This window comes from Geopseudomonas sagittaria (genome assembly GCF_900115715.1).
Taxonomy (GTDB): Bacteria; Pseudomonadota; Gammaproteobacteria; order Pseudomonadales; family Pseudomonadaceae; genus Geopseudomonas; species Geopseudomonas sagittaria.
In genome coordinates this window covers 1-110,701 of sequence record NZ_FOXM01000015.1, presented here as the reverse complement: position 1 = coordinate 110,701, position 110,701 = coordinate 1, and the positions used below count along the sequence as shown (strand labels likewise).

Sequence of the window (110,701 nt, the reverse complement as noted above, 5' to 3'; positions counted from 1 at the left end):
TCTTCGGCGAGCATGACCAGCGCCCGCCGGCCGGTGCGGATGACGGCCTCGCTCGGCACCCACAACACGCCCTGTTCGCTCGCCCGATTCAGGCGTACCTGCGCTGTCAACCCCGGTCGCAGGCGCCCGTCGGGGTTGGCCAGTTCGACGCGGACGCGCAGGGTACGGCTATCGGCGTTCGCCTCGGGCAGGATGGCGGCCACCCGGCCCGTCAGCACCTCGCCGGCGAAGGCCGGCAGGCGCGCCTCGACCGTCTGGCCGGCGGCCAGCACCCCGGCCTCGGCTTCCGGCACCGCCAGCTCCAGCCAGACGCTGTCCAGGCCGTTGATCCGCGCCAGGGTTGCGCCGGCCGCCACGCTCATGCCCGTGCGCACCGCCAGTTCCTGCAACACGCCGCTGATGGGGCTGGCGATGGTCAGGGTTGGCTGGGCCTTGCCGCTGCGCTCCACCCGGGCGATCAACGTCGCCGGCATCCCGGCCAGGCGCAGGCGCTGGCGGGCTGCCGCCAGCAGTTCGGCATCGCCACTGCGCGCAAGGGCGAGAAACTCTTCCTGGGCGGCGGCCCATTCCGGTACCAGCAGGTCAGCCAGCGGCGCGCCGGCTGCCAGCACATCGCCCGGTGCATGGGAATAGACCAGCTCGACGAAGCCGCTGGTGCGCGCCTGGACCACCGCGACATCCCGTTCGTTGAAAGCTAGGACGCCGCTCACCTCCAGACTGGAGGCAAAGGGCCCACGGCTGACGGTCGCCAGACGCAGGCCGAGACTCTGGGTCAGTCGCGGATCGATGCTGAAGGCGGCGCTGTCCGCGTCGACATCGGCATAGCGGGGCACCAGCTGCATGTCCATGAAGGGCGACTTGCCCGGTTTGTCGAATCGCTGCTGCGGGTACATCGGGTCGTACCAGTACAGCACCGGACGTTCGTCCTGCGCGGTGGCAGCAGGTTTGGATTTGTCGGCCACCTCGTACGAGCGCTGCTGGGCGAACCAGTAACCCCCGCCTGCGCCGAAAGCGAGTGCCAGGCCGCACAATGCGATTGTCGGCCCGATTCGCGTGGTCATGGCCGCTCCTCCCCGTAGGAAAAATACAGCCGCGCGCCGGTCCGAGCGCGCTGCGCCTCCAGCTCGACCTGGCGCAGGCGAGCCTCGATCAGCTCCTGACGGGCGGCGATGACGCCGAGCAGATCGCCCTTGCCGGCGCGATAGCTGGCCAGACTGAGCTCCCCCTTCTCCCGGGCCAGCGGCACGAAGCTGTCGCTGTTGCGCTGCAGCGCCCGCTTCAGCCGCTGATAGTCGGCCAGATCTTCTTCCAGTTGCTGGGCATGCTCGCGCAGCAGGGCTTCGCGCTCGGCCTCCAACTGGTTGAGTTCGGCATGCCGGGCGGCGATTTTCGGATCCTGCCGGGAGCCGGGGAACAGCGGCAGGTCGAAACTGACCTGCACACCGACCATGTCGCCGAACTCGCGGCCGCGGCGCTGGTAGTCGAGCTCCCAACTCCAGTCGGACTTCTTCTCCGCCTGCGCCTCCCGCACCTTGGCTTGTGCTTCGCGCGTCATCGGCTCGAAGACGGCCAGCGCCGGGTGGCGGGGTAACTGGTGGCTGTAACGGGTATGCTCGACAGACCATTGCGGCCAGTCGCCAGCCAGCGGCCGGTCGGCGGCCATGCCTATCCAGCGGCGCAGGGCAGCACGCGCCCGAACGTGCAGCTGGGCCAGCTCGTCCTGCTGCTCGGCCAGGCGGGCCGCTTCCTGTTTCGGCCTCACCGCGTCGGCGGTCTGACCCCGGCCACCGGCGATCTGTGCCTGCACGGCGGCGGCCAGCAGGCGATTCTCGCGGATGAACTCGGCGAACAGCACCATCTGGCGTTCAACCGCGAGGCGATCGATCCACGCCAGCGCGGTGGCCAGGCGAACGTTCAGACGTTCGACAGTGCCGTCGGCGGCGGCGCGCTCCACCGCTGCCTCGGCCACCTCGACCCGCGCCTGGCGCTTGGCCCGGTTGGGCACCTCCTGCATGACGCCGACCATCTGCATGGTCATAAAGTCGCGGTCGATGCTCCAGCGGTCGGGTCCGCCGACGGGATAGTTTTGTATGCCCAGCCGCAGCTGGGGATCGGGCAGTTCGCCAGCGGGAATGGCTGCACTGCTGGCGGCTTGCAGTTTGGCCTGCTCGGCGGCCAGCGAAGGGGCGTTGTACTCGGCCAGGCGCAAGGCCTCGACGAGTGTCAGCGGGGCCGCCTGGCTCGGCAATGCCAGCACGGCCGCCGCCAGGGCCGCGGCGCTGGGCCACCCCGGGGAGTGACGTTGGATGTTCATGCTCTTGATTCCTGTAATGTTTCGCGCAGAGATCAGCCGTCTCGCTGGGCGAGGCAGTGATCCAGGGAAAAGCAGGAATCAGGCGCGGGGGGGACGCCAAGGGCCGGACGGAGACCGCTCAGGCAGGAGATCGTGGTGGTCGGGCGTCGCCACAGGGGCGGACAGGGGAACGGGAGGCTTGATCGCCGTCACCTGCAGTAGGCTGGCGGTCTTGCATTCCTGTCCCGTCTTGCAGAGCTTGCCATGCTCGGTGGGACTAAACATGTCCTCGCAGCAGTCGGGCGTCATATCCATGGTCGCCATGTCGCTCACCTGCATTGGACAGGGCTCAACCTGTGCCTGCACGCCCGCCATCCCCACGAAGGGAAGCGTCAGGCCGATCAGGAAAATCAGGCAGAGTCGCAGGTTGCGTTTCATGGTCATGAGTCTAGTTGCCCCCGCGTAGAGCATGCAACCAAGATCAAGTGGGGAGGTTCCGACCGCTCAGCCATATTGGCTGAGCGGTATTGAAGGCAACCGAGACACTCAGAAGCGATAGTTCACGCCCAGGGTCAGGGTGCGACCCGGCGCCGGCTGGCGGCCCCACGGGCTGGTGTCGATGCCGCGGAAGTAGTATTCGCGGTCGAACAGGTTGCTGACGCCGGCCGAGGCGGTCAACTGGCTGCCGTCCTGCATCTTGAACTCGCGCTCTAGGGCGGTGTTCCACAGCCAGTAGCCGGGGATCTTGCCGACCGAGGCATTGGCATTCTCGTCCTCGCTGTTGGCCGCGTCGGTGAAGGCGCTGCTCACGTAGAGGCCGTCGAGGCTGTAGCTCCAGTGTTCGGCGAAGCGGTAGCGGCCGTCGACCGCCAGCTGGTGCTTGGAGGAGAAGGGCACTTCGTTGCCGTCGAACTGACCGGAGCGCTGCTCGGCTTCCAGGTAGGCATAGCTGGCGTGCAGGTCGAGCAGCGGCAGGGCTTCGGGCGTCCAGAACACCTGGGTCTCGATGCCTTGGTGACGGGTGCTGCCGAGGTTCTCGAAGCGGGTCGTTCTCGAGTTGTATTCGATCTGATCTTTGAAATCGATGCGATACAGGCCGGCTTCCAGGCGCAGGTTGTTGCTCGGGCTGAAGCGCACACCGGTCTCGTAGTTCCAGGCCAGCTCGGCGGCCACGTCGCCGTCGAAGACGATCGAGGTGATCTGCGGCATGCGCAGCGAGCGCTGGGCGTCGGCGTAGAGGAACCACTCATCGTTCAGCTGGTAACCGACGCTGAGACCCGGCAGCCATTCCTCGGCGGTCTTTTCCTGCGGCTTCTGCGCTACGCCGTTGACCTTGCCTTCGTACTCCATGGTGGCGTGCTCGTAGCGTACCCCAGGGGTGATGGTCAGGCGGCCGTCGAGCAGGCCGATGGCGTTGCTGATATAGGCGGCCTTGCCCTCGTCGTCGAAGGTCCAGTCGCGGAACACAGTATGTGCACCGGTGCTCAGGTTGTCGCGGTTGACCTTGAAGTCCACATCCTCCTTGACCAGGCGGGCACCGAGCACCCAGGTCTGGCTGACCGTGTCGCCGTCGATGGAGAGGCTCAGGCGCGGCTCGCTGCCCCACACGCGGAAGTCGCGGGGCGCATCCTGCAAGGTAGCGGGGGTGGCGTCGGGGGTGAACGGCAGGCCGACGATGAAGTTGCGGTAGCTATGGTGGGCGAAGTTGGTCCAGCTGAAGTCGACGCTGTCGAACGGACCGAAGCTGCCGAGGTACTGGTTCCAGGTGGCCCAGACGCGGTCGGTGTCGCCCTCGAAGCGGTCGAGCTCACGGGTCGATTGGCGCGGATCATCCTTGTAGTCGGCTACGCTGAGGGCGCCGGCGAGGTCCATGTCGGCGATGTAGCGCTGCACGCCGAAGCTCAGGCTGCGCGAGTCGTCAATGTCCCACTGGCCGCGCAGGCGGTAGTTCTGTACGGCAGTCTCGGAATGCTCGCGGCCGTACTCGCCGTCGATGGTGTTGAGGTCAAGCTGCAGGGCGAAACTGTCGTTGATCCGGCCGCCGGTGCCGATGTAGCTATCGAACAGCTGCCGGCCGCCGGGGGCGAAGGTGACCCGCTCCTGCAGGGTGGTTTCCCACTCGTCGGGGATCGGAGGGCTGATGAAGTTGATCACCCCGCCGACGTTGTTCGGGCCGTACTGCACGGCAGCGCCGCCACGAGCAACGTCGATGCGCTCGACGGTAGCCAGGGTCTGCGGGAACAGCGACAGGCTGGTCTGGCCGTAGGGGCCGAGGGCCAGCGGAACGCCGTCGGCCAGCGCCTGCACACGGCCACTGCGGCTTTCGTACAGGCCGCGCACCGATAATTGCGGCAGCACGCCAGTACCGGTCTCGTCGAAAATCTTCACCCCGGGTACCCGCTGCAGGGCATCGTCCAGGCCTCGCACGCTGGCCTTCTTCAGATCCTTGGCCTCTACCACGTTGCGGCTGCCGGCGTAGGTACGGACTTCCTCGTCGCTGCCCTGACCGAGCACATCACCCTTGATTACGAAAGGGGCGAGGGTGAGATCCTGGCCCTGTGGCTCAATGGTATCGCTGGTAATTTCAGCTGCGAATGCCGCTTGGGCGACGGCCAAGGCCAGCAGGCTGATCGAGAGGCCAATCTGGTGGGGGGGTTGTCTCATGACGAGGCGAAGCTCCTGATTGTTGATGTTATCCGTTTTCTGGACTACCGGCAGTGTGGGAATCTAAATCTTTCTGCTAACGAGAATTATTATCAATAATAGCTAATATGTAAATTGAATGTAAAGACCTGTTGGGTTAGTCCGATGGCTACTCAGTACAAGGGTTCAAGCTTCCAAGAAGACCACCTGCGGCGGTTCGTGCATCAGGAAGTGCTGGTGCGAGATGTTCCAGGCGTAGGCGCCGGCCAGGGTGAACACCAAGAGGTCGCCGACCGCCAAGGCGGCCACCGGCTGCTGACGGGCCAGCACGTCCTTGGGCGTGCACAGCTGGCCGACCAAGGTCACCGGCTGGTTCTCCAGCTCGGTCGGTCGGCTGCCGCGCAACACCACGAAGGGATGGTCGTGGCCCTGCGCTGCCGGGGTGCGAAAATGGTGGGTGCCGCCGCGGGCCACGGCGAAGTACTGGCCGTGGCTGCGCTTGATGTCCAGTACTTCCATCAGGTAGTAGCCGCAGGCGGCGCTGAGGAAGCGGCCGATCTCGAAGCGGATGCGCGTCCCGGCCATGCCTTCCTCGGCGATCAGTGTCGCAAGTCCCGCGCAGAAGCCCGGCCAGTCGAAGGAGCGGGCGTGGTCCTGGTAGTCGATGCCCATGCCGCCGCCGACGTTGAGCAGTTCCAGCTCCAGACCGTGGCGCGCGTTCAGCTGGCGGAAGCAGCGGAAGTAGCTGCGCATCAGCTGCAGGTGGGCGGCGCTGTCCAGCTGGTGGGAGAGCAGGTGGAAGTGCAGGCCCTGAAGCTTCAGCCAGGGCTCGCCGGCGAGCAGCGCCAGGGCCTCGTCGAGGGCCTGCTCGTCGAGGCCGAAGGGCGTCGGCTTGCCGCCCATCACCAGGCGACTGTCCGGCGCCTCGGCGAGCCTGAGGTTGAGCCGTAAAAGCACCGGGGCTGGGCGGCCGTAGCTCTTGGCGACGAGCGCCAGGCGGCGCAGCTCGCCGATGCTTTCCACGTGGAAGGCGGAAATCCGGCAGTCCATGGCGGCGGCCAGCTCGCTGTCCAGCTTGCCTGGGCCGCCGAAGATCAGCGGCTTGTCCTGATGGCGCTCATGAAGCCAGCGTAGCTCGCCGCCGGAAGCCGCCTCGAAGCCATCGACCCAGGGCGCCAGGGTGCGCAGGATCGGCGCCTCGGGGTTGGCCTTGGCGGCGTAGAACAGCTCGCAGTTGGCCGGCAGCGCTTCGCGCAAATTACGTGCGTGGCGCGCCAGCGCCGCCAGGTCGTAGAGGTAGGCGCACAGCGGCTCACCGCGCTGGCGGCGCAGCTCGGCGATGGCGTGTTGGACGGGGGCGGGCAGGCTCATCGGCAATCTCCACGGGCGGCGGTCAGCGGATTGGGCAGGGCGGTGTAGCCGGCTTCGCGGTCAGCGCGCATCAGCAGGCGGGTCATGAAGTTCTCCTTGCTCGGCAGGGGCGCGCCGGCGCACAGCTCGAGCAAAGCCTGCGGCTCGCCGAGCGGCGCGCGCTGCGCTTCGAGGATGGCGGCGATCTCCCGCCACAGGCGCCGCTCCAGCGCCGCATCGCCATTGGCCAGGTGGAACACCGCCTCGCCGAGGTTGTTGACCAGGGCGCAGTAGGCGACCCGCTTCCAGGCCTTGTCGGCGTCGTAGTGGAGCGAGGCGCGGGTGCGCTCGTCGAGGTGGGCGAGGCGCGCTGCCGGCCAGTGCTCGGGGACCAGCTTGGTGCCTTCCAGGTCGCGGATCCATACGCGGCAGGGCAGGCCCTGATCGTCGAAGCCGAGAAGGGTGTTCTGCAGGTGCGGTTCGAGCACCACGCCGTGGTGGAACAGGCAGTGCAGCGAGCCGCCCAGCAGCAGCCCGGCATAGGCGCGCAGCCAGCGCAGCGCGGCCTCGGCCGGGTCCACGCCGAGCTGCGCCGCACAGTGCGCGACCAGCACCTGACAGGCGCTGATGCCCCCCAGGTCCCAGGTGAACAGAGCCATGGCGACTTGCGGGCGATAACGCCGGCGGCTGGCTTCGTCGAGGTTCTGCCGGTAGAGGATGCCGAAGCATTCGGTAACCTCACGGGCTTCCTCCGGGCTGCCATAGGCCGACAGGTCCAGGGTGCTGGCGGCCGGCTCGGCCATCAGCGCGAAGCCAGGTTGGTTGTGGTCCAGCTCGGCCATCAGCGGGCCAAGCAGGCGGGTCAGGGCCACCGCGCTGTCCAGCTCGTACCAGGCGTTCTTGCGCACGCAGTTGGTCAGCCGCACGTGGATCGAGAACTTGAGGAAATGGCTCAGCGCGGGATGGTAGAGAGTACGTACCGAAGAGGTCGGGTAGAGCGCCAGGCCCCGCGGGCCGAGGTATTCCAGGAGGCCGAGGTCGCGCACCCGCTGGACCAGCGGATCGGCCAGCACCCGCGAAACCTCCCACGGGTGGCAGGGGTAGAGGTGGTCGGCGCCGGCGACCTCGGCGAGCAGGCCGCGCGGGTCGTCGCCCTGGTGGCGGATCAACGCGGGGTCGACGCGGAACCAATGCAGCGGGAAGCGCGCGCCGACTTCCGGCGAGCAGGCCAGCAGGTCGGCCTCGGAAACGCCATCGCGGCTTTTCGGCGTCGGGTGCAGGGCATGGCCCCAGACCTGGCCCTGCTCGGAGCGCAGCAGGCTATCGATTAGCTCATGGCTGTCGGCCGGCTCGTGGTTGGCCGCGCGGGCGTGGGTGAGAAAGGTGCGGGTGATGCGCAGGCTGTTGTCGATCTGCTCGAGCAGCTCGCCGTGGCGGTCCGGGCCGTTCAGTGGGGCGAGCAGCAGGCGCGCCAGTTCGGCGGCGTCCAGCGGCCGCCAGCCCTGGCCGTGGCCCTTGAAGTAGGGCGGGCTGACGAAGCGGCAGCGGCCGAGCACGCTGGTGCGGTCGGCGAGCAGCGCCAGGCGGCTGCCGTTGGCGAGCTGGATGCCGACGCAGCGGGTTTCGGCGTGACGCAGGCCCATGGGCAGGTCCGGCGCATGGCAGTCGAGACTCGCCTCACCGCGCGGCAGGGCGTACTCGCGCAGGTAGCAGTTGAGCAGGCAATCGATGGCGTGGCGCTGGGCCTCTCCGTCCAGGGTGCGTTCGTGGGGCGAGCGAGCGACAAGGGTCATGGGGCGGTCTCCGGCGAGCGGGTGAGTAGGGGGTGAGCCACGGCCATCGCGGCCAACGCGGCCAGGCAGGCGATCAGGAAAGGCATGGCGACGCCGTAGTACTGGCAGGCCAGGCCGGCGACCAGGCCGGCGGCGCTGCCGGCCCACTTGCCGCTGGCGTCGTACCAGCCGAACAGGCGGCCGGCGCCGCCCTGGCGGCGGAGGGCGGCGAGGTAGCGGTGCAGGCCGACGAAACACAGCAGCATGCCCAGCCCGGCGAGTAGGCGTAGTGCGAACAGCAGCTCGGCCGGCACGCGCAGGAACTGCAGCAGGTTGCTCAGCGCGAACAGGGCGAGTCCGGCCGGCAGCAACGGGCCGCTGCTGCGCTGCACCCAGGGCAGGGCCAGGAGGTAGACCAGGTGCGGCAGGCTGTAGAGCAGACCGATCAGCGCGTCGTTGGCAATCCCGAGGGCCTCGCCGTAGGGCACGAAGTAGGGGAAGGTCACCACCATGGCGAAGCTGAACAGGAACTGCACGGCGAGCAGGCGCAGCAGGTCAGGCGGCAGCGCCTCGACGACGGGCTTGTCGCCTGCGGCCTGGACCGGCGGGCGCGGCGCATCGGCCGGCAACGGCAGCACCAGCAGGAAGGCCAGCAGCGGCAGCCAGGCCAGGTAGCGATACATCTCCAGCCCCAACCCGGCGCTCGCCAGCAGGCCGACCAGCACCGGGCCGCTGAGCAGCGCGAGGCGCGCCGAGTACTGGGTCAGGTTGAGCGCGCGGGTCAGGCCTTCCCCGGCGAGCTGGGTCGCCAGGTAGGCGTTCGACGCCGCCATGGCGCCGCCGAAGGTGCCCTGGACGATCAGTGCTAGGGTGAACACCCCCAGGTTCGGACTGAAGCCGGCGAGCAGGAAGCCGACGGCGAGGCCGGCATGAGCGCGCAGCAGCGACAGCCGGCAGCCGTGGCGGTCGGCCAGGCGCCCCCAGAGCGGCGCCGCCAGCGCGGTGCACAGGGTCGGCAGGATATAGAGCACGCCGATGCTCCAGGTCGGCGCCGCACTACCTAGATCGGCGAGGATGCGCGGCAGGAACAGCGGCGCGCCCAGGGCGGTGAAGGCCGACAGGTAGTGGCCGAGCAGGACGCAGGCGGTCAGCTGGCGGGACATGGGGCTGCATCCTGCAGGAAGTTCGCCGCGCTGTAGCCGTAGAACTTGTTGATGTCTGCCGCGCCGGAGCGCGCCTTGCTGAACAGGCTGCCCGCGCTGAGCAGGTACTTCACCGGCAGCCTGGGGCTGTCGAGCAGGAAGTGACGCGCCTCGTCGACCGCCACGCCCGCGACCGCCAGCGCCTCGAGGCACGCACGCAGGCGCTCGCGCAGACGGCTATACAGCGCCTCGCGTGAGGCCAGGCCGGACTCGGCGATGGCCTCCAGCGGCGCGATCAGGTTCAGCTGCAGGGTGATGGTGCAGAACATTTCGGCCAGCGGTCGGGCGCCATCGACGCGGATCCGCTCGTCGCGCAGCTCGGCCAGTCGCGGCACCAGGTCCGGGCAGGCGGTGGCGAAGCGCGCCGGCCACAGCCGTGCGGCGTCGTTGTCCTTCATCAGCAGCCGCAGCGGCCGGCCGGCTTCGAACATCAGCACGGCGTTCTGCTGGTTGGCCTCCAGGGCGATGCCGTAGACCAGCCAGAGGCGCAGGTGCACCGTGAGCAGGAGGTCGAGATATTCCTGCCACCAGGCCAGCAGGTCGCCGCCGTGGAAGCGCTGAACCAGCGCTTCGACCAGCAGGCGGCCGTCGGGCAGGCGGCTGGCGAGGGCGGCGACCGGCACCAGGGTCGCCTGCTCCAGGCCGTCCGGGTAGCGACGCAGGATGTAGGCCAGGTGGCGCTCGCCGGCGGCGTGGCCGCCGTGCAGCTCGTCGACGTGCAGGTAGCGCGCACCGAGCTGGCCGTCGCGTTCGGCGAGCTCCTGCAGCACGGTCTGGAACCAGTGACCGTCGTAGAGGGTGCTCGGCTTAATCAGGCGCAGGTTGCGTGCACCCAGGGTACGCACCGAGAGCGGTAGCTTGATATGGCAGCGCGGCGCCTCGACGCACAGCACCGTGCGCACCGACAGGGTCGGCTCCACCTCCAGGGCGCTGCGTGGTGCGCGCAGGCAGCCTGGCGGCAGGCCGTGGGCATCCAGTTCTGGCCAGGTCAGCGGGTGCACCGGCAGCAGCGCGTGGCTCTCCTCCAGCGCCGGGTCCAGGCCGACCGCGGCGAAGCTCGGCCACAGCGCCGGCGGCGCGCTGGTCTGCTCGAAAAGCGTCTTGGGCACGGCCAGCCAGTTGAGGCGAAAACGTGGCGCGAATTCCGGGGCGTAGGCCTGCAGGGCTGCGGCGTCGAAGCCGCTCTTGGCCCGCGCGGTGGGGTAGAAGGGGTGGTCGAGGTAGCTGGCCAGGCGGTCGATGCCGAGCAGGCGTCGGCCCCAGTCCGCTTCCGCGAGGAGCTCGCTCAGGTCGCCGGCCTGCGCGGCGTAGGCCTCGCGGCACAGGCGGCGATGCTCGACCGCGCAGTCGGCTTCCTCAGCGTAGTCGGCGAACAACGCCAGGCTCTCGGCGTCCAGGCCGGTAGCCAGGTGCTCGAGCCAGCGGCGGTAGCCCTGCTCCAGGCTCACGCTGTCGCCCTGGCGGCGCAACCAGCGGTCGCCGATTGCGCTCCACTCCTGCAACGGTGCGCCGCGGCGCACCGGCAGCCAGAGATCGCCGCAGGCGAGATGGTCGATGCACAGCCAGATCGGCTCTATCGAGTCAGGCCAGTGGGCCTTCAGTTCGACCGGCAGCTCGCACGGGCGCGCCAAGCCGAGCAGCCCGCGGATATCCTCGCGCAGGCAGCAGTCGAGAATGCGCTGGCCGATGGCCGCGCGGTCTTGGTCATGGTCGAGTTCGTGCGGATTCATGCCAGCTCCCAGCGCAGGTCGCTGCGCACGGCATCGAAATGCCCCTGCAGCGCGGCTTCGTCGGGCGCGATCAGGCGCAGCACGCCCAGGTAGTCCTTGTTCGAGTTGCTCAGGCGAATCTCCTCGCCGACTTCATGCAGTGCGCAGTAGTCGGTCCAGTAGCCGTGGTCTTCCTGGCGGAAGCTGCCACTGGCTGCGAGCAGGCGGCCGCCGTGCGGCGCGACCAGGTAGTGCACCAGGGCCGCGGCGCTGCTGCTTTCGCTGTCGTCCAGCGGCTCGCCCAGGTGCAGGGCGAGGATGCGCTCGAACCAGCCCTGCGGCAGCAGGCGGTCGAGGAGGAACTCGCGGCCGTCGCCGATGCTGCGGTAGTTGATCTCGACCAGCACCGGACCGTTGGCGGTGAGGATGAACTCGCTGTGGCAGACGCCGAAGTTGACGCCGAAGGCGGCCACCTGGGCCAGAGCTGCGCTGCGGTTGGCGCGGCTGAGTGGGCCGTTCCAGCGCGCCTCCAGCTCGACGAAGTGCGGCGGCGGCGAGAGGGTCACGTCGAAGCCGCCGATGGCCTGCAGGCGCTGGCCATCGCCGAGGGTCTCCAGGGTGAACAGCGGTCCCTCCATGTAGGCCTCGAGCAGCAGTGCGCGGCTCGGCTGGCGCTGCCAGAAAGCCGCGCAGTAGTCGGCCAGTTCGGCGGCGTTGCGGCACAGCTGCACGTCCAGGCTGGCGACGCCTTCGCGCGGCTTGGCCACCAGCGGGAAGGGCGCGTCCGCCGGCGGCTGTGCTCCGGGCGTCAGTACCTTGAACCAGGGACCGGGCAGGCCGAGGCGCTGCAGACGTTCACGCATCTCCGCCTTGTTCTTCGCCGCGTGGCAGATCTGCCAGTCCTTGCCGGGGCAGGCGAAGGCTTCCGCTATCAGGGCACAGCTGGTCTGCAGGTGGTCGCTATTGGAAAACACCGCCAGCGGGCGCTGGCCATGGGCGTGCAGCAGCTCGATCACCGCCAGCGGGTTGAACACGTCGCACTCGAGGATCTCGAGTCCGTCGACCGTCACCTGGGCATCGGCCAGGTGACGCCAGTGCTCCTGTGCATGGTCGGTGAGCAGCAACAGCGGTTGTCCGTGCCGCTGGGCTGTGGGCAGGAAGCCTTCGCACACGGCATGGGTGGCAACGTGACTGAGAATGACGATGGGCCTTTGCATGGGTTTCTCCTGGGCAATAGCGGTCCGTCGGCAAGGCGGCTGCCCTTGCCGGCGTGATGACTCGGGGATTGGGTCAGCGGCGGAGCTGAGGCGTTCGGCGGAAGCTGGGGGGTGTGCCGCTCATGGCGGGGAGACCTGCAAACCCTGCAGGCGCGCTTTCAGGGCATTGAGCAGCAAGCCGCGGTCTTCGCCGGCGAGATAGCTGCGGATCCCGTGCGCCCTCCAATGGCGGTTCTGCTCGGCCGTGCGCGGGTTGGCGCAGAAAGGCACCTGGGCGTCGGCACAGTTTGCCGCCATCCGCTGCAGCGCCTGCCAGACCTTGGGGTGCAGCGGGTCGGGGCCGACGCCGAGGTCCAGCGCCAGATCCAGAGCCCCTTCGAGGACCATGGCGATGCCCGGCAGGCGAAGAATGGCCTCCAGCGCCTCAACGCCGGCCGCGCTTTCGATCATCGGCACGATGCGCGGCTCGGCATTGGCCTGAGCGATGTAGTCGGGCAAGGCGAGGGTGCCGAAACCGGTGCAGCGCCCACCAGTGATGCCACGGCGGCCCAGAGGTGGAAAGTAGGCGGCGGCCACGGCCCGCTCGACTTCTTCGACACTTTCCACCCGCGGCAGCACTATCGCTTCGACACCCGCATCCAGTGCGCGTCCGATCAGCTTGGCATCGACCTCCGGCAGGCGCAACCAGGGCGAAATGCCCGTTGCCTCACAGGCGCGCAGACAGTGCATCAGTTCCTCGCCGGAGCGCAGCAGGTGTTCCATGTCGAGAATGGCAAAGTGATAACCGGCGGCGGCGATCATTTCGCACAACAGGGGCGAGGGAACCGAATTGAGCAGGCCATAGACCTCCTCGCTGCGATTCAGGCGGGCGAGGACGGGGGACTTTCGGAGCATATTGCATCCTTACGCTAATTATTCGCTAATGAGAATTATTAGCGTTTAATTTGCTTTCTGTAAACCCCTCGAATGCAACACCAACAGGGAAAATCCCGCACCAGTTACAACCTGATCTTGCCGACCCTTGGCGGATAGCCTCTTCAAACCCGACCCACAACATTTGCCGGGCGCGTAGACAGGCATCTAAGCGGCCTCGGGGCGCGCAGCCGTATCCCTGCCTCTACAAGTAGGGGCGGATTGGCGGAAAGTCCTGTTGCTGAAGCTCGCTTCAGATCACCGTCATCAGGACGATCTGAGGGCGCAAGCGGAGCAAGTCGCGGCACAGGATGAAAACCCGCTCGACATCGGTCTGGGTTAGTGGACTGTCGAGGACAGCCTCTTCTCGCTTTTCAGCCGCACCGTGCGTGTCTGAGCGCGCATCAAGAATGAGCTTTGGATCGGCTCTGAGTCGGAGCACTTGCCCAAGACAGGTGGCTGCGAACTCAGATCGCCACCAGCCCGCGCACCCCATCGGCTTCCATGCTTTCGCCGCGGCCATGCTGGATGATCTCGCCGCGCGACATGACCAGATACTGGTCGGCCAGTTCGGCGGCGAAGTCGTAGAACTGCTCGACCAGCAGGATGGCCATGTCGCCGCGCTCGGCGAGCTTGCGGATCACTGTGCCGATCTCCTTGATCACCGAGGGCTGGATGCCTTCGGTGGGCTCGTCGAGGATCAGCAGGCGCGGGCGGCTGGCCAGCGCGCGGCCGATGGCCAGCTGTTGCTGCTGGCCGCCGGACAGGTCGCCGCCGCGGCGGTGTTTCATCTCGCGCAGCACCGGGAACAGCTCGTAGATCGACTCGGGCACAGCCTTGGCCTCGCTGGCTGGGAAGCGGGAAAGGCCCATCAGCAGGTTTTCCTCGACGGTCAGCCGGCCGAAGATGTCACGCCCCTGCGGCACGTAGGCGATGCCGGCGTGCACGCGCTGGTGCGGCTTGTAGCCGGTGATATCGGCGTCTTCCCAGAGCACCTGGCCGTCTTTCGCCGGGATCAGGCCCATCAGGCATTTCAGCAGGGTGGTCTTGCCCACCCCGTTGCGGCCGAGTAGGCAGGTAACCTCGCCGATCCGTGCCTCGAACGACAGGCCGCGCAGGATGTGGCTGCCGCCGTAGTACTGGTGGAGTTGCTGGACTTGCAGCATGAATTGGTCCTCTTGCAGGGGGATGCCGGAGCGTCCCCGGCTGGGTTGCCACGCAGGAGCATGGCAACCATCAACTGTCTGTTGGTGCGTGGTGGACAAGGCTGCGCCGTTGTCCACCCTGCGGGGCTCAGCGCCCCAGATACACCTCGATCACCCGCTCGTTGGCCTGCACCTGCTCCAGCGAGCCTTCGGCCAGTACACGGCCCTGGTGCAGCACGGTGACGTGGTCGGCGATCGAGCCGACGAAGCCCATGTCGTGCTCGACCACCATCAGCGAGTGCTTGCGCGCCAGCGACTTGAACAGCTCGGCGGTGAACTCGGTCTCGGCGTCGGTCATCCCCGCCACCGGCTCGTCGAGCAGCAGCAGGTGCGGCTCCTGCATCAAGAGCATGCCGATCTCGAGGAACTGCTTCTGGCCGTGGGAGAGCAGGCCGGCCGGGCGCAGGCGCGAGCCTTCCAGGCGGATGGTGGCGAGCACCTCGTCGATGCGGTCGCGCTGCGCGCCGGACAGGCGCGCGCGCAGGCTGGCCAGCACCGACTTGTCGGTCTTCTGCGCCAGCTCGAGGTTCTCGAACACGCTGAGCGCCTCGAACACCGTCGGCTTCTGGAACTTGCGGCCGATGCCGGCCTGGGCGATCTGCACCTCGCTCATCTTCGTCAGGTCGAGCTGCTCGCCGAACCAGGCTTCGCCACTGTCCGGGCGGGTCTTGCCGGTGATCACGTCCATCATGGTGGTCTTGCCGGCGCCGTTGGGGCCGATGATGCAGCGCAGCTCGCCGACGCCGATGTACAGGTTGAGGTCGGTCAGTGCCTTGAAGCCGTCGAAACTGACGTTGATCCCCTCCAGGGTGAGGATGGTGCCGTGGCGGACGTTGACTCCCTTGCCGACCAGATGGCCGGTGTCCAGCGGCAGGTCGGCCTGGTGGGTGGTGGCGGCATTCATTGCTCTTTCTCCTTGCGCAGCAGGCCGATCACGCCCTTGGGCAGGTACAGGGTGATGACGATGAACAGGGCCCCGAGGAAGAACAGCCAGTATTCCGGGAAGGCCACGGTGAACCAGCTTTTCATGCCGTTGACCAGACCGGCGCCGAGCAGCGGACCGATCAGGGTGCCGCGCCCGCCGAGGGCCACCCACACGGCCGCTTCGATGGAGTTGGTCGGCGACATCTCGCTGGGGTTGATGATGCCCACCAGCGGCACGTAGAGCGCCCCGGCCAGGCCGCACAGCACGGCGCTGAGCACCCAGATGAACAGCTTGTAGCCGCGCGGGTCGTAGCCGCAGAACATCAGGCGGTTCTCCGCGTCGCGCAGTGCGGTGAGTAGCCGGCCGAACTTGCTGCGCGCCAGCTTGAGGCCCAGATACAGGCTGCCGGCCAGCAGCGCGACGATGCACAGGAACAGCACGGCACGGGTGCCGGTGGCGGTGATGTCGAAGCCAAGGATGGTCCTGAAGCTGGTGAAGCCGTTGTTGCCGCCAAAGCCCGTCTCGTTGCGGAAGAACAGCAGCATCCCGGCGAAGGTCAGTGCCTGGGTCATGATCGAGAAGTACACGCCCTTGATCCGCGAGCGGAAGGCGAAGAAACCGAACACCAGGGCGAGCAGGCCGGGGGCCAGCACCACCAGGCACAGGGTCCACAGGAAACTGGAGGTGCCGTACCAGTACCAGGGCAACTCGGTCCAGGACAGGAAGGTCATGAACGCCGGCAGGCCGTCGCCCGCGCTTTCGCGCATCAGGTACATGCCCATGGCGTAACCGCCGAGGGCGAAGAACAGCCCATGGCCGAGCGACAGCAGTCCGGCGTAGCCCCACACCAGGTCGAGGGCCAGGGCGACCACCGCGTAGCAAAGGATCTTGCCGACCAGGGTCAGGGTGTAGGCCGATACGTGCAGGGCACTGTCTGCCGGCAGCAGGTGCAGCAACGGCAGGGCGACCAGCACGGCGAGCACAAGCAAGCCGAGGCCCAGCGACGCGCGCGGGCCGAGCTTGCCAGTGGCACGGGCCAGCAGGCTGTTATTGAGAGGCATGGGATTCATGGGCATGTTCATCAGTCGATCACCCGGCCCTTGAGGGCGAACAGGCCCTGTGGACGTTTCTGGATGAAGAGAATGATCAGCGCGAGGATGAGGATCTTGCCCAGCACGGCGCCGATCTGCGGTTCGAGGAGCTTGTTGGCGATACCCAGGCCCGAGGCGGCCATCACCGTGCCGGCCAACTGGCCGACGCCGCCGAGCACCACCACCAGGAAGGAGTCGATGATGTAGCTCTGGCCGAGGTCCGGGCCGACGTTGCCGATCTGGCTCAGCGCCACACCACCGAGGCCAGCGATGCCCGAGCCGAGGCCGAAGGCCAGCATGTCCACCCGCCCGGTCGGCACGCCGCAGCAGGCGGCCATGTGGCGGTTCTGGGTGACGGCGCGCACGTTGAGGCCCAGCCGCGTGCGGTTGAGCAGCAGCCAGGTAAGCACCACCACGCCCAGGGCGAAGCCGATGATCGCCATCCGGCTGTACGGCAGCACCAGGTTGGGCAGCACCTGCAGGCCGCCGGACAGCCAGCTTGGGTTGGCCACCTCGACGTTCTGCGCGCCGAACAGCACGCGCACCGCCTGGATGAGGATCAGGCTGATGCCCCAGGTGGCCAGCAGGGTTTCCAGCGGACGGCCGTAGAGGTGGCGGATCACCGTGCGCTCCAGCGCCATGCCGATGGCGGCGGTGACCAGGAAGGCGACCGGCAGGGCGGCCAGCGGGTAGAGATCCAGGTAACCGGGGGCGAATTTCTGGAAGGCGCTCTGCACCAGCCAGGTGGTATAGGCGCCGAGCATCAGCATCTCGCCGTGGGCCATGTTGATCACCCCGAGCAGGCCGAAGGTGATGGCCAGGCCAAGGGCGGCGAGCAGCAGGATGGAACCGAGCGACAGGCCGCTGAACGCCTGGCCGAGCAGTTCGCCGACCAGCAGGCGGCGTTCCACCTGGCTGAGGCTGGTCTGCGCGGCCTTGCGCACCTGGGCGTCGCTTTCCGCGCTGGCCAGCAGGGCCTCGAGGCGGGTGCGCGCCAGCGGCTCGCCGCTCTCGCCGAGCAGGCGCACGGCGGCCAGGCGTACCGCCGGGTCGCTATCAGCCAGTTGCAGGTTGGCCAGCGCCAGGGCCAGGGCGTCGCGCACGGCCTCGTCGTCTTCCGCAGCCAGGCGCGTGTCGAGCAGGGCGAGCTGCGCCGGTTTGGCGCTCTTCTGCAGTTGTTGGGCGGCGGCCAGGCGTACGGTCGAATCCTGGTCGAGCAATTGGTGGCTGGCTTGGGTGGTGGCGAGCAGACCGCGCAGGCGGTTGTTCAGGCGCAGCTTCTTCGGTATGCCCTGCGGCTGGGCAGCGTCTTCGACGGCGACGTAGCGGCCGTCCTGTTCGATGAAGGGCTGTTTGGCGCTGTCGCCGACCAGGCGACCGTCCTGCAGGGCGTCGAGCAGCGGCAGGCGGGCGGGATCGGGCTGGGCAGCCCAGCTTTCCAGCAGCTGGGCTTGGCGCGCCGGGCTGGCAGCGACGAAGTCGGCGGCGTCGCCGGCGTGGCTGGTCAGTGGCAGCAAGAGCGCCAATGACAGCAGCATGCGGATCAATACAGTAGGCATGGTGGGGGTCCTTCGCAGAGCAGCGGAGCGGGACAGGGCGGACCTCATCCCAGCCTCCCGGCCACGCAAGGCGGGGAGGTCAAGGCGGCCCGGCGTGGCATCACGCCGGGCGATGCCCTTCCCGGGGAGGAAGGGCGCGCAGGGCTCAGTTACCCTTCACCGCGTAATCCGGCTTCTTGTCGTTGCCGGGGATGAACGGGCTCCACGGCTGGGCGCGCAGCGGGCCTTCGGTCTGCCAGACCACCGAGAACTGGCCGTCGTCCTGGACCTCGCCGATCATCACCGGCTTGTGCAGGTGGTGGTTGGTCTTGTCCATGGTCAGGGTGTAGCCCGACGGTGCCGCGAACGACTGGCCGGCGAGCGCCTCGCGCACCTTGTCGACCTCGGTGGTGCCGGCCTGCTCGACCGCCTGCGCCCACATGTGGATGCCGACGTAGGTGGCTTCCATCGGATCGTTGGTCACAGCCTTGTCGGCGCCCGGCAGGTTCTTGGCCTTGGCGTAGGCCTGCCACTTGTTGACGAACTCGCTGTTAGCCGGGTTCTCCAGCGACTGGAAGTAGTTCCACGCGGCGAGGTGGCCGACCAGCGGCTTGGTGTCGATGCCGCGCAATTCCTCCTCGCCCACCGAGAAGGCCACTACTGGCACGTCGGTGGCGGCTATGCCCTGGCTGGCCAGTTCCTTGTAGAACGGCACGTTGGAGTCGCCGTTGACCGTGGAGATAACCGCGGTCTTGCCGCCGGCGGAGAACTTCTTGATGTTGGCGACGATGGTCTGGTAGTCGCTGTGGCCGAACGGGGTGTAGACCTCCTCGATGTCCTTGTCGGCCACACCCTTGGACTTCAGGTAGGCGCGCAGGATCTTGTTGGTGGTGCGCGGGTAGACGTAGTCGGTGCCGAGCAGGAAGAAGCGCTGGGCGCTGCCGCCGTCCTCGCTCATCAGGTACTCGACCGCCGGGATGGCCTGCTGGTTGGGCGCCGCGCCGGTGTAGAACACGTTCGGCGACAGCTCCTCGCCCTCGTACTGCACCGGATAGAACAGCAGGCCGTTGAGTTCCTCGAACACCGGCAGCACCGACTTGCGCGACACGCTGGTCCAGCAGCCGAACACCACGTCGACCTTGTCCTGGGTCAGCAGCTGGCGGGCCTTCTCGGCGAACAGCGGCCAGTTGGAGGCCGGGTCGACCACCACAGCCTCGAGCTGCTTGCCGTTCACCCCGCCCTTGGCGTTGATCTCCTCGATGGTCATCAGCGCCATGTCCTTGAGCGAGGTCTCGGAGATGGCCATGGTCCCGGACAGCGAGTGCAGGATGCCGACCTTGATGGTCTCGGCGGCCTGCACGGTGAAGGGGAACAGGCCGCTTAGCATCAGGGCGCTGGCGGCGAAGGCGGACTTGAGCAGGGGACGGCGTTTCATGCAGTGAATCTCCGGTGAGCGTTGGATGGTTCACAGCATGGTCCGCACGCAGTCCGGGGCGTTATACGCAGGCTGACGTAGACGCCTACGTCATCTGACGTATCCAGTTGCTGCGCCGCACTGGTGCATCCTTTGCACCCATGAAGAGAGCATGGTGCACATCCCGCCCGCATCGACTGGCAAGGCCCGCAGTAGAGGGCCTGCAGTCTGCACAACCAGGCCCCGCAACGGGGCGTGGCGCGCTCCTTGCATGTGCACGGCATCTTTTACAGGAAGCCCCCGCCGTGCACGCCAACGGACCCCAGCGCATCGTCAACATCCGCCGCGACTACAACGGCTGGGTCGCCGACGAGACGCGGGAAGACTACGCCCTGCGCTACACGCCCAAATCCTTTCGCAAGTGGTCGGAGGGACGCATCGCCAACACCGCCCTCGGCACTCTGTCGTTCCTGGTGCTGGAGGCGATCGGCGCCACCCTGGTGCTCAACTACGGTTTTACCAACAGCCTGTGGGCGATCCTCGCCATGAGCCTGGTGATCTTCCTCACCGGCCTGCCGATCAGCTACTACGCAGCGCGTCACGGCATCGACATGGATCTGCTGACCCGCGCCGCCGGCTTCGGCTACATCGGCTCGACCATCACCTCGCTGATCTACGCCAGCTTCACCTTCCTGTTCTTCGCCCTCGAGGCGGCGGTGATGGCGGTGGCGCTGCAGATGTACTTCGCCATTCCGCTGAGCCTCGCCTACGTGGTCAGTGCCCTGGTGGTCATCCCGCTGGCGATCTACGGCATCACCCGGATCAGCCGCCTGCAGGCCTGGACCCAGCCGCTGTGGCTGCTCCTGCTGCTGGTGCCCTACGTCGCCGTGCTGCTCGCCCATCCGCAGCTGCCCGGCGAGCTGGCGAGCTTCGCCGGCAATCGTGGCGACAACGGCTTCGACCTGCTGTCCTTCGGCCTGGCCTGCACCCTAGTGCTGGCGCTGGTGACGCAGATCGGCGAGCAGGTCGACTACCTGCGCTTCCTGCCCGAGAAGACCGCCGCCAACCGCGGACGCTGGTGGGCGGCGCTGCTGCTGGCCGGCCCCGGCTGGATCGTCCCCGGCGCGCTGAAGATGCTCGGCGGCGCGCTGCTCGCTGTGCTCGCCCTGCAGCACGGGGTGAGTGCCGAACATGCCGACGAGCCGGCGCAGCTTTACCGGGTGGCCTGGGAGCAGGTGTTCGCCGACCCGCGCTGGGCGATGGCCGCCATGGTGCTACTGGTGGTGGTGTCGCAGGTGAAGATCAACGTCACCAACGCCTACGCCGGCTCGCTGGCCTGGTCGAACTTCTTCGCCCGCGTCACCCACAGCCATCCGGGACGGGTGGTATGGCTGGTATTCAACGTTGGCATCGCCCTGATGCTGATGGAGCTGGGCGTGGTCGAAACCATCGAGCAAGTGCTCGGCCTCTACGCCAACGTCGCCATCGCCTGGATCGGCGCCATGGTCGCCGACCTGGTGATCAACAAGCCGCTGGGCCTGTCGCCACGGCTGATCGAGTTCAAGCGCGCCCACCTGCACGACATCAACCCGGTCGGCGTCGGCGCCATGCTGCTCGCCTCGCTGCTGGCGATCCTCGCCTACGCCGGCGCGTTCGGCGCGCTGGCCCAGGCCCTCGCGCCGTTGATCGCCCTCGGCACCGCGCTGCTCACCGCACCGCTGCTGGCCTGGCTGACCAAAGGGCGCTACTACATCGCCCGCGCCCACCAGCCGGAGCTGCTGCACCCGCACCGCCAGCAGGGCAAGGTCGAGTGCGGGGTGTGCGGCAACGCCTACGAGGAACCCGACATGGCCTTCTGCCCGGCCTACGCCGCACCGATCTGCTCGCTGTGCTGCTCGCTGGATGCCCGTTGCGGCGACCAGTGCAAGCCGAGCGTGCCGCTGCATGAACGCCTGGAAAGCTGGCTCGGCCGCCTGTTGCCCGGCGTCGCCGTGCCGCGTCTGCATACCCGCCTGCTGCACTACCTGCTGGTGTTCGGTCTGATGAGCGTCCTGCTTGCCGGCGCCCTGGCGCTGGTCTACGGCCAGGTCGCCCATGGCCTGGCCGCCGACGCCGCGCAGACCCTGCAGCAGGGCTTCATCAAGGCGTTCTTCATCCTCGCCCTGTTCGTCGGCGTGCTGGCCTGGTGGGTAGTGCTCAACCGTGAGAGCCGCCGCGTCGCACTGGAGGAGTCGAGCCGCCAGACCCGCCTGTTGATCCAGGAGATCGACGCGCACCGGGAGACCGACGCCCAGCTGCAGAAGGCCAAGGAGGCTGCCGAGGCAGCCAGCGCGGCGAAGAGCCGCTACGTCACGGGCCTATCCCACGAGCTGCGCACCCCGCTCAACAGCATCCTCGGCTACACCCAGATCCTGCGTCGCGACAGCGGCCTGGCCGAGCGCCAGCAGGACGCCCTCGCCACCATCCACCGCAGCGGCGCGCATCTGCTGTCGCTGATCGACGGCCTGCTCGACGTGGCGCGGATCGAGGCCGGCAAGCTCAATCTGGAGCCGTGCGAGATCGACTTCGCCGAGTTCGTCGACCAGCTCGGCAAGATGTGCGCCCTGCAGGCCGCCGAGAAGGGCCTGGCCTTCCGCCTGGAGCGCAGCGCCGGCCTGCCGGCGGTGGTGCGCGGCGACGAGAAGCGCCTGCGCCAGATCCTCATCAACCTGCTCGGCAACGCGGTGCGCTACACCGAGCAGGGCAGCGTCACCCTGCGCGTCGCCTACCTGCGCCAGACCGCCACCTTCGAGATCCTCGACACCGGCATCGGCATGGCCGCCGAGCAGCTCGAGCGGCTGTTCCAGCCCTTCGAGCGCGGCGATCCGGCGCGCCAGGACCACGGCCTGGGCCTGGGGCTGACCATCGCCCGCATGCTCAGCGTGCTGATGGGCGGCGAGCTGACGGTGAGCAGCCAGCCGGGGCAGGGCACCCGCTTCCAGCTGCGCCTGTACCTGCCGGCGGTGCGCGTGCCGCAGGCGTTGCTCGCCCAGGAGCACGACATCGTCGGCTACCGCGGCCCGCGCCGGCGCATCCTGGTGGTCGACGACCATCTCGAGCATCGCAAGGTGCTGGCCGGCCTGCTCGAACCGCTGGGCTTCGACATCGCCATGGCCGCCAGCGGCCAGGAGGCGCTGAGCCAGGTGTCGCTGCTCAACCCGGACCTGATCCTCATGGACCTGTCGATGCCGCAGATGGACGGCTGGCAGACCAGCCGGCTGATCCGCCAGTCGGTCGGCTCGCAGGCGCCGATCATCGTGGTCTCCGCCAACGCCTTCGCCGACGAGGGCGAGCGTCGTCTCGACCCCGCCTGCAACGACTACCTGGCCAAGCCGGTGCACGGCCCGGCGCTGCTGGAGAAGATCCGCCAGCACCTGGGCCTCGACTGGCTGCGCCGCGAAAGCGCCGAGCCGGCGCCGCCCGCATCCCTCGACCTGCCGGCACAGGCGCTGGCCGAGCTGGGCGAGCTGGCCTCGCTAGGCTACGTGCGCGGCGTGATCGAGCGCCTCGACCGCCTGGAGCGTGAGGAGCCAGGCTGCGCGCCGGCCATCGAGCGCCTGCGCGGCCTGGCCCGGCGTTTCCAGCTCGACGAACTGGCGCGCTGCCTGGCCCAGGCCACGCCGCGCGCCGCGCAATCCCCGATGGAGTCTTCGCCATGAATCTTGTCGAACGCGCCGGGCAGAGCATCGTGCTGATCGTCGATGACCTGCCGGACAATCTGGCGCTGCTCTCCGACGCCCTGGAGCAGGTCGGCCACATGGTGTTGGTGGCCCTCGACGGCGCCACCGCGCTGGAGCGCATGCAGCGCCTCAAGCCCGACATCGTGCTGCTCGATGCGCTGATGCCGGGCATCGACGGCTTCGAGACCTGCCGGCGGATCAAGGCCCGCGCCGAGTTTGAGGACGTGCCGGTGCTGTTCATGACCGCGCTGACCGAGAGCGAGCATGTGCTGGAAGGATTTGCCGCCGGCGGGGTGGACTACGTGACCAAGCCGATCCATCCCGAGCAGGTGCTGGCCCGCGTCGCCTCGCACCTGCGCACCGCCCGCGCGCTGCGCGAGGCTCGCGAAGCCTCGCAGCAGGCGCCCGCGCCGGATGCCGAAGCGCTGCGCGCCGCGCTGGCCCGCCGCTACCAGCTCACCGGACGCGAGGTGGAGGTGCTGGAGTGGGTGGCCTGCGGCAAGACCAACCGCGACATCGGCGAGATCCTCTGTCTCAGCCCGCGCACGGTGAACAAGCATCTGGAGCACGTCTACGTGAAGCTCGGCGTGGAAACCCGCACCGCCGCCGCGGCGCTGGCGATTGCCATGGGAGTGGCGCGCTGATGCAGGCGATCCTCGAACACCACGACGGCTGGCGCGCCGAGCTGGCGCTGCGCTTCGAACGGCGCGGCCCGCGCACGGTGCTGGCCGGCCGCCGCCATCACGGCCCGCTCACCGTGCAGCGGCCGTTCTACCCGGAAGGCGCGCCCTGTCACATCTACCTGCTGCACCCGCCCGGCGGGGTGGTCGGCGGCGACCGCCTGGCCCTAGACATCCACCTGGAGCCCGACAGCCACGCGCTGCTGACCATGCCCGGTGCTACCAAGTTCTACCGCAGCGCCGGACCAATCTCGGCGCTGCAGCAGCGCTTCACCCTCGCCGAGGACAGCGTGCTGGAGTGGCTGCCGCAGGACAGCATCTTCTTCCCTGGGGCCCGGGTGGCGCTGGAAAGCCGCTTCGACCTGGCGCCCGGCGCGCGCCTGCTGGCCTGGGAAAGCCTGTGCCTCGGCCGCCCGGTGATGGGCGAACGCTTCGAGCACGGCGCGCTGGACAGCCGCCTGCAGCTCGATCTGGGCGGCGAACCGCATCTGCACGAGCGCCTGCGCATCGAGGACGGGCGCCTGAGCAAGCTGGCCGGCTACCCGATGGTCGCCACCTTCTGCGCCGCGCCGGCCGACGCGGCCCTGCTCGAGCTGGCGCGCGCCATCCTCGACCCGCTTCCCGTTCCAGCCGGCGCGACCCTGCTGGACTCCCTGCTGGTGGTGCGTCTGCTCGATGACGACAACCAGCGCCTGCAATCCACCCTGCAGCGGCTGTGGCACGCCCTGCGCCCGGTCGTAGTCGGCCTGGCGCCGTGCCCGCCGCGCATCTGGGCCACCTGAGAGAGAGCCATGGAGCTGACCCCGAGAGAGAAAGACAAGCTGTTGCTGTTCACCGCTGCGCTGCTGGCCGAGCGCCGCCTGGCCCGCGGCCTGCAGCTCAACTACCCGGAAGCCATCGCGCTGATCAGCGCCGCCGTGCTGGAAGGCGCCCGCGACGGCCGCACCGTCGCCGAGCTGATGGAGGCCGGCCGCCAGGTGCTGAGCCGCGAGCAGGTGATGGACGGCGTGGCGGAGATGATCCACGACGTGCAGGTCGAGGCGACCTTTCCCGACGGCACCAAGCTGGTAACCGTGCACAACCCGATCATCTGAGAGCCGGCCCACGATCTGCTGAGCGTCGGCCATGCGGCGTTGAAACTGGTTTCGGAATGCTCATTTGCATTGAGCAAACTCCGCTTCCTCAACCAGTTTCGCCTTGCCTGGCTCTAGCTCGCGAGATCGTGAACCGGCTCTGCGGACTCAGGAGAGAACCATGATTCCCGGAGAAATCCAGGTCGCCGCAGGCGACATCGAGCTGAACGAGGGCCGCGAGCGGGTCAGCCTGACCGTGGCCAACCACGGCGACCGCCCGGTGCAGGTCGGCTCGCACTATCACTTCTTTGAGGTCAACCCGGCGCTGGTGTTCGAGCGCGAGCAGGCGCGCGGCTTTCGCCTGGACATCGCCGCCGGCACCGCGGTGCGCTTCGAGCCCGGCCAGGCGCGCACCGTCACCCTGGTGGCGCTGGCCGGCAAGCGCGAGGTCTATGGCTTTCGCGGCGAGGTGATGGGCAAACTGGAGGAAAAGGCATGAGCCGTATTTCCCGTCAGGCCTACGCCGACATGTTCGGCCCCACCGTCGGCGACCGCGTGCGCCTGGCCGACACCGAGCTGTGGGTGGAGGTGGAGAAGGACTTCACCCTCTACGGCGAGGAGGTCAAGTTCGGCGGAGGCAAGGTGATCCGCGACGGCATGGGCCAGGGCCAGATGCTGTCGGCTGAATGCATGGACCTGGTGCTGACCAACGCGCTGATCATCGACCACTGGGGCATCGTCAAGGCCGACATTGGCGTCAAGCACGGCCGCATCGTCGGCATCGGCAAGGCCGGCAACCCGGACATCCAGCTGGGCGTGACCCTGGCAGTCGGCCCCGGCACCGAGGTGATCGCCGCCGAGGGCAAGATCGTCACCGCCGGCGGCATCGACGCGCACATCCACTTCATCTGCCCGCAGCAGGCCGAGGAGGCGCTGTGCTCCGGGGTCACCACCATGCTCGGCGGCGGCACCGGGCCGGCCACCGGCACCAACGCCACCACCTGCACCCCGGGGCCGTGGAACATCGCCCGCATGCTGCAGGCCGCCGACAGCCTGCCGGTCAACGTCGGCCTTTTGGGCAAGGGCAACGCCTCGCGTCCCGAAGCGCTGCTGGAGCAGATCGAGGCCGGCGTGATCGGTCTCAAGCTGCACGAGGACTGGGGCTCGACTCCGGCGGCAATCGACTGCTGCCTGGGCGTCGCCGAGGAGACCGACACCCAGGTGGCGATCCACACCGACACCCTCAACGAGTCGGGCTTCGTCGAGGACACCCTGGCGGCTATCGGCGACCGGACCATCCACACCTTCCATACCGAAGGGGCGGGCGGCGGCCACGCGCCGGACATCATCCGCGCCAGCGCCTTCGCCAACGTGCTGCCGTCGTCGACCAACCCGACTCTGCCGTACACCATCAACACCGTCGACGAGCACCTCGACATGCTGATGGTCTGCCACCACCTCGACCCGAGCATCGCCGAGGACGTGGCCTTCGCCGAGTCGCGCATCCGCCGCGAGACCATCGCCGCCGAGGACATCCTCCACGACCTCGGGGCCTTCTCGATGACTTCGTCGGATTCGCAGGCCATGGGCCGGGTAGGGGAAGTGGTGCTGCGTACCTGGCAGGTGGCACACAAGATGAAGCTGCAACGCGGCCCGCTGGCTCCGGACACGGCGTACAGCGACAACTTCCGGGTCAAGCGCTACATCGCCAAGTACACCATCAACCCGGCGCTGTCCCACGGCATCGCCCACGAGGTTGGCTCCATCGAGCCGGGCAAGCTAGCCGACCTGGTGCTCTGGTCGCCGGCGTTCTTCGGCGTGAAGCCCTCGTTGGTGCTCAAGGGCGGACTGATCGCCACCGCGCCGATGGGCGATATCAACGGCTCCATTCCCACCCCGCAGCCGGTGCATTACCGGCCGATGTTCGCCGCCCTCGGCGCGGCGCGGCATGCCACGCGGATGACCTTCCTGTCCCAGGCGGCCCTGGCGCGCGGCGTGCCCCAGCAACTCGGCCTGCGCAGCCTGGTCGGCGAGGTGCGCGGCTGCCGCACGGTGCGCAAGGGCGACATGATCCACAACGGCCTGCTGCCGCACATCGAGGTCGACTCGCAGACCTACGAGGTGCGCGCCGACGGCGAACTGCTGGTCTGCGAGCCGGCCTCCGTGCTGCCGATGGCGCAGCGTTACTTTCTGTTTTGAAGCGGCCTATTCCGAGGAGAAGCCGAATGCTTATGTTGACCCGCAGGGTGAGCGAGGCCGCCACCGTCAGCGCCACCGCTACCCTCGACCTCGACACGCGGATCAAGAGCCGCGTGCGCATCCGCCTCGACGACGGCCGCGAGGCCGGCCTGCTGCTCGAGCGCGGTCAGCTGATCCGTGGCGGCGAGCTGCTCGCCGATGAAGCCGGCGCCGAGGTGGTGCGTGTTCTCGCCGCGCCCGAGCAGGTGTCCACCGTGCGCTGCGCCGATCCGCTGCTGCTGGCGCGCGCCTGCTACCACCTGGGCAACCGCCACGTGCCGCTGCAGATCGAGGCCGGCCTGGCACGCTATCAGCACGACCACGTGCTCGACGACATGGTCCGCGGCCTGGGCCTCGAGGTGGTGATCGAGCAGGCACCCTTCGAGCCGGAGGCCGGCGCCTACCAGAGCGCGCCGCACGGCCACGGTCATTCCCACAGTCACAGTCATGGCCACGACCATCCGTTCGTGCGCGCCCCTGGCCATCACCACCACTGAGTTCCATCGGAGCACCGACCATGAAAAAGACCCTTGCCTTCGTCCTGTCTCTGACCACCTTGCCGGCCTTCGCCCATGTCGGCCATCAGCACACCAGCGAACACGGCCTCCTGCATCACATGATCGGCACCGACCAGCTGCTGATGGGGCTGGCCGTGGCCCTGGTGGCCGGGCTGGCCTACTGGCTGCGGCCGCGCTGGTAACGGCGGCCCGCGATGAGTGCCGACCTGATGCTGCTGCGCCTGCTGCAGCTGGCCAGCCCCAACCTGCCGGTGGGTGGCTTCACCTATTCGCAGGGCTTGGAGTGGGCGGTGGAAGCTGACTGGGTGCGCGGCGCCGAGGGCTTCCGCGCCTGGCAGCGCGAGCAGTTGGAGGACACCCTCGGCCATCTCGACTGGCCGCTGCTGGCGCGCCTGTACCAGGCCTGCCGGGCTGAAGATGCCGAGGCTTTCGCCCGCTGGAGCCGCTTCCTGCTGGCCAACCGCGAGACCGCTGAGCTGCGCCTGGAAGAGCGCCAGCGTGGCCAGGCCCTGGTGCGCCTGCTCGACGGCTGGCAGCTCACCCAGGCACCCGAGTGGCGGGACAGCCTCGCGCTGACCCAGCTCGGCGGCATGGCCTGGCTGGCTGCGCACTGGGACATCCCGCTGCGCGAGCTGGCCCTCGGCCACGGCTTCAGCTGGCTGGAAGGCGCGGTGATGGCCGGGGTCAAGCTGGTGCCCTTCGGCCAGCAGATGGCGCAGAGCCTGCTGCGCGACCTGTGCGCCGAATTGCCCGCTGTGCTCGACCGCGCCCTGGCGTTGCCCGACGACCAGCTCGGCGGCGGCCTGCCGCTACTGGCCATCGCCTCCGCGCGCCACGAAACCCAATACACCCGATTGTTCCGATCCTGAGGAAACCCCCATGCAAAGCTACAAGCAACCCCTGCGCGTCGGTGTTGGCGGCCCGGTCGGCTCCGGCAAGACCGCGCTGCTGGAAGCCCTGTGCAAGGCCATGCGCGACAAGTACCAGATCGCCGTGGTAACCAACGACATCTACACCAAGGAAGACCAGCGCATCCTCACCGAGGCCGGCGCCCTGGAGCCCGAACGCATCGTCGGCGTGGAAACCGGCGGCTGCCCGCACACCGCGATCCGCGAGGACGCCTCGATGAACCTGGCGGCGGTTGAGGAGCTGGCACGCAAGTTCGGCAACCTGGAAGTGATCTTCGTGGAAAGCGGCGGCGACAACCTCTCCGCCACCTTCAGCCCGGAACTGGCCGACCTCACCGTCTACGTGATCGACGTGGCCGAGGGCGAGAAGATCCCGCGCAAGGGCGGCCCGGGCATCACCAAGTCGGACTTCCTGGTGATCAACAAGATCGACCTGGCACCCTACGTTGGCGCCTCGCTGGAAGTGATGGAGCGCGACACCAACCGCATGCGCCCGGAGCGGCCGTGGGCCTTTACCAACCTGAAGACCGGGCATGGGCTGCAGACGCTGATCAACTTCATCGTCGACAGAGGCATGCTCGACGCTGATCGGGGTTGAATAACAACGGGCGCTTGCGGCCGCTTCACCCGCGAGATCGCGTTGCTGGAAGGCATTTAGTACGACGAGACGCCGAGCGAGACCAGCCTGGATGGGAGGCCCAACCTCGAGTTAGTGGGGGCGGAGATCACGTCGATCAGCGCGGCAGGATCCAGTTAGACCTGCTACGCCTCTGGCACGGGTCTGATGACCAGTCTGCTGCATGATCTGGAGCGCACCGGTGGCCGCTACGGCTGCAGAGCATGAGCTAAGGCGGTGTCGAGGCCAACGCGACCATCCAAAAAGGGATACATAACCCTGGGTATCTGTGCAGGAAGATACCGTGATCATCACCGGCGTCGCCGAAAGTACCAACGTGGGTGGACAGCGCGCAAAGCATCGGCGATGCCAAATAGCGCCGTCGACCTACACGGCCGGCGCACAGTCCTTCGCTGCCGAGTACAGTGAGGAGTCGGCGAAGTCCTCAGCGGTCAGCACCCGACCGACCAGAATCAGCGCTGTGCGCCGAAAGTCCTTTTCGGCAACCTTCGCCTCAATGTCGGCCAGGGTGCCCTGCACCTTATCCTGGTCCGGCCAGCTGGCGCGGTGCACTACGGCGATCGGGCAGTCAGCGCCGTAGTACGGCAACAGTTCGGCGACGATGCGAGGCAATTGGCGCACGCCGAGATGGATTGCCATGGTCGCGCGGTGGCGGGCCAGGTCGCCAAGTTGCTCCCCGTCGGGCATCTCGGTCTTGCTGGGGTAGCGGGTCAGGATCAGGGTCTGCGACACCTGCGGCAGGGTCAGTTCGCAGCCGAGCAGCGCAGCGCAGGCGGCGGTGGCGGTCACGCCGGGGACGATCTGGTAGGGAATACCCAGACGGCGCAGTTGGCGGATCTGCTCGCCGATGGCGCCGTACAGAGACGGATCGCCGGAATGCACCCGAGCCACGTCTTCGCCGCGGCTGTGGGCCTCGGCCAGCATACGGATGATTTTCGCCAGCTCCAGCTCGGCGGTATTGACCAGCGTATGGGCCTGATGGCCCTCCAGCACAGCTTCAGGCACCAGCGAGCCGGCGTAGAGGATCACCGGGCAGCTGCGGATCAGGCGCTGGCCGCGCACGGTGATGAGGTCCGGGTCGCCGGGACCGGCGCCGATGAAAAAGACGGTCATGCATTCTCCGATGTGGGGAGGAACTTGGTGCGCGCCAAGGCGAAGGTCGCGTTGGCGCTGCGTTGCTTGGTAATGAGCAGTTCGGCGGACGGCGCGCCCAGTGCTTCGGCCACCGCCAAGGCGCTGGCCTCAGCCACCCCGGCGCAACCGGTGGCGCGTAGGGTGGCCTCCGAGAGATCCGTTAGGCGCGATTCGTAGCCCTGCAGGCGCTCCAGCGCAACGCCATGCAGTGCCAGCCCCAGTTGCTCGGCCAGGGTTTCAAGGCCCGGCTCGTTAAGCTTGCCGTCGAGGCTGGCCAGGGCGTGCAGATCGGCGCTCGAGAGGCCTCGGACCTGTAGGCTATCCTCCAGTAACTGGCGCAACTCGTGCGCCGAACAGCCGCGGCGGCAGCCGAGCCCGGCGAGATACAGCCAGACAGTACGTGGTTCCGGGGGGGAGGCGTTGTGTGCTGCAGGCATGAAAATTCACTGACGATGCTGGCAGGATTGTGGAAGATGGTGTTTTTTCTGAGCTATGACCCAAGTCGGGCCGCCTTTTTCTAGAACAGCATGGCGCTGCGCGCAGCGTCAACCACGGCGATTGACCCAGGCCCGCACCCTGCGTAGCCTTGCCGCGTCGAGGTTCTCCGGTATGGGCCGGAGCTAAGAGGGAACGCGGTGCGACACCGCGGCTGCCCCCGCAACTGTAAACGGATCGCTCCCTTCACAACGCCACTGCTCACGCGGGAAGGCGAAGGGACGGCGCCCCAGGCGCCAACCGTGAGCCAGGAGACCTGCCTCGTCCGAACCCGTTCGCAAACTAGTGGACAGGTTCTTCGACTTTCACGACAACCGGGCGGGGTGATCCGGTGGCGAATCCGACCGACCGGCGCACGTGCGTCCGGCGGCGTCTCGTCATGCCCCCGCCAGCAGGCAGGGCCGCGCATGAAATCCTTGAGCAAACTTCCCGTCACCATCGTCACCGGCTTCCTCGGTGCCGGCAAGACCACCCTGCTGCGCCACATGCTCGACAATGCCCAGGGCCGGCGCATCGCGGTGATCGTCAACGAGTTCGGCGAGCTGGGCATCGACGGCGAGATCCTCCGCCAGTGCACCATCGGTTGCAGCGAGGAAGAGGCGCTCGGCCGCGTCTTCGAGCTGGCCAACGGCTGCCTGTGCTGCACCGTGCAGGAGGAGTTCTTCCCGGTGATGCGCGAGCTGGTGGCGCGTCGCCACGACCTCGACCACATCCTCATCGAGACCTCCGGCCTGGCCCTGCCCAAGCCGCTGGTGCAGGCCTTCCAGTGGCCGGAAATTCGCAACGCTTGCACCGTCGATGCAGTGATCACCGTGGTCGACAGCCCGGCGGTGGCCGCCGGCACCTTCGTCGCCTATCCCGAGCAGGTGGACGCTCAGCGCCGCGCCGATCCCAACCTCGACCACGAATCGCCGCTGCACGAGCTGTTCGAGGACCAACTGGCCAGCGCCGACCTGGTGGTGCTGAACAAGACCGACCTGCTGGATGCCGAGGCCCTGGTCGCGGTGCGCGCGGAGGTCGCCGAGGAACTGCCGCCGGCGGTGAAGATCGTCGAGGCGCGTCAGGGCCAGCTGCCGCTGGAGGTGCTGCTGGGCCTGAACGCCGAGGCCGAGCTGCACATCGACAGCCGTCCCGGCCACCACGACCACGGCGATGGCGAAGACCACGACCACGACGAGTTCGACTCCTTCGGCGTCGAGCTGCCGGAAGTCGACGAGCGCCTGCTGCTCGCCAGCCTCGCCGAGCTGGTGCAGCGCCACGCCGTGCTGCGCGTGAAGGGCTTCGTCGCCGTGCCGGGCAAGGCCATGCGCCTGCTGGTGCAGGGCGTCGGCCAACGCTTCGACCGGCACTTCGACCGCGCCTGGCGCGCCGGCGAGACGCGCGCCACCCGCCTGGTGATCATCGGTCAGGGCCTGGACGCCGCAGCCATCGACGCCGAACTGCGCGCCGCGCTGACCCGCTGAACCGGCAGCCCGAAGCATGCACCTACTGCGCACCCAGCCGGGCGGATTCGTTCCGGACGATAGCATCGCCGACCTGGCGCAGACCCCGGCCGAGCTGGTCATCCTCTGCAGCGGCGACTCCAACCTGACGCTGCTGGCCGAGGCTGCCCGCGAGCTGGGCGGCGACTATCCGAGTCTGCGCCTGGCCAATCCCGGCCAGTTGCGCAACCACGCCTCGGTGGACCTCTACGTCGACCTGGTACTGCGCCATGCGCGGCTGATCCTGGTGTCGCTGCACGGCGGGGTGAGCTACTGGCGCTACGGCATCGAGCAACTGGTATCGCTGGCCGAAGCCGGCGCTACGCTGATCCTGGTACCCGGCGACGACCGCCCCGATCCGGAGCTGACCCGCCTCAGCAACGTCGGCGCCGAGGATGCCGAGCGTGCCTGGCAGTACCTGCGCCAGGGCGGGCTGGACAACGCCCGCCAGCTGTACCGCTTCCTCGCCGACCGCTGGCTGGGCCGTCCGCACGAATGGCGCGAACCGCAGGCGCTGCCGCGCGCGGCGGTCTACCACCCGCGCCACGGCAGCGGCGCACCGGCGCTGTGGCGGGGCGACTGGCACAGCGAGCGGCCGGTGGCGGCGCTGATGTTCTATCGCGCCCAGTTGCAGGCGGCGAACACCGCCTTCGTCGACGAGTTCTGCGCCCGGCTCTCAGCGCAGGGCCTCGATCCGCTGCCGATCGCCGTCGCCAGCCTCAAGGAGCCGGCCTGTCTGGCCCAGGTCGAGGCCTGGCTGGATGAATGCGCCGCGGCGCTGATCGTCAATACCACCGGTTTTGCCTTGTCCAGCCCGGAGCGGCCGGCGCTGCGCCCGTTTCGCCGCGACGTACCGGTGCTGCAGGCGATCTGCGCGCTGGACAACCGCCAGCGCTGGCAGGACAACCCGCAGGGCCTCGGCCCGCGCGACCTGGCCATGCACGTGGCGCTGCCCGAGCTGGACGGGCGCATCGTCACCCGGCCGATCAGCTTCAAGGGCCTGGCCTGGCGCAGCGAGCGCAGCCAGAGCGACGTGGTCTGCTACCAGGCCGACGGCGAGCGCATGGACTTCGTCGCCGAGCTGGCGCGGCGCTGGGTCAACCTGGCGCGCAAGGCCAGCGCCGACAAGCGCATCGCCCTGGTGCTGGCCAACTACCCGACCCGCGACGGGCGCATCGGCAACGGCGTCGGCCTCGACACCCCGGCGGCGGCGCTGAACATCCTGCGTGCCCTTGAGGGCGCCGGCTACCCGGTCGCCGAGCTGCCCGAGTCCGGCACCGCGCTGATCCACGCCCTGCTCGGCGGGGTGAGCAACGATCTGGACAGCCTCGACCTGCGCCCCTGCCAGCAGAGCCTGGCGCTGGCCGACTACCGCCGGCTGTTCGCGCGCCTGCCCGAAGCCAACCAGCGCGCGGTGCTGGAGCGCTGGGGTGCGCCCGAGGACGACCCGATGTTCCGCGGCGGGCGGATGATGGTCGCGGGGTTACGCCTGGGCCTGACCTTCGTCGGCATCCAGCCGGCGCGCGGCTACCAGCTCGATCCGGCGGCCATCTACCACGACCCGCTGCTGGTGCCGCCGCACGGCTACCTGGCGTTCTACTTCTGGCTGCGCGAGGCCTACGGCGCCGACGCCGTGGTCCACGTCGGCAAGCACGGCAACCTCGAATGGCTGCCGGGCAAGGGCGTCGGACTGTCCGCCGAGTGCTGGCCGGACGCCATTCTCGGTCCGCTGCCCAACGTCTATCCGTTCATCGTCAACGACCCGGGCGAGGGCGCCCAGGCCAAGCGGCGCAGCCAGGCGGTGATCGTCGACCACCTGATGCCGCCGTTGACCCGCGCCGAGAGCTACGGCCCGCTGCGCGATCTGGAGCGCCTCGCCGACGAGTACTACGAGGCCAGCCTGCTCGACGCCCGCCGCGCCCTGGAACTGCGCGGCGAGATCCTCGCCGTGGTGCGCGCCACCGCGCTGGATCGCGAGCTGAGCCTGCAACTGAGCGACGACCCCGACAGCTGGCTGCCGCAGCTCGACGCCTACCTGTGCGACCTCAAGGAGTCGCAGATCCGCGACGGCCTGCACGTGTTCGGCGAGTCGCCGAGCGGCCGCCTGCGCCGCGACACCCTGCTGGCCCTGCTGCGCGTGCCGCGCGGCGACGGCCAGGGCGCCAACGCCAGCCTGCTGCGCGCGCTGGGCGCCGACCTCAAGCTGGGCTGGGATCCGCTGGATGGCGCGCCCGGCGAGCCGTGGAGCGGCCCGCGCCCGGACTGCCTGCTTGATGTGTGCCGCGACTCCTGGCGCACCGCCGGCGACACCCGCGAGCGCCTGGAGCTGCTCGCCCTGCAGCTGATCGAAACCCGCGCGCCCGGCTGCGGCCCGGCCAGCGCCGCGGTGCTGGAGCACCTGCATGAGCGGGTCGCGCCGCTGCTCGACGCCTGCGGCGCGGCGGAGATCGCCGGCCTGCTCGCCGCGCTGGACGGCCGCTTCGTGCCGCCGGGGCCGAGCGGCGCGCCGAGTCGCGGGCGCCTCGACGTGCTGCCCACCGGGCGCAACTTCTATTCCGTGGACGTGCGCAACCTGCCGACGCCCACCGCCTGGCGCCTCGGCTTCCAGTCGGCGAGCCTCTTGCTGGAACGCCACCTGCAGGACCACGGCGAGCACCTGACCCAACTCGGCCTTTCGGTGTGGGGCACCGCGACCATGCGCACCGGCGGCGACGACATCGCCCAGGCCATGGCGCTGCTCGGCGTGCGCCCGGTGTGGCAGACCGGCAGCCAGCGGGTCGAGGACTTCGAGATCCTCCCGGTGTCGCTGCTCGACCGCCCGCGGGTCGACGTCACCCTGCGCGTCTCCGGCTTCTTCCGCGACGCCTTCGCCAATCTGCTGCGTCTGTTCGACGCCGCGGTGCAGGCGGTGGCCGCGCTGGACGAGCCGGAGGATCTCAATCCGCTGGCCGCGCGGGTGCGCCGCGAAAGCGCCGAACTGGCCGCCGGCGGCCTGAGCCGCGAAGACGCACGCCGCCGCGCCGGCTGGCGGGTGTTCGGCGCCGCACCCGGGGGCTACGGCACCGGCGTGCAGCAGGTGATCGCCGAGGGCGCGTGGGACAGCCGCGCCGACCTCGCCGAGGTCTACCTCAACTGGGGTGGCTTCGCCTACGGCGCCGGCAGCGAGGGCACCCCGGCGCGCGAATCGCTGGTCCGCCGCCTGGCCGGCGTGCAGGCGGTGCTGCACAACCAGGACAACCGCGAGCACGACCTCCTCGACTCCAACGACTACTTCCAGTTCCAGGGCGGCATGCTCGCCGCGGCGGAAACCCTGCGCGGCGCGCCGGTGGCCAGCTACCACGGCGACCACAGCCAGCCGGACACCCCGCGCATCCGTACCCTCAAGGAAGAACTCAACCGCGTGGTGCGCGCCCGCGCCGCCAATCCCAAGTGGATCGCCGGGGTCAAGCGCCACGGCTACAAGGGCGCCTTCGAGCTGGCGGCGACGGTCGACTACCTGTGCGCCTTCGATGCCACCAGCGAGCTGATCGACGACCACCAGTACCAACTGCTCACCGACGCCTACCTGCTCGACGCCGACACCCGCGAGTTCGTCCGCCAGCACAACCCCGCCGCCCTGCGCGAGATGACCGAGCGCCTGCTCGACGCCCAGCAGCGTGGCCTCTGGCAGCAGCCGGGCGCCTACCGCGAGCAGTTGGAAAACCTGCTGCTCGACTGCGAGGAAGACGGCTGATGGCCATGACGAGACCGACCATGCATGAACCCCTGAACTTCCCCCTGGCCGCCGTGGTGGCCGCCGACGAGCTGAAGCTGGCGCTGTGTCTGGCGGCCATCGACCCGGCCATCGGCGGCGTGCTGATCGAGGGGCCGCGCGGCATGGCCAAGTCGACTCTGGCCCGCGCGGTAGCCGAACTGCTCGACGGCGGCCAACTGGTGACTCTGCCGCTGGGCGCCACCGAGGAACGCATCGTCGGCACCCTCGATCTCGACGCGGCGCTGGGCGAGGGCCGCACGCGCTTCGCCCCCGGCCTGCTGGCCCGCGCCCACGGCGGCGTGCTCTATGTCGACGAGGTCAACCTGCTGGCCGACCACCTGGTCGACCTGCTGCTCGATGTCGCCGCCAGCGGGGTCAACCACGTCGAGCGCGACGGCATTTCCCACCGCCACGCCGCGCGCTTCGTGCTGATCGGCACCATGAACCCGGAGGAGGGCGAGCTGCGCCCGCAGCTGCTCGACCGCTTCGGCCTCGCCGTCAGCCTCGGCGGCGCGCCGCTGCCGGCCGAACGCGCCGAGATCATGCGCCGTCGGCTGGCCTTCGATAGCGACCCGCCTGCCTTCCGCACCGCTTGGCAGGCGGCGCAGGACGAGCTGCTGGCGCGCTGCCGGCAGGCCCGCGAGCGGCTCGATGCGATCCCGCTGGACGACGCGGCGCTGGAGGCCATCGCCGCGCGCTGCTACGCCGCCGGCATCGACGGCCTGCGCGGCGATCTGGTCTGGCTGCGCGCCGCTCGCGCCCACGCCGCCTGGCGCGGCGCCACGGCCATCGAGGCGCAGGACATCGACGCGGTGGAGAGCTTCGTCCTGCGTCATCGGCGCAACGGCGAGGCGCCGCCCGAGGACAATGGCGCCCGCGACACGGGCGGATCGGCTGCCCAGGACGGCGACGCCGGCGAAGGGCAGTGGGGTGAACTGCCGGCGCAGCCGGTGGCCATCGGCGAGCGGCGGGCGGTGCCGCGCTGGGCAAAAAAGCCCTGAGCATCCGCCCGCCAACGCCCCAGGGCGCGGATGCACGCCACCGGGAAGCTCGCCAGCCGGCCCGGCGCGGCCGCGCCGGCGCACCCGGCGTTGGTGCTCCGGACTGGCCGCGCAGCCTGCAGCGCGGGCGCCCGCGCACGCGCGCCGAGCTGCACTACCGCAGCCACCAGGCCAGTGCGCCGCAGTTGTGGCTGGTGCTGGTCGACGCCTCGGCCTCGACCCGCCGCCACGGCGCCCTGCGCCGCGCCAAGGGCCTGCTCGCCGAGCTGCTCGAGCAGGCGCGCCATCAGCGCGTGAGCCTGGCGCTGCTGCAGGCCGATGGCGCCAAACCGCGCTGGTTCTGCCGCGGTCAGCGTGCCCCGCAGGCCGCCCGCCGTTGGCTGGAGCAACTCGGCGCCGGCGGCGGCACGCCGTTGCCGGCCGCGCTGGCCGAAGCCGGCGGCTGGCTGCAGCGCCGCCGCCGCACGCATCCCGGCGAGCGCCAGCAGTTCTGGCTGCTCACCGATGGCCGCCTGCGCGAGCTGCCGAGGCTTGAGCCGCTGTCATGCCCGGCGCTGCTGATCGACATCGAGAGCGGTCCGCTGCGTCTGGGGCGGGCCAGGGCGCTGGCCGCGGCGCTGGGTGCCGAGTACCGGCATATCGACGCGCTGCCGCTGGCCTGAACGGGAGGACGCGCACACCGAAAAACCTGCAGCAGGCAACAACCGTGGCGTATTGCGCCGCGGCCCCACTACCCATGCATCCCTCGGAGGGATTCAGATGCATATCGAACCCGGCGCGCTGAACGCCGCCAAAGTGCTCTACGGCCACGCGGCCGCCATCGCCACCTTGCTGATCTATGCCCCGCGCTGGATCACCCGTCTCGATCAGGTCGCCAAGACCCTGCTGGCCGCGGCGTTCTTCTCGCTGTTCATGCAGGTCTACCACGTGCCGGTCGGGGTCTCCGAGCTGCACTTCATCGGCGCCTCGGCGATCTACTTCATCTTCGGCTTCCTGCCCACCCTGTTCGGCTTCGCCATCGGCCTGCTGCTGCAGGGCCTGGTCTTCGACCCGCAGGACCTGGTGCACCTGGGCGTCAACTCGCTGTCGTTGATGCTGCCGCTGATCGCCGCCCACGGCCTGTTCGGCCGCCGCCTGTTCGACAGCGAGTCGCGCCGCCTGAGCTGGCAGGAAGTGGTACGCTTCGACGCCGTCTACTACGGCGGCGTGGTGGCCATGGTCGGCTTCTGGCTGGCCATCGGCGAGGAGCCGCTGCCGTTGGACAACTGGCTGCTGTTCGCCGCTTCCTACGCGCCGCTGGTGTTCTGCGAGCCGCTGATCACCTGCCTGGCCGTGCGCCTGCTCAAGCGCTGGCCGCAGTCCGCGCTGCTGCAGCGTCTGACCTGCGTCGATAGTCTGCGTCTGGCCTGATCGGCCGCTGTACGAGAAACGCCCGCTCCCCGGCAAAAGTGAGCGGGCGTTGCAGTGTTTCTCTGTCGGCTAGTGGTTGCACACCTTCTTTACGTAGGCATCCATGAACCAGTCAGGGACCTCTTCGACCTTGAACTCAAGGTCGGTCCCATCAGTCACTTCGGCAAGCAGCACCAAGTCGGCAGCGGAGTTATCGAAGATATAGGCCCGGTTTGACGCTGCAACCGCCGCCGGCAGAAGCTTGAGGCACCGGCCATAGCGCTGGACAATTTTCTGTGTAGGGACTGGGTGCCTACCTGACGCGACACGGTTCCTCACCCTGTTGATGTTGATCTCAGGGTCTTCAGTCGCCACAAAGTAGAGGTAGGTCCGGTATCCAAACTCTCTGGCCTTGAGCATGAAAGTGACTTTGTCATCGCTGGGCATCGCCGTTTCAAAGGTGAAAGACATCTGGACTTCGAGAAGTTTGTTGCGGATGAAGTCCGAGAACACGGAAGCAAAAAGGAGTTCATCGCGACCGCCTGGAAGTCCATGCCATTGCTGCTGAAGCCTATCTTGGCGGCCTCCTCACAAGCTGGGCGGACCTGACCAGTCGATGATCCCGAAGGAATCCGAGGGCTTCATCGCCCTCAACTTCCAGTTGGAATTCACAGAACTCCAGGCGTCCGTTCTCTTTGGCGGTCTTCTCGATTTCATCTGGGTTGATGTAGATGCTTATCAGGTGGGGAGGGATGGCACTTTTCATCGTGCTCTTACCGGAGCCATTTGGTCCGGCAAAGACCCTCAGCCGAGGGACAGTCATGAGCAACGTCGCACCTTGATGATGCCACCTGGGGTCACTTTATGCTTGGGCTTGGCCGCCCGAATGACCTTGTGCTTACCGTCGGCAGTGGTTTCAACAAGCATTCAGTTCACGACTTCCATCACACTGCTCCCGGCAGCCAGCGCGTTGATGTAGGCGGTATTGACGGCGCACTCGGCCATGGCTGGGATTTTATCCTCCAGTCGGCTCACCAGATCGTCACTCAACACTCGTTTGGCGTGCATGTTGTGCTCCATGTGGTCAGAGCGTGCAGAAACCTGCACTTAAGCAGCATCTTAGCTCTGCAAACTTGTTTGCAGCAGAGCGAACGCTACTTCTGACGATCCCATTTCTAGAGGCATGGCGCCTGGAATCATATTTTTCAAGAGTTTTTCAGGCCTGATGGTGGCTGGCGGCGCATGAAGGAAGCGCCTTCCCACATAGGGCCACGCAATTGTTCAACCCGAGCAATTCTCCTCATACCTGAGTAAACCGCCCGCTGCGAGCGATTCCAGCAACGCCGAGCCGCTGGCAAAAGCGCATTCCACCTCCGGCAACTCCGGTCTTCTCAGCACCAGCACCGGAATCCCCCGCTCGCGGGCGGCCTGGAGTTTGTGTTCGGTGGCCTGGCTGCCGCTGTTCTTGCTGACCAGCACGTCGCAGTCGATGCGTGCCATCAGCGCGCGTTCGTCGTCGAGGGCGAAGGGGCCGCGGGCGCCGAGGATTTCGGCGCGTGGCACCGGCGGCTGGGCGGTGAGGCAGCGCACGGTCCAGTGCTGGTGGGCGGGGATTTCGTGCAGATGCTGCAGCGGCTCGCGGCCGAGGGTGAACAGCGGGCGGCGGAAGGGGGCGAGGGCGGCGATCAGTTCCTGCCAGTTCTCCACCTCGCGCCAGTCGTCGCCGGGACCGGGTTGCCAGCCGGGGCGGCGCAGCGCCCAGCACGGAACGCCGGCGAGTTGCGCGGCGCGCGCGGCGTTGGCGCTGATCTGTGCGGCGTAGGGGTGGGTGGCGTCGATCAGTAGGCCGATGCCTTCATCCTCGATGAAGCGCGCTAGCCCCTCGGCGCCGCCGTAGCCGCCGACGCGTACCTGGCAGGGCAGGTCGCTTGGCACCTTGCCGAGGCCGGCGAGGCTGTAGATGGCGTCGCTTGGCAGCTGGCGGGCGATGGCCAGCGCCTCGCCGATGCCGCCGAGCAGCAGGATGCGTTTCACGGTGTGGCCTCCAGCGCCCGGCCGACGAAGCGGCCCTGACGGTCGATGGCGAAGACTTCCAGGCGCACCGCTGCCGGCACGATGCGCCGGGCGAAGGCCAGCGCCCGTGCGCACACCGCATCGCCCAGCGCCACGCCGGCGGCGCTGGCCAGGGCGAGGGCCTGCTGGCTGGTGTTGGCGTCGCGCATGGTTTGCTGCAGTTCGGCGTCGGCGCCCAGTTCGGCGGCCCAGCCGGCCAGCTGCGGCAGGTCGATGCTGGAATGGCGGCTGTGCAGGTCGAGGTGGCCGGCGGCCAGCTTGCTGATCTTGCCGAAGCCGCCGCACAGGCTCAGGTGCGCCACCGGCGCCTTGCGCAGGTGCTTGAGCACCGCGCCGGCGAAGTCGCCCATCTCGATCAGCGCGCTGTCGTCCAGGCCGTAGTGGCGGCGCATGGCGTCCTCGCTGGCGTTGCCGGTGCAGGCGGCCAGGTGCCGGATGCCGTTGGCGCGGGCGACGTCGATGCCCTGATGGATCGAGGCGATGTAGGCCGAGCAGGAGAACGGCCGGACGATGCCGCTGGTGCCGAGGATGGAGATGCCGCCGAGGATGCCCAGGCGCGGATTCATGGTTTTCAGCGCGATCTCGGCGCCGTTCTCCACGCCGATGCTCACCTCGAAGCCGCCGGCGTAGCCGCACTCGGCGGCCAGGGCGGTCAGGTGGCCGGTCATCATCTGCCGCGGCACCGGATTGATCGCCGGTTCGCCGACCGGCAGGACCAGGCCGGGGCGGGTGACGGTGCCGACGCCGGGACCGGCGTGGAAGCGCACGCCGGGCTGCTCGCTCAACGTTACGCGGGCGCAGATCAGCGCGCCGTGGGTGGCGTCCGGGTCGTCGCCGCCGTCCTTGAGGGTGCCGGCTTCGGCGCCGCCTTCGCACGAGCGGCAGAACTCCAGGCGCATGCTCACCTGCTTGCCCTTGGGCAGGGTGATCGCCACCGCGTCGCAGACTTCGCCGCCGAGCAGCAGGCGCGCGGCGGCCAGGCTGGTGGCGGTGGCGCAGCTGCCGGTGGTCAGGCCGGTGCGCAGCGGCGCCGGCTGTTCCGGGGTTTCCTCACGCATGGGTGGCATCGGCCTCGGCGGGTTTGCACACGCAGAGCAGGGTGATCGGCAGGGCCTGGCGCCAGGTGTCGAAGCTGCCCAGCGGGCGGGCCTGGGCGATGCCGATGCGCAGCAGCTCGCCGCCGTGGCGGGCATGCCAGTCGATCAGGCGAGCCTCGCTCTGCAGGGTCACCGCGTTGGCCAGCAGGCGGCCGCCGGGTTTGAGCCGCTGCCAGCAGGTTTCCAGCACGCCGGGCACGGTGACGCCGCCGCCGATGAATACTGCATCCGGCGCGGGCAGGCCGTCCAGCGCCGCCGGCGCGGCACCGGCGACCAGCTGCAGAGCGGGCACGCCGAGGGCGTCGCGGTTGTGGCGGATGTGTGCCTGGCGGTCTTCGTCGGCCTCGACGGCGATGGCGCGGCACTGCGGATGGGCGCGCAGCCACTCGATGCCGATCGAGCCGCAGCCGGCGCCGACGTCCCACAGCAGCTCGCCGGGCAGCGGCGCCAGGCGGGCGAGGGTGATGGCGCGCACGTCGCGCTTGGTCAGCTGGCCGTCGTGGCGGTAGGCCTCGTCGGGCAGGCCGCAGGTCGCGGGCAGCGGTCGGGCCGCGGCGTCGGTGCGGCAGTCGATGGCCAGCAGGTTGAGGTCGGCCACGCGCGGCGCCGTCCAGTCCGCGGCCAGGCCGTCCAGACGCCGCTCGGCGGGGCCGCCGAGGTGTTCCAGCACGCTCAGCCGGCTGGGGCCGAAGCTGCGTTCGCGCAGCAGCGCGGCGACCCGCGCCGGGCTGTCGCCGTCCTCGCTGAGCACCAGCAGGCGCGCGCCGGGGTGCAGGTGGCGGTTGAGCGCCGCCAGCGGGCGGGCCACCAGGGACAGCGTGGCGCAGTCCTGCAGTGCCCAGCCCAGGCGGGCGGCGGCCAGGCTCGGCGAGGAGGGCGCCGGCAGCACGTGCAGTTCGGCGGCCGGCAGCTCGCGGGCCAGGCTGGCGCCGACGCCGTAGAACATCGGATCGCCGCTGGCCAGCACGCACAGCGGCGCGCCGCGCCGCGCCAGCACCGGCTCCAGGCTGAACGGGCTGGACCAGGTGTGCCGCTCGCCGCGTATGCAGCGCGGCAGCAGGGCCAGCTGGCGCTCGGCGCCGACGATGTGCGCCGCGCCGAGCAAGGCGCGTCGCGCCGCCTTGCCCAGACCGGCGAAGCCGTCTTCGCCGATGCCCACTACGGTCAGCCAGGGCGTCATCGTTGTTCCTCGTGTGTGGTACCGGGCCCGCCACCCGCTTGCAGGGGCGAACTCATTCGCCACTACGGCAATGGCGGAAAAAGGCAGGCATAATAACGCGTTCGTCGGTGCCCGTTCAGGGCCGAAGAGGGAACACGGGACCAACCGTGGCTGCCCCCGCAACTGTAAGCAGCGAGTCCGTCATCACAGGCCACTGGGCAACCGGGAAGGCGATGACGGATGACGACCTGCCAGCCAGGAGACCTGCCGGCGAGACGAGTCGCGAGTGCCACCATCGGGCGGGGTGTACCGATGCTGCAAGCGCGCTCGCCTTCGGGCGGGCGTGGGATTCCGCATGCGTGCGGGGTCGGGCAGGGGGTCGCCGCGACGGACAACCGGGTGACTCTCGTTGAACCATTCGCATTGCGCGGCTGCGCCGCGTCCTTCCGCCTGTCCGGGCCTGCTGCGCATCGTCGCCGCCCGCGACGGCGGCATCTGCCGCATCAAACTGCCCGGCGGCAGTCTGAGCGTCGGTCAGGCGCGGGCCATCGCCGCTGCCGCCGAGGCCTGCGCCAGCGGCGTGCTGGAAGCCACCAATCGCGCCAACCTGCAGCTCCGTGGCGTGCGCCAGGGAGTGGAGAGCGAGCTGATCGAGCGCCTGCTGGACGCCGGCCTCGGCGCCGCCAGCACCGGTGGCGACGACGTGCGCAACCTGATGCTCAGCCCCGCCGCCGGCCACGATACGCAGGCGCTGCTGGATACTCGGCCGCTGGCCGCGCAGCTGCTCGCCCGTCTGGAAGGCGAGCCGCGCTGGCATGCGCTGTCGCCCAAGTTCGCCATCCAGCTCGACGGCGGCGAGCGCCTGGGCATGCTCGAACACCCCCACGACCTGTGGTTGGCGGCGATGCCGGCCGGCGATGGGCCGCGCTACGCCTTCGGCTTGGCCGGCTGCCCGCCGCTGCACGCCGATGAGGTGCCGGCGCTGGCCTCGGTACCGGCGCAGCAGGCGCTGCAGCTGGTGCTGGCCGTGCTGGAACTGTTCCTCGCTGCCGCCGCGCCCGAGCAGACACGCATGCGCCACCTGCTGCAGACGCTGCCGGCGCCGGCGATCCTCGAGCGCCTGCGCGAGCGCTGCCCGCAGCTCGACCTGCGCAGCGATGGCGAACTGGCCGCCTGGCGCCGCGCTCCGGCCGAGCCGCGGCAGCGTTTCGGCGTCCAGGCGCAGCGCGAAGCCGGACTGTGCCAGGTCGGCGCCCAGGCCGTGCTGGGCCGCCTGAGCGCCGGACAGCTGCGCGGCCTCGCCGCACTGGCCGAGCACCGCGGTGATGCCAGTCTGCGCCTGACGCCCTGGCAGGGCGTGCTGTTGCCGAATATCGCCAGCGCCGACGCCCCGAGTGTCCTGCATGGACTGGAAAGCCTCGGCCTGCTCAGCGACCGCGCCGCGCCGCTGGCCCGGTTGATCGCCTGCACCGGCAGCCACGGCTGCGCCCGCGCCCTGGCCGACACCAAGGGCGATGCGCTGCGTCTGGCCGGCCTGTTGCCGCTCGACACCGAGGCGTCGGCCATCCACCTGAGCGGCTGCCCGCGCAGCTGCGCCGCCGCGCACATCGCTTCCTTCACCCTGCTGGCCACCGGCCCGGCGCGCTACCAGCTGCTTGCGCGCGTCCCCGGTGCCAGCGGCTTCGGCCGCGTGCTGGCCGAACATCTGACCATCGAACAGGCCGCCGCCCGGCTGGCCTCGCCAACCTTTTGCCCGGAGTCCACCCCATGATCGACTACATCCGCGACGGCCAGGCGATCTACCGCCGGTCCTTCGCCACCATCCGTGCCGAGGCCAATCTCTTGGCGATTCCCGCCGATCTGGAAAAGCTCGCCGTGCGGGTGATCCACGCTTGTGGCATGGTCGACGTGGTAGACGACCTGCGCTTCTCGCCGGGCGCAGGTAGCGCCGGCCGCGCCGCCCTGGCCGCCGGCGCGCCGATCCTCTGCGATGCGCGGATGGTCGCCGAAGGCATCACCCGTGCTCGCCTGCCGGCCGACAACCGGGTGGTCTGCACCCTCAACGACCCCACGGTGCCGGAGCTGGCCAGCCAACTGGGCAACACCCGCTCGGCGGTGGCCCTGGAGCACTGGCGCGAGCACCTGGAGGGCAGCGTGGTGGTGATCGGCAATGCGCCCACCGCGCTGTTCTACCTGCTGGAGATGCTCGACGCCGGCGCGCCGAAGCCGGCGCTGATCCTCGGCTTCCCGGTCGGCTTCGTCGGCGCTGCGGAGTCCAAGGAGCTGCTCGCCGCCGACAGCCGCGGCGTGCCCTACGTCATCGTCCGCGGCCGGCGCGGCGGTAGCGCCATGGCCGCCGCGGCGGTCAACGCGCTGGCCACGGAGGTGGAATGATGAGCGGCAAGGGACGACTGCTGGGGCTGGGCGTGGGCCCGGGCGATCCGGAGCTGATCACCGTCAAGGCGCTGCGCCTGCTGCGCGGCGCGCCGGTGGTGGCCTATTTCGTCGCCAAGGCCAAGGCCAGCAAGGGGCAGGGCGGCAACGCCTTCGGCATCGTCGCGGAGCATCTGGACGAGGCGCAGCTGCGCATGCCGCTGGTCTACCCGGTGACCACCGAGAAGCTGGCGCCGCCGCTGAGCTACGAAGACGTGATCGCCGACTTCTACGACACCGCCGCCGAGCTGGTGGCCGCACACCTGGACGCCGGCCGCGACGTGGCGGTGATCTGTGAGGGCGATCCGTTCTTCTACGGCTCCTACATGTACCTGCACGACCGCCTGGCCGGCCGTTACCAGGCCGAGGTGGTGCCCGGCGTGTGCTCGATGCTCGGTGCCGCGGCGGTGATGGGCGCGCCGCTGGTGTATCGCAACCAGAGCTTGTCGGTGCTCTCCGGCGTGCTCTCCGAGGACGAGCTGCACGAGCGCCTGGCGCGCGCCGAGGCGGCGGTGGTGATGAAGCTCGGGCGCAATTTCGACAAGGTGCGCCGGGTGCTCGAACGCCTGGGCATGGCCGAGCGGGCCCTGTACATCGAACGCGCGACCATGGAACAGCAGCGCATCGTGCCGCTGGATGCGGTGGAGCCGATGGCCTCGCCGTACTTCTCCCTGATCCTGATCCCCGGCGAAAGGTGGCGAGGCTGATGCGCAACGTTCCGGCAATCGTGATTCTCGGCCCCGCCAGTCTGGCGACGGCGCGGCGCATCCAGGGCCTCTACCCGCAGGCGCCGGTCTACGGCCTGCAGGGCCGGGTGGCCGCCGACATCGCCTACGACGACTTCGGCGCCACCCTGCGCGAGCTGTACCAAAGCGGCACGCCGATCGTCGCCCTGTGCGCGGCCGGCATCGTCATCCGCAGCCTGGCCCCGGTGCTGGCCGACAAGGAACAGGAGCCGCCGGTGCTGGCGGTGGCCGAGGACGGTAGCGCGGTAGTGCCGCTGCTCGGCGGCCTGGGCGGGGTCAACCATATCGCCCGCGAAATCGCGGCCCTCTTCGGCATCGGTGCGGCGATCACCACCGCGGGCGAGCTGCGCTTCGGCACCTGTCTGCTCAACCCGCCGGACGGCTACGTGCTGGCCGACGTCGACCAGGGCAAGCGCTTCGTCGCCGACCTGCTGGCCGGGCAGGGCGTACAGGTGGACGGCGCCGCGCCCTGGCTGGCGCAGGCGCGCCTGCCGCTGCGTGCGGATGCCGAACGGCGCATCCGCGTCACCTGCGCGGCGGCCGGTGGCGACGAGGAATTGCTGATCCATCCACGCGCCCTGCTGGTGGCGCTCGATGGCGACAGCGCCGACCTTGCCGCGCGTGTGCGGTTTGTCCTGGCCGCACAGGGGCTGGCGCCGGCGGCGCTGGCTTGTCTGCTGGCCCCGCGCGGGGCGATGACCGACCGCGCGCTGGCCGATGCCGCCCAAACGCTCGGCGTGCCCCTGCGCTTCGCCGCGCGGCAGGCGGACGAGGGCGCAGCCGACTGGCTGCTCCGCCAACTGCCGCTGGAGCAGGTGCTTGAGGCGGACGGCCTGCTGATCGGCCGCGCCGCGCAGCCCATCGAAGTGGCGCGTCTGGGCCAGGCGCGCGGGCGTCTCAGCGTGGTCGGCCTCGGCCCCGGCGCCGCCGAGCTGATGGTGCCGGCGGTGCGCCGCGCACTGGATCAGGCCGAGGATATCCTTGGCTACGAAACCTACGTGAACATGGCCGGGCCGCTGCGGCCCGAGCAGGTGCGCCACTGCAGCGACAACCGCGAGGAGCTGCAGCGCGCCCGCCACGCCTTCGAGCTGGCCGCCGAAGGGCGGCGCGCGGTGGTGGTGTCCTCCGGCGATCCGGGGGTGTTCGCCATGGCCGCGGCGGTGCTGGAGGCGCTGGAGCAGAGCGACGATCCGGCCTGGCACGCGGTGGAGCTGGAAATCCTCCCCGGCGTGTCCGCCGCGCTGGCCACCGCCGCGCTGGCCGGTGCGCCGCTGGGCCACGACTTCTGCCTGTTGTCGCTGTCGGACAACCTCAAGCCCTGGGCGGTGATCGAGCAGCGCCTGGAGCATGCCGGCGCCGCCGATCTGGTGATGGCCTTCTACAACCCGATCTCGCGTGCCCGGCCCTGGCAGCTCGGCCGCGCCCTGGAGATCGTCGCCGGCCACCGCCGGCCGGAGACCCGCGTGCTGCTGGGCCGCGACATCGGCCGCCCCGGCGAGCGGCTGACCAGCCTGACCCTCGGCGAGCTGCGCCCGGAGATGGTCGACATGCGCACCCTGGTGATCGTCGGCTCCTCGACCACCCGCAGCTTCCCGCGCGCCGGCGGCGGCGAGTGGGTATACACGCCGCGCTGGTATCCGTGACATGGAAGACCCACGTGGACATAGGAAGGCCACATTCACCTCTGCCCCCACTGGGCTTCGACTACCGCAGAAAACCGGAGAATCAGCTTGGTCGATTTACGGCCACTGGCCAACTTTGTGGCCAACGGTGAGTCGCACTACGGGAGGGGATGCTGGGCATGATGGATATGCGCAGCGCCGCGGCCCAGTGCGGGATGGCATCGGGGTGGCGGATGTTGCGGTACTTCTTGCTGCGCGCCTCTTGGATGGCGTGCAGGTAGACCATGCAGGACACCACGATGCAGCGGCAGGCCTCCTCGTATAGCAACGAGGCCTTGAGCGTGTTGAAACTCTTTTCCTGCTGGCAATGACTGCGAGCAACCAACTGCGCCTGCCGAAGCTGCTGTCTACGGGTATATGTGTATGAGTCAGCTTACGAGGAGAGTGTTGAAAATGGATTTAAAGAGGAGTCGCGTTCTAAGGAAGCGCTGAAGTAATCGTCATTCCCGCGCAGGCGGGGATCCAAAAGGCTCTGAGCACCTGGGCACCCGTCTGCGCGGGAGTCCCAGGCGGGTGGCTTTCAGCGTTTCCCTAAAGCTTGATCCAAGTGGACATGAGCTCGGTGTACTTGTCGAAGGCATGCAGCGACTTGTCGCGGCCGTTGCCGGACTGCTTGAAGCCGCCGAACGGCGCGGTCATGTCGCCGCCGTTGTACTGGTTGATCCACACGCTGCTGGCGCGCAAAGCCTTGGCAGCCAGGTGGGTCTTGGACAGGTCGCGGGTCCATACCGCGGCGGCCAGGCCGTAGGGGCTGTCGTTGGCGATCTGCAGCGCCTCCTCGATGCCGTCAAGGGCATCACCGCCAGCACCGGGCCGAAGATTTTCTCGCGGGCGATCTTCATGGTGTTGTTCACACCGTCGAACAGGGTCGGCTCGACGTATACCCCACCACTTTACTCCAGCACGCGGCACCCGCCGAAGCTCAGGGTGGCGCCCTAGGCCTAACCGGCGGCGATGTAGTCAAGAACGCTGTCGAGGTGCTGGCGGTCGACCAACTCGCCGACCATGGTCGACGGATCCAGCGGGTGGCCCGGTCTCCAGGTCTTGATGGCCTCGACCACCATGGGCACTAAGCGCTCCTGGATCGAGCGCTCGACCAGAAAGTGGGGGCTATCGATGTGGATTGCGTTGCCACATCCAACTCAAGCTCGGAGTCACGATTCTGTGGGTGAACCGCTCTGAATTAAGAGCTTTTCGTTTCACAATCAAAGCTGACAGCGAAGATATTGAGCAGGCTCACACCCATGGTAGGTCGCAGTGGCTGCGGCAATAGCACGCTGCTGCGTTTGCCGCGGATGCTGACCTCGGCACCATAATCACTTCCTTGAGCGCTGGTTGCGACTACCCCAACCAGCGCATCTCACTTTGATTTCGTTACAAAACCAAAGGAGTGCACGTGACGCCATAGCTTGGGCGCCAGTGCACGCATATCGGAGTGGGAGTCAGTGGTGATGCTGGAGGACGTCGATCAGCACCGGCTAGGCGCGGGAAGACTGGTGTTGGCTTGACCATCAGAGGAACGCCAGTAACTGCTGGCGGTATTGTTGCGAAAAGCTGACCTGGTAGGTTGGGTCAGGTGCGAAATCCCCCATCGAAAGTGTATATCCTGCATCCTTCCCCGATCCCCGTTCAGACTCACCAGTGTCATCTGCATGCTCAGCAGCGGCCGTCTCGCCAGCAGCTATGTCCGACTCCATGGCATGCATTTGAACCTGGTTCATAACAGCCAAATCCTCTGGCAAATCATCAGCAATGCGCTGGGAGAATCGCTCTAGCGTCGGCTCGGCCAGCACGAACAGCCATGCTTGGTCGTCAGCCTTGCAAGTGCGCCGCAGCACTCGTCCCAGCACCTGCCGGTAGTGAAGCTCAGTACGGATGCGGCTGAGGTAGCAGCACACCTGCAAGCGGGGGATGTCGGTGCCCTCGCTGATCATCCCCACGGCGACGATCCAGCGGCAGTTACTGTGCCTGAACGCATTGATCACTTGCTGGGCATCCGGGATTTGGTTGGTTACTACGCGGCAATCTTCCCCCATGGCCTCCAGAGCCTGGGCAATCTGTTGGGCATGCTCGATATCTGTGGCGACCACCAGACCGGCCGCATCCGGCTTGAGCCGGCGAAGCTCATCCAGCTTGCCGCATCCCAAGCCGAGCAGTTGATCGATTACCGCGTCATGGCGCAGCAGCTCTTCGTAGGTGACGGGGGATTCCCCCAATAGCTTGGCGATGCTGGGAAACAGTCGGACGGTGCTCTCGGTATCCAGTTCCTCCGTGAGCTTCACCTTCTGGTTGTCGAGGAGGACGATACGGGGCGAGCGGCACACCCCGTCCGCTATGGCCTCCTTCAGGCCATAGCGATAGTCACGGATCAGGTGTCCCTCAGGAGACGAGTAGCGGGCTAGGGCAATGGCCCGGTCATCCGAGCGCCATGGCGTGCCGGACAGCGCCAGGGTGAATGCGGCGCGATCCTGTATCCGTTGGAGGATCTGCTGCCCCCAGGCGTTGCTCAGCAGCGGATCATGGCCGGCGCAGTGGTGGATCTCATCGAAGACGACGAATACGCGGTAGTCGTCGAGGAGCCGCCAGAACCCCTCGTCCCGATAATCCATGGCCTGATAGGTGTACGCGGCCCCCACAGCGCCGAGCAGACCGTCCAGACGCTTGCCGAGTACCGCCGCAAAGGTCGAGCGGAAACCGTCGACGACCTGGCACGACGGCGCGAAGCAGAGCACCAGATCGATCCTGTCCTGCTCCAACAGGCAGCGGGTCAGCTCTGCCGCCATGCGCGTTTTGCCGGCGCCGGGCGTTGCCTGGCAGAAGACGTGCGGCGTGGAAATGAAGTGCTCTAGCGCCGTGTCGATACAGCGGCGCTGCCAGTCTCGCAGGGATGACGTCATCGCGCAGAGGCAAGCGTCTTGAGCGTCTTCTCGACGGCGCGGAGGTGCCCCAGCAGGCGCGAGCTGCGATCTCTGGCCTCCAGGTAATCACCCTCGACCTTGTCGCGGAGATACGGCATTTCATCGAGGAGCTGCTTGTATCGCTCCGCTTCGCCCATCGCCGACAAGAAGTCCAGCCGGATTTCCTTGAGGAGCGTTTCCAGATGCTGCTCCGCATCGGGTGAAGGGTTGGGAGGTATGACGTCCTGATCGGGTACTGACGGCTCCCGCACTGACTCACAGGGAAACCGTCTTTGGGCAGAGCCTAGAGTGGCCATGGATCTACAGTCCAATACCAGTTTTTGCTGATTTCCATGCCAAGATTGCATACTTGAGGCCAGCGGACGTCATCAGGACGAGGCCCTAATTGCCCTTCTTTAACGCACATGCGCACTGCTATATTCCGCGTGTCTCAGGCGCACCGCCCCCTAGCTTGGTGAGTTTGCCCAGCAGGCACGGCGGATCGCCGAACTCGAGGAGTTGCTGAAGGAGCATTTGGAGGAGAGAAACCGGCGCCTCGCCTCGCTGGGGCAAGCGGTCAGCCAGGCCGGTCAGGACATCGGCGGTGCCTTCGATCATCTGCATGTCCGCGCCGGCAGCCTTGACCATGCCGACCCGTTGTCCCTGCGCCATCTCCAGGAGGAGATCGTCCGCCTGCGTCAGGCCGCGCTGCGCGAGCCCCTGCAGAAGGTCGACGCTGCCCTGCAACCGGTACAGCAATGGGCGGCGCAACTGCACAGCGACTACGGTCCACACATCGAATCGGTACGGGCACTGGGCGAGATGAGCAGAAAGGTGCGACGGCGCATCCTGCTGGTTGACGACGATGATTTCATGCACAAGATCGTCAGCCTGCAGTTGGATGACAACGAATACGAGCTGAACGTTGCCAGGGACGCGACCAAAGCTTTGCGTCTGTTGCGCAGCAGCGTTCCGGACTTGGTGCTGCTGGACATCATGATGCCGGGGATTGACGGCTTGGAGGCGCTTCGCCGCTTCCGCATGATGCCGTCGTTGGCAAGGACCCCCTTCATCATGCTGACCGGACGCAGCGAGGGACAGGTGGTTGTAGAAAGTCTCAGGGTCGGTGCCAACGACTTCATCGCCAAGCCCTTCGATCGCGCCACGTTGCTGGCCAAGATCGGTCGTTTTCTGTAAGCCGGAGCTGCTTGGACCGCCAGAACCTGACATCAGACGCCAACTGCGGTTGTAAGGGATGGATCAGGCCCTCTGAGACCGATGACCACCGCTGATCTCCGTACTGTCGGAAGTGAATAGGCCTTCGAGGAGCAGGACGGCTCCGCCCCCTGCCTCTGCACTTGGCGAAAACTAACCACGGTTAACCCCGCACGGACGAAAAAGAATATGCCTCAGGGAAAAATCGTACTGATGGATCTGGCCCGCGAGCTGGGCCAGTTGGGGGACTGGGCAGTAGATCTCCGGTCGGGGCACTTCACCAGTTCCCGGGAGGCGGCTGCCATCCTGGACATGCCCCATGACTGCGAACTGTCGAGCTGGGATGCAATCGCGCGCTTCTGCACGGACGATTATCGGGGCAGGCTGTCTGGCTCATGGCAGGAGTGCATACACAATGGCGCATTGCTGAACATGGCCGTTGAAGCCCTCACTCACAGCGGCCGACGTATCTGGCTGCGTATCGTGGCCCGCCCTCTGCTCGATGAGGCCGGAGAGATATCTGGAGTACAGGGAGCTCTGCAGGACATCACCCCCAGCAAGCTTGCAGAGCGCAAGCTGCTCGACAGCGAACAGGAGTTCCGCCGCTTCGCCGACAGCATGCCGCATGTGATCTGGACAGCTACTGCGGATGGCTGTCTCGACTATGTCAATGACGCCTATACCCGATACACGGGCCTTGCTCTCGATAAAACTGGGGAAAGCTGGATTTCAGCGCTGCACCCAGAAGATGTCGAGCGCTGCCTGGAGGAGTGGCAGCGGGCAGTCGAAAACGGCACGTCCTTTGCCATCGAATACCGGATATTCAATCAGGCGCTGGGGATGCATTGCTGGCACGCGGTCAGGGCCGAGCCGGTGCGCGACGCCCAAGGTACGCTCAGCAAGTGGTACGGAATTGCCACCGATATCCACGATCACAAGATTCTCAGCGAGAAATTCACTCAGCTCGGTGCACGTCTCAACGCCACCTTCGAGAGCATGAGCGAGGGCTTCTACATCCTCAGTCGCGACTGGAAGTTCACCTATCTGAACACTGCAGCCGAGTACTTCCTGCAGAGGAATGGGTCTGGACTGCTTGGAAAAGTCGTCTGGGAGGAATTCCCGCTCATTGCTGGCACTCCGCTGGAGAATGCCTTGAAGACAGCGGCGGACAGCCTGATGCCTTCGCGGTTGGAGTATTTCTACCCGCCACTGGAGTGCTGGTTCAGCGTCAACATCCATCCCAATGATGAAGGGGTTTCTGTCTTTTTCCAGGATATCTCTGAGCAGAAGGCGGCGGCCTTGTCGCTGGAGAGAACCAGTAGAGCCCTGCGACTGCTGAGTAGCTGCAATAGCGCACTGATTCGCTGCGAAAGCGAGGACGCTCTGCTGGATGAGATCTGTCGGATCGCGCTGGAAAACGGTGGTTATCAAGCGGCCTTCGTTGCCCTTCAGGACGACTCCCCCGCCAATGGACTGCGTCTGGCAGCCCATGCCTGTACAGCTATCGAAAGTGGTATCGATCCGTTCCAGGAGCACCGGAACATCAGTTCCAGTGAGGACTGCTGCCCCCTCCAACAGGCCATGCGCTGCGGCCAGCCGGTGCTAGTCGAGGATCTCGCCGATTACACCGCCTCGTGGAGGCTTCATATCAAGCAGTGTGGGCTCGTCAGCGGCGTGTGTCTGCCACTGCGAGATCGGAGAAAAACGCTCGGGGTCCTCACCTTTTGGCTGCGAGAGAAAGGTGCGACGCTCCAAGCCGACATCACGCTGCTCACGGAACTGGCCGATAACCTGGCTTACGGGATTGCCAGCTTGCGGGCAGAAGAACGGCATCGCCAGGAGCAGAACGCCATCGTCAAGTTGGCGGCCTCGACCTCAGCCAGTTCCGGTAGAGCCTTCTTCGAGCAACTGGCCCGCAACATGGGTGAGGCCTTGGGAGCGCACGCCAGCTTCGTAGCTCGCATCCTTCCTGAAACGCCGCCGAGAGCGCGTACCCTCGCTGCGGTGGTAGACGGCCAGAACATCGAAAACTTCGATTACCTGATCAAGGGTTCTCCTTGCGAGCAACTAGCACACGGTGCGTTGTGTATCGTGCCTGACGACGTTGCTAGGCGCTTTCCGGCTTCGCCGTCACTGGCCGCTCTGGGCGCGCGTGCCTATGTTGGCCATCGCTTGGATAACGCCACAGGTGAACCTGTGGGATTTCTCTTCGTACTCTATCGTCGCCATCTGTCCAGAACGAACTTCATCACCTCCACCCTGAAGATTTTCGCGGATCGCGCCGCTGCAGAGCTTGAGCGCGAGCAAACTCAGGCCCGCTTGCGCGACCAGGCCTCGCTGCTGGACAAGGCCCATGATGCGATCATCGTGCATGACCTTGACCACCGGATTTCCTTCTGGAACCGCAGTGCCCAACGTCTGTACGGCTGGACGGATCGAGAGGCTCTGGGCCACTCGATCCCCGGGCTGATGAGCCACGACGATGCAGACTTCCGTCGAGCCTTCGAGCAGGCGCTGGAAAACGGGGAATGGGTGGGCGAGTACTTGTGCCGCCGCAAGGATGGCAGCGCACTGACGGTGGAAGCCAGCTGGACGCTGGTGCGCGATCAATATGGTGCACCGCAATCCATCTTTACTATCGAAACCGATATCAGTGCCCGCAAGAAAATGGAGAAGGAGCTTCTCCACCAGGCACGTCACGATATCCTGACCGGACTGCCCAATCGCGCCTATTTCTACGAACAGCTCGAGCAGGCCATGAAACGCAGCCGGCGGCGAGACTCGTGGCTCGGCCTGCTGTACTTCGATATCGACAAGTTCAAGCAGATCAACGACAACCACGGGCATGACATCGGCGACGAAGTGATCCGCACCTTCGTCGAGCGGATCAGGAGTGCAGTGCGCGAAGCCGATTTCATGAGCCGGTTGGGCGGTGACGAGTTCGTCCTGCTCCTCGAAGACCTCTCCGCTCCTGAATGTGCGGAGATCATTGCCGCCAAGCTGACCGCCGCCATGCAGGCGGAATTTGTCGTCAAGGGCTTGCACCTGCAGGTTTCCACCAGCATCGGTATCGCCCTGTACAAGCCTGACATGTCAGTCGACGAGCTGGTCAGACAGGCAGACCAAGCAATGTATCGGGCCAAACATGCGGGGCGGAACTGCTTTCGATACTGACGTCCTCAATGCTCAATCGTTAGGGAGGATCTGCCGTCGGGGGTGGGGATGGTCATATAAATTCATATTTATGCTGTAGGCCAAATCAGATCGATGTCGAGCGTGGTTATTTGAGGCATACTCTATCCAGACACTCAAAAGTTTCGCCTCCGAGTGTCAGGATAGGGTCATTTTTTGCATTGTTTGACGGGTGTCCGGCAGCTTGATAGGGTTCATCCATACACATTAACCCTGGAGGCGGCATGCACGGACAGCGTATCGGCTACATCCGGGTCAGCACCCTCGACCAGAACCCCGATCGCCAGCTCGACGGCGCCCAGGTGAGCAAGGTGTTCACCGACAAGGCCTCCGGCAAGGACACCCAGCGTCCCCAGCTCGACGCGCTGCTCGGCTACGTCCGCGAGGGTGACACCTTGGTGGTGCACAGCATGGATCGCCTTGCCCGCAACCTGGATAATCTGCGCCGCCTGGTGCAGCAGCTCACCGGTCGCGGTGTGCGGATTGAGTTCGTGAAGGAGGGGCTCACCTTCACCGGCGAGGATTCGCCGATGGCCAACCTGCTGCTGTCGGTGATGGGGGCCTTCGCCGAGTTCGAACGCGAGCTGATCCGCGAGCGGCAGCGCGAGGGGATCGCTCTGGCCAAGCAGCGCGGCGCCTACCGGGGCCGGAAGAGAGCCCTGACCAACGCCCAGGCCGCCGAGCTACGTCGTCGCGCCGAGGCCCGCGAGCCAAAGGCTGCCCTGGCCCGTGAGTTCGGGATCAGTCGGGCCACCCTCTATGAATACCTGCGCGCTGGCGAGTAGCCGGTCGCATCCTAATTTGATTTCGTTACAAAACCAAAGGAGATGACATGTCCAAACTTGCCGAATTTCGCCGCGCCGAGCGTGAGCTGCAGGAACAACTGGCCCTGCTGGAGAAGCTCCAGGGCGACAGTGGCCTCAAGCGCGAAATGGAGTTCGAAGACAAGCTGAAGGCACTGATGGCGGACTACGGCGTGGATCTGGCGAAGGTGGTCACCATCCTCGATCCGCAGCCTGTCGAGATTGAGTCGCCCGCGCCGGCTGTCGTGAAGACGCGCCGTCCTCGTCAGGTGAAGGTCTATGTTCAGCCGGTAACTGGCAAGCGCATCGAAACCAAAGGGGCGAACAATGCCCAGCTCAAGGCCTGGAAGGCTGAGTTCGGGGCTGAGGTGGTGGAGGGGTGGCGGCAGTAAACTTCTCACCGAGAAGAGAAGGGCGCCCACGGGCGCCCTTTGCTTTATCCGGGCAGATCCAGGCTCAGCATGTGGCCGTGCCAGTCTCCAATGTGCCACGCCTTCAGGATCGCTCCGCTCTCGAATAAGAAGTCGTAGCTAATCCCCCCGCACCACGAGTCCGACCCCATAAACTCGTCTGTAATCCGGCGTGAAGATTTTCCTAGGTTTTCCTCGAGCTCTGCGGCCACCGCGCTCACGCATGCGCACCAATTCACGTCCTTGCCGCCCAGAAGCGCTTGAGCAATATCTGAAGCGCCTAGCCCATCCGCACTGATTTTGATCTTGTCCATCGTGTTCCTCTGTATTCGACTCTCGACAGACCACTGATCTTGCCCAGCAGTCGTGGACACGGGTTTAAACGCTCATCAGGGGCTCGAAGGCCTCCGGGCTGATGTGCCCCAGCGTGCTGTGACACGATCACGTCGCTGGCGGTTGTAATCGGTTTCGACGTATTCAAACACGGTTTCACGCATATGGGCGAGGCCCTTGAATCGCTCGCCGCGGATGCACTCGACCTTCAGGCTGTGGAGGAAGCTCTCCGCACAAGCGTTGTCGTAGCCGTTGCTTTTGGCAGTCGTGCTGATGCCGAATCGCTCAGAGGTAGTGGAGAGGTGGCGTCAGCCCTGATGGCGGGTCTTGGTAGGGCAAAAGGATGAGTTTACCCCGCCAAGGCTTCTTGCCGAGTATCCGACTGCTAGGCTGGGCTCTGTGCAGATGGCTTGGAATGGTCCTCTCTTTGGCTGAGTTCAGTACGGATACGGGAGAACAGTTCATCCAACGTGAGCCTCTCATCCAGAAGCAGGTAGCAGTCGGCTAGGATCGTCAAGGGATGCACGCCCATGGCAGAGGCTATAGCGTCGAGCTTTTCAAGTGTCGGCCTTTTGGCGCCGCCCTCCAGCATGCTCAGGTAGGTCTGGCTGCTGACGCCTGCCAGGTCCTCTTGGCTGAGCTGCTTGGATTTCCTTGCCCGTCTCAGGGCCATGCCGAGCGCCGTCTTCAGCTCCATCTTTTTCATCATCCCCGGAAAAGAGATGATGAAGCCGTCTTGAACGTCGGATCGCCATTAACTATAGTTAATATTTTTACAGGAAAAGCCATGTTCATGACGTATCGACACGCGGAGCTGCCTCTGGGCACGCTTTTTGGTGACACCCGCGTGCAGCATTGGCAGTTCGTCGAGCAAGACGTCCACTGGCCGTGGTTTTACATAGAGTTCGTCCGGGAAGTGGGTGACGACAGGATAAGCAGCATGCTGATGATTCCATCAGTACCAGCGCTTCAGCGCTTGCTCGACGAGCAAGATGATCGCTCTTGGTTGGCACAGGCATTGCTGGTCACGCCGGGGCACTTGAATGGCAGTCAACGCTGGCTGATGGAACCCTTGGTGGAGGTGAGCGTGGCTTCAGATGAGAAAGACAACCAACTAGGCTATGTCTACAGGGTTGAAGGGGGGCGAAGCTACAGTACCCATCCCTATGCAAAGGATGCCGACCTGCAAACCTCTCACGTCATATTTTCCGCAGGCGAGCATCTTCGCAGCAGCTGAAGCGCGAGAGTTTTCATGGAAGAGCTGTGCCTCTATAGTGGAAATATAGATCGCTCAATTGTTGAGCAGAATCGATTTCTGGATCATTGCTTGGCGCATGGAAAGCAACTGACAATTTTTCTTGAGTCGGGGGTGCAGTTCATCGGTATCGTTCGCGAGCATGATCGAAAATCAATCCTGCTCAGTGGGCGAAGCCGGAACAAAGAGCCACGGATGATCCTCAAGAGCAGCGTTGCTTACATTAGAGCTGAAGAGAATCTCGAGCTTTTCCTGCCATACAGAGGGTTGGGGACCGCGCTGCAGAGGCGGAGGCGTAGGCGTTTGATACAGCTTAGGAGCCCAAGGGAAGGAGCATGACAGTGCGCTGACTGTTTTCCGGCAGGAGTATTTTGGTCGAGCTGAGCGGGATTGCAGGCAATCCGGACGCAGAAATAGGGCTGTCGGCTTTCTCAGGATGCACTCGCGCTGGCCTGTAGCATCGACCGCAGCTACATAGGGCGCATCGAGCGTGGTGAGGTGAACATCACCGTCGAGAAGCTGTACCGCATCGCCAGCCTGCTGAGCTGCGATCCAGCTTCCCTCCTGCCTCTAGTGTCAGAGTTACAGGGCTAGTCGATCCTGGAGCTCAGGAAAACCCAGGGCAGGCCATCTTCGCGCTGTTCCTCTACCTTCCCGGCCAGCAGCACCTCATCGGCGGCCGGGTAATGGCGTAACAGGCGACGCGCCTCAGTGCGCACCGCCTCAGGTAGCGCCTGGTCACGGGACAAGTCGACCAGAAACTCTCGGGTTTGAATAATTGCGCGGGTGCGCTCACTGGGCATCGTCATTCCGTTTTCCTTGCATAAATCTCATCTAGCTGAAGTGCTCTGCCTGGTCATTGGTGTATGGCGTCAGGCCGGCGGAGGGCCAGCCAGGGCCTTGCTCATCCAAGCGGGCATTTTGCAGGCCGCCAACTGCTTAAGTTCGGCCGACGTCAGCTCGCTCTTGATCTTCGTTACTGAAGTCGAATTCACGCCTTTCCTGCCCAAGTAGAAGAGCGCTACAAGGGCCAGCCCCACCTTGGTTCCGGCATGCTGCAACTTTTCTGGGGAAACATGCCGGAGCCGTATCGTCAGGGCTCCGATTCGAATCTCTCGACTTGAGCCGCTCGTATACAGCACAGGCTGTGTTTGCATCTGGGTGCTCAGATGAAATGCCCTTACAGCCTCCGCACCATGCACTTGGATCGTTTCGTGATTCTGCTTGGCGATCACCCGGATCACGGCCAAGGCGCTGGGTCGGACCCTGCCGACATACGGACTGATCTTCGGCCGCATGTAGATCCCGCGAGTGATCCGCTCCAGCTCGCCAGCGATCACCAGCCGGGCTATCGCCTTGCCGACAGCGGAGCGTGACCCCAGCCCTGCAAAACGTCGAGAGCTGAACGGTCGCCCTTTAGGCAGGTATTTCACCTGTTGCCAGATGGTGGAGGCTATGGGCATGGTGCATCCATGTGATCAGACAGTGTGCCACTCATGGGCATTAACCGATGCTACATGCCGTACCTGCCGATGTCGTCTCGCTTCCCAACCCTCCGGCTATGGTCAGCATCTTGTAGATCACCCTGGCGAACGCCCGGCTCTTGTCCACATTGTCGAGCAATTCCTCCGACAGCTTTCATGGTCGGTCATGGCATCGAGCTCGATGACATCCACGTCCTTGGGGAACAGGCCGTGCATCACTTGTTCGGCGGGTTGGCTGCTGACCTGAACCGCCACGTACTCCCAGGGCGGCTGTTGACTGGAGCGGAGGAGGGTTCATTTCAATTAGATGAACCAAACTCTGATCCGTCGAAGGCGGAGGTCTGAGAGTGATTTTCCGTTCACAGGGCGAGTCCGTGGTGGGGTTGAAACGCTGAGCTTATCCTTTGGAGATGCTCTGGAAGAGATGATGCGTTGGGTTCCGATGCATTTAACCCTCTGGGGCTGATTCAGACCCCCAGCATCTCGTTCAGCCCCACCTGGCGGCCGAATGCTTTTGGCGGCCGGGCAACGGCATCCCTGACCGCATCCTCATTGCCTATCAGGATGACTTGCACCTGTGCCCTGGTGACGGCGGTGTAGATGAAAGTTCGGTCCAGCAGCCGCGACTTGCGCACCGGCACGATCACTCGGCGGAACTGGCTGCCCTGGCTCTTGTGGACGGTGATGGCGTAGGCATGCTGCATCACATCCACATCGCCTTCGAGGATGTAATGATCAACGCCCTCGTAGATGGCGCGGCCCAGCGCGGCACGCATGTCCGGTCGTTCATCGTCGCCGAGGTTGACCTTGACCGGCTCGTCGAACACTTTAAGCAACCGGCCCAGACAGCCGTTTTGCAGGTTCCTCTGCCAATCATTGGCGGTGTAGAGCAATAGATCCCCCTCGCAGAAGCCCGTTGCTTCGACTTCGCCGGTTTCTTCGTTCATGGCCATCAATGGCCTGCCCGTACTCGCATAGCGGCCATGGCAGACACGGTTTAGGGTCTCTACACCGGCAAAGTGGCAGGAACGGGTGGCACCGAGAATCTGCGTATTGTCCCGGTCCAGTTCGTACAGCCTGAGCACGGTTGGGATGATCTGCTCGTCAGCACATGGCAAGAACACGACCTCACCGTTGACATCCGTGACGAATGCCGGCCATTGACCCGCGCGGATCGCCAGGGAAGCCGCAGGAATGGCCGACTCCTTGGATTGGCGCTTGACCTCGGTGAGCTGCGTGGACGGCATGCCCGGCAGGTCGCACAGCACATGCAGGACCAGACCCGCACCAATCGGGGGGAGCTGGTACGGGTCGCCGACCAGGATCAGGTGTGCGCCGGATGGCAACTTGCAGACCAGACGATGAAAGGTAACCAGGTCGAGCATCGAGGCCTCGTCGATGACGATGACCGGGGCTGGCCCCATCTCGTCGATACTGGCGTTGCGCAGGAAACCGGCAATAGTCGTGGCCGGCTGCTGCGTAGCCTCGATCATCCGGGCTGTGGCGCGGCCTGAGAGCGCCATTTGGAAGCGGGGACGACCTAGGGTGTCGAGGGCCCGGTACAGTGCCTTGAGTACCGTGGTTTTGCCGACACCGGCACCGCCAGTGATGATGCTGAAACGGTTCTCGAACGAAACCTTCACCGCCTGGCGCTGCGCGTCGTTCAGTGCGAACTCGGGGATGCCCAAGTGCAGACGCTCCTCGTGCTCGAAGCCTTCGATCAGGGCATCGATATCAGTCGGGAACAGTTGCTGCTGGGTTTCCGGGTTGCTTAGCAGCGCCAAGATGAACTCGGCGCACTGCCGCTCCATGATGTAGGTGCCTGGGGCATGCAGCATTAGCTCGCCATTAGCCGCCTCACGGCTGATGAACTGGCCTGTTGACTTGCCCAAGAGCAGAGCCTTGGCCAGGGCTGCTGATGGAGCTGAATAAGGCTTGACCAGCCTGCCGACCGTATCCTGAAGGTCATTCAGGGTGGCACAGGTGTGGCCTCGTTCGGCCACACGATACAGCGCCTCTTCCAGTGCGGCAGCCAGCCGCCGAGGGTCGTCCAGAGGAACACCGAACTTGTCTCGGGCAATGCCGTCCACGCGCGTCCAGCTACCCTCGAAACTCAGCAGCCGGTACGGGTCTTCGGTCAGGGCTGCAATGGTGTTCTTCTTGTGAAACCGGATGGCCTTGCGGGCGAGACCGAGCGGAATGTCGCGCTCCTGCACGAAGCGCAGGGTCTTGGCGTCGCCGTCCTCGGCCCACTTGTCGAATAGGCCGTCCCGCACTTGTTCGGACGGGATGATCGATCTGATCGCTCCGTGATCGCGGTTGTTGAGCACGTCATAGAGGCGCTCGCCTAAGGTGTCCCACAGTTTTGTAGCCTTGACCTCGCGGATACCCGTCACATGGTCAGCCAGCCACTGGATTACCTGGCAGCCGGAGGGACGAATCAGGCAAATATCCTGAGCCTCGACCTGGGTTTCCGTTACCGCGTAGGAACCGTGGGTACGCTGGATGCTGTGGGCTTCGCCGTAAACTTGATAGATACCACCAACGGCGATGTTCCCCGGTTCCGCGACGGCAGCGGGCACGTTGACGACCAGGGCGCTTGTTCGGTCGTTCAGGCCGGTCGCCAGGTCAACCCGGTGGCCGAAGGCAATGCAGCCGTGGCGGTTCTTCGAGCGGATGCGGGTCAGGCGGACGGTGGCGCTGACCAGATTCGGGGCCGGCGCACTCATCGGGGGAGCCGTCCGGTTTCTTCCATGAACGAGGCAAGCAGCTTGTAGCGCTCCAGCATCGCCTTGGCCTGGGCCAACTCGGTACGCAAGGCCGCATTCTCTTGTTCAAGCGAGTTCAGCCTCTGGCCGTCTTGGCGGCGCTGCTTGGCTTCCCGGTCACGCATCGGCTGCTCGGCATCAGCAGGGGCCTCAGTTAACGGGGGCAGGATGCCACCCTCTCGCAAGTTGCGCTCAAGAGCTTCCAGTGCGCTTTTGATGGAGGGGTTCTGCCCCAGTGCGCTTTTGCCAAAACCACATTCAGCTGCGATTTCGGAGCGATTTAGTTTGCCCCTGTGAACATATTCGCGAAAATCCTCGTCCGACCTCGAGGACGCCCAGGCGAGGAAGGCCGATAGGTTCTTTACGGCGATTTGTTGTCCGCTGGCCACGGTTTAGGCCTCCTTCAGCGAGTTTTTGTCAGGTTCGACTGTGGCGACTTTGAAGGCCATTATAGTTCTGTTACCTGCTGACTGTTTTCCTCTACCTCTCCTGCACAGATAGGATTTTCTCAATGGCATCGCGAAACCCAGGTTTATGAATATTTCTACCCTTGGCATCCATCACTTCGCCACGGCTACCGATGGTAAGGCCAAGTGGTGATAGAACATTAGGGTCAATGGCTGCTTTCAGTGCAGCCAGCTCGGCATCGTTCAAGTTTGGTTGTTTCGATACAACTTGGCCAAGGGCTTGAGCTGCACCTAGGTAGATCGGCGCACCTGTGGCCTTTTCTTGTCGAGCAATCTTGTTCTTGAGAGACAATAATTCGTTGGCGAGTAGTGCGACGCTAGTGCGCAGCACCGTGTCCTTAATGTGGCCGATCCAGTCATTGGGAGAGGGCTTTTTAGCAACGCTCCCATGGGGCGAAATCAGTTTCCATGCCTGGATCAGTTCGCGGTAATGCTCGCCGGTCTTATTGGCGATGGACTTCTCGCCTGGAATCGGTAGTCCACGGTCTTTTCCAAGGGTAACAATGGTCTTGTAGGAGAAGTCGGAAGATCCGCGCTCATGCAACAGCCGACACGTTTCGTTGACGGCTTCCAAGCTAAACTTGCGGCGGCTATCGCTGGCCTCGTTCATCAGTCGCTCGAAGGTTTCCTGAGGCGAAACAAGTTTTTCATTCATAAGTCTGAGCCTCGTGAGAAATATGGTATGCACGGTTGAGATTGGAGAGAAGCTGTTCAATTTCGGTCGAAATACGCGTCATCTCCGGTTCATGGGTATCAATATCAAGCAGCATCAGGTCGCCCGAAATCAGGCTGTCGATTTTTTCCCAAGAGCCCAAGCGCTGAAGCAGAAGCTGGTTCAACTCGTTAGCAACGATCAGCTTTTGTTCGTCGTCGAGCCGGAACATTGCAGGTGCCAATCCATTGTTCTCGGCCATGCGGTCTATGGCTTGGGCGATCAGAGGCACGGCGCGCGAAGGATTGGCCGACCGATAGATGGTCGCGTTCTGGCAGATTTCAGCCAGCAGGTGGTAGTTCGAGTTGGATTCTTCGTAGGCCACGACGACCTCAGCAAGATCATCAGCTGCGATCAGCCTCACACCATTATTGCCTTCGCCGTTTTGCTTTCCCTCATTGATCAACTTTAGACATCCTTGCACGTAGCGGTTAATGGCGACGTAATCAGCCAGCAGAGAGTCGAGTTTTGCTGCACTTTGCTGCTGGTTGGCGCTTACCTGCTTTCGTTTCAATTGCTGAGTATCCGGCTGGTTCGCCTGGCAGGCGTCGTAGAACGCTTGCTCAAGCTGTTCGACCTCTGCGGTAAAATCGTGATAGCGCTTACTTTCTATATGGCTCTCCAGTGCAATTTCGTTTGCGATAGCCACCAAGCCGCCGAGAAACGGGACGCCAGTGATAAAGAACCGGCAATGCGGACAATTCTTCTTTCCGAGATAGCCAATTTCCACGGCGGCATAGACGTTGTAAGCTGTTTTATTCGAGTCGATCAAGGATTTCCCGCCTTCTTCGCAGGCAGCGGCTGACATGGGGCAGATGCCGTGATCGAATACTATGCAGGCCGATTTCGGTACATCGGATTCGAGCAACAGGCGATTGCCGTCTGTTGCAATCAGCTGTCCACGAAGCGAGTGTAGCCCCTCACTTCTAATCGTATTGGCACACCCCTCCATGGCTTTCTGCATGGCACGTTTCTCAGCCTCCCCCATCACTCGCAGCATCTGCTCTCTGTTCAATTTGGTGTAATAAATTGTCATCACCAACGAGGCATGCCCGACCAGCTTTGAGATGACTGCAATGGGCGCATCGCCGTCAACGACGAATGCGGTAATGAGGCTGACGCGAAGGCTGTGTGGGGTATACGGGCTGAGATAGGGCGAGTGTTTTGTGAAACTCGGGTTCTCGATAGCCAGATTCTCGCCTTCGCGTTGAATTGCATAGAGCAACGCTGGCAAGGTATTCACAAAGGCAGAGGAGGTTGAAATTGGTTTGCCCGAGGCCTCAGTACGGAATAAAAAGCATTGGGTGCCACGCGCCTGCAAAACTTTTGAATTGTACTTTCTGTCAAGACCAATATCAGTCCAGTAGGTCGGTTCGCTCAAGGGGTTGTACTTGGCCTGCCAGTTGCGCAGCAGCAAGAACCAATAGACCAAATCATCGGGAATCCAATCAACCTCGTAGCTGCCCTCTTTGATCCCGGTCTTGTTGGTGGTGATGAAGAGTTTCGGGGCGTCCTTGTTGCCACGCTGTACGGCGGCTTGGGGTCGCCGCTTTTTGCTTCCTTTCCCAGCTAGGGTGGAGGTGTTATTCTCCCAGCGGATACCGCCATTTTCAGCATCTAGGACTGCGATTTCCTTATCCGCCTCGCCGCTATCTAGCCACAGAATCTGCTGGCCGCGTAGCGGGTAGCGCAGCAGCGTATAGAGCGCCACGAAGCGAACGGGTGACCAAATCTGATAGGCGTCCGCCTTCGTCCCCCTATTGCGCCAAACGCAGTTCGGATCGTTTCGGTCGATGACGGCCTCATCAACCTCTATCCAATCGTTCCGGGCATTAAAAAACTCTTGCAGGTGGGGCAAGTCTTGCAGGCTAGGGCAGGTCTGCAATACCTGCTCGCCGTTCGGCACGAGAAAATTACGCGCCCGGAGGATGTATTCATAAGCGAGGGGCACTTTCGTGGACTGGCTCGGCTTTGCGTAGGTCAGGCTGTCAGCAAAACCGGCGAGCACGGTCACAAATGGGTTGCGGTACTCGGGAAGCACGATGCGCTCATCGGCATCTTCGTCGGTGCAGTAATCATTAAGCAGCCACTCGAAAAATGCTGTGATAGCCGTATGAAATGGCTTTCTCAAAGACTCAGCCTGATCCTCAATGAATTTCTGATATTGAGCCGCGTTAAACCGGTTTTCGCGGAGTAATAGATAGCGTGAATCGTCAGGTAAACCCAGTGGTCGATAATAATTAGCCAAAAATGCCCTAATCGCTGACCGCTTGCCTTGCGGATCGTTAACGTCCTTTAGCCAACGCTCAAAATCGCTCCATATTTCTGGGTGCTCGCCCTCAATAGCGGAAGGATGCTCCTTGCCCATGAAGGCGAACCAGTCGATCCAGCCGGCATTAGCATAGGTAATATTAGGGTTGGCCGGTAGTTTCGGGTCTTCGCGGTAGCGTTTCTGGTATTCAGGCTGGCTCTTGATGCCAAGCGCCTGGACTGCCGCCTGAGTCTCGGCGTAGGTCGGGTACAGGTCGGATCGTTCATTGCCCAGGAAGTGGTACCAGTCGATCCAGCCGGTATCGGTATAGAGCTTATTTGGGGTGGCCGGCAGCCTAGGGTCTTCTCGGTAGCGCTTCTGGTATTCAGGCTGTCTCTTGATGCCCAGCGCCTGGGCTGAGGCCTGAGCCTCGGCGTAGGTCGGGTACAGGTCGGGCTTTTCATTACCCAGGAAGTGGTACCAGTCGATCCAGTCGGCATTAGCATAGGTAATATTAGGCTTGGCCGGCAGTCTCGGGTCTTTGCGGTAGCGCTTTTTGTAGTCGAGTTGTGTCTTGATGCCCAGTGCCTGGGCTGCGGCTTGGGCCTCTACGTAGGTCGGGTACAGATCGGGCCGTTCATTGCCCAGGAAGTGGTACCAGTCGATCCAGCCGGCATTAGCATAAATATTATTAGGGTTGGCCGGCAGCCTCGGGTCTTCGCGGTAACGCTTAAGGTAGTCATTACTGCTCTTGATGCCCAGCGACTGGGCTGAGGCTTGGGCCTCGGCGTAGGTCGGGTACAGGTCGGGCCGTTCATTGCCCAGGAAGACGTACCAGTCGATCCAGCCTGCCTTGGCATAGGTAGTATCAGGATTGGCCGGCAGCCTCGGGTCTTCGCGGTGGCGCTTCTCGTAGTTGGGGTGGCTCTTGATGCCCAGCGCCTGGACTGCCGCCTGAGCCTCGGCGTAGGTCGGGTACAGGTCGGGCCGTTCATTGCCCAGGAAGTGGTACCAGTCGATCCAGCCTGCCTTGGCATAGGTAGTATCAGGATTGGCCGACAGCCTCGGGTCTTCGCGGTAACGCTTGTAGTCATTACGGCTCTTGATGCCCAGCGCCTGGACTGCCGCCTTGGCCTCGGCATAGGAGTAAAAATTCTTTTTCCTCGCTCGCATCAGTTTAACTCTTTACCGAGTTGCAGTATTTGGGTGCCTGTGTGCCGTTCAGACAGACGCGACTCCATTTCAAACAAGCTGTTTCGGAAGTCATCAGAAGTTGGCTGCGTATAGGTACTGCTAGAATCAATTGACTGGTGATGCATCGCGGTTTTGATGCTCAGCGCCGGGATATTCGCTGCCGCCATTCGCTGGCCGAAAGCATGCCGATGTCCATGTGGAGTCGTACCCAAGTGCTTTCCGTGCTCCAGGCCAATACGCTTCACTGCGAGGCTATGGGCCTTGCGAAACATGTGATGAGAGTAAGGCTGACCATTGCGATTAGTGAATGCATAGGGATGCTGGGCATTGGCTGCTGGACTGACCCGCTGTTTCAAGTGGTAGTCACGCCAGAGCTTGACAAATATCATTCCGGCTGCCGAGGGGAAGAAGAAAACCTCGAAACACTGGCAAACCTCATCGGTAATCAGAGGGTTTTTCCATCCGAGGTAAAGTGGGTCGGTCTTTAGCAGTTCCTTGCGAGGCAGTAAACCGTAGCGCTCTTGTAGGTGGACTGTTCGCCTGGTCTTTCCGTCCGGAGCCAAACCATAATCGGGATGATATACCCGAACAATGACATTGCCATTCTCAACCGTCACATCATCGGACCAGAGCGAAAGCGCTTCGGACAGCCTCAAGCTACCGTAATGCATGAGCAACGTGATTAGCACATTGCGAAGGTCAATCGGCCCCCGCATATCCCTAGCTCGCCTGCGAAATCCTTCATTAACCAGAAAATCGATCTTGCCCTCAGGGAAGGTTTTGGCCGGGGTAAGATCATCAACTGGTAATCGTCGAGCGCGAACCGCTCTCGACTGACCTGTCTTTGGCTTGGAACGCCAGAGGTGGGATAGAAAGGCGTTGTCTTTTCGGTGCGAGTAGGCTGCCCAATTCAACCGTTCCTCGTAACGGGTTGCCTTCCGCCAGGGATTGAGTTGGAGTTCGGCCTTTTGGTTGATCTCTGCCAGCCAATCCGTGAACTGGGTGATGTGGCCGATCAAATTGCTAGCATTGTCGGGTAGCCTAGCTCGCCAGTATAGCCCTGATGTGTCACGTCCACTTTCAATTGTGCCGGTGAACAGCGCGTTGGAGAATTCGGTGAAAAGCGCCGCTGGCTTCTCGAAGACGCCTTGGTGGGTATCCATATAATCCAACAGCAACTGGATCGCTAGGGTCGCGGCGTCCTGCCATGACCGGCTCATGGTTCTCTTTCCGTACATATAGAGAACGAACTGGTCGAGAGCGCCGTTATCCGTCACGACAACGGGCAATACAGCCTTCTGCCCGGTCGCGCCAATTACCGTTCTGTATTCGCGGTGAGATGATTTAAAAGTTAGATTCATCGAGAATTGGCCTGCCTGAGCGTTTGTTTTCGTACATTTCAATGGCTTCGCTTGAGCGAAGTATTATGATGTCGGGAGTTGCGTGGGTGGGTTTGGATGGGCTGATTTTTAATGCTTGTGTGCGGTAATTTTGAACGGTAGGGTCTCGCTCAAGTTCAACTGCATAGGCAATTTCGAGTTTGCTTTCCTGAGGAATTGCTCCGCCGGCCTTTCTGCTCGGAAAAAGTGAGGTCCTGTGTCCGCGGTCGCCTTGATGAATGCGTAGTTGCCCGTGCAGCGTCCCAGCGATATTTGGGGCTGTTTGGAGGGCGTGGTTTATCTGGGGAAGTTTGTAGTTTGAGTTCGAGTCATATCGACCGCTGTTTACGAAAGACTCGAGCTTAGAGGGAGGTGTTGCCGGGAAGAGGACTGCTGTGGATTCGAAGGGGAACGAAGATTGATCCTGCTGAGTGTCAGAATCAATAGTATTTTTTTCCGTATCTTTTCTTTGCATAGCAGTGCACCATGACAAAATTAGTCATTTTGCACTGCTACGCAAGCGTTCGGATTAATGCAGAAAACCGATACTCATCGCGTTAACAGTGGAGATGATCCCCCCCTATTGAGATGCAGAATAGACCGCCTTTGCTTGCTAAGCAAGGGTGCTGCAGGGCGCAATTTTGTGCGCGCTGACCCGGTAGACAGATCACCTAGGCCGACAAACTGCTGCACGGCGAAGAGCCGTATGTCTGCGCGGACGCTGGCTACACCGGCGTCGAAAAACGTGCCGAGCATGCAGGCCGCGAAGTCATCTGGTCGGTTGCCGCTCGCCGCAGTACCTACAAACCGCTCGGCAAGCGCAGCCTGCTCGGGCGCATGATTCGCCAGATTGGAAGGCCAAGGCCTAGGTGCGCGCCAAGGTTGAGCATCCGTTCCGGGTGATCAAGTGCCAGTTCGGCTGCACCAAGGTGCGTTTCCGGGGTGGTAAGGGATTGTAGAGGGGGGATTTAGGACTTCACATAGGGGTAAATAATCTACCAGGACATGGTCAAGTTCTGGGGCAAGCTGTTCGGCATCAACTTCGCCCTCGGCGTCACCACCGGGCTGACCATGGAGTTCCAGTTCGGCACCAACTGGGCCTACTACAGCCACTACGTCGGCGACATCTTCGGCGCGCCGCTGGCCATCGAGGGGCTGATGGCGTTCTTCCTCGAGTCGACCTTCATCGGCCTGTTCTTCTTCGGCTGGGATCGCCTGTCCAAGGTGCAGCACCTGGTGGTCACCTGGCTGGTGGCGCTGGGCTCGAACCTGTCGGCGTTGTGGATCCTGATCGCCAACGCCTGGATGCAGAACCCGGTGGGCGCCGAGTTCAACTACCAGACCATGCGCATGGAGCTCACCGACTTCGGTGCGCTGATCTTCAACCCGGTGGCGCAGGTCAAGTTCGTGCATACCGTGGCGGCCGGCTACGTCACCGGGGCGGTGTTCGTCCTCGCCATCTCCAGCTGGTATCTGCTGAAGAAGCGCGACCTCGGCTTCGCCCGCCGCTCGTTCGCCATCGCCTCGGCCTTCGGTCTGGCTTCGATCCTCTCGGTGATCGTCCTCGGCGACGAGTCCGGCTACGAGATCGGCGACGTGCAGAAGACCAAGCTGGCGGCCATCGAGGCCGAGTGGGAAACCCATCCGGCGCCCGCCGGCTTCACCCTGTTCGGCCTGCCCAACCAGGAGGAAATGCGCACCGACTACGCGGTGAAGATTCCCTGGGCGCTCGGCCTGATCGCCACCCGTTCGCTGGACGAGGAGGTCAAGGGCATCAAGGACCTGATCGTCGAGCACGAGGCGCGCATCCGCAACGGCATGGGCGCCTACGCGCTGCTCGAGCGGCTGCGCGGCGGCGAACAGAGCGCGGAAACCGTCGCCGCCTTCGAGCAGGTCAAGCACGATCTGGGCTACGGCCTGCTGCTGAAGAAGTACACGCCGAACGTGGTCGACGCCAGCGAGGAACAGATCCAGCTGGCCGCCAAGGACACCATTCCCCACGTGTTCAGCCTGTTCTGGAGCTTCCGCGCCATGGTCGGCTCCGGCTTCCTGATGCTGGCGCTGTTCGCCTGCGCCTTCTGGGCCTCGGCGAAGAAGAACGAGGAGAGCAAGCCCTGGCTGCTCAGGTGGGCGCTGTTCAGCCTGCCGCTGCCGTGGATCGCCGCGCAGACCGGCTGGTACGTGGCCGAGCATGGCCGCCAGCCGTGGTCGATCGGCGAGGTGCTGCCGACCCACCTGTCGGCTTCCAGCCTGAGTACCGGCGACGTCTGGGGCTCGCTGATCGCGCTGATCGCCTTCTACAGCCTGCTGCTGGTGATTGAGATGTACCTGATGATCAAGTTTGCCCGCCTGGGGCCGTCCAGCCTGCACACCGGCCGCTACCACTTCGAGCGGCTGGCCGGCGCGCCAGCGGCCCAGGCCTGAGGAGAGACTGCCATGTTCGACTACGAAACGCTGAAGCTCATCTGGTGGGTGCTGATCGGCGTGCTGCTGATCGGCTTCGCCCTCACCGACGGCTTCGACATGGGCGCCATGGCGCTGATGCCCTTCGTCGGCCGGACCGACAACGAGCGGCGGGTGGCGATCAACACCATCGCCCCGCACTGGGACGGCAACCAGGTGTGGTTCATCACCGCCGGCGGCGCGCTGTTCGCCGCCTGGCCGATGGTCTATGCGGTGGCCTTCTCCGGGCTGTACTGGGCGATGCTGCTGGTGCTGTTCGCGCTGTTCTGCCGCCCGGTCGGCTTTGACTACCGCAGCAAGCTGGAGAACCAGAAGTGGCGCGGCGCCTGGGACTGGGCGCTGTTCGTCGGCGGCGCGGCCCCGGCGCTGCTGTTCGGCGTGGCCTTCGGCAACCTGTTCCTCGGCCTGCCATTCCGCCTCGACGAGCTGATGCGCTCGACCTACGAAGGCTCGTTCTTCGCCCTGCTGCACCCGTTCGCCCTGCTCGCCGGGGTGGTCAGCCTGAGCATGCTCTGCGCCCACGGTGGCGCCTGGCTGATGCTGCGCACCGACGCCGACCTGCACCAACGCTCGCGCCGGGCCACCCAGCTGTGCGCGCTGGTATTCCTGGTCAGCTTCGCGGCGGCCGGCGCCTGGCTGGCGCTGGGTATCCAGGGCTTCAGCCTGGTCGGCGGCTTCAGTGATCTGGGCGCGGCGCTCAACCCGCTGCACAAGCAGGTGAGCCTCGACAACAGTGGCTGGCTGGCCAACTACGCCCAGTACCCGCTGACCCGATTCGCCCCGCTGGTGGGCCTGGCCGGCGGCGTGCTGGCGCTGCTCGGCGCGCTGTTCAATCGTGGCTTTGTGGCCTTCCTCGGTAGCAGTCTGGCCATCGTCGGCACCATCTGCACTGCGGGCTTTGCGCTGTTCCCCTTCGTGTTCCCGTCGAGTCTCGACCCGGCGTCGAGCCTGACCGTGTGGGACGCGGTGTCCAGCCACAAGACCCTGGGCATCATGCTGGTGGTGGCGGGGATCTTCGTGCCGCTGATCCTGCTTTACACCCTGTGGTGCTACACCCGCATGTGGGGCCGGCTGACCGACAAGACCATCGAGAGCAACCCGCACGGGCTGTATTGATTAGCACGGGTCTGAGGGAGGCCCGCCCTCGGAGCGATGCTCTTTTGCCTTGGCGGGCCTGTGTCCCGCATCGCCGCGAGGGCGCGCCTCCTACAGAAGAGCGCACAGAGACGTACGTACGAGCCCCGCACGGGGCCAAGGAGAACGACAGATGTGGTACTTCGCCTGGATTCTCGGCGTGCTGCTGGCCTGCAGCTTCGGCATCGTCAACGCGCTGTGGCTGGAAACCACCCAGGACCTCGACGAGGGCGAGGCCGGTGACGACTGAAGGACGCCCCTGGCTGCAGCGCGGCACCAGCCGCGCGGTTTCCCTGCTGCTCGCCGCGCCGCTGGCGCTGGTGCTGCTGATCCATCCCGCCGCCATGCTCGACGCCGAGGGCCGCTACAGCCACGGCCTGCTGATGCTGGTGATGTGGGGCATCTCCAGCGGCTTCATCCACGGAGTCGGCTTCGATCCTTACAGCCGCCTGTGGCGCACGATCTTCCACCCGCTGGGGGGCTGGCTGCTGATGGCGCTGGGTTACGGAATGCTCTGGCAGGCGTCCTTTCAATAGGAATGCTCAATCGAGAGGCTTGAATCAATCAAATGGGATTGGCGGACAGACGGTCGTAGGATGTTTCCCAAGTCGCCAGCCAAGTCAGCCCGACAGTGACATTCAGCTGCCTGAACACTGATCGTCGGCAACCCCAACGGCAGGCATCTCCCCTAATCTGAAACAGATCAACCCCGATTTGCAGAGGAACATTGCCAGCATGCTCGACGCCAACCTGAAAACCCAGTTGAAGGCCTACCTCGAGAAGGTCACCCTGCCGTTCGAGATCGTCGCGTCCCTGGATGACGGCGCCAAATCCCAGGAAATGCTCGCCCTGCTCGAGGACATCAATGCCCTGAGCGACAGGATTGCCTTGGATACCGCAGGCCAGGATGCCCGCGTGCCCTCGTTCGGCTTCCGTCGCGACGGCCAGGAGGTCGGTCCGCGCTTCGCCGGCATCCCGATGGGCCACGAGTTCACCTCGCTGGTACTCGCCCTGCTGCAGGTCGGTGGCCATCCGTCGAAGCTGGCGGCCGAGGTGATCGAGCAGATCAAGGGCCTGCAGGGCGAATTCAACTTTGAAACCTATTTCTCGCTGTCCTGCCACAACTGCCCGGACGTGGTGCAGGCGCTCAACCTGATGGCGGTGCTTAACCCCAACATCAAGCACGTGGCCATCGACGGCGCGCTGTTCCAGGACGAGGTGAACCAGCGCCAGATCATGGCGGTGCCGAGCATCTACCTCAACGGCGAGCCGTTCGGTAACGGCCGCATGGGCGTCGAGGAGATCCTCGCCAAGCTGGACACCGGCGCCGGTTCACGCGACGCCGAGAAGCTCAACGCCAAGACCGCCTTCGACGTGCTGGTGGTCGGCGGCGGCCCGGCCGGCGCCTCGGCGGCCATCTACGCCGCGCGCAAGGGCATCCGCACCGGCGTTGCCGCCGAGCGCTTCGGCGGCCAGGTGCTGGACACCATGGCCATCGAGAACTTCATCTCGGTTCAGGAAACCGAAGGTCCGAAACTGGCCCGCGCGCTGGAAGAGCACGTGCGCCAGTACGAGGTCGACATCATGAACCTGCAGCGCGCCAGCAAGCTGATCCCGGCCGAGACCGAGGATGGATTGCACGCCGTGCAGTTCGAGAATGGCGGCGAGCTGCAGGCGAAGACCGTGATTCTCGCCACCGGCGCGCGGTGGCGGGAGATGAACGTGCCGGGCGAGCAGCAATACCGCGGCCGCGGCGTGGCCTACTGCCCGCACTGCGACGGTCCCCTGTTCAAGGGCAAGCGCGTGGCGGTGATCGGCGGCGGCAACTCCGGCGTCGAGGCGGCCATCGACCTGGCCGGCATCGTCGCCCACGTCACCCTGCTGGAGTTCGGCGAACACCTGCGCGCCGACGCGGTGCTGCAGAACAAGCTGCGCAGCCTGGCCAACGTCACGGTGATCACCATGGCGCAGACCACGGAGGTCAAGGGCGACGGCCAGAAGGTCACCGGCCTGGTCTACAAGGACCGCCACCACGATGCGGTGCACGAGGTCGAGCTGGAAGGCATCTTCGTGCAGATCGGCCTGCTGCCCAACAGCGACTGGCTGAAGGGTACCGTCGAGCTGTCGCGCTTCGGCGAGATCGTCATCGACGCCAGGGGCCAGACCAGCATCCCGGGCGTGTTCGCCGCCGGCGACGTGACCACGGTGCCGTACAAGCAGATCGTCATCGCCGTGGGCGAGGGCGCCAAGGCCTCGCTGAGCGCCTTCGACCACCTGATCCGCCAGGGCTGATCGGCCCGTAACGGCAACACCCGCTGCGGAGCGATCCGCGGCGGGTGTTTTTTTGCGTGAGAAAACCAGAAAGGGTATTGGCTAAGCCTCAAATAGGAATTAATCTCAAATGAGATTTCCTAGCAGGAGTGCTGCCATGACCTTTCTGATCGATGCCTGGCTGGATCGCCCGCAACCCTACCTGCGCATCCTCGACCGCGACAGCGGCCGGGTCTGCGCCCACCTCGGCCCCCAGGCCATTGCCGACCTGCAGGAGCAGGGCGACCTGGACCTCGCCAGTCTCAACAGCAGCGAGCCATCGGTGCTCAAGGAGCTGCTGCAGAGCCTGTTCCTGTTCTACTACGCCCGCGCACTCGGGCCGCAGAGGGCTTGAGGCGCATGGTCGGCCATCCGGCCGGCCTGGCTCTGATTATTTAAATCTATTATTTGGAATAAATCGATTGACACTCATGGCCATTTGGGTAGAATTGCCGGCGCGGGATGGAGCAGTCTGGTAGCTCGTCGGGCTCATAACCCGAAGGTCGTAGGTTCAAATCCTGCTCCCGCAACCATTTATGAAAAAAGGCCACTCAAACGAGTGGCCTTTTTTCGTTGGGCGATTCCTGCCGGCGGGTATCCCCACGCGGCGACCAGGCGCCGCGTGGGGAAGTCGAGGGTCAGGCCAGATCGAAGCGGTCAGCGTTCATGACCTTGGTCCAGGCGGCGACGAAGTCCTTGACGAACTTCTCCTGGTTGTCGTCCTGGGCATAGACCTCGGCGTAGGAACGCAGCACCGAGTTGGAGCCGAACACCAGATCCACGCGGGTCGCGGTCCACTTGACGGCACCGCTCTTGCGGTCGCGGATCTCGTACAGGTTGCGGCCGGTCGGCTTCCACTCGTTGGCCATGTCGGTCAGGTTGACGAAGAAGTCGTTGCTCAGCGCGCCGACCCGGTCGGTGAACACGCCATGCTTGCTGCCGCCATGGTTGGTGCCCAGCACGCGCAGGCCGCCGACCAGCACGGTCATCTCCGGCGCAGTTAGGCCCATCAGCTGGGTGCGGTCGAGCATCAGCTCCTCGGCACTGACCTTGTAGTCCTTCTTCAGCCAGTTGCGGAAGCCGTCATGCAGCGGCTCCAGCACCTCGAAGGACGCCACGTCGGTCATCTCCTGGCTGGCGTCGCCACGGCCCGGCGCGAACGGGACGCTGACGTCGAAGCCGGCAGCCTTGGCCGCCAGCTCGACACCGAGGTTGCCGGCCAGCACTATCACGTCAGCGACGCTGGCGCCGCTGGCGGCGGCGATGCCTTCGAGGACCTTCAGCACCTTGGCCAGACGCACGGGCTCGTTGCCTTCCCAATCCTTCTGCGGGGCGAGACGGATGCGCGCGCCGTTGGCGCCGCCGCGATTGTCCGAACCGCGGAAGGTGCGCGCGCTGTCCCAGGCGGTGCTGACCAGCTCGCTGATGCTCAGGCCGCTGGCGGCGATCTTCGCCTTGACCGTGGCGACGTCGTAGTCGCTGCGACCGGCCGGCACCGGGTCCTGCCAGAGCAGGTCTTCGGCCGGCACTTCCGGGCCGATGTAGCGGGCCTTGGGTCCCATGTCGCGGTGGGTCAGCTTGAACCAGGCGCGGGCGAAGGCGTCCTCGAACGCTGCGGGGTCCTTGTGGAAACGTTCGGCGATCTTGCGATACTCCGGGTCCATCTTCATCGCCATGTCGGCGTCGGTCATCATCGGGTTGTAGCGGATCGACGGATCCTCGACATCGACCGGCTTGTCTTCTTCCTTGATGCTTACCGGTTCCCACTGGAAGGCACCGGCCGGGCTCTTCTTCAGCTCCCACTCGTGGTTGAGCAGCATGTCGAAGTAGCCGTAGTCCCACCGGGTCGGATTGGTGGTCCAGGCGCCTTCCAGACCACTGGTCACGGTGTCGCGACCGACGCCGCGCTTGGTCTTGTTGTTCCAGCCCAGGCCTTGCTCTTCGACATCCGCCGCTTCCGGCTCGGGGCCGAGCAGCGCGGCGTCACCATTGCCGTGCGCCTTGCCCACGGTGTGGCCGCCGGCGGTCAGGGCGACGGTTTCCTCGTCGTTCATCGCCATGCGCGCGAAGGTTTCGCGCACATCCCTGGCGGTCTTCAGCGGATCGGGCTGGCCGTCGACGCCCTGCGGGTTGACGTAGATCAGGCCCATCATCACCGCGGCCAGCGGGTTCTCCAGATCGCGCTCGCCGGAGTAGCGGCTGTTGGGGTTGTTGGTGGGGGCCAGCCATTCCTTCTCGGAGCCCCAGTAGATGTCCTTCTCGGGATGCCAGATGTCCGCGCGACCGAAGCCGAAGCCGAAGGTCTTGAAGCCCATCGATTCGTAGGCCACGTTGCCGGCCAGCACGATCAGGTCGGCCCAGCTGAGCTTGTTGCCGTACTTCTTCTTGATCGGCCAGAGCAGGCGACGCGCCTTGTCCAGGTTGGCGTTGTCCGGCCAGGAGTTCAGCGGCGCGAAGCGCTGGTTGCCGGTGCCCGCACCACCTCGGCCGTCGGCCACGCGGTAGCTGCCGGCGGCGTGCCAGGCCATGCGGATCATCAGGCCGCCGTAGTGGCCCCAGTCGGCCGGCCACCAGTCCTGGCTGTCGGTCATCAGGGCGGTGAGGTCGCGCTTGAGCGCGGCGAAGTCGAGCTTCTTCACTTCCTCGCGGTAGTCGAAGTCGCCCAGCGGATTGGTCTTGCTGTCGTGCTGGTGGAGGATGTCGAGGTTGAGGGCGTTCGGCCACCATTCCATGTTCGAGTTGCTGGTGGCCGTATTGGCCCCATGCATCACCGGGCACTTGCCTGCAGTGTTCATCTTGTTCTCACTCATATCCGTCTCCGATCCTGGCTTCGTTGCCTGAAATTGGCGCGTCTCGCGGCATACCCGGGAAGAGGGTGGGTACAGTCCCGGGGTTGCTGTCCGAAACGGGTTCAACATTTATAGCCCGAGTAGTGCCCGAGCATAAGCAAAAAAGGCATGCATTAAATTTATCTGCCCGATAGGGAAAATTGCCCGGATGCGGCCTTGCTGAGCGGCGTCGTGGAAGTCGGGGTAGGTCAGTTCGACGTTACGCAGGGTCGGCACTGGGGTGATTGCCTCAGGTCAAGCCGTGGCCGATTGGCGGAGCGTTCGGCGCATTGCGCTATTGCGCAGGTCGGCCGGATGGTATCCGGGCACTGGCCGAGCAAGCGCAGCGTAGATCTGTGCATGTGCCATGCTTCTTGTGCCGTCTGAACCGCCAGACATCGGCATGGCGGCAGGCGAGCGGTGCAGTCAGCCAGGAGGAGAGCCACGATGAAGAAGCATTTGTTCTGTGTTGGCGTCGAGGTCGGGCCGTCGCCGGCCGGCGCCCAGGCCGAGGCGTTCCAGGGCGCTCATGTGAATGTCTATGTTGGTGCAAACGAGCTGCGCGAGGCGCTCGCCCGTGTCGAGATTGCACTGCAACAGGACGGCTACCAGGTGATCTTCATCCGCGGATGCTGGGTGGTGGATTCGGAGTGCAACGACGGCTTCTGCCCTGTGGACCATCCACCAGCGGAGGTGAGCGGTGAGCTGTTGTTCAGCGACGCCGTCCATTACGGCATGTTCCGCGATCTGATCTCGGAGAATGACTACGGCTACTGATGCTCCGCGAGACAGGCAAACAGCGTGCGCACCCTCGCGCTAGCCGCCAGCGCGGCAGCTGCGGCTCAGCCGTCCTCGCCGTCACCGAGTTCGCTCAGTCGCCGCTCGTAGGCGGGGGCCGCGTAGATGCCCAGCGCTCCCGACAGCTCCAGCACCCGGGGCAGATCCCGGGTGTAAACCAGCACCATCTGCAAGGGTTGCTCCAGCGGCTCGCCGAAGTCGACCAGCTCATAGCCCTCCGTCTGCGGATACAGACTGCTCAGCTCGACCTGGATGCGCTCCAGGGCGGTCAACAAATCGACTTCGGCCAGATCCCCGGCCTTCAGAGTGCAAGGTGACTCGGCGCCGAAGGTGTCGAGCACCTGCTGGAACAGCTCATCGGCCTGCTTGGCCTGGAGCAGCACGCTGTCCGGCAAGCTGCCGAGCAGCACCCGTTCACCCAGCGTGATGGGCAGGTCGTCTTCGCGGTCGACGTCCGGATTGGCGGCGCGGAAGGCCTGCGGATCGGCATAGGCCAGGGTCGCCTCGCCGGCAATCCGCCGGATGTCTTCGTCGCCCAGGCTGCCCGAGCTGATCAGGGTGATCAGCTCCACCAGTTGCTCTTTCATGTGAGGACTCCCTGTTGCCAGTGTTAGTCAGCGCCGATGCCGCCTCCGGCTGCGTGCGGGCTGCCACTGCAACCATAGTCCAGCCTGGCCAGGCTCACTCCTGCAGTCAGATGATAAGCCGCAGGCTGAGCCGGCCGGGCGTCCTTGGCGTCGGTCACCAGATCATGGACGCTTTTCACTGTGGCTTTCCTGCACTGTGGGCTTGAGGGGCAGAGGGCCGCCGGCGAGGCCGTTGCGGCGCAGGCCGATGGCGTGATGGGTGGTCTGCGGATCGAGCTCGGCCAGCGCCTCGAACTGGCTGATGAACACCTTGCCGCCGAAATGCTCGAGGAAGTCCGACTGGCGCAGGCGGTCCATCACCGGACCCTTCACTTCCGAGAGGTGCAGCTGGATGCCGCCGACCTTGAGGCGCACGCTGATCGCCTCCAGGCTCTCCAGGGCGCTGGCGTCGATTAGATTGACCGCGGGGCACATCAGCACCAGGTGCTCGACCTCTGGATGCTGGCTGACCAGCGCGGCGATGCGGTCCTCGAGGAAGCGCGCATTGGGGAAGTACAGGCTTTCGTCGACGCGCACCGACAGTACCTTCGGGCTTTCCACCACGGCGAAGCGCTCGACGTTGCGAAAGTGCTCGCTGCCCGGCAACTGGCCGACCACCGCGATGTGCGGCTGGCTGGTGCGCCAGAGGAACAGCAGCAGCGACAGGCCGACGCCGAGCAGGATGCCGGCCTCGACGCCGACCAGCAGCACGCCGAGCATGGTGGCGACCATGGCCGCCGCATCCTGACGGGAGTAGCGCCAGGTGCGCCTCAGGGCGCCCAGGTCGACCAGGCTGAGCACGGCGACGATGATGGTCGCCGCCAGCACCGCCTGCGGCAGGTTGTGGAACAGCGGGGTGAAGAACAGCACGGTGATGGCGATGCCCACCGCGGTCAGCGCGCCGGCCAGCGGCGTCTGCGCGCCGGCATCGAAGTTGACCACCGAGCGGGCGAAGCCGCCGGTGACCGGGAAGCCACCGCTGAGCGCCGCCGCCACGTTGGCGCTGCCGAGGGCGATCAGCTCCTGGTTGGGTTCGATGCGCTGGCGGCGCTTGGCGGCCAGGGTCTGCGCCACCGACACCGATTCGACGAAACCGACCAGGCTGATCAGCAGCGCCGCCGGCAGCAGCTGCAGGGCCAGCGCCAGGTCCAGCGCCGGCAGGGTCAGGTCCGGCAGTCCGGTGGGCACCGCGCCGACCACCTTGACGCCGGCGGCGGCGAGGTCGAGGGCGCCGACCACCAGCACCGAGACCAGCAGGGCGACCACCGGGCCGGCCTTGGCCAGGTTGCCGGCCAGCCGCGGGGTGAAGCCCGCAGCCTGCAGCCAGCCACTGAGCCGGCTGCGCACCAGGAACAGGAATACCAGGCTGCTGCCACCGATGGCCAGGGTCGGCAGGTGGGTCTCGGGCAGGGCCGCGATCAGACCCTGCAGCAGCTGCGGGGCGTGCTCGCCGGAGGCCTGGATGCCGAGGATGTGCTTGAGCTGGCCGAGGGCGATGAGCAGGCCCGAGGCGCTGATGAAGCCGGAGATCACCGGGTGGCTGAGGAAGTTGGCGAGAAAGCCCAGACGCAGCACCGCCATCAGCAGCAGCATGACGCCGGACAGCATCGCCAGCAGCAGGGCGGCGCCGGCGTATTCGGCGCTGCCCGTGGCGAACAGCGGGCTCAGCGCGGCGGCGGTCATCAGCGAGACCACCGCCACCGGGCCGACCGCCAGGGCGCGACTGGTGCCGAACAGGGTGTAGGCCAGCAGCGGCAGGATGCTGGCGTACAGGCCGGTGACCGGCGGCAACCCGGCGAGCATGGCGTAGGCCAGGCTCTGCGGGATCAGCATCAGGGTCACGATCACCGCCGCCAGGCCGTCCTTGCCGGCGGCCTCGCGGTCGTACTGCCGTGCCCATTCCAGGCACGGCAGGTAGCGGGCGAGCCGCTCTCTCATTACTTCTTCTCCTCGGTGAAGTCACAGGCGGCCGGCGACTCGATCGGGCGCGGTTCGAACTCCAGGTGCTTGGGTTCGGCCATCCATTCGTGGCCCTTGAGCATCAGGTCGAAGTAGATGCTCGGCATCCACTTGGTCTTCAGCTCCCAGGCCAGGCGGCGCGGCACGCGGGGATCGAGGGGGAAGGTGGGTAGCAGTTTGCCGCCATAGCCGAACTCGGCGAGGATCACCTTGCCGCGCTCGACGGTCAGCGGGCAGGAGCCGTAGCCGTCGTAGATCGCCCGCAGCCCCCGTCCGCCGAGCACGCTGAGCACGTTCTCGGCCACCACCGGCGCCTGCTTGCGCACCGCCGCGGCGGTCTTGGCGTTGGGCGCGGAACACACGTCGCCGAGGCTGAAGATGTTGCCGTAGCGCGGGTGGCGCAGGGTTTCGTGATCGGCCTCGACCCAGCCGTCGGCGTTGGCCAGCGGGCTGCTGCGGACGAAGTCCGGAGCACGCTGCGGCGGCACGACATGCAGGAAGTCGAACTCGCGCTCCACCGTGCTGGTCTGCCCATCGGTGCCGGCGACCTTGAACCAGGCCTTGTGCGCCTCGCCGTCGACCTTGATCAGCGTCTCGTTGAAGTTGAGGTGGGCGCCGTAGCGCTCGACGTACTTCATCAGCGGCGGCACGAAGTCGGCGACGCCGAACAGCACGGCGCCGGCCGAGCAGAAGTCCACCTCGATGTTGGGCAGCACGCCCTGTTTCATCCAGTGGTCGCAGGACAGGTACATGGCCTTCTGCGGCGCGCCGGCGCATTTGATCGGCATCGGTGGCTGGGTGAACAGCGCCCGGCCTTTGCGCAGGCTCTGTACCTGTTGCCAGGTGTAGGGCGCCAGCTCGAACACGTAGTTGCTGGTCACGCCGTTCTTGCCCAGGGTTTCCCGCGCGCCCTCGATGGCGTCCCAGTTGAGGCTCAGCCCGGGGCAGACGATCAGGGCGCGGTAGCCGAGACGGCTGCCGTCCTCGAGGACCACCTGCTGCTGCTCCGGCTCGAAGGCGCTGGCGGCGGCGCGGATCCATTGGGCCTTGCTGGGGATGCAGCGGGCCATGGCGCGCTCGGTGCGCGCGCGGTCGAACACCCCGGCGCCGACCAGGGTCCAGCCCGGCTGGTAGTAGTGCTGATCGCGTGGCTCGACGATGGCGATGCGCAGGCCGGGGTCGCGCTTGAGCAGGCTGGCGGTGACCGCGCAGCCGGCGGCGCCGCCACCGATCACCAGCACGTCGTAGCGCGGCGTGTGGGCGTAGGCGGCCACCGGCTGGGGCTGGTTGGGCAGGGTCTGCCAGCGCTGCTCGAGGCGCGGCTGCAGGGCGGACAGGTCGTAGCCGGCCTCCTTGGCGGTGGCCAGCAGGGCCTCGGGGTCGAGGTGATGGGCCTCGGCCAGCGCCCACAGGGTGGTCGAGCGGGTGCCGGTGCGACAGAAGGCCAGCACCGGCCCCTTGACCTGCTCGAGCAGCTCGCGGAAGGCGATGACGTCCTGGTCGGTGATCTTGCCGGAAATCACCGGCAGGTCGTGGTACTCGAGGCCCGAGGCTTCGGCAGCGGTGCGCATCTCGGCGCTGCTCGGCTGGCCTTCGCCCTCGTTTTCCGGACGGTTGTTGATCACGCAGCGAAAGCCGCTGGCAGCGAGGGTACCCATGTCCGCGGGTTCCAGCTGGCCAGCCACGGCAATGAACGGGGTGAGACGCTTGATCGGTTGCATCTTGTTGTTCTCCTCAGGGTTGCCTGGGTCGAATCAGAGCAGGTCGAGCGGGATCTTCAGGTAGCGGGTGCCGTTGTCCTCGGCCGGCGGCAGCTCGCCGGCGCGCATGTTGATCTGCACCGAGGGCAGGATCAGCGTCGGCATGCCGAGCGTCGCGTCGCGGGCGCTGCGCATGGCGACGAACTGCTCCTCGCCGATGCCCTGGTGGATATGCACGTTGTGCTCGCGCTCGGCGCCGATGGTCGTCTCGTAGAGGTATTCCTCGCGCCCCGGTGCCTTGTAGTCGTGGCACATGAACACCCGGGTGGCGTCCGGCAGGCTGAACAGCTTGTCGTGGATCGAGTGGTACAGGGTGCGGGCGTCGCCGCCGGGGAAGTCGCAGCGCGCGGTGCCGTAGTCGGGCATGAACAGCGTGTCGCCGACGAAGGCGGCATCGCCGATCAGGTAGGTCATGCACGCCGGGGTATGCCCGGGGGTATGGATGGCGCGGGCCTCGACGCCGCCGACCTGAAAGGTCTCGCCGTCATGGAACAGGTGGTCGAACTGGCGGCCATCGGTGGCGAACTCGGGCTCGACGTTGAACAGCTTGCCGAAGGTGTTCTGGATCACCGAAATGCGGTCGCCGATGCCGAGCTTGCCGCCGAGCTGTTCCTTGAGGTAGTGGCCGGCGCTCATGTGGTCGGCGTGCACGTGGGTTTCCAGGATCCACTGCACGCTCAGGTCGTGCTCGCGCACGTAGGCAATCAGCTTGTCGGCGCTGTGGTGCGAGGTGCGGCCGGCGGCGGGATCGTAGTCGAGCACCGGGTCGACCAGCGCGCACTGGCGGCTGTGCAGATCGCTCACCACGTAGCTGTAGGTGAAGGTGGCGGGATCGAAGAAGGCTTCAACATGGGCGTTCATGGGACGGTTCTCCGTGCATGGCTGAATACCCGGCGGGGTATGTTGTGGCTACAGCCTACTGCGGTTTTTGGTTCTATGCATAGAATTAATTAGCATATGCGGCGACGCTCAATAACCTGGTCCTTCAGTGTGGACCAGGATGCCGGGCGGCGTGGTCTGCAGGAGGGGGCGCAGGCGCGGTGGGCGCGCGCGAGGCATAAAAAAACCGGAGCCAATGGCTCCGGTTTGTTGGGTACTGCGACGGCAATCAGGACGGGAACAGTTCGCCCAGCTTGAGGGCCAGCATCATGTCGCCTTCGGTGCGCAGCTTGCCGCCCATGAAGGCCTCCATGCCGCTGATCTCGCCCTTGAGGATGCCCTTGAGGGTGTCGCTGTTCATGATCAGGCTGACGCTGGGCGACGGAGCATCGCCGGGGGTGAGGGTGCAGGTGCCGTTCTTGATGCTCAGGTAGTAGTTTTCCGCGTCCTCGATATTGAACTGGAACACCATGTCGAGCCCTGCAGCGGCGCTTGCATTGAAGCGAGACTGCATGGTTTCGATGACTTTGGCGACGCTGCTCATGATTTCGTCCTTATTGATGGCGGAGAGGGGATTCGTGCCGGTGGCCGGTGGCGGTATGGGAGCGAGCGTATGGGGCAGCCTGTGGGCTGTCAACGGCCGGCATACGCGCGTTTGAATCGTGTCCAGGCCCCGACGCCGGCGCCTGCGGCTGGCCGCCATCGGGCCGCGCCGGTATGCTTGGCCCATTGACGCTCGCTGTCGAGCGCCCTTTGTAAGCCAAGGAGAATCCGTGGAGTTTCTTGTCGAGTATGCCGGTTTCCTGGCCAGGACGGCGACCGTGCTGGTGGCCATCCTCATCGTCCTGGTCGCCATTGCCGTGATGCGCCAACGCGAACGGCGTGCCGGTGGGCATCTGGATGTGCACAAGCTCAATGACTTCTACAAGAGCCTGCGCGACCGCCTGCAGGACGGCGTGCTGGACAAGGAACATCTCAAGGCGCTGCGCAAGCAGGAGGCCAAGGCCGAGAAGGCCGAGAAGAAGGCCGCCGGCCACAAGCCGCGGGTCTACGTGCTGGACTTCGACGGCGACATCAAGGCCTCGGCCGGCGAGCACCTGCGCCATGAAGTCACCGCGCTGCTGACCCTGGCCACCCCGCAGGACGAGGTGGTGGTGCGTCTGGAGAGCGGCGGCGGCATGGTGCACAGCTACGGCCTGGCCGCCTCGCAGCTGGCGCGCATCCGCCAGGCCGGCGTGCCGCTGACCGTGTGCGTCGACAAGGTGGCCGCCAGCGGCGGCTACATGATGGCCTGCATCGGCGAGAAGATTCTCGCCGCGCCCTTCGCCATCCTCGGCTCCATCGGCGTGGTCGCCCAGCTGCCCAACTTCCACCGTCTGCTGAAGAAGCACGCCATCGACTTCGAGGTGCTCACCGCTGGCGAGTACAAGCGCACCCTGACCGTGTTCGGCGAGAATACCGACAAGGGCCGCGAGAAGTTCCAGGAAGACCTGGACATCACCCACGAGCTGTTCAAGAACTTCGTTGCCCGCTACCGCCCGCAGCTGGCCATCGACGAGGTCGCCACCGGCGAGGTCTGGCTCGGCCAGGCGGCGCTGGGCAAGCATCTGGTCGACGAGCTGAAGACCAGCGACGAGTACCTGGCCGAGCGTGCTCAGCACGTCGAACTGTTCCAGCTGCGCTACCACGAAAAGAAGAGCCTGCAGGAGCGCGTCGGCCTGGCCACCAGCATGGTGCTCGACACCGTGCTGGTGCGCTGGTGGAGCCGTCTTTCCCAACCGCGTTTCTGGCAGTAATCCCATTTTCGCAGCGAGGAGTCGATGATGAGTCGTTTCAGGGCCTTGTGGGTCACCGAGAGTCGCCCCGGGGTATTCGATCAGCAGGTGATCGAGCGCGATCTTGCCGACCTGCCGGCGGGGGAGGTGCTGATTCGCGTGCGCTACTCCTCGCTCAACTACAAGGATGCGCTGTCCGCCACCGGTGCTCGCGGGGTGACTCGCCACTATCCGCATACTCCCGGCATCGATGCCGCCGGCGAGGTGGTGGAGTCCGCCTCCGCCGAGTTCCAGCCGGGCGATCAGGTGATCGTCACCGGCTACGATCTCGGCGTGAATACGCCCGGCGGCTTTGCCCAGTACATCCGCGTGCCGGCCGCCTGGGTGGTGCGCTGCCCGGTCGGCATGGGGCCGCGCGAGGCGATGTTGCTGGGCACTGCCGGCCTTACCGCCGGCTTGTGCGTGGACAAGCTGCAGCACGTCGGTCTCGATGCTGACGCCGGTTCGGTGCTGGTCACCGGCGCCTGCGGCGGCGTGGGCAGCGTCGCGGTGCTGTTGTTGACCCATCTCGGCTACACCGTGGCGGCCTCCACCGGCAAGCTGCAGCAGGTCGAGTTCCTCCATCGCCTCGGTGCGCAGCAGATCATCGACCGTGCGGTACTGCGCGAGGGGACCGATAAGCCGCTGCTGAAGATGCAGTGGGCCGGGGCGGTGGATTCGGTGGGCGGCGATCTGCTGTTCAACGTGGTCAAGTCGTTGCAGTACGGCGCCAGCGTGGCCTGCTGCGGTCTGACCGCCGGGGCGGACATGGCCACGGCCTCGGTGCTGCCGTTCATCCTGCGCGGCGTCAACCTGCTCGGCGTCGATTCGGTGGAGCTGCCGCGCGCGGTCAAGGCGGCCATGTGGGAGAAGCTGGCCGGGCCGTGGAAGCTCGAGACCCTGGAGCAGCTGGCTCGGGAGATCACGCTGGAGGAGTTGCCCGAGGCGATCAGCCAGATTCTCGCCGGGCGGATGGTAGGGCGCATGCTGGTGCGCATCGACTGAGAGCCTGCCACGATCTGCTGCGCGTCGGCCATGCGGCGTTGAAATCGGTTTCGGACAGTGACTTGCCACTGAACGCCCGCAAGGGCGGCCCCGAAGGGGCGAGCGGAGCGAGTCATGCCCATTTACACCCAGCAAACTCCGCTTCCTCAACCGACTTCACCTTGCCTGGCTCTAGCTCGCGAGATCGTGAACAGGCTCTGCGCCTAATCGACAGATGCACAACAAAAAGCCCCGCTCATGAGCGGGGCTTTTTGCTGACGGGGCGGAACTCAGCGGCGGCGGAACAGCGGCAGCGGCTGGTCGACTCCGGTCTGGTAGGTCACCGAGAAGTCCGACAGGCCCTTCAGCGCGTCGTACGGGTCGCGGTCCGGGCGCACGGCGAAGGCGTCGAAGCCGCAGCGCTGCATGAAGAACAGCTGGTCGCGCAGCACGTCGCCGATGGCGCGGATCTCGCCCTGGTAGCCATAGCGCTCGCGCAGCAGGCGGGCGCTGGAGAAGTGGCGGCCGTCGGTGAACGCGGGGAAGTCGAGGGCGATGACCTGGAAGTACTTGAGGTCGTCGACGATGTCCTCGATCTGCTCGTGGCTCTGCAGCCACACGCCCAGGCCGCCGTCGCGCACCTTGAGGGCGTGGCTGGATTCCAGCCACAGGCCCAGCGGCACGATCAGGTCGTCGCTGTTGGAGATGCCGTCGAGGCTGGCGTCGGCCGGCAGCAGGTGCCAGCGCTCGTCGATGACTTCGCCGTTCTTAATGATTCTTTGCATAGACGCGCTCCTTGAAGGTCTCGATGCCGATACGGCGGAAGGTATCGATGAAACGCTCGTCTTCGTTGCGCTTCTCCACGTAGACCTCGATGACCTTGGCGATCACGTCGGCCATGTCGTCCTGGGCGAAGGACGGGCCGAGGATCTGGCCGAGGCTGGCGTTGCGGCCGGCTTCGCCGCCCAGCGACACCTGGTAGAACTCCTCGCCCTTCTTGTCGACGCCGAGGATGCCGATGTTGCCGATGTGGTGGTGACCGCAGGCGTTCATGCAGCCGGAGATGTTCAGGTCTATCTCGCCGAGGTCGAACACGTAGTCGAGGTCGTCGAAGCGGCGCTGGATGGCTTCGGCGATCGGGATCGACTTGGCGTTGGCCAGCGAGCAGAAGTCGCCGCCCGGGCAGCAGATGATGTCGGTCAGCAGGCCGATGTTCGGCGTGGCCAGGCCCAGCTCGCGCAGCTCGTTCCACAGGGCGAACAGCTGGGCCTGCTCGACGTCGGCGAGGATGATGTTCTGCTCGTGGCTGGTGCGCGCCTCGCCGAAGCTGTAACGCTCGGCCAGGTCGGCGATGGCGTCGAACTGCTTGTCGGTGACGTCGCCGGGGGCGATGCCGGTCGGCTTGAGCGACAGGGTGACGGCGGCGTAGCCCGGCTTCTTGTGGGCGACCACGTTGCGCGAACGCCAGCGGGCGAAGCCCGGGTGCTCGGCGTCCAGGGCGGCCAGCGCAGCGCTCTGGTCCTGCAGGGCCTGGTAGGCCGGGTCGACGAAGTGCTGGGCCACGCGCTGCAGTTCGGCGTCGGTCAGGGTGGCCGGGCCGTCCTTGAGGTGCGCCCACTCGGCGGCGACGCGCTCGGCGAACACTTCCGGGGTCAGCGCCTTGACCAGGATCTTGATGCGCGCCTTGTACTTGTTGTCACGGCGACCGTAACGGTTGTACACGCGCAGGATGGCTTCCAGGTAGGTCAGCAGGTGCTGCCAGGGCAGGAATTCGTTGATGAAGCTGCCGACGATCGGGGTCCGGCCCAGGCCGCCGCCGACCAGCACGCGGAAGCCCAGTTCGCCGGCGGCGTTGCGCACCGGCTCCAGGCCGATGTCGTGCACCTCGATGGCGGCGCGGTCGGCGGCCGAGCCGTTCACGGCGATCTTGAACTTGCGCGGCAGGTGGGCGAATTCCGGGTGGAAGGTGGCCCACTGGCGGATGATCTCGCACCACGGGCGCGGGTCGATCACCTCGTCGGCGGCGACGCCGGCGAACTGGTCGGTGGTCACGTTGCGGATGCAGTTGCCGCTGGTCTGGATGGCGTGCATCTGCACGCTGGCCAGTTCGGCGAGCATGTCCGGCACGTCCTCCAGCTTCGGCCAGTTGTACTGGACGTTCTGGCGGGTGCTGATGTGGGCGTAGTTCTTGTCGTAGTCGCGGGCCAGCTTGGCGAGCATGCGCAGCTGGGGGGCGGAGAGCAGGCCGTAGGGCACGCAGACGCGCAGCATGGGCGCGTGGCGCTGCACATACAGGCCGTTCTGCAGGCGCAGCGGGCGGAATTCCTCTTCGCCCAGTTCGCCGGCCAGGTAGCGGGCGGTCTGGCCGCGGAACTGCGCGACCCGCTCCTCGATGATCCGTTGATCGTATTCGTCGTATACGTACATGTAATGGTCTGCTCTCAGGCTGTCAGCGAACTGCGGCGCTCTCTGCGGGGCGATGGCGGGTCCGCATGGTGCATCGGTTGCGCGCACGGCGGTGCACTCCGATGGAGTGTGGCGCACGATAGCAGCTCGTTTTTATGCAAGAAAGTGAAGAATAACTATATGTACATAACCAAACTAGATAAGCGCGGCCCGCGTGACCCGCTCTGAGCAAGCCGTGCGCGGTGCCGCGGGCGGCTAGGCCGCCCCGGCCGTCACCACCCGGTTGCGTCCCTGGTGCTTGGCGACATAGAGCGCCTGGTCCGCCTGTTTCAGCGCATGCTCGATGCCGGCGCTGCTCGCCGGGCAGTGGGCGACGCCCAGGGAGATGGTCACCGTCATGCCCTCGGGGATCGGGCTGTCGGCCACGCACTGGCGCAGGCGCTCGGCCACCGCACAGGCATCCGCCAGGGACGTCTCCGGCAGCAGGACCATGAACTCTTCGCCGCCATTGCGGCACAGCACATCGTTGCTGCGCGCCACCTGTTCCATCAGTTGCGCCAGCTGGCGGAGCATCTGGTCGCCGGCGTCATGGCCGAGGCTGTCGTTGACCTGCTTGAAGTGGTCGACATCGATGGCGATGACCGCAAAGGGGCGGTTGCCCGCCTGCCATTGCTCCAGCCGTGCCAGCATGCCGCGGCGGTTGAGCAGGCCGGTCAGCGGGTCGGTGATCGAGTCGTGATTGAGCTGGCCGATCTTGTGGTTGAACTGGGCCAGCCCGGCCAGCATGGCGCGCTTGAGCTCGGCGGCCTCGAAATACCAGGAGCTGACCTGGTGGATCTGTTCGGCGGCCGCCTGCGAGTCCATGTGCCGGGCGCTGCTGGCCAGTTTCCAGAGCGGCCGGGCAATCAGCCGCGCCAGCCACCAGATGCACAGCAGGGTCAGCAGCGACACCGGAAGGCTGTTGCGCAGGATCTCCAGCATCAGCCCATGCAGCTTGGCCAGGGTGGTCGCGGTGGGGCGCTGCGCGACAATCACCCAGCCGGTGCTGGTGACCGGAGCGTAGCCGGCGAGCGTGTCGATGCCTTCTGCATCGGTCACCCGCAGGGCGCCGGCGTTGCCGCCGATGGCTGCATCGATGACCGGGTTGCCGGGCATGGTTTCACCGACTCGTTCGGTGTCCTGGTGGTACAGGATGTGGCGCTGGCGATCGACCACGAACAGGCTGGAGCCGTCGCGGTAGTGGTGGTCGCTGAGCAGGACGTCGAGGGCGCTGCGCTCGCGCAGGTAGATGGAGCCGCCGACATAGCCGAGATAGTGACCGTCGGTGGCGAAGACCGGGTGCGACACGGCGATCACCAGGCGCCCGCTGGCCGACACGAAGGGCTGGCTGACCAGCGGCTGGCGCACTGCCACGGCTTCCCGCGCGCCGTCGCTGTCGATCACGCCGCCCGGTTCGGCCAGCGCCCGCGGCGAGATCGCCAGCAGGCTGCGGTCGGCGCGCACCACGTAGGTCGAGTTGAAGATGCTGGTCTGGGTCTTCAGCCGCTCGGTTTCCGTCGCCAGCTTCTGCGGCTGGTCGAAGACCGGGGCCAGCACGGCCACGCTGTAGGCCAGTTGCTGGCGGGCCAGGTTCAGCAGGCCTTCGGTGCTGTCCGCCAGCTTGGCGGCATACACCCGGTTGGTTTCCAGGGTCTGGCGGATCAGCAGGTCGCGCTGGGCCAGATAGCTGGCATAGAAGGTGTTCGCCAAAGTGAGCAAGGCCGTGGTCACCGCGAACAGCAGTATCAGGCGGCGCAGGTCGAGCCTGAACACGGAGGGGAGGTGCATGTTGCGACGCCGCCGGTGTTGTTTTGTGATGTGTTTTGCAAATCCTAGCATGTTCTCCCGCCAGCCAGGCGGTGCGAGGGGGCGCCTTGAGTTTGTCCGCGTTCCGGACTTGACTGGCTGATAGGCACATCGAGGGGGGACTCATGATGAATCAGCACAGCAAACTGCATACTCCGGACAGCACCGTGGATGCCCGGGCCGCTCTGGCCCTGATCCTGATCGTGGTGGTCGCCGCGCTGGTGTGGGTCAGCCAGCAGTAGCCGCCATGGCTAGTCGGCGCCGCTGAGGTGCAGCACCAGCTTGACCAGGGCGAACAGCAGCAGCACGAACAAGCCGGTGAACAGCAGGCCGAGGACGATGAAGTGGCTGGGCTTGCCGCGGCTGAAGTCGCGCGTGCGGTTCTTGTTGCTCTGCACGCCGAGGGCGGCGGCCAGCACGCTGTGCAGCATCTGGCGGAGGGTGAGTGGCTGGGCGTCATCGTCCGGCTTGTCGGCGGGCGGGTGCTTGTCGGTCATGGCGAACTCCGCAGCAGTGGCTGTCACCAGCCTGGTCTTTACAAGCGTCGTCTGTGGGCGGCGACTGCGCAAGTGGCGGGCGGCTATAGCTCGATCCGCGCCCAGCCGCGCCGCTGCCACATCAGGGCAAAGATCGCCGAAATGATTCCGCGCTGCAGGATGTACAGGCTCCAGATCGCCAGCAGACCGTAACCCAGCACCGGTCCGATCAGGTAGGTCAGCGGCAGCAGCACCAGCCACTGGTTGCCCAGGCTGATCGCCATCACCGTGCGGCTGGCGCCGGCGCCGAGCAGTGCCTGGGTCAGCACCAGGGTACCGGCATCCAGCACCATGCCCAGTCCGGTCAGGCGCAGCGGCAGGGTGCCCAGCTCGATCAGCGCGGGGTCGTTGACGAACAGGCCGAGGATCTCGGCCGGAAACAGCCAGAACGGCACGCCCAGCAGGGCCAGCCCGAGAGCGGCGATGCGCACCACTTCCCAGCCCCAGCGGTGGGCGGCGTCGACGTCGCCCTCGCCGAGGCTGTGGCTGACCAGGGTGGTCGCCGCCATGCCCAGGCCGATGGCCGGCAGGATCAGCAGCAGGGTCAGGTTGATCAGCACATGGGCCACCGCCAGTTCGGCGGTGCCGACCTGGGCGATGATCCAGAACAGCAGGGTGATGCCGGTGGCGAACAGGAACTGGTGCAGCGAGTTGGGCAGCGCCAGGCGCAGCAGCACCCGGAACTCGATGGCCGGCGGCCGGCGGCGCAGGAAGCCGCCTTGGCGGGCGACCCGCCAGGTCTGCACCAGGTAGACCAGCGAGCCCAGGTAGAGGGCGATGCAGGTGCCCAGTCCCGAGCCTTCCGCGCCCATCTCCGGCAGGCCGAACAGGCCGTGGATCAGGCAGTAGCTGAGGGCGGCATTGCACAGGTGCATGCCGAGCAGGATGCGCAGGTACATGCCCGAGCGATGGCTGCCGTTCCAGAAGCCGCGGAAGGAGAAGTTCAGCCCCACCGCGCACACCGCCAGCACCCGCCACTGGAAGTAATCCTCGCCGACGGCCGCGACCTCGGGGTCCGAGGCCAGCAGGCCGATGATCCAGGGCGCCGCCCACCAGCAGAGCAGCCCCAGCGGCAGGCCGACCAGCAGGGCCAGCAGCAGGCCGGCGTTGAGCGGGGTGGCCTCCTGATCCAGGCGTCCCTCGCCACGTCGGCGCGCCACCAGCGCCTGCACTCCGGAGCCGAGGCCCATGACCAGGGCGATGGCCATGAAGTTCGCATAGCTGCCGATGCCCACCCCGGCCAGGGCGATCTCGCCCAGGTGCCCGACCATGGCCGCGTCCACCAGATTGATCAGGCTCTGGCTGAGCATGCCGCCGATGATCGGCAGGCCGAGGACGAGGATCTGGCGCAGGCGCTGGCGCTCGAGCATGGGCAGGCGGGTCTCAGGCGAGGGGCCGGGCAGTTTACCGCAGAAGCCGCAGGCATGGCCGGCCGCGCGCTCGGGCATTCGGTTGTAACAAATTCGTTACGGTATTGACGCTGGATGTGTGACGTGGCGTACCTCCGTAGCCGCTGTAATGAAAACGTGCCACTTGCGCCGGCCTGCGGGGGACTCCGGGAGGGGCAGGCGGCTTGTTCAGAAGGGCGACACCGGGTGATATGCAGCCATCCAGGCCGCGCCAGCGGCTTGCGCACAACAACAAGGTGGAGGCGCCATGAACGCCCAGAGCAAGATCGAACAGCACAGCCCCATCCGCACCGACGGCTTCGAGATCGTCGAGTACCGCGCGTCGACCACAGCAGGTATCGCCGGTTCGTTGCCCTACCTGGCCTACCGCGTGCTCGGCGCATGAGTCTGGCCACCATTTCCGAGCGTTTTGGTCGGTGTACAATGGCCACCGCTTCGACTGTGACCCCCTTGCGTACCCACGCATCCTGGCGCTCGTTGCGCGCTGCAAAGCCATCGGGGTCGCGTGCCTCTCGACTGGAGGTGCAGCCCGCCGCGCCATGAACCTAAGGTGAACCGCCTTGCAGACTCCGCCGCGCCACAAGCACGGTGGGTGATTTTCCGTCACAGACAAGAACAAACCAGGTGACGTATGACCCGTGAAAAACCGAAGAACCTCTGGCAGTCCCGCTGGGGCTTCATCCTCGCTGCAACCGGCTCCGCTGTGGGCTTGGGCAATATCTGGAAATTCCCCTACATCACCGGCGAATACGGCGGTGGTGCTTTCGTGCTGATGTACCTGGGCTGCATCCTCGCCATCGGCATCCCGGTGATGATGGCCGAGATCGCCCTCGGCCGTCGTGGCCGCGGCAGCCCGCTGGACGCCATCGCCCGGGTGGTCAGGGAGAACAACGGCAATCCGCTGTGGAAGGCGGTCGGCGGCATGGCCATGCTGTGCGGCTTCCTGATCCTCTGTTTCTACGTGGTGGTGGCCGGCTGGGCCTTCGCCTACACGTGGAAGATGGTCGACGGCTCCCTGGCCGCCACCAGCGTCGACGCGCTGGCCGGCGTGTTCGAGGCGCACAACACCAGCCCCTGGCTGCTCGGCAGCTGGAGCATCGTGGTCGCCCTGGTGACCCTGTGGATCGTCGGCAAGGGAGTGCAGGCCGGCGTCGAGCGCTCGGTACGCTGGATGATGCCGGGCCTGGCGGTGATGCTGCTGATCCTGGTCGGCTACGCGCTGACCAGCGGCGGCTTCAGCCAGGGCTTCGAGTTCCTGTTCACCTTCGATGCCAGCAAGGTCACCGGCGAAGCCTTCCTGGCCGCCCTTGGCCATGCCTTCTTCACCCTCAGCCTGGCCTCGGGCGCGATCCTCACCTACGGCTCCTACCTGCCGGACGGCCAGTCGATCGCCCGCACCACCTTCGTCGTCGCCATCGCCGACACCTGCGTGGCGTTGCTCGCCGGTCTGGCGATCTTCCCGGTGATCTTCGCCAACGGCATGAGCCCGGGCGCCGGTCCCGGACTGATCTTCATGAGCCTGCCGCTGGCCTTCCAGCAGATGCCGTTCGGCACCGTCTTCGGCGTGCTGTTCTTCGCCATGGTCTCGGTGGCGGCGCTGACCTCGGCCATCTCGATGATCGAGGCGACCGTCGCCTACCTCAACGAGAAACACGGCGTCAGTCGGGTCAAGGCGTCCATCGCCTCCGGCGTGGTGCTGATCGCCATCAGCATGCTGGCCATGCTGTCGTTCAACGTCGGCGCCGAGTGGAAGCTGTTCGGCATGAACTTCTTCGACATCCTCGACTACGTCACCTCGCGCTGGATGATGCCCCTGGGCGGCATCCTCATGGTCATCCTGGTGGGCTACTGCCTGCGCAGCGACATCATGCGCGACGAGCTCAAGCTGCCGACCGCCGGCTATGCCCTGTGGCTGTTCATGGTCCGCTACGTCAGCCCGGTGCTGATCCTCGTGGTGTTCCTCAACGCCCTCGGCTGGCTGGGCTTCGACCCGCTGGCCGGCTGGTACTGGATCGCCGGTGCCATCGGCATGCTGGCCATCCTCGGCGAGGTGCTCGCTCCGCGCGTGCGCCTGGAGTTCGCCGTGCACTGAGTCACCAACCGCCCGCTGTACCCCGGAACCCGGCCTCGCGCCGGGTTCTGTCCATCTGGCGCCGCCGCTATACTGCGCGCCCCTTGCGCCGGGCCGTCGCGCGCCGGCCGTGTGAAAGCGGCCGCGCTCGGCCATGCTTGTTGCCAGCTGGCGCTGGCGCTGGCGCACCGCTACCCGACGCGAAACACTCCTGCCCGCCGGCTCACGAGGCTGCCGCGGCGTCGATCTTCCATTCCAGAGGGCCATACCGACCATGGATATCCACCTGCACCCGGGCGAACTCCGGCGCAGCCTGAAGAACCGCCATATCCAGCTGATCGCCCTGGGCGGCGCCATCGGTACCGGCCTGTTCCTCGGCTCGGCCGGGGTGCTGAAAACCGCCGGTCCGTCGATGATCCTCGGCTATGCCATTGCCGGCTTCATCGCCTTCCTGATCATGCGTCAGCTCGGCGAGATGATCGTCGAGGAGCCGGTGGCCGGCTCGTTCAGCCACTTCGCCCACAAGTACTGGGGCAGCTACGCCGGCTTTCTGTCCGGCTGGAACTACTGGGTGCTGTACATCCTGGTGGGCATGGCCGAGCTGACCGCGGTGGGCAAATACATCCAGTTCTGGTGGCCCGAGGTGCCGACCTGGGCCACCGCGGCGGCGTTCTTCGTGCTGATCAACGCGATCAACCTGGCCCACGTGAAGCTGTTCGGCGAGGCCGAGTTCTGGTTCGCTATCGTCAAGGTGGTGGCCATCGTCGGCATGATCGTCCTCGGCGTGTACCTGCTGGTCAGCGGCGCGGGCGGCGAGCAGGCGCAGGTCAGCAACCTGTGGGCGCACGGCGGCTTCTTCCCCCAGGGGGTGAGCGGCCTGGTGATGGCGCTGGCCTTCATCATGTTTTCCTTCGGCGGCCTGGAGCTGGTCGGCATCACTGCCGCCGAGGCGGCCGAGCCGCGCAAGGTGATCCCCAAGGCGATCAACCAGGTGGTCTACCGCATCCTGATCTTCTACGTCGGCGCGCTCAGCGTGCTGCTCTGCCTGTATCCCTGGGACCAGTTGCTGCAGACCCTCAACGCCGCCGGCGACCCCTACAGCAGCAGCCCGTTCGTGCAGATATTCTCGCTGCTCGGCAGCGATGCGGCGGCGCACATCCTCAACTTCGTGGTGCTCACCGCCGCGCTATCGGTCTACAACAGCGGGGTCTACTGCAACAGCCGCATGCTCTACGGCCTGGCCGAGCAGGGCGATGCCCCACGGGTGTTCCTGCGCCTGAACAAGCGCGGCGTGCCGGTGCTGGCCATCGGCCTGTCGGCGCTGATCACCCTGTTCGGTGTGCTGATCAACTATCTGCTGCCCACCGGCGCGCTGGAGCTGCTGATGTCGCTGGCGGTGTCGGCGCTGGTGATCAACTGGGCGATGATCAGCTATTCGCACCTCAAGTTCCGTGCCAGCAAGGTGCGCGAAGGTGTGCAGCCGGGGTTCCCGGCGTTCTGGTATCCGTTCGCCAACTACCTGTGCCTGGCTTTCGTGGCGCTGATCCTGGTGGTGATGCTGCAGATCCCGGGGATCAACCTGTCGGTCTACGCGATCCCGGGCTGGCTGCTGCTGATCTGGATCGGCTATCGCCTGAAGCTCGCGCTGGCGGCGCGGCGCTGAACGAGGGGGGGAAAGCGGGGCGCTTGTCTCCCCTCTCCCGGTTCCGGGAGAGGGGCTGGGGGGGGAGGGCCTGGCGGCGTGGCACGTCCACCCTCACCCCAGCCCTCTCCCGCCGGCGGGAGAGGGAGCCGCCCGCTGCCAGTAGCAAGGCATGGGATGATCGCCCTGTCCGTTGGCGGGCGTCAGCAGACCCTGGCGATGGCCGCGGCCAGCTCGCCCAGGCGCTGCTCGTCGAGGCCGGCGACGTTGGCGCGGCCGCTGCCGACCATGTACACGCTGGACTCGTCGCGCAGGCGGCGCACCTGCTCGGGCGTCAGGCCGGTGTAGGAGAACATGCCGCGCTGCACGGCGATGTGGGCGAAGCGCTCGGCCAGGCCGAACGGCTGCAGCGCCTCGACCAGTCCCTGACGCAGGCGCAGCACGCGTCCGCGCATCAGGTCCAGCTCGGCCTGCCACTCGGCGCGCAGCGCGGCGTCGCCCAGGATGGTGGCGACCACCGCGGCGCCGTGGGCCGGGGGGGTCGACCACAGGTTGCGCGCCAGCGAGGCCAGCTGGCTGCGCACGTCGAGCAGCTTGTCGTGGCTGTCGGCGCAGACGATCAGCGCGCCGGTGCGCTCGCGGTACAGGCCGAAGTTCTTCGAGCAGGAGCTGGTGATCAGCAGCTCCGGCAGTTCGGCGGCGAACAGGCGCACCGCCCAGGCGTCGTCGCCCAGGCCGTCGCCGAAGCCCTGGTAGGCGAAGTCGATCAGCGGCAGCAGCTCGCGGCGGCGCACCACGTCGAGCACCTGGCGCCAGTCGTCGTGCGACAGGTCGAAGCCGGTCGGGTTGTGGCAGCAGGCGTGCAGCAGCACCACGTCGCCGCTCGGCACGCGCTCCAGGGCGGCGAGCATGGCTTCGACGTCGAGGCGGTTGTCTGCGCCGACGTAGGGGTAGTGGCCGACCTTGAGGCCGGCCTCGGCGAAGATGGTCTCGTGGATCGGCCAGGTCGGGTCGCTCAGCCAGATGCCGCGCCCCGGCAGGCAGTGGCTGAGGAAGTCCGCGGTCAGGCGCAGGGCGCCGGTGCCGCCCGGGGTCTGCGTGGTGCCGGCACGCTGGCCGGCCAGCAGCGGCGAATCCTGGCCGAGCACCAGTTGCAGCAGCTGCTCGCCGAACGCAGCATCGCCGTGGCCGCTGGTGTAGCTCTTGGTGGTTTCGCTGGCCAGCAGGCGCTGCTCGGCGTGCTTGACCGCCGCCATGATCGGCGTGCGGCCCTGGGCGTCCTTGTACACGCCGACGCCGAGGTCGAGCTTGGCCGGGCTGGGATCGGCGCGGAAGGCGTCCATCAGACCGAGAATCGGGTCGCCGGGGACGCGGGCGACGGGCTGGAAGTGACTCATGGAGATTCCTCTGCGGTGGCGAGCGGGGTCGCCTTGTCATGCGGCTGTCGAGCGCCATGGATACCCCAGCGGCCGGCCGCCTGCAGCCCAACCTGCGGCAGGCGGACGCAGCCGCCCCGGCGTTCCTGTAATGCTTTCGTTACGAATAGCCGCACAGCGCCGCTCGATAGCGGCTTCGATGCTCTTCCGCAGCGCGGATTCGTCACATATTCTTGACGCAAGAATGCGCCGCCAGGCGTTTACGACCCGACAACAAGCACAAGACGGGCACTTTCATGCGTCTCAAGGTTCACTGTCAGAATCGCGTGGGCATCCTGCGCGACATGCTCAACCTGCTGGTCGACTACGGGGTCAACGTCGCCCGTGGCGAGGTGGGCGGCGAGCAGGGCAACGCCATCTATCTGAACTGCCCCAACCTGTTCAACCTGCAGCTGCAGTCCCTGCGTCCGCGCTTCGAGGCGATTCCCGGCGTGTTCAGCGTGCAGCGCGTCGGCCTGATGCCCAGCGAGCGGCGCGCCCTCGAACTCAACGCCCTGCTCGGCGCCCTGGAGTTTCCGGTGCTGTCGGTGGACATGGCCGGGCAGATCGTCGCCGCCAACCGCGCCGCCGCCCAGTTGCTCGGCGTGCGCGTCGACGAGGTGCCGGGCATCGCCCTGTCGCGCTACGCCGAAGACTTCGACCTGCCGGCGCTGGTGCGCGCCAACAAGGCGCGGATCAACGGTCTGCGGGTCAAGGTCAAGGGCGACGTGTACCTCGCCGACATCGCCCCGCTGCAGAGCGAGGGCGAGGAGAGCGAGGCGCTGGCCGGCGCGGTGCTCACCCTGCAGCGCGCCGACCGCATCGGCGAGCACATCTACAACGTGCGTCGCCAGGAGCTGCGCGGCTTCGACAGCATCTTCCAGAGTTCCAAGGTATTGGCCGCCGTGGTCCGCGAGGCGCGGCGCATGGCGCCGCTGGATGCGCCGCTGCTGATCGAGGGCGAGACCGGCACCGGCAAGGAGCTGCTGGCGCGCGCCTGTCACCTGGCCAGCCCGCGCGGCAAGGCGCCGTTCATGGCGCTCAACTGCGCCGGCCTGCCCGAGTCGATGGCCGAGACCGAGCTGTTCGGCTACGGTCCCGGCGCCTTCGAGGGCGCCCGCCCGGAGGGCAAGCTGGGCCTGCTGGAGCTCACCGCCGGCGGCACCCTGTTCCTCGACAGCGTCGGCGAGATGAGCCCGCGCCTGCAGGGCAAGCTGCTGCGCTTTCTGCAGGATGGCGGCTTCCGCCGGGTCGGCAGCGACGAGGAGGTGCATCTCGACGTGCGGGTGATCTGCTCGACCCAGCAGGACCTCTCCGAGCTGTGCGCCCGCGGCGAATTCCGCCGCGACCTCTACCACCGCCTCAACGTGCTGTCGCTGCACATCCCGCCGCTGCGCGAATGCCTGGACGGCCTGGATGCGCTGGTGGTGCACTTCATCGACCAGGCCAGCCGGCAGATCGGCTGCCCGCTGCCGCAGCTCGCCCCGCGCGCGCTGGAGCGTCTGCGCCACTATCAATGGCCGGGCAACGTGCGCCAGCTGGAGAACGTGCTGTTCCAGGCGGTGTCGCTGTCCGACGGCAAGCTGATCAAGCCCGAACAGATCCGCCTGCCGGACTACGACGCGCCGCAGCCGCTGGGCGCCTTCAGCCTCGACGGCGGCCTCGAGCAGATCGTCGGCCGCTTCGAGAAGGTGGTGCTGGAAACCCTCTACCGCGAGCACCCGAGCAGCCGCCTGCTGGGCAAGCGCCTGGGCGTGTCGCACACCACCATCGCCAACAAGCTGCGCATGTACGGGATCGGTGGGGAGAAGGGGTAAGCGGGAAGGGGAAGGGGAAGGCGGGAAAGTCTTGCAGAACGGCCACGCCGCGCCATGTGGGGAGGCATGGCGCGGCGTGGCCGGTGTTGCGCGATCAATCGAACACGATGCCCTGGGCCAGCGGCAGTTCGCGCGAGTAGTTGACGGTGTTGGTCTGCCGGCGCATGTAGGCCTTCCAGGAATCTGAGCCCGACTCGCGACCGCCGCCGGTTTCCTTCTCGCCACCGAAGGCGCCGCCGATCTCGGCGCCACTCGGGCCGATGTTGACGTTGGCGATGCCGCAGTCGCTGCCGGCCGCGCTCTGGAAGGCTTCCGCCTCGCGCACGTCGGTGGTGAAGATGCACGAGGACAGGCCCTGCGGCACTTCGTTGTTGAGGCGCAGCGCCTCGTCGAAGTCGCGGTAGCTCAGCACGTAGAGGATCGGCGCGAAGGTCTCGTGGCGCACCACCTCGGTCTGGCCGGGCATCTCCACCAGTGCCGGGGTGACGTAGTAGGCGTCCGCATAAACGTCGGCCAGCTGACGCTCGCCACCGAACACCTGGCCACCCTCGTCGCGGGCCTTGATCAGCGCGTTCTGCATGGACTCGAAGGCCTGCCTGTCGATCAGCGGGCCGACCAGGTTGCCCTGCAGCGGGTGACCGACGCGCACCTTGGCGTAGGCGGCCTTCAGGCGACTGACGATCTCGTCCTTGACCGACTCGTGGGCGATCAGGCGGCGCAGGGTGGTGCAGCGCTGGCCGGCGGTGCCGACGGCGCTGAACAGGATGGCGCGCACAGCCATGTCCAGGTCGGCGCTGGGCGCCAGGATCATCGCGTTGTTGCCGCCCAGTTCGAGGATGCAGCGGCCGAAGCGGGCGGCGACGCGCGGGGCGACTTCGCGGCCCATGCGGGTGCTGCCGGTGGCGCTGACCAGCACCACGCGCGGGTCGGCGACCAGGGCTTCGCCGGCGTCGCGGTCGCCGACGATCAGCTGGCTGAGGCCGGCCGGCGCATCGCCGAAGGCTTTCAGCGCTTTCTCGAACAGCGCCTGGCAGGCGAGGGCGGTCAGCGGGGTCTTCTCCGACGGCTTCCACAGCACGGCATTGCCGCAGACCAGCGCCAGGGTGGCGTTCCACGCCCACACGGCGACCGGGAAGTTGAAGGCGCTGATCACGCTGACCACGCCCAGCGGGTGCCAGCTCTCGCGCATGTGGTGGCCGGGGCGCTCGGAGGCGATGGTCAGGCCGTACAGCTGGCGCGACAGGCCGACGGCGAAGTCGCAGATGTCGATCATTTCCTGCACTTCGCCCAGGCCTTCCTGGGTGATCTTGCCGGCTTCCCAGGACACCAGCTCGGCCAGGTCGGCCTTGTGGGCGCGCAGGACTTCGCCGAACAGGCGCACCAGTTCGCCGCGACGCGGGGCCGGCACGCTGCGCCAGGCCTCGAAGGCCTGCTGGGCGGCGGCAATCTTCGCCGGCACGCTGCTGGCCGGCTCCAGCGCCACGGCGCCGATGCGGCTGCCGTCGATGGGGCTGTGGATGACGTGGGCGCCTTGGCTGGCGGCCTGGGCGCTGACACCCAGACGGCTGAGAAGTTGGTCGACCATGGATGGCTCCTGTCGCGGGGTTGATTTAAATTTGGCCTCCCAGCCAGTATTAATCCGCATGTTGCGCGCTCACAAGCGAGCGTTTTTTGTTATGTCATTCCTTGAATTCATGCTTGGCCAGCCCCGGCCGCCGAGAACGCCATGTCCAAACGCCTGATGCCATCCATGACCGCGCTGCAGTGCTTCGAGGCCGTCGCGCGCCACCTGAGCTTCACCCGCGCCGCCGAGGAACTGCACCTGACGCAGAGCGCGGTGAGCAAGCAGGTCGCCCAGCTGGAGGACATGCTCCAACACCTGCTGTTCCGCCGCATCCGCCGCCGCTTGCAGCTGACCCCGGCCGGCGCGCTGTACCTGACCGAGGTCAACAAGATCCTCAAGCAGGTGGAGATGTCCACCCACTACATACTCTCCTATGGCGGCAATACCGAGGTGCTCAAGGTGGCGACCCAGCCGACCTTCGGCGCGCGCTGGCTGATTCCCCACCTCAAGGGCTTCGGCGCCGCCAACCCCAACATCCATCTCGACCTGCACAACGTGCTGGAGCCGTTCGACCTGCTGCAGGGCAAGGCCGACGTGGTGTTCTTCTTCGGTCAGGGCACCTGGCCGGGGGCCGAGTGCATCGAGCTGTTCGGCGAGACCATGGTGCCGGTGTGCGCGCCGGACCTGTGCGCCGGCGGCATCGCCAGCGCCGAACAACTGGGCGAGCAGGTGCTGCTGCAGTGCGTCTCGCGCCCGGAGGCCTGGCACGACTGGTTCCACAGCCAGGGGCTGCAGAGCAGCCACAGCTACCACGGGCCGCGCTTCGAGACCTTCTACATGTGCATCCGCGCGGCGCAGTCCGGCTGCGGCGTGGCGCTGGTGCCGCGCTTCCTGGTCGAGGACGAACTCAACGACGGCAAGCTGGTGATCGCCTGGGACCACGAGCTGCCCAGTGGCGGCAAGCACTTCATGGCCTACGCCGAACACGCCGCCGACGTACCGAAGATCCGCGCCTTCGTGCAGTGGATTCACGGCCAGCTGGAGGCGGGTTGAGCCGCGGTTAACCGTAGGGTGGAAAACCGCGCCAGCGTTTTCCACCGGTGAGCAGGGCGGTGGAAAAGACCCGCGGTCGTTTCCCACCCTACGGCAGATCCTGCAGGACAGGAAAAAAAGGAATGGGTCGGCGATTTTTTTTCGTTTGCCGGCCGACATCCATTGTCGATTTCATGAAGCGCACCCAAACCCCCTCGCGGAGCAGCGCGCCATGCAAGCGACCCACGTCAGCCAGTCCCTGGCCATCGTCCACCCGATCAGCCTCAGCCACGGCCGCAACGCCGAGGTCTGGGATACCCAGGGCAAGCGCTACATCGACTTCGTCGGCGGCATCGGCGTGCTCAACCTCGGCCATTGCCATCCGCGCATCGTCGAGGCGGTGCGCGAGCAGGCCGGACGGCTGACCCACTCGGCGTTCAACGCGCTGCCCCACGAGGGTTACAGTCAGTTGCTGGCGGCCCTGGCGCGCTTCGTGCCGGTGTCCTACCCACTGTCCGGCATGCTCACCAACAGCGGCGCCGAGGCCACCGAGAACGCGCTGAAGATCGTCCGCGCCGCCACCGGTCGCAGTGCGGTGATCGCCTTCGACGGCGGCTTCCACGGCCGCACCCTGGCCGCGCTCAATCTCAACGGCAAGGTCGCGCCCTACAAGCAGAAGGTCGGCAGCCTGCCCGGCCCGGTGTACCACCTGCCGTACCCGAGCGTGGACAACGGCGTCAGCGTCGAGGTCGCCCGCGCGGCGATGGAGCGCCTGTTCAGCGTGGAGATCGACGTCGAGGAAGTCGGCTGCTTCATCCTCGAGGCGGTGCAGGGCGAGGGCGGCTTCCAGGCGCTCGACGCCGGCTTCGCCCAGTACCTGCGGTGCTTCTGCGACGAGCGCGGCATCCTGCTGATCGTCGACGAGATCCAGTCCGGCTTCGGCCGCACCGGCCAGCGCTTCGCCTTCTCGCGCCTCGGCATCGAGCCGGACCTGCTGCTGCTCGGCAAGAGCATCGCCGGCGGCCTGCCGCTGGGCGCGGTGGTCGGCCGCCAGCACCTGCTCGATGCGCTGCCCAAGGGCGGCCTGGGCGGCACCTATTCCGGCAACCCGCTGGCCTGCGCGGCGGCATTGGCCAGCCTCGAGCTGATGAACGACGCCAACCTGGCGACCTGGGGCGAGCGCCAGGAGCAGTGCATCCTGCGCCACTACCAGGCCTGGCAGGACAGCGAGCTGGCCCCGGCGCTGGCGCGCCTGACCGGGGTCGGTGCCATGCGCGGCATCGAGCTGCGCGCAGTCGACGGCGGGCCGGGCAGCGAACGCCTCGCCCGCCTGCTGGCCGCCGCCCGCGAGGCCGGCCTGCTGCTGATGCCGAGCGGCAAGTACCGCCACATCATCCGCCTGCTGGCGCCGCTGACCGCCGAGGAAGAGATCCTCGATGCGGGCATGGCGATCTTCCGCCGTAGCCTGCAGGCGAGCCTCTGAGGATTCCTTTCGGGAATCAAGTGCAGAGAAATTGTCGTTTGAGCGGTGGATCAGTCCTCAGCAGAATGAAATCAAGGGCCGATTTCCCGAGCCACCGAGCAGCCTGCCAGCGGCGGGCACCGTGAGGAGTGCAGTGCGATGAACCAGAACGCCTTTGTCAGCCCGGACGAGATCCGCGCGCGTTTCTCCCTGGCCATGTCGGCGATGTACCAGAGCGAGGTGCCGCTGTACGGCGAGCTGCTCGACCTGGTCGGCCGGGTCAATCGCCGGGCGCTGGGCGACAACCCGCCGCTGGCCGAAGCGATGCGCGCCAACGGTGACCTGCAGCGTCTCGAGGAGGAGCGCCACGGCGCCATCCGCCTGGGCAGCGCGCAGGAGCTGGCGACCATGGCGCGCCTGTTCGCGGTGATGGGCATGCAGCCGGTGAGCTACTACGACCTGGCCTGTGCCGGCGTGCCGGTGCATGCCACCGCGTTCCGCGCGGTCGACGAGGCGTCGCTCAAGCGCAGCCCGTTCCGCGTGTTCACCTCGCTGCTGCGCCTGGAGCTGATCGACGACCCGGCACTGCGCCAGCAGGCGGCACAGATCCTCGCCGGCCGGGAGATCTTCACCGCGCCGGCTCTGGCAATGATCGAGCAGTTCGAGCGCGCCGGCGGGCTGACCGCGGAGCAGGCGGGGGTGTTCATCCGCGAGGCGCTGCAGACCTTCCGCTGGCACCGCCAGGCGCGGGTCAGCGCCGAGGTCTACCACCAGTTGCAGGCGCAGCACCGGCTGATCGCCGACGTGGTGGCCTTCCAGGGGCCGCACATCAACCACCTGACGCCCTGCACCCTGGACATCGACGCGGTGCAGGCCGGCATGCCCGAACGCGGCATGCATGCCAAGGAACTGGTGGAAGGGCCGCCGCCGCGGCGCTGCCCGATCCTGCTGCGCCAGACCAGCTTCAAGGCGCTCGACGAGGCGGTGCAGTTCGCCTGCGGCACGCCGGGCTGGCACAGCGCGCGCTTCGGCGAGATCGAGCAGCGCGGCGCGGCGCTGACCGCCAAGGGTCGCGCGCTGTACGACCAGCTGCTCGGCGCCACCCGCGAGCGCTGCCGCGCCGTGCCGGCGGCCGAATACCCCCAGGCCTACGCCGAGGCCCTGCGCCAGTGTTTCGCCGACTTCCCCGACGACCTTGAGGTGCTGCGCCGCGAGGGCCTGGTCTACGGCCGTTACCAGGTGACCGAGGCCGGTCGGGCGGCCCGTCACGAGATCTGCCTGGCGGGTGACCGCGAGGCGCTGCTGGCGGCCGGCCTGCTGCGCTGGCAGCCGCAGCTCTACGAGGACTTCCTGCCGGTCAGTGCGGCGGGCATCTTCCAGTCCAACCTGGGCGACAGCCGCCGCGACGCCTACGACCAGTCGGCCAACCGCGCCGAGTTCGAGCGCGCCCTCGGCCGCCCGGTGCTCGATGAGATGGCGCTGTATGCCCGCACCCAGCAGGCCTCGCTGGAGGCCTGTGCGCAGGAGCTCGGGCTGCCCCGACTGGCCTGAGCGCCGCCACAGCACTGACGACGGGCGATATTGCCTGTCGTACAACTTTTCCTCATCCCCGGTTGCCCGAGCGCCGGGGATTTTTGTTTTCAGATCAACAACGCGGGGTGGCTTGGTCAGTAGATTTTGGAATGGAAAGCGTCGTTCTTTTCGTTTGAACGGCGTCCGCGGAGTTGCTTTCATCGGGTTGTAACCAATGCCTAACTCGCCAGCCGGATCACTGCGGCCTGACGCGAGGACAAGAACAACAAAGGTGTAGCCATGCAAGCATCCGCCCCCGCTCTGGAAGTCCGCGACCTGCACAAGCGCTACGGCGATCTCGAGGTACTCAAGGGCATCTCGCTGACCGCCCGCGATGGCGACGTGATCTCCATCCTCGGCTCCTCCGGCTCCGGCAAGTCGACCTTCCTGCGTTGCATCAATCTGCTTGAGAACCCCTGCAAGGGCGAGATCCACGTCGCCGGCGAGCAGCTCAAGCTGAAGACCGCCCGCGAGGGGCACCTGGTCGCCGCCGACAACAAGCAGATCAACCGCCTGCGCAGCGAGCTGGGCTTCGTGTTCCAGAACTTCAACCTGTGGCCGCACATGAGCGTGCTCGACAACATCATCGAGGCGCCGCGCCGCGTGCTGGGGCTGTCCCGGGCCGAGGCCACCGAGCGCGCCGAGGCGCTGCTGGCCAAGGTCGGCATCGCCGACAAGCGCCACGTCTATCCCACCCAGCTGTCCGGCGGCCAGCAGCAGCGCGCGGCCATCGCCCGCACCCTGTGCATGGAGCCCAAGGTCATCCTGTTCGACGAGCCGACCTCGGCCCTCGACCCGGAGATGGTCCAGGAAGTCCTCAACGTGATCCGCGCGCTGGCCGAGGAGGGCCGCACCATGCTGCTGGTCACCCACGAGATGAACTTCGCCCGCCAGGTGTCCAGCGAGGTGGTGTTCCTCCACCAGGGCCGCGTCGAGGAGCAGGGCACCCCGGATCAGGTCTTCGACAACCCGCAGTCCGCGCGTTGCCAGCAGTTCATGTCCAGCAATCACTGATCGGAGCAATTCACATGCATAACTACAAGAAAGTGCTGCTCATTGCCGCCAGCGTCCTCGGCCTCGCCGGCCAGGCCGACGCCGCCGACAAGCTGCGGGTCGGTACCGAAGGCGCCTACCCGCCCTTCAACCTGGTCGATGCCCGCGGCAAGGTCGGCGGCTTCGACGTGGATATCGCCAACGCCTTGTGCGCCAAGATGCAGGTCGAGTGCGAAGTGGTCACCTCCGACTGGGACGGCATCATCCCGGCGTTGAACGCCAAGAAGTTCGACTTCATCGCCGCCTCCATGTCGATCACCGACGAGCGCAAGCAGGCGGTGGACTTCACCGACGCCTACTACACCAACAAGCTGCAGTTCATCGCACCCAAGTCGGACACCTTCAAGACCGACGAAGCCAGCCTCAAGGGCAAGGTGATCGGCGCGCAGCGTGCCACCATCGCCGGCACCTGGCTGGAGGACAACCTCGGCGACGTGGTGAAGGTGAAGCTCTACGACACCCAGGAAAACGCCTACCTCGACCTGGCCGCCGGCCGCGTCGACGGCGTGCTGGCCGACAAGCTGGTCAACTGGGAATGGCTGAAGAGCGAGCCTGGTCAGGGCTTCGAGTTCAAGGGCGAGCCGGTGTACGACAACGACAAGATCGGCATCGCCCTGCGCAAGGGCGACGACGCCCTGCGCGAGAGGCTGAATGTCGCGCTGCAGGCCATGGTTGCCGACGGCACCTACCAGCAGATCAACGACAAGTACTTCCCGTTCAGCATCAAGTGACGGGCGGCGCCCGGCTGCGGCCGGGCGCACTGGCCGGCGAGGGTGACCAACATGTTTCTCGATTTGCACGGTTTTGGGCCCGCCCTGCTGGCGGGCACCTGGATCACCATCCAGTTGGCGCTGGCGTCGCTGGCGGTAGGGCTGGTGCTGGGCCTGCTCGGCGCGCTGGCCAAGACCTCGAAGTACGGAGCGCTGCAGTGGCTGGGCTCGAGCTACTCGACCCTGGTGCGCGGCGTGCCGGAGCTGCTCTGGGTGCTGCTGATCTACTTCGGCAGCGTCAACCTGATGCGCGCCCTGGCTGATGCGCTGGGCATGCACAGTCTGGAACTGAGCCCGTTCGCCGCCGGCGTGCTGGCGCTGGGCCTGTGCTTCGGCGCCTACGCCACGGAGGTGTTCCGCGGCGCCATCCTGTCGATTCCCAAGGGCCACTGCGAGGCCGGTCAGGCCCTCGGCCTCGGCAAGGTGACCATCCTCTGGCGCCTGATCCTGCCGCAGATGTGGCGCCTCGCCCTGCCGGGGCTGGGCAACCTGTTCATGATCCTGATGAAGGACACCGCGCTGATCTCGGTGATCGGCCTGGAGGAAATCATGCGTCACTCGCAGATCGCCGTGACCGCCAGCAAGCAGCCGTTCACCTTCTACCTGGCGGCGGCCTGCATCTACCTGTGCCTGACCGTAGTCGCCATGGGCAGCCTGGCGCTGATGGAGAAGCGCGCCGCGCGCGGCTTCCGGAGATCCTACGCATGAACTGGGAATTGATGATCAAGTGGACGCCGCGCCTGCTCGAAGGCGCCTGGCTGACCCTGGAACTGGTGGGCATCGCCGTGCTGGCCGGGCTGATCCTGGCGATCCCGCTGGGCGTGATGCGCAGCTCGCGGCTGGCCTGGGTGCGCGCGCTGCCCTATGGCTACATCTTCTTCTTCCGCGGCACGCCGCTGCTGGTGCAGCTGTTCCTGGTCTACTACGGCATGGCGCAGTTCGAGGCGGTCCGCCAGAGCGCGCTGTGGCCGGTACTGCGCGATCCCTACTGGTGCGCGGTGATCACCATGACCCTGCACACCGCGGCCTACATCGCCGAGATCCTGCGCGGCGCCATCCAGGCCATCCCGCATGGCGAGATCGAGGCGGCGCGGGCGCTGGGCATGTCGCGCTGGCAGGCGCTGCTGCACATCATCCTGCCGCGTGCGGCGCGCATCGCCCTGCCGGCCTACAGCAACGAGGTGATCCTGATGCTCAAGGCCAGCGCCCTGGCCAGCACCATCACCCTGCTGGAGCTGACCGGCATGTCGCGCACCATCATCGCCCGCACCTACCAGCCGGTGGAGATCTTCCTGATGGCCGGGGTGTTCTACCTGCTGGCCGCCTACGCCCTGGTGCGCCTGTTCCGCCTGCTGGAAAAGCGTCTGCGGGTCGACGCCTGCCAGGGGCGCTGAGCAGGACCCGTTTGGTGCCAGGCATCGTCTGCTACGGGGAGCGATGCCCTTATGCCCGGCTGCCGCAAGGTGGCCGGGTTTTTCTATCACCGGCTCCGGGGCAGCGGCAGGCACTTTGCGCAGGTCGGGCCCTTCCGGGGCCGGTGGTTTGTTTTGCTACGATGGCGACTTTGCAGTCGCCGGTAATCCGCTGATGTCCGAACTTTCCACCATCCGTCTCGACGATATCGATCGTCAGCTGATCGCCGCCCTGCAGGTCGATGCCCGCGAGAGCGTGGCCATGCTCGCGCGCCGGCTCGGCATCGCCCGCACCACGGTGATCTCGCGCCTGGCGCGCCTGGAGAAGGGCAAGGTCATCACCGGCTACGGCGTGCGCCTGAGCCAGCGCGTGCTGGAGGGCGGCCTGCAGGCCTACGTCGGCATCACCCTGCAGCCGCGCTCGGGCAAGGAGGTGCTGCGCCGGCTGAGCAACATGCCCGAGGTGCAGCAGCTGTGCACGGTGAGCGGCGAGTTCGACTTCGTCGCCTGGCTGCATGCGGAGACCCCCGAGCGGCTGGACCAGCTGCTCGACGAGATCAGTGCGGTGGACGGCGTGGAGAAGACCAACACCTCGATCATCCTGTCCTGCAAGCTCGATCGCGGCGGGCGGCTGTAGCGCTACGCCGCGCCTCACTCAACCCTTCGCCAGCTGCCAGAGCCGGGCGATGTCCACGGCGCGCTGGCGCAGCAGGCGCGGCGCGTCGGCGAGGGCGTCGGCCAGGCTGATCGGACCGGGCGCCAGACTGAAGGCGGCGTCGATGCCGTGCCCGTAGAGCTGCTGGTAGCCCTCGCCGAGCATCCCGGCCAGCGCGACCACCGGCACGCCGTGGCGCTTGGCGATGCTCGCCACACCCATCGGTGTCTTGCCGTGCAGGGTCTGCAGGTCGAGCCGTCCCTCGCCGGTGATCACCAGATCGGCGCCGATCACCGCCTGCTCCAGCCCGCTGACCTCGGCGACCAGCTCGATGCCGGGGCGGAAGGTCGCCGCCAGGAAGGTCCGCGCGGCGAAGCCGATACCGCCGGCCGCGCCGCAGCCGGGCAGATCGCGCCCGTCGCGGCCGAGAGTTTGCGCGCAGACGTCGGCGAAGTGGCCGAGGGCGGCGTCGAGCTGGCGCACCTGCTCCGGCGTCGCTCCCTTCTGCGGGCCGAACACCTGCGCGGCGCCGTGCGGCCCGCACAGCGGGTTGTCGACGTCGCAGGCCACCTCGAAGTCCACCTGCGCCAGGCGTGGATCGAGGCCGCTCAGGTCAATGCGCGCCAGCTGCGCCAGCGCCGCGCCGCCGCACGCCAACGGTCGGCCCTCGGCATCCTCTAAACGTGCGCCGAGGGCGCGCAGCATGCCGCTGCCGGCATCGTTGGTGGCGCTGCCGCCGAAACCGAGGACGATCCGCTCGGCGCCGGCATCCAGCGCGGCGCGGATCAGCTCGCCAGTGCCCCAGGTGCAGGCGCGCAGCGCATCGCGCCGCTCCGCCGCCACCAGATGCAGGCCGCTGGCGGCGGCCATCTCGATCACCGCGCTGCGGCTTTCGGCGATCCAGCCCCAAGTGGCCGCCACTGGCTCGCCGAGTGGGTCGCGCACCACCGTCTCCCGGTACTCGCCCCCGGTCGCGGCGACCAGCGCCACCACCGTGCCTTCGCCGCCGTCGGCCATCAGCCGGCAGAGCAGCTCGGCCTGCGGCCAGACCTCGCGCAACCCGGCGGCAATGGCCGCGGCCACCTCGGCGGCGGACAGGCTTTCCTTGAACGAATCGGGGGCGATGACGATTTTCATGCGGACCTGCTCTCGGGCTGCTGGGTTGAGGCAAACCTACCCCGAAAGGCAGGCGGGGCGGTCGTAACCGGCCAGGCCATTTAACCCGAAACGCCGGGATTGCGTGCACACTCCCGGTTGTTTTTCCACGGTACACCGCGCTACCCTCGACGCCTGCCAAACATCTTTCGCAAAAGGACTTGCTGCCATGGTGTATAACCGCCAACTCACCCCAGGCTACCTCCGAAAACTGCATTCCAGAGCGGTCTGGCTTGCGCGTCCTTGAATTTTATCCACCAGTCCCGTTCGGGGTGTTATGCACCAGTTGGTGTCTATTTATAGTTAGAGCACAAGGAGAAAATTCGTGCGCGCCGCAGTTACATTGATAAAATTTTTACTAATACCATTTTTCGCCATAGCATTTTTCGGCGGATTTTCAAAATTTGCTGTCATGCCATTGACGGATTTAATCCCAGCAAACCCCAACAACTCAATGACAGGCATCTTACTTTCATCAGTCGCGCTAAATTTTATTCTGATTTCGCTTGCCGCATCAATCATAGCTTTTCCAGTCGCGTACATTTACAAAAAATACGCACCACTTGCTGCCCTTGCGATATATACCCCTATTTTATTTTTCAGCATCACAGCGCTTAAGGTCGAAGGCCTCAATCTTCTCTTTTCAACCTCATACCCACTACTCACTGAACTAATATTAATTCCACTTTCAGCCCACAGAGCGTGGCTTTACCTTGAAACCTCGCGCTCTAACTAATGGTTCAAGTCGTTCGCTTCGCTCACTCGGGACGTCCAAAAGCTGCGCTTTTGTCCGCCCCTTAACCAAACGTTATACGGCCAAGGAAGCCCCCCGCTATGGCTATCAGGCGAGCCATCAGAGCCTACAGCAACTCAAGCGAGCATGAGCTCTGGGCACTGCCGATTCATGACTTTGATCTTGAGGCCTTTCAGGCTGAGTTCCAGCTGGAAGTTGGCGACCCTATGTACGATTGCTGGCCTATAACCCTAGAGAGGCTTCCATTCCTCAGCAGGCACATCGTCAATCCACATGGATGGGATTTCAATAATGTTTCTTACTTAATTGAGGCTGAGGCCGCATAACAATGCGCTCAACTCCGCTCACTTCGTTCGCTGGACAGTCAAACGCTACGCGCTTGCCTGCCCGTTAGCTTAATCGTTGAGGCTGTAGAAAAACCTGCTGCTGGCCCGCCCCGAGGCTGATACCCTCCAACCCATCCATTCGCAGGGAGGCGCGAGGCGATGCCTCGGTTCAAGACCGTTCACAAGGGACTCAAACTGCTCCCCGTGGATTTCGACAAGCAGTTGCTGCCCGGCAGCTTCGAGCACGCCCTGTGCTATCTGGTCGACCACGAACTGGACCTTTCCGAATTCCACGCCCGTTACCGCAACGATGTCGAAGGCGCTCCGGCCTTCGATCCGGCGGTGCTGCTGAAGATCGTCCTGCTGGCCTACAGCCGCGGCATCGTCAGCAGCCGCAAGATG

General features: G+C 66.0%; 95 protein-coding genes, 1 tRNA gene, 7 pseudogenes and 2 riboswitches. Of the genes and pseudogenes, 51 read left to right on the top strand and 52 right to left on the bottom strand.

Translation table 11 applies throughout. The features are described from left to right. The 15 genes from BM297_RS17075 to urtA all read right to left on the bottom strand — a co-directional run. Positions 1–1,061: efflux RND transporter periplasmic adaptor subunit (locus tag BM297_RS17075; protein WP_092433699.1), on the bottom strand; the 1,061-nt coding region annotated here is incomplete at its 3' end. Next, a complete protein-coding gene (locus BM297_RS17070) occupies positions 1,058–2,314 on the bottom strand; it encodes a TolC family protein (RefSeq protein WP_092433690.1) in 1,257 nt (418 codons plus the stop codon). The genes BM297_RS17075 and BM297_RS17070, both read right to left, overlap by 4 nt. Positions 2,315–2,392: 78 nt before the next feature. Then, positions 2,393–2,731 (bottom strand): hypothetical protein, encoded by a 339-nt coding sequence (locus BM297_RS17065; RefSeq protein WP_092433698.1) that lies wholly within the window; start codon positions 2,729–2,731, stop codon positions 2,393–2,395. A 108-nt stretch (positions 2,732–2,839) separates the two neighbouring features. Continuing rightward, entirely contained in the window at positions 2,840–4,957 is a 2,118-nt protein-coding gene (locus BM297_RS17060) for a TonB-dependent receptor family protein (protein WP_092433688.1), read from the bottom strand. A gap of 165 nt (positions 4,958–5,122) precedes the next feature. Next, entirely contained in the window at positions 5,123–6,307 is a 1,185-nt protein-coding gene (locus BM297_RS17055; protein WP_175526682.1) for a type III PLP-dependent enzyme, read from the bottom strand. Further along, positions 6,304–8,079, bottom strand: coding sequence for an IucA/IucC family protein (locus BM297_RS17050; protein WP_092433682.1), 1,776 nt, complete (start codon positions 8,077–8,079; stop codon positions 6,304–6,306). Before BM297_RS17050 ends, BM297_RS17055 begins: the two co-directional genes overlap by 4 nt. Next, the gene (locus tag BM297_RS17045) at positions 8,076–9,221 is read right to left on the bottom strand and encodes an MFS transporter (RefSeq protein WP_092433680.1); all 1,146 of its coding nucleotides are present in this window, start codon (positions 9,219–9,221) and stop codon (positions 8,076–8,078) included. The genes BM297_RS17050 and BM297_RS17045 overlap by 4 nt, the downstream gene beginning before the upstream one ends. Further along, positions 9,206–10,990 (bottom strand): IucA/IucC family protein, encoded by a 1,785-nt coding sequence (locus BM297_RS17040; RefSeq protein WP_092433678.1) that lies wholly within the window; start codon positions 10,988–10,990, stop codon positions 9,206–9,208. The genes BM297_RS17045 and BM297_RS17040 overlap by 16 nt, the downstream gene beginning before the upstream one ends. Further along, on the bottom strand, positions 10,987–12,186 hold the full coding sequence (locus BM297_RS17035) for an ATP-grasp domain-containing protein (RefSeq protein WP_092433676.1): 1,200 nt from the start codon (positions 12,184–12,186) through the stop codon (positions 10,987–10,989). The genes BM297_RS17040 and BM297_RS17035 overlap by 4 nt, the downstream gene beginning before the upstream one ends. 120 nt (positions 12,187–12,306) lie before the next feature. Beyond that, positions 12,307–13,080 carry an HpcH/HpaI aldolase family protein gene (locus tag BM297_RS17030; protein ID WP_092433674.1) on the bottom strand — a complete coding sequence of 258 codons (774 nt, stop codon included), beginning with the start codon at positions 13,078–13,080 and terminating at the stop codon, positions 12,307–12,309. 485 nt (positions 13,081–13,565) lie between these two features. Continuing rightward, positions 13,566–14,264: an urea ABC transporter ATP-binding subunit UrtE gene (urtE, locus tag BM297_RS17020; protein WP_092433672.1), complete on the bottom strand. Its 699-nt coding sequence runs from the start codon at positions 14,262–14,264 to the stop codon at positions 13,566–13,568. A gap of 127 nt (positions 14,265–14,391) precedes the next feature. Beyond that, positions 14,392–15,207: an urea ABC transporter ATP-binding protein UrtD gene (urtD, locus tag BM297_RS17015; RefSeq protein ID WP_245768284.1), complete on the bottom strand. Its 816-nt coding sequence runs from the start codon at positions 15,205–15,207 to the stop codon at positions 14,392–14,394. Continuing rightward, positions 15,204–16,289 carry an urea ABC transporter permease subunit UrtC gene (urtC, locus tag BM297_RS17010; protein WP_092433696.1) on the bottom strand — a complete coding sequence of 362 codons (1,086 nt, stop codon included), beginning with the start codon at positions 16,287–16,289 and terminating at the stop codon, positions 15,204–15,206. Before urtC ends, urtD begins: the two co-directional genes overlap by 4 nt. A 20-nt stretch (positions 16,290–16,309) precedes the next feature. After that, positions 16,310–17,878, bottom strand: a complete 1,569-nt coding sequence (gene urtB, locus BM297_RS17005) for an urea ABC transporter permease subunit UrtB (protein WP_092433670.1) — start codon at positions 17,876–17,878, stop codon at positions 16,310–16,312. 145 nt (positions 17,879–18,023) lie between these two features. After that, positions 18,024–19,292 (bottom strand): urea ABC transporter substrate-binding protein, encoded by a 1,269-nt coding sequence (gene urtA, locus BM297_RS17000; RefSeq protein ID WP_092433668.1) that lies wholly within the window; start codon positions 19,290–19,292, stop codon positions 18,024–18,026. Between the two features lie 284 nt (positions 19,293–19,576). Between urtA and BM297_RS16995 the strand changes: the two genes are divergently transcribed. The 10 genes from BM297_RS16995 to ureG all read left to right on the top strand — a co-directional run bounded on the left by BM297_RS16995 (position 19,577) and on the right by ureG (position 29,005). Further along, positions 19,577–22,969 carry a hybrid sensor histidine kinase/response regulator gene (locus BM297_RS16995; protein ID WP_245768283.1) on the top strand — a complete coding sequence of 1,131 codons (3,393 nt, stop codon included), beginning with the start codon at positions 19,577–19,579 and terminating at the stop codon, positions 22,967–22,969. Beyond that, complete coding sequence (locus tag BM297_RS16990) at positions 22,966–23,634, top strand: response regulator (protein ID WP_092433665.1); 669 nt, start codon at positions 22,966–22,968, stop codon at positions 23,632–23,634. Before BM297_RS16995 ends, BM297_RS16990 begins: the two co-directional genes overlap by 4 nt. Next, positions 23,634–24,452, top strand: coding sequence for an urease accessory protein UreD (locus BM297_RS16985; RefSeq protein WP_092433664.1), 819 nt, complete (start codon positions 23,634–23,636; stop codon positions 24,450–24,452). Before BM297_RS16990 ends, BM297_RS16985 begins: the two co-directional genes overlap by 1 nt. A gap of 9 nt (positions 24,453–24,461) precedes the next feature. Next, positions 24,462–24,764, top strand: a complete 303-nt coding sequence (locus BM297_RS16980) for an urease subunit gamma (protein ID WP_092433662.1) — start codon at positions 24,462–24,464, stop codon at positions 24,762–24,764. 160 nt (positions 24,765–24,924) lie between these two features. Further along, positions 24,925–25,242 carry an urease subunit beta gene (locus BM297_RS16975; protein WP_092433660.1) on the top strand — a complete coding sequence of 106 codons (318 nt, stop codon included), beginning with the start codon at positions 24,925–24,927 and terminating at the stop codon, positions 25,240–25,242. Continuing rightward, on the top strand, positions 25,239–26,942 hold the full coding sequence (gene ureC / locus BM297_RS16970; protein WP_092433658.1) for an urease subunit alpha: 1,704 nt from the start codon (positions 25,239–25,241) through the stop codon (positions 26,940–26,942). Before BM297_RS16975 ends, ureC begins: the two co-directional genes overlap by 4 nt. Before the next feature lie 26 nt (positions 26,943–26,968). Next, positions 26,969–27,478 (top strand): urease accessory protein UreE, encoded by a 510-nt coding sequence (gene ureE, locus BM297_RS16965; RefSeq protein WP_092433657.1) that lies wholly within the window; start codon positions 26,969–26,971, stop codon positions 27,476–27,478. 20 nt (positions 27,479–27,498) lie between these two features. Next, positions 27,499–27,681, top strand: a complete 183-nt coding sequence (locus tag BM297_RS16960; RefSeq protein WP_092433655.1) for a HupE/UreJ family protein — start codon at positions 27,499–27,501, stop codon at positions 27,679–27,681. Between the two features lie 12 nt (positions 27,682–27,693). Further along, a complete protein-coding gene (locus BM297_RS16955) occupies positions 27,694–28,368 on the top strand; it encodes an urease accessory protein UreF (protein WP_092433654.1) in 675 nt (224 codons plus the stop codon). 10 nt (positions 28,369–28,378) lie between these two features. Beyond that, positions 28,379–29,005: an urease accessory protein UreG gene (gene ureG / locus BM297_RS16950; protein ID WP_092433652.1), complete on the top strand. Its 627-nt coding sequence runs from the start codon at positions 28,379–28,381 to the stop codon at positions 29,003–29,005. Between the two features lie 405 nt (positions 29,006–29,410). Here the strand turns inward: ureG and cobM are convergent, their stop codons facing one another. Continuing rightward, entirely contained in the window at positions 29,411–30,157 is a 747-nt protein-coding gene (gene cobM, locus BM297_RS16945) for a precorrin-4 C(11)-methyltransferase (RefSeq protein WP_092433650.1), read from the bottom strand. Next, positions 30,154–30,615 (bottom strand): cobalamin biosynthesis protein, encoded by a 462-nt coding sequence (locus BM297_RS16940; protein WP_092433648.1) that lies wholly within the window; start codon positions 30,613–30,615, stop codon positions 30,154–30,156. Before BM297_RS16940 ends, cobM begins: the two co-directional genes overlap by 4 nt. Before the next feature lie 143 nt (positions 30,616–30,758). After that, a riboswitch (cobalamin riboswitch) is annotated at positions 30,759–30,951 on the top strand. Positions 30,952–31,080: 129 nt separating this feature from the next. Here BM297_RS16940 and cobW point away from each other — a divergent pair. The 5 genes from cobW to BM297_RS16915 all read left to right on the top strand — a co-directional run bounded on the left by cobW (position 31,081) and on the right by BM297_RS16915 (position 38,319). Continuing rightward, complete coding sequence (gene cobW / locus BM297_RS16935) at positions 31,081–32,136, top strand: cobalamin biosynthesis protein CobW (protein ID WP_092433646.1); 1,056 nt, start codon at positions 31,081–31,083, stop codon at positions 32,134–32,136. Between the two features lie 16 nt (positions 32,137–32,152). After that, complete coding sequence (gene cobN / locus BM297_RS16930) at positions 32,153–35,887, top strand: cobaltochelatase subunit CobN (RefSeq protein WP_092433644.1); 3,735 nt, start codon at positions 32,153–32,155, stop codon at positions 35,885–35,887. Positions 35,888–35,907: 20 nt separating this feature from the next. After that, on the top strand, positions 35,908–36,909 hold the full coding sequence (locus BM297_RS16925; RefSeq protein WP_092433642.1) for a magnesium chelatase ATPase subunit I: 1,002 nt from the start codon (positions 35,908–35,910) through the stop codon (positions 36,907–36,909). Between the two features lie 194 nt (positions 36,910–37,103). Then, positions 37,104–37,571, top strand: a complete 468-nt coding sequence (locus BM297_RS16920) for a vWA domain-containing protein (protein WP_342742292.1) — start codon at positions 37,104–37,106, stop codon at positions 37,569–37,571. A 97-nt stretch (positions 37,572–37,668) separates the two neighbouring features. Beyond that, positions 37,669–38,319, top strand: coding sequence for an energy-coupling factor ABC transporter permease (locus tag BM297_RS16915; protein ID WP_092433638.1), 651 nt, complete (start codon positions 37,669–37,671; stop codon positions 38,317–38,319). 69 nt (positions 38,320–38,388) lie between these two features. Here BM297_RS16915 and BM297_RS22180 read toward each other — a convergent pair whose 3' ends face one another. The 5 genes from BM297_RS22180 to cbiE all read right to left on the bottom strand — a co-directional run bounded on the left by BM297_RS22180 (position 38,389) and on the right by cbiE (position 42,648). Further along, on the bottom strand, positions 38,389–38,769 hold the full coding sequence (locus tag BM297_RS22180) for an ATPase (RefSeq protein ID WP_245768282.1): 381 nt from the start codon (positions 38,767–38,769) through the stop codon (positions 38,389–38,391). Between the two features lie 456 nt (positions 38,770–39,225). Further along, positions 39,226–39,366 (bottom strand): hypothetical protein, encoded by a 141-nt coding sequence (locus tag BM297_RS22175; protein WP_245768281.1) that lies wholly within the window; start codon positions 39,364–39,366, stop codon positions 39,226–39,228. 213 nt (positions 39,367–39,579) lie between these two features. Continuing rightward, positions 39,580–40,332: a cobalt-precorrin-6A reductase gene (locus BM297_RS16900; RefSeq protein ID WP_092433635.1), complete on the bottom strand. Its 753-nt coding sequence runs from the start codon at positions 40,330–40,332 to the stop codon at positions 39,580–39,582. Continuing rightward, positions 40,329–41,429 (bottom strand): cobalt-precorrin-5B (C(1))-methyltransferase, encoded by a 1,101-nt coding sequence (locus BM297_RS16895; protein WP_092433633.1) that lies wholly within the window; start codon positions 41,427–41,429, stop codon positions 40,329–40,331. Before BM297_RS16895 ends, BM297_RS16900 begins: the two co-directional genes overlap by 4 nt. Then, entirely contained in the window at positions 41,422–42,648 is a 1,227-nt protein-coding gene (gene cbiE, locus BM297_RS16890) for a precorrin-6y C5,15-methyltransferase (decarboxylating) subunit CbiE (protein ID WP_092433630.1), read from the bottom strand. Before cbiE ends, BM297_RS16895 begins: the two co-directional genes overlap by 8 nt. 88 nt (positions 42,649–42,736) lie before the next feature. After that, positions 42,737–42,913, top strand: a riboswitch (cobalamin riboswitch). Between the two features lie 123 nt (positions 42,914–43,036). Here cbiE and cobG point away from each other — a divergent pair. Genes cobG through cobJ form a run of 4 tightly spaced genes read left to right on the top strand, consistent with a single transcriptional unit; the run spans position 43,037 to position 47,449 of the window. Next, positions 43,037–44,398 (top strand): precorrin-3B synthase, encoded by a 1,362-nt coding sequence (gene cobG / locus BM297_RS16885; RefSeq protein WP_092433628.1) that lies wholly within the window; start codon positions 43,037–43,039, stop codon positions 44,396–44,398. Then, on the top strand, positions 44,395–45,021 hold the full coding sequence (locus BM297_RS16880; RefSeq protein WP_092433624.1) for a precorrin-8X methylmutase: 627 nt from the start codon (positions 44,395–44,397) through the stop codon (positions 45,019–45,021). The genes cobG and BM297_RS16880 overlap by 4 nt, the downstream gene beginning before the upstream one ends. Continuing rightward, positions 45,018–45,767, top strand: a complete 750-nt coding sequence (locus BM297_RS16875; RefSeq protein ID WP_092433621.1) for a precorrin-2 C(20)-methyltransferase — start codon at positions 45,018–45,020, stop codon at positions 45,765–45,767. The genes BM297_RS16880 and BM297_RS16875 overlap by 4 nt, the downstream gene beginning before the upstream one ends. Further along, positions 45,767–47,449 (top strand): precorrin-3B C(17)-methyltransferase, encoded by a 1,683-nt coding sequence (gene cobJ / locus BM297_RS16870; protein ID WP_092433617.1) that lies wholly within the window; start codon positions 45,767–45,769, stop codon positions 47,447–47,449. Before BM297_RS16875 ends, cobJ begins: the two co-directional genes overlap by 1 nt. A 570-nt stretch (positions 47,450–48,019) precedes the next feature. On the opposite strand, the pseudogene BM297_RS16860 reads toward cobJ, so the two are convergent. The 3 genes and pseudogenes from BM297_RS16860 to BM297_RS16850 form a co-directional block, all read right to left on the bottom strand. Next, positions 48,020–48,588: pseudogene (locus tag BM297_RS16860) on the bottom strand (aldehyde dehydrogenase family protein); the annotation flags it as partial. Positions 48,589–48,999: 411 nt separating this feature from the next. Further along, positions 49,000–50,385, bottom strand: coding sequence for a DEAD/DEAH box helicase (locus BM297_RS16855; RefSeq protein ID WP_092433615.1), 1,386 nt, complete (start codon positions 50,383–50,385; stop codon positions 49,000–49,002). Further along, positions 50,382–50,612 (bottom strand): annotated as a pseudogene (locus BM297_RS16850) (hypothetical protein); the annotation flags it as partial. The pseudogene BM297_RS16850 and the gene BM297_RS16855, both read right to left, overlap by 4 nt. Positions 50,613–50,904: 292 nt before the next feature. Between BM297_RS16850 and BM297_RS21650 the strand changes: the two are divergent. From BM297_RS21650 to BM297_RS16825, 4 genes are all read left to right on the top strand, one after another. Continuing rightward, a complete protein-coding gene (locus BM297_RS21650) occupies positions 50,905–51,582 on the top strand; it encodes a response regulator (protein WP_139231077.1) in 678 nt (225 codons plus the stop codon). A gap of 231 nt (positions 51,583–51,813) precedes the next feature. Further along, the gene (locus BM297_RS16835) at positions 51,814–54,774 is read left to right on the top strand and encodes a diguanylate cyclase domain-containing protein (RefSeq protein ID WP_175526680.1); all 2,961 of its coding nucleotides are present in this window, start codon (positions 51,814–51,816) and stop codon (positions 54,772–54,774) included. A 242-nt stretch (positions 54,775–55,016) separates the two neighbouring features. Then, on the top strand, positions 55,017–55,577 hold the full coding sequence (locus BM297_RS16830) for a recombinase family protein (RefSeq protein ID WP_092433610.1): 561 nt from the start codon (positions 55,017–55,019) through the stop codon (positions 55,575–55,577). Between the two features lie 47 nt (positions 55,578–55,624). After that, entirely contained in the window at positions 55,625–55,987 is a 363-nt protein-coding gene (locus BM297_RS16825) for a histone-like nucleoid-structuring protein, MvaT/MvaU family (protein WP_092433609.1), read from the top strand. A 44-nt stretch (positions 55,988–56,031) separates the two neighbouring features. Here BM297_RS16825 and BM297_RS16820 read toward each other — a convergent pair whose 3' ends face one another. The 3 genes and pseudogenes from BM297_RS16820 to BM297_RS16810 form a co-directional block, all read right to left on the bottom strand. After that, positions 56,032–56,319 carry a hypothetical protein gene (locus BM297_RS16820; RefSeq protein WP_092433607.1) on the bottom strand — a complete coding sequence of 96 codons (288 nt, stop codon included), beginning with the start codon at positions 56,317–56,319 and terminating at the stop codon, positions 56,032–56,034. 64 nt (positions 56,320–56,383) lie between these two features. Continuing rightward, positions 56,384–56,610 (bottom strand): annotated as a pseudogene (locus BM297_RS16815) (IS3 family transposase); the annotation flags it as partial. A gap of 113 nt (positions 56,611–56,723) precedes the next feature. Further along, a complete protein-coding gene (locus BM297_RS16810; protein WP_092433695.1) occupies positions 56,724–57,035 on the bottom strand; it encodes a helix-turn-helix domain-containing protein in 312 nt (103 codons plus the stop codon). Between the two features lie 90 nt (positions 57,036–57,125). On the opposite strand from BM297_RS16810, the gene BM297_RS16805 reads away from it, so the two are divergent. The 3 genes and pseudogenes from BM297_RS16805 to BM297_RS16795 all read left to right on the top strand — a co-directional run. Then, positions 57,126–57,575, top strand: coding sequence for a hypothetical protein (locus BM297_RS16805; RefSeq protein ID WP_092433606.1), 450 nt, complete (start codon positions 57,126–57,128; stop codon positions 57,573–57,575). Between the two features lie 15 nt (positions 57,576–57,590). Further along, positions 57,591–57,932 carry an RNA chaperone Hfq gene (locus tag BM297_RS22385; RefSeq protein WP_092433604.1) on the top strand — a complete coding sequence of 114 codons (342 nt, stop codon included), beginning with the start codon at positions 57,591–57,593 and terminating at the stop codon, positions 57,930–57,932. An 81-nt stretch (positions 57,933–58,013) separates the two neighbouring features. Beyond that, positions 58,014–58,187: pseudogene (locus BM297_RS16795) on the top strand (helix-turn-helix domain-containing protein); the annotation flags it as partial. Here the strand turns inward: BM297_RS16795 and BM297_RS16790 are convergent. The 9 genes and pseudogenes from BM297_RS16790 to BM297_RS21645 form a co-directional block, all read right to left on the bottom strand. Further along, positions 58,184–58,402, bottom strand: a complete 219-nt coding sequence (locus BM297_RS16790) for a BPSL0761 family protein (protein ID WP_092433602.1) — start codon at positions 58,400–58,402, stop codon at positions 58,184–58,186. The pseudogene BM297_RS16795 and the gene BM297_RS16790 overlap by 4 nt on opposite strands. A 63-nt stretch (positions 58,403–58,465) precedes the next feature. Continuing rightward, positions 58,466–59,056, bottom strand: a complete 591-nt coding sequence (locus BM297_RS16785) for a DUF6088 family protein (RefSeq protein ID WP_092433600.1) — start codon at positions 59,054–59,056, stop codon at positions 58,466–58,468. A gap of 40 nt (positions 59,057–59,096) precedes the next feature. Continuing rightward, positions 59,097–59,338, bottom strand: a pseudogene (locus tag BM297_RS22170) (hypothetical protein); the annotation flags it as partial. Positions 59,339–59,544: 206 nt separating this feature from the next. Then, positions 59,545–61,806 carry an AAA family ATPase gene (locus tag BM297_RS16775; protein WP_092433598.1) on the bottom strand — a complete coding sequence of 754 codons (2,262 nt, stop codon included), beginning with the start codon at positions 61,804–61,806 and terminating at the stop codon, positions 59,545–59,547. After that, a complete protein-coding gene (locus tag BM297_RS16770) occupies positions 61,803–62,234 on the bottom strand; it encodes a VPA1267 family protein (RefSeq protein ID WP_092433596.1) in 432 nt (143 codons plus the stop codon). The genes BM297_RS16775 and BM297_RS16770 overlap by 4 nt, the downstream gene beginning before the upstream one ends. Positions 62,235–62,325: 91 nt before the next feature. Next, the gene (gmtX, locus tag BM297_RS16765; RefSeq protein ID WP_092433594.1) at positions 62,326–62,967 is read right to left on the bottom strand and encodes a gamma-mobile-trio protein GmtX; all 642 of its coding nucleotides are present in this window, start codon (positions 62,965–62,967) and stop codon (positions 62,326–62,328) included. Then, positions 62,960–66,448, bottom strand: a complete 3,489-nt coding sequence (gene gmtZ / locus BM297_RS16760; protein ID WP_092433592.1) for a gamma-mobile-trio integrase GmtZ — start codon at positions 66,446–66,448, stop codon at positions 62,960–62,962. Before gmtZ ends, gmtX begins: the two co-directional genes overlap by 8 nt. Next, on the bottom strand, positions 66,448–67,830 hold the full coding sequence (gene gmtY / locus BM297_RS16755) for a gamma-mobile-trio recombinase GmtY (RefSeq protein ID WP_092433590.1): 1,383 nt from the start codon (positions 67,828–67,830) through the stop codon (positions 66,448–66,450). Before gmtY ends, gmtZ begins: the two co-directional genes overlap by 1 nt. Next, positions 67,814–68,323, bottom strand: a complete 510-nt coding sequence (locus tag BM297_RS21645; protein WP_139231076.1) for a hypothetical protein — start codon at positions 68,321–68,323, stop codon at positions 67,814–67,816. Before BM297_RS21645 ends, gmtY begins: the two co-directional genes overlap by 17 nt. A 203-nt stretch (positions 68,324–68,526) precedes the next feature. On the opposite strand from BM297_RS21645, the pseudogene BM297_RS16750 reads away from it, so the two are divergent. From BM297_RS16750 to BM297_RS16715, 8 genes and pseudogenes are all read left to right on the top strand, one after another. Further along, a pseudogene (locus BM297_RS16750) lies at positions 68,527–68,792 on the top strand (transposase); the annotation flags it as partial. A 49-nt stretch (positions 68,793–68,841) separates the two neighbouring features. Then, positions 68,842–70,272, top strand: a pseudogene (locus BM297_RS16745) (cytochrome ubiquinol oxidase subunit I); the annotation flags it as partial. Positions 70,273–70,284: 12 nt separating this feature from the next. After that, positions 70,285–71,427 carry a cytochrome d ubiquinol oxidase subunit II gene (gene cydB / locus BM297_RS16740; protein WP_092433588.1) on the top strand — a complete coding sequence of 381 codons (1,143 nt, stop codon included), beginning with the start codon at positions 70,285–70,287 and terminating at the stop codon, positions 71,425–71,427. Between the two features lie 151 nt (positions 71,428–71,578). Beyond that, positions 71,579–71,695 (top strand): cytochrome bd-I oxidase subunit CydX, encoded by a 117-nt coding sequence (gene cydX / locus BM297_RS16735; protein ID WP_092433586.1) that lies wholly within the window; start codon positions 71,579–71,581, stop codon positions 71,693–71,695. Further along, positions 71,685–71,981, top strand: coding sequence for a cyd operon YbgE family protein (locus BM297_RS16730; RefSeq protein ID WP_092433584.1), 297 nt, complete (start codon positions 71,685–71,687; stop codon positions 71,979–71,981). The genes cydX and BM297_RS16730 overlap by 11 nt, the downstream gene beginning before the upstream one ends. Positions 71,982–72,180: 199 nt before the next feature. Further along, complete coding sequence (gene ahpF / locus BM297_RS16725; RefSeq protein WP_092433582.1) at positions 72,181–73,737, top strand: alkyl hydroperoxide reductase subunit F; 1,557 nt, start codon at positions 72,181–72,183, stop codon at positions 73,735–73,737. 136 nt (positions 73,738–73,873) lie between these two features. Then, positions 73,874–74,110 carry a hypothetical protein gene (locus tag BM297_RS16720; RefSeq protein WP_092433580.1) on the top strand — a complete coding sequence of 79 codons (237 nt, stop codon included), beginning with the start codon at positions 73,874–73,876 and terminating at the stop codon, positions 74,108–74,110. Between the two features lie 101 nt (positions 74,111–74,211). Then, positions 74,212–74,288 (top strand) — tRNA-Met (locus BM297_RS16715). Between the two features lie 105 nt (positions 74,289–74,393). Here the strand turns inward: BM297_RS16715 and katG are convergent. Next, on the bottom strand, positions 74,394–76,565 hold the full coding sequence (katG, locus tag BM297_RS16710; RefSeq protein WP_092433578.1) for a catalase/peroxidase HPI: 2,172 nt from the start codon (positions 76,563–76,565) through the stop codon (positions 74,394–74,396). A gap of 465 nt (positions 76,566–77,030) precedes the next feature. Between katG and BM297_RS16705 the strand changes: the two genes are divergently transcribed. Continuing rightward, the gene (locus BM297_RS16705) at positions 77,031–77,360 is read left to right on the top strand and encodes a hypothetical protein (protein ID WP_092433576.1); all 330 of its coding nucleotides are present in this window, start codon (positions 77,031–77,033) and stop codon (positions 77,358–77,360) included. A gap of 65 nt (positions 77,361–77,425) precedes the next feature. Here BM297_RS16705 and BM297_RS16700 read toward each other — a convergent pair whose 3' ends face one another. From BM297_RS16700 to BM297_RS16680, 5 genes are all read right to left on the bottom strand, one after another. Further along, positions 77,426–77,968 (bottom strand): hypothetical protein, encoded by a 543-nt coding sequence (locus BM297_RS16700; RefSeq protein ID WP_092433574.1) that lies wholly within the window; start codon positions 77,966–77,968, stop codon positions 77,426–77,428. Positions 77,969–78,130: 162 nt separating this feature from the next. Further along, positions 78,131–79,945: a SulP family inorganic anion transporter gene (locus BM297_RS16695; RefSeq protein ID WP_092433572.1), complete on the bottom strand. Its 1,815-nt coding sequence runs from the start codon at positions 79,943–79,945 to the stop codon at positions 78,131–78,133. Further along, positions 79,945–81,687 (bottom strand): bifunctional protein tyrosine phosphatase family protein/NAD(P)/FAD-dependent oxidoreductase, encoded by a 1,743-nt coding sequence (locus BM297_RS16690; protein WP_092433570.1) that lies wholly within the window; start codon positions 81,685–81,687, stop codon positions 79,945–79,947. The genes BM297_RS16695 and BM297_RS16690 overlap by 1 nt, the downstream gene beginning before the upstream one ends. A 33-nt stretch (positions 81,688–81,720) precedes the next feature. Beyond that, positions 81,721–82,587: an MBL fold metallo-hydrolase gene (locus BM297_RS16685; RefSeq protein WP_092433568.1), complete on the bottom strand. Its 867-nt coding sequence runs from the start codon at positions 82,585–82,587 to the stop codon at positions 81,721–81,723. A gap of 247 nt (positions 82,588–82,834) precedes the next feature. Beyond that, positions 82,835–83,149, bottom strand: coding sequence for an SCP2 sterol-binding domain-containing protein (locus BM297_RS16680; RefSeq protein WP_090309353.1), 315 nt, complete (start codon positions 83,147–83,149; stop codon positions 82,835–82,837). Between the two features lie 229 nt (positions 83,150–83,378). Here BM297_RS16680 and sohB point away from each other — a divergent pair, with 229 nt between their 5' ends. Together sohB and BM297_RS16670 are read left to right on the top strand one after the other, a co-directional pair. Next, positions 83,379–84,401, top strand: coding sequence for a protease SohB (gene sohB, locus BM297_RS16675; RefSeq protein WP_092433567.1), 1,023 nt, complete (start codon positions 83,379–83,381; stop codon positions 84,399–84,401). A 27-nt stretch (positions 84,402–84,428) separates the two neighbouring features. After that, complete coding sequence (locus BM297_RS16670; protein WP_092433565.1) at positions 84,429–85,424, top strand: YhdH/YhfP family quinone oxidoreductase; 996 nt, start codon at positions 84,429–84,431, stop codon at positions 85,422–85,424. Positions 85,425–85,693: 269 nt separating this feature from the next. On the opposite strand, the gene BM297_RS16665 is transcribed toward BM297_RS16670, so the two are convergent. From BM297_RS16665 to BM297_RS16645, 5 genes are all read right to left on the bottom strand, one after another. Continuing rightward, positions 85,694–86,188 (bottom strand): DUF934 domain-containing protein, encoded by a 495-nt coding sequence (locus BM297_RS16665; protein WP_092433562.1) that lies wholly within the window; start codon positions 86,186–86,188, stop codon positions 85,694–85,696. Then, the gene (locus tag BM297_RS16660) at positions 86,172–87,830 is read right to left on the bottom strand and encodes a nitrite/sulfite reductase (protein WP_092433560.1); all 1,659 of its coding nucleotides are present in this window, start codon (positions 87,828–87,830) and stop codon (positions 86,172–86,174) included. Before BM297_RS16660 ends, BM297_RS16665 begins: the two co-directional genes overlap by 17 nt. Before the next feature lie 234 nt (positions 87,831–88,064). After that, positions 88,065–89,636 (bottom strand): GGDEF domain-containing protein, encoded by a 1,572-nt coding sequence (locus BM297_RS16655; protein ID WP_175526679.1) that lies wholly within the window; start codon positions 89,634–89,636, stop codon positions 88,065–88,067. A 269-nt stretch (positions 89,637–89,905) separates the two neighbouring features. Next, on the bottom strand, positions 89,906–90,151 hold the full coding sequence (locus BM297_RS16650) for a DUF2970 domain-containing protein (protein ID WP_092433558.1): 246 nt from the start codon (positions 90,149–90,151) through the stop codon (positions 89,906–89,908). Positions 90,152–90,234: 83 nt separating this feature from the next. Continuing rightward, entirely contained in the window at positions 90,235–91,638 is a 1,404-nt protein-coding gene (locus BM297_RS16645; RefSeq protein ID WP_245768279.1) for an MATE family efflux transporter, read from the bottom strand. Between the two features lie 208 nt (positions 91,639–91,846). On the opposite strand from BM297_RS16645, the gene BM297_RS21895 reads away from it, so the two are divergent. The 3 genes from BM297_RS21895 to BM297_RS16635 all read left to right on the top strand — a co-directional run bounded on the left by BM297_RS21895 (position 91,847) and on the right by BM297_RS16635 (position 95,333). Beyond that, the gene (locus BM297_RS21895; protein ID WP_175526678.1) at positions 91,847–91,984 is read left to right on the top strand and encodes a hypothetical protein; all 138 of its coding nucleotides are present in this window, start codon (positions 91,847–91,849) and stop codon (positions 91,982–91,984) included. Between the two features lie 246 nt (positions 91,985–92,230). Continuing rightward, the gene (locus BM297_RS16640) at positions 92,231–93,691 is read left to right on the top strand and encodes a sodium-dependent transporter (RefSeq protein ID WP_092433556.1); all 1,461 of its coding nucleotides are present in this window, start codon (positions 92,231–92,233) and stop codon (positions 93,689–93,691) included. A gap of 253 nt (positions 93,692–93,944) precedes the next feature. Beyond that, entirely contained in the window at positions 93,945–95,333 is a 1,389-nt protein-coding gene (locus BM297_RS16635) for an amino acid permease (protein ID WP_092433554.1), read from the top strand. Positions 95,334–95,515: 182 nt separating this feature from the next. Here the strand turns inward: BM297_RS16635 and BM297_RS16630 are convergent, their stop codons facing one another. Beyond that, entirely contained in the window at positions 95,516–96,709 is a 1,194-nt protein-coding gene (locus BM297_RS16630; protein ID WP_092433552.1) for an amino acid aminotransferase, read from the bottom strand. Positions 96,710–96,984: 275 nt separating this feature from the next. Here BM297_RS16630 and BM297_RS16625 point away from each other — a divergent pair, with 275 nt between their 5' ends. Beyond that, complete coding sequence (locus BM297_RS16625; protein WP_092433549.1) at positions 96,985–98,544, top strand: sigma-54-dependent transcriptional regulator; 1,560 nt, start codon at positions 96,985–96,987, stop codon at positions 98,542–98,544. A gap of 94 nt (positions 98,545–98,638) precedes the next feature. Here the strand turns inward: BM297_RS16625 and amaB are convergent, their stop codons facing one another. Beyond that, positions 98,639–100,129: an L-piperidine-6-carboxylate dehydrogenase gene (gene amaB, locus BM297_RS16620; RefSeq protein ID WP_092433547.1), complete on the bottom strand. Its 1,491-nt coding sequence runs from the start codon at positions 100,127–100,129 to the stop codon at positions 98,639–98,641. A 141-nt stretch (positions 100,130–100,270) separates the two neighbouring features. Here amaB and BM297_RS16615 point away from each other — a divergent pair, with 141 nt between their 5' ends. The 8 genes from BM297_RS16615 (at position 100,271) to BM297_RS16580 (ending at position 108,046) form a co-directional block, all read left to right on the top strand. Continuing rightward, entirely contained in the window at positions 100,271–101,161 is an 891-nt protein-coding gene (locus BM297_RS16615; RefSeq protein ID WP_092433545.1) for a LysR family transcriptional regulator, read from the top strand. A gap of 211 nt (positions 101,162–101,372) precedes the next feature. Continuing rightward, entirely contained in the window at positions 101,373–102,623 is a 1,251-nt protein-coding gene (locus BM297_RS16610) for a 2-aminoadipate transaminase (RefSeq protein WP_092433544.1), read from the top strand. Between the two features lie 138 nt (positions 102,624–102,761). Further along, positions 102,762–104,153 carry a 2-oxoadipate dioxygenase/decarboxylase HglS gene (gene hglS, locus BM297_RS16605; RefSeq protein ID WP_092433542.1) on the top strand — a complete coding sequence of 464 codons (1,392 nt, stop codon included), beginning with the start codon at positions 102,762–102,764 and terminating at the stop codon, positions 104,151–104,153. A 261-nt stretch (positions 104,154–104,414) separates the two neighbouring features. Continuing rightward, positions 104,415–105,188, top strand: a complete 774-nt coding sequence (locus tag BM297_RS16600) for an ABC transporter ATP-binding protein (protein WP_092433540.1) — start codon at positions 104,415–104,417, stop codon at positions 105,186–105,188. A gap of 14 nt (positions 105,189–105,202) precedes the next feature. Then, the gene (locus BM297_RS16595) at positions 105,203–105,958 is read left to right on the top strand and encodes an ABC transporter substrate-binding protein (RefSeq protein WP_092433538.1); all 756 of its coding nucleotides are present in this window, start codon (positions 105,203–105,205) and stop codon (positions 105,956–105,958) included. Between the two features lie 51 nt (positions 105,959–106,009). Further along, entirely contained in the window at positions 106,010–106,705 is a 696-nt protein-coding gene (locus BM297_RS16590) for an ABC transporter permease (protein ID WP_092433536.1), read from the top strand. Then, positions 106,702–107,391: an ABC transporter permease gene (locus BM297_RS16585; RefSeq protein ID WP_092433534.1), complete on the top strand. Its 690-nt coding sequence runs from the start codon at positions 106,702–106,704 to the stop codon at positions 107,389–107,391. Before BM297_RS16590 ends, BM297_RS16585 begins: the two co-directional genes overlap by 4 nt. Before the next feature lie 193 nt (positions 107,392–107,584). Continuing rightward, the gene (locus tag BM297_RS16580) at positions 107,585–108,046 is read left to right on the top strand and encodes an Lrp/AsnC family transcriptional regulator (protein ID WP_092433532.1); all 462 of its coding nucleotides are present in this window, start codon (positions 107,585–107,587) and stop codon (positions 108,044–108,046) included. A gap of 18 nt (positions 108,047–108,064) precedes the next feature. On the opposite strand, the gene BM297_RS16575 is transcribed toward BM297_RS16580, so the two are convergent. Both BM297_RS16575 and BM297_RS21640 read right to left on the bottom strand, forming a co-directional pair. After that, the gene (locus BM297_RS16575; protein WP_092433530.1) at positions 108,065–109,201 is read right to left on the bottom strand and encodes a glycerate kinase; all 1,137 of its coding nucleotides are present in this window, start codon (positions 109,199–109,201) and stop codon (positions 108,065–108,067) included. Positions 109,202–109,522: 321 nt separating this feature from the next. Next, positions 109,523–109,741, bottom strand: coding sequence for a hypothetical protein (locus tag BM297_RS21640; RefSeq protein WP_139231075.1), 219 nt, complete (start codon positions 109,739–109,741; stop codon positions 109,523–109,525). Between the two features lie 312 nt (positions 109,742–110,053). Between BM297_RS21640 and BM297_RS22415 the strand changes: the two genes are divergently transcribed. Together BM297_RS22415 and BM297_RS16565 are read left to right on the top strand one after the other, a co-directional pair. Then, a complete protein-coding gene (locus BM297_RS22415; RefSeq protein WP_092433528.1) occupies positions 110,054–110,299 on the top strand; it encodes a DUF7683 domain-containing protein in 246 nt (81 codons plus the stop codon). A 159-nt stretch (positions 110,300–110,458) separates the two neighbouring features. Further along, positions 110,459–110,701: transposase (locus tag BM297_RS16565; protein WP_139231074.1), on the top strand; the 243-nt coding region annotated here is incomplete at its 3' end.

Bases quoted from the DNA above. Each gene is read 5' to 3' on its own strand.
- BM297_RS16590 (WP_092433536.1), top strand. From the start codon at position 106,010: ATGTTTCTCGATTTGCACGGTTTTGGGCCCGCCCTGCTGGCGGGCACC.
- BM297_RS16695 (WP_092433572.1), bottom strand. From the start codon at position 79,945: ATGAGAGAGCGGCTCGCCCGCTACCTGCCGTGCCTGGAATGGGCACGG.
- BM297_RS16575 (WP_092433530.1), bottom strand. From the start codon at position 109,201: ATGAAAATCGTCATCGCCCCCGATTCGTTCAAGGAAAGCCTGTCCGCC.
- BM297_RS16940 (WP_092433648.1), bottom strand. From the start codon at position 30,615: ATGCCTGCAGCACACAACGCCTCCCCCCCGGAACCACGTACTGTCTGG.
- BM297_RS16660 (WP_092433560.1), bottom strand. From the start codon at position 87,830: ATGTACGTATACGACGAATACGATCAACGGATCATCGAGGAGCGGGTC.
- BM297_RS17060 (WP_092433688.1), bottom strand. From the start codon at position 4,957: ATGAGACAACCCCCCCACCAGATTGGCCTCTCGATCAGCCTGCTGGCC.
- BM297_RS17055 (WP_175526682.1), bottom strand. From the start codon at position 6,307: ATGAGCCTGCCCGCCCCCGTCCAACACGCCATCGCCGAGCTGCGCCGC.
- ureE (WP_092433657.1), top strand. From the start codon at position 26,969: ATGCTTATGTTGACCCGCAGGGTGAGCGAGGCCGCCACCGTCAGCGCC.
- urtB (WP_092433670.1), bottom strand. From the start codon at position 17,878: ATGCCTACTGTATTGATCCGCATGCTGCTGTCATTGGCGCTCTTGCTG.
- cobM (WP_092433650.1), bottom strand. From the start codon at position 30,157: ATGACCGTCTTTTTCATCGGCGCCGGTCCCGGCGACCCGGACCTCATC.
- BM297_RS16915 (WP_092433638.1), top strand. From the start codon at position 37,669: ATGCATATCGAACCCGGCGCGCTGAACGCCGCCAAAGTGCTCTACGGC.
- BM297_RS16875 (WP_092433621.1), top strand. From the start codon at position 45,018: ATGATGAGCGGCAAGGGACGACTGCTGGGGCTGGGCGTGGGCCCGGGC.
- BM297_RS16585 (WP_092433534.1), top strand. From the start codon at position 106,702: ATGAACTGGGAATTGATGATCAAGTGGACGCCGCGCCTGCTCGAAGGC.
- gmtX (WP_092433594.1), bottom strand. From the start codon at position 62,967: ATGAATGAAAAACTTGTTTCGCCTCAGGAAACCTTCGAGCGACTGATG.
- ureC (WP_092433658.1), top strand. From the start codon at position 25,239: ATGAGCCGTATTTCCCGTCAGGCCTACGCCGACATGTTCGGCCCCACC.
- BM297_RS16655 (WP_175526679.1), bottom strand. From the start codon at position 89,636: ATGCACCTCCCCTCCGTGTTCAGGCTCGACCTGCGCCGCCTGATACTG.
- BM297_RS16805 (WP_092433606.1), top strand. From the start codon at position 57,126: ATGTTCATGACGTATCGACACGCGGAGCTGCCTCTGGGCACGCTTTTT.
- BM297_RS21640 (WP_139231075.1), bottom strand. From the start codon at position 109,741: ATGATTGATGCGGCAAGCGAAATCAGAATAAAATTTAGCGCGACTGAT.
- cobJ (WP_092433617.1), top strand. From the start codon at position 45,767: ATGCGCAACGTTCCGGCAATCGTGATTCTCGGCCCCGCCAGTCTGGCG.
- urtC (WP_092433696.1), bottom strand. From the start codon at position 16,289: ATGCCTCTCAATAACAGCCTGCTGGCCCGTGCCACTGGCAAGCTCGGC.
- BM297_RS16835 (WP_175526680.1), top strand. From the start codon at position 51,814: ATGGATCTGGCCCGCGAGCTGGGCCAGTTGGGGGACTGGGCAGTAGAT.
- BM297_RS16925 (WP_092433642.1), top strand. From the start codon at position 35,908: ATGCATGAACCCCTGAACTTCCCCCTGGCCGCCGTGGTGGCCGCCGAC.
- BM297_RS17030 (WP_092433674.1), bottom strand. From the start codon at position 13,080: ATGCTCCGAAAGTCCCCCGTCCTCGCCCGCCTGAATCGCAGCGAGGAG.
- BM297_RS16680 (WP_090309353.1), bottom strand. From the start codon at position 83,149: ATGAGCAGCGTCGCCAAAGTCATCGAAACCATGCAGTCTCGCTTCAAT.
- BM297_RS17070 (WP_092433690.1), bottom strand. From the start codon at position 2,314: ATGAACATCCAACGTCACTCCCCGGGGTGGCCCAGCGCCGCGGCCCTG.
- cydB (WP_092433588.1), top strand. From the start codon at position 70,285: ATGTTCGACTACGAAACGCTGAAGCTCATCTGGTGGGTGCTGATCGGC.
- BM297_RS22415 (WP_092433528.1), top strand. From the start codon at position 110,054: ATGGCTATCAGGCGAGCCATCAGAGCCTACAGCAACTCAAGCGAGCAT.
- BM297_RS16830 (WP_092433610.1), top strand. From the start codon at position 55,017: ATGCACGGACAGCGTATCGGCTACATCCGGGTCAGCACCCTCGACCAG.
- BM297_RS16625 (WP_092433549.1), top strand. From the start codon at position 96,985: ATGCGTCTCAAGGTTCACTGTCAGAATCGCGTGGGCATCCTGCGCGAC.
- cobN (WP_092433644.1), top strand. From the start codon at position 32,153: ATGCACCTACTGCGCACCCAGCCGGGCGGATTCGTTCCGGACGATAGC.
- BM297_RS17065 (WP_092433698.1), bottom strand. From the start codon at position 2,731: ATGAAACGCAACCTGCGACTCTGCCTGATTTTCCTGATCGGCCTGACG.
- BM297_RS16820 (WP_092433607.1), bottom strand. From the start codon at position 56,319: ATGGACAAGATCAAAATCAGTGCGGATGGGCTAGGCGCTTCAGATATT.
- hglS (WP_092433542.1), top strand. From the start codon at position 102,762: ATGAACCAGAACGCCTTTGTCAGCCCGGACGAGATCCGCGCGCGTTTC.
- BM297_RS16705 (WP_092433576.1), top strand. From the start codon at position 77,031: ATGAAGAAGCATTTGTTCTGTGTTGGCGTCGAGGTCGGGCCGTCGCCG.
- BM297_RS16610 (WP_092433544.1), top strand. From the start codon at position 101,373: ATGCAAGCGACCCACGTCAGCCAGTCCCTGGCCATCGTCCACCCGATC.
- BM297_RS16955 (WP_092433654.1), top strand. From the start codon at position 27,694: ATGAGTGCCGACCTGATGCTGCTGCGCCTGCTGCAGCTGGCCAGCCCC.
- BM297_RS16985 (WP_092433664.1), top strand. From the start codon at position 23,634: ATGCAGGCGATCCTCGAACACCACGACGGCTGGCGCGCCGAGCTGGCG.
- BM297_RS22385 (WP_092433604.1), top strand. From the start codon at position 57,591: ATGGAAGAGCTGTGCCTCTATAGTGGAAATATAGATCGCTCAATTGTT.
- urtD (WP_245768284.1), bottom strand. From the start codon at position 15,207: ATGAATGCCGCCACCACCCACCAGGCCGACCTGCCGCTGGACACCGGC.
- BM297_RS21895 (WP_175526678.1), top strand. From the start codon at position 91,847: ATGAACGCCCAGAGCAAGATCGAACAGCACAGCCCCATCCGCACCGAC.
- BM297_RS16640 (WP_092433556.1), top strand. From the start codon at position 92,231: ATGACCCGTGAAAAACCGAAGAACCTCTGGCAGTCCCGCTGGGGCTTC.
- BM297_RS16650 (WP_092433558.1), bottom strand. From the start codon at position 90,151: ATGACCGACAAGCACCCGCCCGCCGACAAGCCGGACGATGACGCCCAG.
- BM297_RS16720 (WP_092433580.1), top strand. From the start codon at position 73,874: ATGACCTTTCTGATCGATGCCTGGCTGGATCGCCCGCAACCCTACCTG.
- BM297_RS16895 (WP_092433633.1), bottom strand. From the start codon at position 41,429: ATGCGTGAGGAAACCCCGGAACAGCCGGCGCCGCTGCGCACCGGCCTG.
- BM297_RS16615 (WP_092433545.1), top strand. From the start codon at position 100,271: ATGTCCAAACGCCTGATGCCATCCATGACCGCGCTGCAGTGCTTCGAG.
- BM297_RS16790 (WP_092433602.1), bottom strand. From the start codon at position 58,402: ATGACGATGCCCAGTGAGCGCACCCGCGCAATTATTCAAACCCGAGAG.
- katG (WP_092433578.1), bottom strand. From the start codon at position 76,565: ATGAGTGAGAACAAGATGAACACTGCAGGCAAGTGCCCGGTGATGCAT.
- BM297_RS16785 (WP_092433600.1), bottom strand. From the start codon at position 59,056: ATGCCCATAGCCTCCACCATCTGGCAACAGGTGAAATACCTGCCTAAA.
- gmtZ (WP_092433592.1), bottom strand. From the start codon at position 66,448: ATGCGAGCGAGGAAAAAGAATTTTTACTCCTATGCCGAGGCCAAGGCG.
- BM297_RS16645 (WP_245768279.1), bottom strand. From the start codon at position 91,638: ATGCCCGAGCGCGCGGCCGGCCATGCCTGCGGCTTCTGCGGTAAACTG.
- BM297_RS16825 (WP_092433609.1), top strand. From the start codon at position 55,625: ATGTCCAAACTTGCCGAATTTCGCCGCGCCGAGCGTGAGCTGCAGGAA.
- BM297_RS16630 (WP_092433552.1), bottom strand. From the start codon at position 96,709: ATGAGTCACTTCCAGCCCGTCGCCCGCGTCCCCGGCGACCCGATTCTC.
- BM297_RS16685 (WP_092433568.1), bottom strand. From the start codon at position 82,587: ATGAACGCCCATGTTGAAGCCTTCTTCGATCCCGCCACCTTCACCTAC.
- BM297_RS16960 (WP_092433655.1), top strand. From the start codon at position 27,499: ATGAAAAAGACCCTTGCCTTCGTCCTGTCTCTGACCACCTTGCCGGCC.
- BM297_RS16880 (WP_092433624.1), top strand. From the start codon at position 44,395: ATGATCGACTACATCCGCGACGGCCAGGCGATCTACCGCCGGTCCTTC.
- BM297_RS17050 (WP_092433682.1), bottom strand. From the start codon at position 8,079: ATGACCCTTGTCGCTCGCTCGCCCCACGAACGCACCCTGGACGGAGAG.
- BM297_RS16670 (WP_092433565.1), top strand. From the start codon at position 84,429: ATGAGTCGTTTCAGGGCCTTGTGGGTCACCGAGAGTCGCCCCGGGGTA.
- BM297_RS16600 (WP_092433540.1), top strand. From the start codon at position 104,415: ATGCAAGCATCCGCCCCCGCTCTGGAAGTCCGCGACCTGCACAAGCGC.
- BM297_RS17035 (WP_092433676.1), bottom strand. From the start codon at position 12,186: ATGCAAAGGCCCATCGTCATTCTCAGTCACGTTGCCACCCATGCCGTG.
- BM297_RS16775 (WP_092433598.1), bottom strand. From the start codon at position 61,806: ATGAGTGCGCCGGCCCCGAATCTGGTCAGCGCCACCGTCCGCCTGACC.
- BM297_RS16595 (WP_092433538.1), top strand. From the start codon at position 105,203: ATGCATAACTACAAGAAAGTGCTGCTCATTGCCGCCAGCGTCCTCGGC.
- BM297_RS17045 (WP_092433680.1), bottom strand. From the start codon at position 9,221: ATGTCCCGCCAGCTGACCGCCTGCGTCCTGCTCGGCCACTACCTGTCG.
- BM297_RS16665 (WP_092433562.1), bottom strand. From the start codon at position 86,188: ATGCAAAGAATCATTAAGAACGGCGAAGTCATCGACGAGCGCTGGCAC.
- BM297_RS16690 (WP_092433570.1), bottom strand. From the start codon at position 81,687: ATGCAACCGATCAAGCGTCTCACCCCGTTCATTGCCGTGGCTGGCCAG.
- urtE (WP_092433672.1), bottom strand. From the start codon at position 14,264: ATGCTGCAAGTCCAGCAACTCCACCAGTACTACGGCGGCAGCCACATC.
- BM297_RS16635 (WP_092433554.1), top strand. From the start codon at position 93,945: ATGGATATCCACCTGCACCCGGGCGAACTCCGGCGCAGCCTGAAGAAC.
- gmtY (WP_092433590.1), bottom strand. From the start codon at position 67,830: ATGAATCTAACTTTTAAATCATCTCACCGCGAATACAGAACGGTAATT.
- cydX (WP_092433586.1), top strand. From the start codon at position 71,579: ATGTGGTACTTCGCCTGGATTCTCGGCGTGCTGCTGGCCTGCAGCTTC.
- ahpF (WP_092433582.1), top strand. From the start codon at position 72,181: ATGCTCGACGCCAACCTGAAAACCCAGTTGAAGGCCTACCTCGAGAAG.
- BM297_RS16580 (WP_092433532.1), top strand. From the start codon at position 107,585: ATGTCCGAACTTTCCACCATCCGTCTCGACGATATCGATCGTCAGCTG.
- urtA (WP_092433668.1), bottom strand. From the start codon at position 19,292: ATGAAACGCCGTCCCCTGCTCAAGTCCGCCTTCGCCGCCAGCGCCCTG.
- BM297_RS16810 (WP_092433695.1), bottom strand. From the start codon at position 57,035: ATGGAGCTGAAGACGGCGCTCGGCATGGCCCTGAGACGGGCAAGGAAA.
- BM297_RS17040 (WP_092433678.1), bottom strand. From the start codon at position 10,990: ATGAATCCGCACGAACTCGACCATGACCAAGACCGCGCGGCCATCGGC.
- BM297_RS16700 (WP_092433574.1), bottom strand. From the start codon at position 77,968: ATGAAAGAGCAACTGGTGGAGCTGATCACCCTGATCAGCTCGGGCAGC.
- amaB (WP_092433547.1), bottom strand. From the start codon at position 100,129: ATGGTCGACCAACTTCTCAGCCGTCTGGGTGTCAGCGCCCAGGCCGCC.
- cobW (WP_092433646.1), top strand. From the start codon at position 31,081: ATGAAATCCTTGAGCAAACTTCCCGTCACCATCGTCACCGGCTTCCTC.
- BM297_RS16990 (WP_092433665.1), top strand. From the start codon at position 22,966: ATGAATCTTGTCGAACGCGCCGGGCAGAGCATCGTGCTGATCGTCGAT.
- BM297_RS22175 (WP_245768281.1), bottom strand. From the start codon at position 39,366: ATGCACGCCAAACGAGTGTTGAGTGACGATCTGGTGAGCCGACTGGAG.
- BM297_RS16855 (WP_092433615.1), bottom strand. From the start codon at position 50,385: ATGACGTCATCCCTGCGAGACTGGCAGCGCCGCTGTATCGACACGGCG.
- cbiE (WP_092433630.1), bottom strand. From the start codon at position 42,648: ATGACGCCCTGGCTGACCGTAGTGGGCATCGGCGAAGACGGCTTCGCC.
- BM297_RS21645 (WP_139231076.1), bottom strand. From the start codon at position 68,323: ATGCAAAGAAAAGATACGGAAAAAAATACTATTGATTCTGACACTCAG.
- BM297_RS16975 (WP_092433660.1), top strand. From the start codon at position 24,925: ATGATTCCCGGAGAAATCCAGGTCGCCGCAGGCGACATCGAGCTGAAC.
- BM297_RS22180 (WP_245768282.1), bottom strand. From the start codon at position 38,769: ATGTCTTTCACCTTTGAAACGGCGATGCCCAGCGATGACAAAGTCACT.
- ureG (WP_092433652.1), top strand. From the start codon at position 28,379: ATGCAAAGCTACAAGCAACCCCTGCGCGTCGGTGTTGGCGGCCCGGTC.
- BM297_RS16980 (WP_092433662.1), top strand. From the start codon at position 24,462: ATGGAGCTGACCCCGAGAGAGAAAGACAAGCTGTTGCTGTTCACCGCT.